The organism is Bacillus sp. G1(2015b) (assembly GCF_001482475.1).
Lineage (GTDB): Bacteria > Bacillota > Bacilli > Bacillales > Bacillaceae > Bacillus > Bacillus safensis.
In genome coordinates this window covers 288,358-403,700 of the sequence record NZ_LKIC01000026.1, presented here as the reverse complement: position 1 = coordinate 403,700, position 115,343 = coordinate 288,358, and the positions used below count along the sequence as shown (strand labels likewise).

The window sequence follows — 115,343 nt, the reverse complement described above, 5'->3', positions numbered from 1 at the left end:
CCATTTAGTATAATTGACATATTTTTGATATTTGTATTATGATAGCTTTGCGTAACTTCACTCTGAGAGGACGATATACGATGAATTCAATCTTACTTTTACAGCTTACTCTTATTCTTTGCAGCCTATTATTAACGATCGGAGTCATCATCTATTTAAAACAACAAATGGAACTGATCATTTTACCGATACAGCATGTTGGACAAAAACTAGTGCATCCGCTGCTTGATAAACCATCACCTATTCCAGTGAATGATTTACTGCAAACCAACAGTAAGCAGCAGCTGCTTATTTTCACTGATACATCATGTCCGCATTGCATTCCATCACTTGAACAATTCCTAGAAACGAAAAAGCAGCGTAAATTAGACATTTCATTTAGTATTTTGCTAAAGAATGGGCAAAAAGAGGATCAAGAATTATATCGTGATAATAAAACCAACATGCGAATTATCCCAGTGGACGAACAAATGATAGACACATTCCAAATTGAAGAATTTCCGTATTACATCATGGTAGAAGAAGATGAAATCATCTCATATGCAGCACCTTTTCCGGATGGTCTTTATTCAAGGATATCTGCAAAATAAAGATAAATGAGGCATGTGAAGAATATCAAACACATGCCTCATTTTTTTATTGTGGATCTGAGTGAATATCTAGATCTTTTTCCCCTGCAGCAGCTTCACTTGCTTCATCTGAAGCCTGTTCCTCGGCTTGTTCAAACTCACTCCGTGCCTCATTTGAAATGTCTACTTGGTCACCATGCTGATTCACAGTAACAGACGAAGAAGACGTCTCTTTTTGAGCCTCTTTCTCTAGTTCCTTTAATTTAGAAACATGAAGTTCCAAATCTTTACCTTGCTGAACTAAAGTAAGTTGTTGAAATAATGCCTTTCTCTCTTCTGGAGAATGGTCACCTTGAACAATTTGAGCCGCTTGGGTTAAAAAAGAATTTGATGATTGACCCGCTTGACGCCTATTTGACGTCTGCATAGCATTTGTTAAGAATGAAATTGAAGATATGCTCATGCGTTCACATCCTATTAAATAAGATCCTTAAATTTAGCAGCCACATCTAACGCGTTCTTGACTAGTACAAATCTCACCTGTGTCACGATCCACGTAGTAACGGAAAGTTCCAACACCTTGAAGGAAACAAGTCGGTGCTGATTTACATGAAGTGACTAATTTTTGCAAAATACATCTTGCAGCTGCAGGTTGAACATTGGTCATTTTGTTTAAGAAACGATCTAACATATGAATTCCACCTTCCAATTTTTATGGTAATACAACACAATAATAACCAATTAAAAGACAACTAACAACATATTTTGATAAATTTACTAATTATTTTTTACTATCAATCTTGTTTATGACATAATTTGTCGATAATTTTAATAGTAAATGTTACTTTTTTCTTATTTGAAAATAATTTATTTATCCATAAATAGTGAATTGAAGATAGAAACATTTTCATTAATCAACATTCACTCTTCCTAAAGCACTACTTACTCAAGTATGATAAAGAGTGAATACATAAAGGAGTGAACACCAATGCAACAAACTGAGAAAATCATTCAATCTCTTCATTCAATCGTAAAGTGGGGAAAGGTTGGTAGTATCTTTCTCTATATTTCAGGCGGTCTGGCTATTCTTATTGGTTTTTGGCTTGTTCTTCCTGCAGCCCTTGGCGTCTTCCTCATTATGATGGGAATCCATGTACAAAAATCTGTAAAAGCAGCTGAACAATTGATTCAGGCTCCTGATACTTCTTACGAAGAATTATTAGAACAATACGCTAAGATGATGAAAATGCAGACACTGTTTGCCATTTCAAGTATTGCCGCAGTTATTCTTTCATTCATTGCCATTGTTTTGATGCTTATACTAGGCGGGTTAGCCTTCCTCCAAGAAATACCTTATGATGTCCAGCAGTATGAAGGTGATTACGAACAAGAACTCGGTGACTTTTATTAATCGAGTGGGGTATCAATGGTCGTTCGATACCCCTTTTGTTTTTATCATTTGGCTTGGATTATCCCCCTATGCTTGACATTCAGTCTTGTTCATTTTAAAATACAAATCGTAACTATTACGAATTAAAGGAGGATCCTATTACTTATGCGCGTGAAAATTACGTTGGCCTGTACTGAAACAGGTGACAGAAACTACATCACAACAAAAAATAAAAGAACGAATCCCGACCGATTGGAGTTAAAAAAATATTCTCCTCGATTAAAGAAATATACCCTTCATAGAGAAACAAAATAAATTTTTTAGACAATAAATCGTAATGATTACTTTTTAAGTGAGGCGGAAAACAAAATGATCGTTTTCAAAAGGACAAAAACAAATGAATAAGCGTATACCTGTTACAGTATTAAGCGGCTTTTTAGGAGCAGGAAAAACAACGATATTAAATCATGTTCTTCAAAATCGTAAAGGATTAAAAGTGGCTGTGATCGTCAATGACATGAGCGAAATTAATATTGATGCAGAACTAGTCAAACAAGGCGGTGAGCTTTCTCGATCAGATGAGAAACTAGTTGAATTATCTAACGGTTGTATTTGCTGCACTTTGAGAGAAGACTTGTTAATTGAAGTAGAACGCCTTTGTAAGACAGGTAATATCGATTATATTGTCATTGAATCAACTGGAATTAGTGAACCAATTCCCGTCGCTCAAACGTTTTCTTATATTGATGAAGAAATGGGCATAGATTTGACCCGCTTTTGCCGTCTAGATACGATGGTCACAGTAGTAGATGCAAATCGCTTCTGGACTGATTTCCAGTCAGGAGAGAGTTTATTAGATCGTAAAGAAGCGGTTTCCGATGACGACGAACGAGAAATTTCAGATTTACTCATTGATCAAATTGAATTTTGTGACGTGCTCATTATCAATAAATGTGATCTAGTATCATCCTCAGAGTTAGATCGACTTGAGCATGTGCTGAACAAACTACAACCAGAAGCATCTATCATCAGAACCTCACAAGGTAAAGTACAGCCAGATGACATATTGAATACTGGTTTATTTGACTTTGAAAAATCAAGTGCTTCTGCTGGATGGATCAAAGAGATCAACGCAGGACATGCTCAGCATACGCCGGAAACAGAAGAATACCAAATTTCATCCTTTGTTTACGAAAGAAGACTCCCTTTTCATACAGGCAGGCTGAATAATTGGTTAGATCAAATGCCTGAGCAGATCGTTCGTGCGAAAGGTTTTACTTGGCTTGCCACACATCATGATTTAACCATTTTAATTTCACAAGCTGGGAAATCTGTTGCGATTGAACCAATTGCATACTGGATTGCTGCTTTGTCTGAGCAAGAAAAAACACGGATATTAAATCAGGAACCAGAGCTTCTAGATGAGTGGGACGCAGAGTTTGGTGATCGTCATACAAAACTTGTGTTTATCGGTGTGGATTTGCCTAAAGCAGAAATTATTCGCACTCTTGATCAATGCTTGCTCACACCTGAGGAATTTGATCAAGATTGGACTACATTTGAGGACCCCTTTCAATGGAAAATACAAAATTAGGCCAGGAGGGTTTTAATTGGCAAAGAAATCTAAGATTGCTAAAGAAAAAAAACGGCAGCAGCTTGTATTGAAATATGCAGAATTAAGGAAAGAGTTAAAAGAAAAAGGTGACTATGAAGCTTTACGGAAATTACCTAGAGACTCTTCCCCTACCCGCTTAAAAAACCGTTGTGAATTAACCGGCCGTCCAAGAGGTTACTTAAGGAAATTCAAAATGTCTAGGATTGCTTTTCGTGAGCTTGCCTATAAGGGTCATATCCCTGGGGTGAAAAAATCGAGCTGGTAAAGAATGATTTGATCTTATCACAGCACTCGGAAAAGTAAAGCGGCACAAAACGATGAAAAATCTATTTTCAAGTCTTATCTCATGCTTTTTGAAGTTCAAAATAGGCATTTAAAAACCAGCAGAATCTCTGCTGGTTTTTTATAATGAATGAGTTCATAAGATAAAATAACCTGTTCGCAAAAAAGGATTTTCAACAATGATTACGCCATTTTTCCTTCTTTTCAAAAATACCTGATCATGATACTTTGTTGTCATTATCCACCGATGTATGACATTTCAACCTTTTTCTGATCTTTTTTCTGCTCTCTCTCAGCTGAATATTGATCAAGTCTATTCGACCATAGTTCCTTTAACAAGTTTGCTAACTCTTCATTATCTTTTGTCGTACGAATCATCCGTTTCAGATCAAAACCCGATGATGCAAACAGACATGTAAACAATTCCCCGCGTGCAGATAGCCTTGCTCTGTTACATGTTCCGCAAAAAGCATCTGAAACGGAAGAAATAATGCCTATCTCTCCTGAACCATCTTTGTAAAAAAATCGGTTGGCTACTTCACCTGTATATTGAGGAGGTTCTGGTTTGATAGGATATGTTGAATTAATTAATTCAATTATTTCATTCTTTGTCATGACATGTTCTAGATTCCATTTATTCGTATTACCGACATCCATAAACTCGATAAACCTGAGAACGTGTCCTTCTTTTCTAAAGTAAGCCGCCATTGGTAGGACATCCTGATCATTCACACCTTTTTGAACAACCATATTAATCTTGATAGCAAGTCCAGCCTTTTTTGCCGCCTCAATGCCATCAAACACTTTTTGGATAGAAATGTGCCTTCCGTTCATTTGCTTATAACGATCGGGATTTAATGAATCTAAACTAATGGTGACTCTATTAAGACCAGCTCTCTTTAACTGATCAGCATATAAAGGTAAAAGCGTTCCATTGGTTGTCATCGCAATGTCTTCAATCCCTGGAATTTTTGCGAGCTTTTCTATTAAGACAGGCAGATCCTTCCGCATTAAAGGTTCCCCGCCCGTGATGCGTATTTTTACCACACCTAGATTCTTTACAAAAAGGGTAGCAAGTCGTTCAATTTCTTCGAAACTAAGCAGTTCTTCTTTTTTCAAGAAAGGATAATCTGGTCCAAAAATTTCAGCAGGCATACAGTACGTACATCTAAAGTTACAGCGATCAGTTACTGATATTCTTAAATCGCGCAATGGTCGATGTCTTTTATCTAAAATACTGTCCATACTTTGCCTCCTATTCTGTAATACGCTGAGGATGAGTGTAAATATTAAAGGATTTCCCTCTGACGAATCCAACTGTCGTAATATTTAATTCTTCTGCCATTTGAAGCGCTAGCTCAGTAGGTGCTGATTTTGAAATGACGATAGAGACTCCTAGTTTTGCTGCCTTCAATAGAACTTCTGACGATATCCGGCCGCTAAACACAAGAATTTTATCTCTAAGTGGGATTCGATGGAGTAAACAATATCCATAAATTTTATCTAAAGCATTATGTCTTCCTATATCAGTTCTAGTGATGAATAGCTTCTCTGTGTCACACAGTCCAGCATTATGCACTCCGCCAGTATGTTGAAATAATTGACTTTCTTCTTGCAAACATTTCATGAGATGCATACAGGTTTCAGCAGAAATACTAATTCGATCAATGGCTGTTTTTGCCGTCTTCACATCTTGAAGAAAATAAAAGTGTCTTCCTTTCCCGCAGCATGAACCAATCACTCGTTTTGTAAAATCTGATGAATCAAATCCACTTGAGTGAACTAAATCAACATAGGCAAAACCCAGACTTTCATCTATTGTAAACCTTTTAATCTCATTTTCAAATCGAATGACCCCTTCTGAAGCCAAAAAACCGATAACCAATTCTTTCAGGTGCTCTGGTGAACAAACAAGTGTCACAAATTCTTCTCCATTCACCATCACAGTTAAAGGAAATTCTTCTACAATTTCATCAGATTTGCATGTAAACTGGCCTTCACGGTATTGGTGTATGACTCGTTTCTTTTTAACAGAAGGATTCATTGTATGATCTTCCTTTCAATGCAAATTTAGTTATATGATCCAATCAAATTGTGATATTATTTTAAAAAGTCATGAAAATGTAACATATTTCTATCTTATCAAACTTCTTGATTGCTTTATATGGGAGGGAACAAAATGAACAAATCGAAAAATCGCTGGCTCATTGCAACAAGTGCTGTAGGAATTCATTTATCTATTGGGTCTGTTTATGCTTGGAGTGTTTTTACGAATCCTTTACATGAAGCCTTTCAGTGGTCATTAACAGAAATCAGTCTCACCTTCAGTATTGCTATTTTATTTTTAGGTTTATCTGCTGCTTTCATGGGACATTTCGTTGAAAGGTATGGTCCAAAGGCATCGGGGCTCTTCTCAGCTATTTTCTTCGGCATCGGAATGACTGGATCAGGATTCGCTGTCCACATGTCCTCACTGCCCCTTCTCTATTTATTTTATGGTGTACTTGCTGGAATAGGTTTAGGTGTAGGCTATATTGCACCTGTATCAACTCTAGTCAAATGGTTTCCGGATCGAAGAGGGCTTGCAACCGGCTTAGCCATTATGGGGTTTGGATTTGCTTCTCTTATTTGCAGCCCAATTATTCAATTTCTCATTGAAAAAGTGAATATCGCAAATACTTTTTATATTCTTGGAATCTCCTATTTTATCATCATGGTGATCTCATCTCTTTATTTATCACCACCAACACCTGATGACGTCAAGCAATTTGACGCATTCAAAACAAAGCAAGGAAAAATTCCTCAAGATTTATCACAGCTTACTGCAAATGAAGCGATCAAGACAAGACGTTTTTATTATTTGTGGCTTATGCTTTTTATTAATATCACATGCGGAATTGCTATTATTTCAGTAGCGTCACCTCTTGCTCAAGAAAGTGTTGGGTTCACTGCAGGTGCTGCAGCTACTCTTGTGGGCATTTTAGGTGCTTTTAATGGGTTAGGACGAATTGGCTGGGCATCGTTCTCAGATTATATAGGAAGACCGAATACGTACACGATTTTTTTCAGTATCCAGCTCATTGCTTTTCCTTTACTCCCCTATTTAAAAGAACCGCTCATCTTTTCAATCGTCATGGCGATCATTTATACGTGCTATGGAGGAGGATTTGCTTCAATTCCAGCTTATATTGGGGATTTGTTTGGTACAAAGCAGCTTGGTGCCATACACGGTTATATTCTGACGGCTTGGGCCGCTGCGGGTTTAGCAGGACCCCTATTTTCATCCTTCATCCGAGATATAACAGGTAATTACACACAGAGTCTTATGGTGTTCTCTGGCTTATTTTTCATCGCTTTTATCATATCACTTCTTATTCGGAAGGATATTCAGCAGCTGAGAGAAACAAGCCCACCTGCTGCTTCCTCTGTCTCAGCCCGACCTTAATTTGAATTTGACAGAATCACAATCTAAAGGTAATTTTTAGATATGAAAACGCTTTACAAAGTAATAGGAGGGTGATGATCTCATGGGGAAAACTAAACATAAGGGGCCTGTTAAACTCAATAAAAAACCCTCACCAAAGCTATGGGCCTCTTTTGCACCAATGGGGCTTGGCAAAGTGAAACCGAAACACATTCGAGATACGATGAAGGTGGCATGGGAAAACAAAGATAACCTTCCCTACGCGTACCGTATTTTAACGCAGGGCGTTTGTGACGGCTGTGCCCTTGGCGTCTCAGGACTGTATGATCAAACGCTCGCAGGACCCCATATATGCACTACAAGACTAAATGTACTTCGTCTTAACACAATGCCAGCTATTGATCCAAAATGGTTTGAAGATATTCATCAGCTAAAGCAAATGGACAGCACCTCTCTTCGCAAGCTTGGGCGAATTCCTTATCCATTGCTCCGAAAAAAAGGTGACAATGCCTTTACACGTATTTCTTGGGATAATGCACTTGATCAAATCGCAGCTAAAATTCAATCAATTGATAAACGGCAGCTTGCTTTCTATTTAACCGCCAGAGGAATTACAAATGAAGTTTATTATACCGCTGCAAAGGCAGCTCGATTTATAGGGACGAATCATATTGATAATGCTTCTCGCATTTGCCATTCACCAAGTAAAACCGCTCTTAAACGGTCCCTTGGCATCGGCGCTTCCAGCTGTAATTACAGTGATTGGATTGGAACGGATGTATTAATTTTTTGGGGATCTGTCGCAGCAAACAATCAGCCTGTTTCCACTAAATATATGTACGCTGCTAAAAAGAAAGGGACAAAAATTATCGTCATCAATCCATATAAAGAGCCTGCCATGGAAAAGTACTGGGTTCCTTCTATTCCAGAGAGTGCTTTATTCGGGACAAAAATTGCGGATGATTTTTACCAAGTCAATATAGGCGGAGATATTGCGTTTATGAACGGCGTCATCAAGCATTGGTTTGACATGGAGCAGCATGCTCCCCATTCAGCTCTTGATCACGAATTTATTCAAAACCATACAACAGGCATACAGGATTTAAAACAGCATGTCGCACAGTTGAAGTGGGAGGACCTAGAAGCATCATCAGGTTTATCAAAAGAAAGAATGAAGGATTTTGCAACACTGCTTGCCAATGCTAATTCAGGTGTTTTTATTTGGAGTATGGGCCTTACTCAGCATCGCTTTGCAACTGATAATATATCACAGGTTGCCAACCTTGCCATGCTGCGAGGATTCATTGGCAGAAAACATTGTGGTGTCATGCCAATTCGGGGGCATAGCGGTGTCCAAGGTTCCGGTGAAATGGGCGCTGATCCATTCGTTTTGCCGGGTAGTGATTTTGATGAAGAGAATATTGAAAGAATCGAACAAATATGGGGATTTGACATTCCTAAATGGCATGGTGACACCATTGGGCAATCCTTTGAAAAGATGGCTCTCCCAAAAGATCATCCACAAAAACTCAAAATGCTGTTTACGAGTGGTGGAAACTTTTTAGAAACGATGCCAAATCCAGAAGCGATTGAAAAAGCATTATCTGAACTAGAACTCCGTGTCCACCAAGATATCATTTTGAATACCTCTACGCTGGTAGACGCTGAAGAGGCGGTAATTGTTCTGCCTGCTATGACAAGATATGAACAACCAGGCGGCGGCACATCAACCAGTACAGAACGCATGGTATATTTCAGTCCAGAAATTGAAGGACCTCGTATTGAAGAAGCCAGAGCAGAATGGGACATTTATGTTGATCTTGCGAAAAGGGTCCGGCCAGAAGATGCCGAGCTGATTCATTTTGAAACAGCTGAAGACATTCGTCGTGAGATAGCGATCGCCAATCGAAACTATGATGGCATCCAGCATTTACGTCATAAGGGAGACGTTTTTCAATGGGGAGGCGCATGGCTTTGTGAAGATGGCGTATGTCCAACGCCAGACGGAAAGGGACATCTGCTTCCTGCTCAGCTGCCTCAATATCGAAAAACCGAAGGACATTTCAATATTACGACAAGAAGAGGAAAGCAATTCAACTCCATGATTTACAGTGAAAAGGATGCCTTTAATGGTGGAAAACGTCATTCTATCCTAATGAATGAAGAAGATGCAAAGGAACTTTACGTCCAAGAAGGTGATCCAGTTGTTCTCTTTAATCAATATGGATCCTATCAAGGAGTGGCTCAATTTGGAGAGTTGAGACGTGGCAATATCGCAGTTTATTGGCCGGAAGGGAACGTTTTAATTCCTAAAGGTGTGTATGAGAGTTACTCACAGATTCCCGAGTATAATACGGCTGCCATATTAGAAAAAGCCGAAACTTTCCATGCAAGAAAGGATCAGCATTACGTGGAGAAACGAATTGATGAATTAGAAACGACTTTGAATTAATCGTCAACTTAAAAACAGCTGGGGTTGTTTCCCCAGCTGCCATTCACTCTCTACTGACCAAAAGCGCTCGCTTCTTGTTGAAGAATGCGGTTCAATTCTTCGGCATTTGCAGCCGGTTGATAATGTCCTCCACCCGCTTTTGCAACAGATTTTAAACTTTTTGCTTCTTTTTCATTTACGTCGAACCCAATGATATTGACGATTGTATCTATTCCTTCTTCATGTAATTCCTTTGCTGCTTGTGAAGGGCTTCCACCACAAGTTTCTTCACCATCACTGACAACATAAACAATATTTTTCCCTTCAGCCTGGTGATCTTCAAAATCTTGTTTCGTATCAGTTAATGCTTTTGCAAGTGGTGTCCAGCCGGTTGGCTTATACACATTTAGTGCTTGCTGAAATGTTGATGGCTCATATGATCCAAATCCGTAAACAGCTTCAGAACTTGAACAAGAAACGGCTTTCCCTGCATTTTTATTGGTTCCTTCATGACCAAACACACGAAGCAGAACTTGTGTATCTTCTGATAAAATGCCCGCAAAGCTTTGAATAGACCGTTTGGCGATATCGATTTTCTTTTCACCTTCAACTGATTGTGCCATGCTGCCGCTTAAATCGAGTAATATCACCACATGAGCAGGCGGCTCTTGTTTTGTTAAAGCATGAGCAGGTGAAGAAAGAAGCAGGACAAGACTAGCCAAAATGGTTAATATGATATTTCTTTTCATCAATAAAAACCTCCATTTTTTACTTTTGTACAGAAAAAGAGAAACGAAAGCATGAATCAATCGTTTCCCTTTTGTTCAGCAAGTTATTCGTGTAGTTTTAATGATTCTGCTGATAAGATAGAACCCATTTCTTTACCAGTGCTTGCTTGGTAGTAATGGCCTTTACCAGCTTTGGCTACTTGCTTCAATTGACCTTCATAGCCATCGTTAAAGTCTAACCCGATCACATTTACAACAGTTGATCCTTTTGAGTTATGCAATTCTTTTGCTACTTTTACTGGATCTCCGCCACAAGTTTCTTCACCATCAGTGATTAAGTACACAATATGCTTTGTTCCTTCAGTAAGCTGCTCATCCGCTTGCTTTGCATTTTCAAGTGCACGTGCAATCGGTGTCCAGCCATTTGGTCCAAGTCCGTTTAAAGAGTTTTCAAAGCTGTCTTTTTCATAAGGCTGTACGCCGTAAACGCCTCTAATGACTTCACATGATTGAGCTTTACCTGAATTTTTGTTGTTTCCTTCAGAACCAAACAAGCTCATACGAATTTTAGCGTCTTTTGGAAGTGATTGAGCAAATTTAAATACCTCTTGTTTGGCGAGATCAAATTTGCGCTCTCCCTCAACTTTTCTTGCCATGCTTCCACTTGCATCAAGCAAGATTGTGACTCTTACATCTTTATTATGTTTTTTGACTGTAGATGCTTCTGCAAATACTGGTGAAGAGATTGACATAGATAATGTCAATACAGCTAAGGTTACGAGTGAGAATACTTTTTTCAACATAATTTTCCTTCCTCCTTATGTATTTAATTGAAACATCTTAATCGTAAAATATTCTGTCTTGGAATGGTATAGGACTCGGTCCCTTTTTCTCTTTCATCAAAATCACTAAAATTCTGTCAGATGTCTAGATATTTTCACCTAACAGACCCTTTATCCTCTCGATTTCTCCTCCTTTTGAGGGGTTTTGTATCGGCCATCAGTTCTTATCGGGACATAAATGTTTAAGTTTTCCTTCGGTGCGTCTTAAGTCGCAATTTGTCACATTCTGTTCAAACCTCTTTGACCACACAAAAAAATGCCCCATTTCTGAGGCACCTTTGCTTTATTTTTTAGCCATATACGTGTTGAGAAAACGATCGGCTGATTCGATTTGAATTCCTTTATAATAATGTTTCACGATGGCATCTACTTTTTTTCCAGCCTGCGCCATATAATGCGCACCATATTGACTCATGCCTACACCATGACCATATCCTTTTGTTGTAATGACAATCTGCTGGCCCTGGCGTTCCCATGTGAAGTCCGCTGAATGAAGGCCTAGTGATTCTCGAATGTCTCGTCCTGACAGTGTTTTACCGTTGATCACGGCTTTCGCTACTTGGTTTCCTGGTGTCCGTTCTACTATCTGTCCGACCTGAGCCTGCTGAGTGAGCGTCACACCTAATTTTTGCTGAAATTCACTTACCGAGATGGTTTTCTTGTTTTGAAATTTTGGCGATTTTTCGTCCCATTTACTTGAGACACTTTTCAAATAAGGGATTTCGTTTTTCCAATAGGCTTCGGCATTTTCCGTTTTTCCGTTACTTGTTGAAAAGAATGAAGCATCAATTGGTTTCTCGTCATAAGTCAGCACTTTTCCTTGTGTGCTGGCAACAGCTTCCGTGACTTTTTTTAATTTCCAATTGTACGCTTTTCCCCAAATTTTCTTGAGTTCCTGTTTGTTTTTGTACACCTGGAACATTTGGGTATCATCTACAAGCGAGCCCTTAGGTGATTTGACGGTCTTATCACTGATCATTTGTCTGACGATATACGTTCTTGCTGCGAGCGCCTGTGCCTTGAGTGCTTCCATTTCAAAATCAGCTGGCATTTCAGATGCTACGACACCGATCACATACTCTTCTAAGGGGATGTTTTCTACCTGCTGATGAGCAGAGCGATAGACGGGGATAGCGACGGGTGATTGCTTCAATTTGACTGAACCCTTCACTTCTTTTTTAACTGATGGTTCCGCTGCTACGTGCTGGCTGGCCGCCGGCTTCCCTTGGAATGTCGGCAACACAAGTAATGTTGGAATCATTAAAATGATGATACATATTCCTGCGATTGTCCATATCATTGGTTTCATATTTGGCTGCCCCCATTTGTCATTGAATCTCTTTTATCCTATGGGCAGGGACAAGCTAATATGACAGCTTCTTTCATTTAGTGGACAAGTCTTTTATGGAGCTATGAGGCTGTTCTTCAAATGGATTTTACTGTTCGTCTGTATGAATAAAATTTAAGATGGTTGGATACACTAATGATAAGCTTCGTGAAATGAGGCATTCTATGAATCTAAAAAAAATCAGCATGCCCAATGGACACACTGATTTCTTTATGATTACGCGTTCAGATCTGATACAACTTGTTCTTGTGTCACATCTGCTGATTCATCGTTTACTCTTTCAATATCTGCACCGATTGCTGCAAGCTTTTGGTGGAAGTTCACATAACCACGGTCAATATGCTTCAACTCTGTGACACGTGTATGACCTTCTGCCACTAATCCAGCAAGTACAAGTGCTGCTCCTGCTCTTAAATCAGTCGCTGCCACTTCAGCACCTTGAAGTTGAACCGGCCCATTGATAATGACAGAGCGACCCTCAATTTTAATATCACCATTCATGCGGCGGAATTCTTCAGCATGCATAAAGCGGTTTTCAAACACTGTTTCTGTAATCATGCTTGTTCCGTTCGCACGAAGCAATAGCGCCATCATCTGAGATTGCATATCCGTTGGGAACCCAGGATGCGGCATTGTTTTTAGATCGATTGGCTTGAGCTCAGATGGTCCAATGACTCTTAAACCTTCTTCTTCTTCAATGATCTGAATACCCATTTCTTCCATTTTTGCAACAAGTGATGTCATGTGCTCTGGCACTGCGCCTTTTACAAGAACATTTCCTTCTGTAATGGCTGCTGCCACCATGAAAGTACCTGCTTCAATTCTGTCAGGGATGATGTTGTGTTTTGCACCGTGAAGTGTTTCCACACCTTCGATTTTGATTGTACCAGTACCAGCACCGCGAACCTTACCGCCCATGGCATTGATGTAGTTTGCTAAATCAACAATTTCAGGTTCTTTTGCTACGTTTTCTAAAATGGTTGTTCCTTCTGCTAATGCTGCTGCCATGATGATGTTTTCAGTTGCCCCTACACTTGGGAAATCCAAATAGATTTTTGCACCTTTTAAACGGCCTTTTACTTCAGCCTCGATGAAACCATTACCTACTTGAATTTTAGCTCCCATTGCTTCAAAGCCTTTTAAATGCTGATCAATTGGTCTTGAACCAATTGCACAGCCTCCAGGTAATGCAACTCTTGCATGACCTGTTCTTGCTAAAAGTGGTCCCATGACAAGCACGGATGCTCGCATTTTACGGACATACTCAAACGGAGCCTCAGTTTCTAGTGCATGAGATGCATCAACTGATACTTCGTTATTTTCAAAATGTACTTCTGCTCCTAAATGACGTAACACTTCATTGATTGTATATACATCGGAGAGCGTAGGTACATCACAAATTACGCTTTTTTCTGTACTTGCTAACAAAGATGCAGCGATAACTGGTAAAACGGCATTTTTTGCGCCTTCTACTTTAACTGTGCCGTTTAACTTTTGACCGCCGCGGACGATGATTTTTTCCAAGGTCTTCCCCTCCGCGTCCCAAATTCTCTATATTAATATTCAGTCGTTACGATTGGTGTGCCAACCGTAATCGTATGATTTTCGTTCATTTCCGAACTTCTGATGGCAATTTGAACATTCATTTTATCATTTGAAGTCATAATGAACTGTTCCCACTTCTCTGTGTAAGCGGAAAGCGACACAAAATTAGACTCAACGAGATACTCAACTGGTTTTGCTTGAAATTCATTTGCTAACGTTCCAGCTTTTTTTTGCAAAACAACATCCATCATACCATTTACATGACCATCGAGACAAGTAAAAATTACAATTTTCTCTTGTAATATGCTTTTTGCATGACGTACGAACTGATCATATGTATGCTCCCAGGTATTCAGTGGGCGAGCACCTTTTTGCTCATATAATAAATACGACTTTTGATTTGATTTTGTGTCGGTCTTTACGAGTAAAATTTTCGATTCTGTATCATTTTTTTCATCTTTGTAAATTCCTGTGACTTTGGTGACATGTTGTTCTTTTTTTTCGGTCCACTCATACTGTCGTAGTTCGTCTTTCAAACGTTTCACTTTTTTTGAAAATTGTTCGGATGAAATATCTACATTTGTTTTGGCATGAAGGGTCCATCCATCGACTTCGATTTGCTGGTTTTTCAAACCTTCTGCTATTTGAGCGAGCGGAGAAGATTCTTCCGCACGAACACCTTGAATCATCAGAACAAAAAAAAGAATAAACGCAAATAATGGCCAACCTTTCAAATACTTTCTCACCTGTCATTCCCCCTTGCTACAAGTGTTGCCGCAAGGAGGTCAATGCATACGTGGAAAAGTCAACAAAAGGCCAACCTTTTGACCCTTCATTTTATGTTCCCGCAGAAGGCCGTGACCAAACCTTTTATGTTAGAACATATAAGGAATTTGTCTGGAGAAATTTAAGTAATCAAGGAAGAAATTGCTGACCGCAGATGCGATGGCAATCGTAATGAGCATCATCAGCAGCCTTGCTTGAACGATTTTCCCTTTTTTAATGAGTGGATCAATATTTACAGCAAGCAGTGCCCACCATGTAACCGCGATAAAAAATAGGTGAATCACAATGCCCACGATTGCTTGTTGTCCTACGTCTTCCATACAGTTGAATCCTCCTTTTATTTATTTCTGTAAAGGAAAACTCCCTTTCATTATATCCTCGAAAATCGGAAAGATGAATCATTTGGAAAAAAGAGCTACATTTAGTGTGAATCCCCTCTTATCCTGATGCCAAGGAGATGATATACTGCGTGTGGAAGGAGCTGAACACATTGAAAGATTCTTTTCCTGACTTTGTTGATTTGTACGGAGAATTGGTTCCCTCATTTGATCATGAATGGGAGGCCATTGCTTTCTACTTTGATTATAGACAGACACAGCTAGAAGAATTAGCACAATTGTGTCATTTTCATAACATTTCTTTGGATTACTCTGAGGAAAGCCTGTATCAGTTAGAATCACTATACTTTGATGCATTGACCAAGCAGCTGTTCGCTGAGTGGAAAATGCCAATAGATGCATTAGAAGCGATGATGAGTGTGTATTTAGGAGAGGTTGTCATCCGTCATCATTCAGATGCTGACTGGGTAGTGCGGCCTTATATGGACTCTTCGCACCAATATACGCTTGGCTTACGCAGAAACAATAAAACATGGCATTGCAGTACGCAATTTTGCGAGCAGTTATATTTAGAAAAGCAAGCAACTCATCCTTATGTGTCGATGTATCAATCTCTCATGTCATCCTAAAAAAAATCCTTCTTATCACTGTGATAAGAAGGATTTTCTGTTTTATTTCCCTGCTACATTTAAACGGTTTAACGCCCGTTTTAATGCGAGTTCCGCCCGGCGTACATCACTTTCATTCGGGTGGTTCAAATGCTCTTCAGCACGCTGTTTCGCTGATTTAGCGCGATCAACATCAACTTTGTCTGATGTTTCAGCGGCCTGAGCAAGAATCGTTACTTGTTCAGGGCGGACTTCAACAAATCCGCCACTTACTGCAACCAATTCAGTTGATCCACTATGTTTTAAGCGAACTGCACCGATTTTTAGCGGAGCAACCATTGGAACGTGGCCAGCTAAAATACCAAGCTCACCGCTTTCTGCTCTTACACTGACCATTTCCACATCCGCTTGATACACTGGGCCGTCGGGAGTAACGATATTGACTTGAACGGTCTTCATGCTTTTACCCTCCTAAGGACCAGATTAGGCCTCTACACCCATCTCTTTGGCTTTTTCAACCACTTCTTCAATGCGTCCAACTAAACGGAATGCATCTTCTGGAAGGTGATCGTATTTACCAGATAAGATTTCCTTGAAGCCTTTAACAGTTTCTTTCAATGGCACATAAGAACCCTTTTGGCCAGTGAACTGCTCTGCTACGTGGAAGTTTTGAGATAGGAAGAATTGAACACGACGCGCTCTGTGTACCACAAGCTTATCGTCCTCAGATAATTCATCCATACCTAAAATGGCAATAATATCTTGCAGCTCTTTATAACGCTGCAATGTTTGCTGTACTTCACGTGCAATCGCATAATGCTCTTCGCCAACGATCTCAGGTGCAAGTGCACGAGATGTTGAAGCAAGAGGATCAACCGCTGGGTAAATACCCATTTCAGTCAGCTTACGCTCAAGGTTTGTCGTTGCATCAAGGTGAGCGAACGTAGTTGCTGGAGCTGGATCTGTATAGTCATCCGCAGGTACATAGATCGCTTGAATCGATGTAACCGATCCTACGTTTGTAGATGTGATACGCTCTTGCAGCTGACCCATTTCTGTTGCAAGTGTCGGCTGATAACCTACCGCTGAAGGCATACGTCCAAGAAGGGCTGAAACTTCAGAACCTGCTTGTGTAAAACGATAGATGTTATCGATGAAGAACAATACGTCTTGACCTTGTTCATCACGGAAATGCTCTGCCATTGTCAAACCAGTTAGGGCAACGCGCATACGTGCACCCGGCGGCTCGTTCATTTGGCCGAAGACCATGGCTGTTTTTTCGATAACGCCAGAATCTTTCATTTCGTAGTAAAGGTCGTTTCCTTCACGTGTACGCTCTCCAACACCAGCGAATACAGAAATACCGCCGTGTTCTTGTGCGATGTTGTTGATCAATTCTTGAATCAGAACGGTTTTACCTACACCGGCTCCACCGAATAGACCGATCTTTCCACCTTTGATGTAAGGAGCAAGCAGGTCAACAACTTTGATACCTGTTTCAAGAATTTCAACTTCTGTAGAAAGTTGATCAAAAGAAGGCGCTTGTCTGTGGATTGGATCTCTTTGAGCTTCCACACCAAGTGGCTCATCTAAGTCAATGTTATCTCCCAGTACGTTGAATACACGTCCAAGTGTTACGTTACCAACTGGTACTGAAATTGGTTTTCCAAGGTCTACAGCTTCCATACCGCGCTTCACACCGTCTGTTGATGCCATCGCGATGGTTCTCACTGTATCATCACCTAAATGTAGTGCTACTTCTAAAGTTAAGTCGATATCAACTTCACTTTCGCTTTCCGCTTTATGCGAAACTTTGATCGCATTATAAATCTCAGGCAAGTGACCGTCTTCAAAACGAACGTCTACGACTGGTCCCATGATCTGACTGATGCGTCCTGTTTTCATTGCATTCCCTCCTGACAATTATTTCTATTCTAAGGCAGCTGCTCCGCCGACAATTTCTGTAATCTCTTGTGTAATCGCTGCTTGACGAGCACGGTTGTAAGAGAGTGTCAGGCTGTCGATCAATTCTTTCGCGTTGTCTGTTGCACTCTTCATTGCTGTCATTCTTGCAGCATGTTCACTTGCTTTGCTGTCAAGAAGCGCACCGAAAATCAAACTCTCTGCATATTGAGGAAGGAGAACTTCAAGAATTTCTTCTTCAGAAGGCTCAAACTCATAAGATGCGGAACGTTTATTTGGTGTCGCTGCGGCCGAAAGGTCCGTTAGCGGCAATAATTTCTTCTCTGTTACTTCTTGTGAAATCGCACTGACAAAGTGGTTGTAGAACATGTAAAGTTCGTCAAACGCTTCATCAGAGAACATTTGAACTGTGCTACTTGCTAATTCTTTAATATCAGCAAACGCTACTTCGTCTCCAAGCCCTGTTACTTCAGAAATAACTGGAATACCACGCTTTTTGAAGAAGTCGCGTCCGATTTTACCAATGACAATCACCGCATATTCATCAGCGGATTGATGACGAGATTGAATGGTTTGGTAAGCGGCACGCAAAATCGAGCTGTTAAAAGGTCCTGCAAGCCCTCGATCAGATGTTATGACGAGATACCCTGTTTTCTTGACAGGTCTTGAAAGAAGCATTGGGTGCTTAGCACTTGTTCCAGTTGCGATTGCAGCAACCACTTCCTGGATTTTCTCCATGTAAGGAACAAAAGACTTCGCATTGTTTTCAGCACGATTCAGTTTCGCAGCTGATACCATTTGCATCGCTTTTGTGATCTGACTCGATTTTTTCGTTGACGTGATCCTTGACTTTATATCGCGTAATGAGGCCAAAGATTTCACCACCTTTTTTCAGGAATCCGTGTTCATTTACGTGAAAAGAGAGAAAAAGAGAATCTTTTTCTCTCGGAAAGATTACTAATTAGTTGCTTGGTGCAAACGTACGTTTAAAGCCTTCGATTGCTGTCTTCCACTCTTCATCAGCAGGCATATTTCCTGTTTGAGAGATTGTGTCAAACAAGCCTTTATGGTTTTCTTCAATGTACATGAATAACTCAGCTTCAAAACGTTTAACATCAGCAATGGCAACATCGTCTAAGTATCCTCTTGTTAGTGCGTAAAGAATCGCTACTTGTTTTTCAACTTTAAGCGGTTTGTTCAAGTCTTGTTTTAAGACTTCAACAGTTCTTGCACCACGGTTTAATTTCGCTTGAGTCGCTTGGTCTAGATCAGATCCAAACTGAGCGAACGCTTCAAGCTCACGATAAGAAGCAAGATCCAGACGAAGTGTACCTGCTACCTTTTTCATCGCTTTGATTTGTGCAGAACCACCTACACGAGATACAGACAATCCTGCGTTTACCGCTGGACGTACGCCTGAGAAGAAGAGGTCAGATTGTAAGAAAATCTGTCCATCTGTGATGGAAATAACGTTTGTTGGGATATATGCAGAAATATCGCCAGCTTGCGTTTCTACGAAAGGCAATGCTGTGATAGAACCGCCACCCTTTTCGTCACTAAGCTTCGCTGCACGTTCTAATAAACGAGAGTGAAGATAGAAAACATCACCAGGGAATGCCTCACGACCTGGAGGACGACGAAGCAATAATGAAAGCTCACGGTAAGCTGCCGCTTGTTTAGAAAGGTCATCATAGACAACAAGTACGTGCTTGCCGTTATACATGAATTCCTCACCCATCGTTACACCTGCATAAGGAGCAAGGTAAAGAAGTGGAGCTGGCTGTGATGCAGAAGCTGTGACAACGATTGTGTAGTCAAGCGCACCATGCTTACGAAGTGTTTCAACAACACCACGAACCGTTGATTCTTTTTGTCCGATGGCTACATAAATACAGATCATGTCTTGATCTTTTTGGTTTAGAATCGTATCGATTGCAACAGATGTTTTACCTGTTTGACGGTCACCAATGATCAATTCACGCTGTCCGCGGCCGATTGGAATCAAGGCATCAATTGCTTTAATTCCTGTTTGAAGCGGCTCATGTACAGATTTACGATCCATAACACCAGGTGCTTCACTTTCGATTGGACGTGTTTTGCTTGTTAAGATTGGACCTAGTCCATCAACAGGCTGACCAAGCGGGTTCACAATACGTCCGATTAACTCTTCACCTACTGGAACCTCCATGATACGACCTGTACGTTTTACGTCGTCACCTTCGCGGATATCTTTGTAAGGTCCTAAAATAACGATACCTACGTTAGACTCCTCAAGGTTTTGAGCCATACCCATTACACCGTTAGAGAACTCAACCAGCTCTCCTGCCATAATGTTGTCAAGGCCATGTACACGCGCGATACCGTCCCCTACTTGAATGACTGTACCGACATCTTTTACTTCAATTTCTGATTGATAGTTTTGGATTTGCTGCTTTATCAGCGCGCTAATCTCTTCAGCTTTGATACTCACTAAGGTTTCACCCCTTCTAACGATTTTCGCCTGCAAGCTGACGTTCAATGCGGGAAAGCTTTCCGCTGACACTGCCGTCATAAATGCGGTTTCCGATACGGATTTTCACTCCGCCTATTAGATCCTTGTCAATCACATTTTCAACACGCAGTGATGTGACTCCGGCTTTTTTGGCAAATACTTCAGATAAAGATTGGATTTCAGCACCGCTCAGCGGTTTCACTGAATACACGACCGCATCGTCTATTTGTTTCGTACGGTTTGCAAGTTTCACAAACTCAGACGTCATTTCAGAGAAAATATTCGTGCGTCCGCGGTCAATCAGTAAATACATTGTGTGCAATACATAAGTAGAAACACCTTTGAAAGCTTCAGCAATCAACTGTTTCTTTTTGTCTGCCGTAATCTTTGGATGAACAAGGAAGTCATTGAGTTCTTGGTCAGCCTTTAGAACTTTTTTGATCTCATTCAGCTCTTTTTCAGTTTCGTCTACTGCCGAAGAAGCAAGAACGATGTCAAAAAGAGCAGAAGCGTAACGCTTAGAGACAATAGTTACGCTCATCGGCTTTCGCCTGCCTCTTTAAGGTACTCTTGAATCAATTTCTCTTGTGCCTGCTCATCAAGTTCTTTTTCAATCACTTTAGATGCAATCAGCACAGATAGTGATGCAACCTGCTCACGCAGTGCAGCCACAGCTTGTTCTTTTTCTTTCACGATTTCAGTTCTAGCAGACTCTTTCAAGCGCTCTGATTCTTGACGTGCTGCTTGAATGATCTCTTCTTTTTGTTTTTCACCAATCTTTTTCGCATTTTCGATGAGTGTATGTGATTCTTCGCGTGCTTCTTTCAATAAGACACGTTGTTCTTCAAGAAGCTTTTCAGCTTGAACGTGCTTTTCTTCAGCACTTGAAATTTCATTTCCTATATAATCTTCACGCTGCTTCATAATACCTAATAAAGGTTTAAGCGCAAATTTCTTTAAAAGTGCAAGCAAAATGAGCATAGCGATAAGCTGGAATAACATATCACCGGCGTTGAAGCTTAAGCCCCCTGCTCCTAAAACCACTGGTAACTGAGACATTTAGTACGGCAACTCCCTTCTTTAAATAATATGTTAAGAAACAAAACATAAAGGAATGGCGAAGTTTCGAACTAATCTGATCTTCGCCATTAAAATTCATATTAGAACGCTTCTCACATATTAACCAAAGAATGCCAAGAATGCGATAACGACAGCGATAATTGGAAGTGCCTCAACTAAAGCGACCCCGATGAACATAAGTGTTCTTAGTTCTCTACCAGCTTCTGGCTGACGAGCGATTCCTTCAACTGTTTTAGATACGATTAGACCGTTACCAATACCTGCTCCTAGTGCTCCTAAACCGATTGCAATTGCTGCTGCTATTAAATTCATTAAAAAGCTCCTCCTTTAAAATAACGTCCTTTTTGGACTCTCAATTTTTTAGTGTTCGTCGCTGACTTTATGGGAAATGTACACCATTGTCAGCATGGTGAAGATAAATGCCTGGATTGTTCCGACAAACAAACTGAATGCCTGCCATACAATCATCGGCACGATGGCACCTAATGTACCAACGATACCAAGCGCAATGTTTTGCGTGTAGAAATTGGTCGCAAGTCCTGCAAGTAACCCAAGAAGAATCTCTCCAGCGAAAATATTTCCGTAAAGACGCAAACCAAGTGTTAGCGTGTTTGCAAATTCTTCAATGATTTTCAGCGGCACTAAATATGGGATTGGCTTGAAGAAGTCTTTCGTATATTCCTTGACTCCTTTTGCCTTGACACCGTAGAAGTGTGTAAGTCCCATGACCATAATTGCTAGTGTCATTGTGATTGCAGGATCAGCAGTTGGTGATTTCCACCACAAGTTGTGATCGACCGTAATCGAGAATGGCAGTCCAAGCATGTTTGAAACAAATATGTACATGAGTAATGTAACGCCAAGCGCTAGAAATGGGGCTCCTGTTTTCATGTCCATCGAACTACCTATGATATTTCGAACAAAATCAACGATCCATTCCATGAAGTTCTGCGCCTTAGTCGGACGAATAGACAGAACACGAGTAGTCAGCACCGCTATGAGAAGAACGATGATACTAGCAATCGTAATCATGAGAACATTGGATAAGTTGAACGTTAACCCTAAAAATTCTGTAGTTTTTGAACTGTGACCCAAAGAGTATTCACCTCTCTTCCATAGTAGAACGTTTAAGTTGAATGAAGGAATCTATCATAATGACAGGATATATTGTCATTAATCCTATAACAACACCTGCCAGATGAACTTCATTAGGGTAACGCCAAGCAATCGCTACTGCGAGAATCGCGTTGGCCCACCTGGCTGTACTTCCCATTGAACGAATGGATTTTCCTTTTTTAACCGCTCGATCAAAAGCGTGCATTCTCCGTATAAGTAGGAATAAATTAAAGAAAGCAAAAATTGTGCCGATAATGAAACCAAGAAACAGTGGTTTAAAACCAGGCATGGCATAGCCAAACACAAAAATTGCCAATAGATAGAACATGTATTTACTCTGTCTGCGGAAAATCGCGTTTGGATCGTTCATTCATCTGACTCCCGATGAAAAATATTGTAAAAAAGGTGATAAATGGTGATGAAAACTGCGTAGAAGACGCTTATGATAAGCCGTCCTATTCGAAAAAAATCAATCACCCATCGGTCTAATTGCACAATCAGACTTGAAATCTTTAGATCTATGGGATGCTGCTTCATTCGTTGATACAAACCCTGATTATTAAAGGGTTCACAATGAGGATTAGTAGAGTGCTATAGGCTATGAAAACCTTACCATAATACCCTCGTTTAGCATACAATAGCGTCTATGATGTGTCAATCGGTTGAAAGTTAAAAAACTTTTCTATAGTGATAGAGCACACAAAATGTTCACAATTTCATCAAACTTTAGGAGAGATGTGACATTCATTGAAAAAAACAGCCAATGTTCAGTATACAATGATTTTTCTATGAACGGTATCAACCGTTTGTCATATATATCAAAAAAGCCCACATGCACGTTTTGCATGTGGGCTTTTATTAAGACTTTCTTATTTCGTTCCATACATACGGTCACCAGCATCACCAAGACCTGGAATGATGTAACCTTTTTCGTTTAGTTTCTCATCTAATGCTGCAATGTAGATATCAACATCTGGATGATGCTTTTGCATTTCTTCTACACCTTCAGGGGCAGCAATCAGACACATGAAGCGAATGTTTTTCGCACCGCGTTTTTTCAAGCTGTTTAACGCTTCGACTGCTGAGCCGCCAGTTGCAAGCATTGGATCTACTACGATAAATTCACGCTCTTCCACATCAGATGGAAGCTTCACATAATATTCAACAGGCTTTAATGTTTTCGGATCGCGGTATAAACCAACATGTCCCACTTTAGCAGCTGGAATGAGTTTCAAAATCCCGTCTACCATTCCAAGACCTGCTCTTAAAATTGGCACAACACCGAGTTTTTTACCTGAGATCACGTTTGATTTCGCTACTTGTACAGGTGTTTCTACATCTACCTCTTCAAGCGGTAAATCTCTTGTGATTTCAAATGCCATTAATGTTGCGACTTCATCCACTAGCTCTCTAAATTCTTTAGTTCCTGTATGAACGTCACGAATATATGTAAGTTTGTGCTGAATAAGCGGGTGATCAAATACATAAACCTTTGCCATAGCTTGCTACAACTCCTTTTCTGTCATCTTCCGGTGAACTTTGCACACTTCCTACAATTCTACATAAAAAGACATCATCTTTCAATATGATTCGCAAATCCTACAAAAAAAACCCACATGCCAAAAATAGGCAAATGGGTCTGTTTTTTAATAATCTAATTCGTTATATAGAGGGAAACGAGCCGTAAGATCAGATACACGCTTTTTCGCCTCTTCTAATTTCGCTTCATCTTCATGATGTTTTAGCGCAAGTGCAATAATGGAACCGACTTCTTTCATCGCTTCTTGATCGAAACCGCGGCTTGTTACTGCAGCTGTCCCTACACGTACACCACTTGTGACAAATGGTTTCTCTGGATCATAAGGAATTGCATTTTTGTTCACTGTAATACCGATTTCATCAAGAACGTTTTCTGCAATTTTTCCTGTGATGCCAAGAGAACGCAAGTCAATGAGAACAAGATGGTTATCTGTTCCGCCAGATACAAGCTGAATATCTTCAGATAAAAGAGTTTCAGCTAGTTGTTTTGCATTATCAATGACGTTTTGTGCATATGTTTTGAAATCTCCGTTCAATACTTCACCGAAAGAAACAGCTTTTGCAGAGATGACATGCATGAGTGGTCCACCTTGAATACCAGGGAAGATCGATTTGTCGATCTTTTTACCAAACTCTTCACGGCAAAGAATCATTCCGCCGCGAGGTCCGCGTAATGTTTTGTGAGTTGTTGTTGTCACAAAATCTGCGTAAGGAACTGGATTTGGATGAAGACCTGCTGCAACAAGACCAGCAATGTGAGCCATGTCGACCATAAAGTAAGCACCGACTTCATCAGCAATCTCACGGAACTTTTTGAAATCAATTTGACGTGGGTATGCACTTGCACCCGCAACGATTAGTTTCGGCTTATGTTCACGTGCTTTTTCAAGTACATCTTGATAGTCGATATGCTGAGTTTCTTTATCTACACCATATTCTACAAAGTTGTACTGTACACCACTAAAGTTTACAGGGCTTCCGTGTGTTAAATGTCCGCCATGTGATAAGTTCATGCCCAGCACTGTATCGCCATGCTCAAGAATAGTAAAGTAAACAGCCATGTTCGCTTGAGCACCTGAGTGAGGTTGTACGTTCACATACTCAGCGCCAAAAATTTCTTTTGCGCGGTCACGTGCGATATCTTCCACAACGTCTACATGTTCACAGCCGCCATAGTAGCGTTTACCAGGATAACCCTCAGCGTATTTATTTGTTAATACAGAGCCCTGTGCTTCCATGACTGCTTCGCTTACGAAGTTTTCTGATGCAATTAATTCGATTTTGTCCTGCTGGCGTTTCCGCTCTAGTTGAATTGCTTTGAATACTTGTGCGTCTTGCTCAGGTAAATGTTTCATCAGCGAAATCCTCTCCAATCTATTTCCATTCGATGTTTTCACCATCTCATTGTACACGGTTTTTGAGTAAAATGTAAAAGTTTTTTTTGGAAAATCGACTTCTTTTTTATGAAAACCCGAATATTCAAGTGGTAAAGCGTCTTCATCATTCAACATTATATTAGAAATATATCGAAGCTATGATCTTGTATAAACCGCTCTTTCTCCGCCAATCAGCTTCGGACGTGTTTTCGCAAAAGTCACATGTGCATGTCCTAATTGATGACGGCTGAGACGGACAGGTACAGCGACTCTCTTTAAATGCATCCCAATTAACGTATCGCCGATATCAATTCCAGCATGCGCCTCAATGGATTCGACCAATACAGGATGTTCCATTTGCTGATACGCGTGAGCCGCCATCGAACCACCCGCTTTACGGACAGGTACTGCAGCTACAATCTCCAAGTTAAAACGGAAAGCCACTTCTTCTTCAACGACTAGGGCACGATTTAGATGCTCACAGCATTGAAAGGCGAGCTCAATGCCGGTCTCTTGTCTTAACTGATCCAATTCTTGATAGATGAACGCAGCAATTTGCTCACTCCCTGCAGTACCAATATGCTCACCAGCCACTTCTGACGTACTGCAGCCAATGACTAAAATTTGCCCGGCACGCAATTCAACTGTTTGATGAAACTCTTTTAACATTTCAAGCCAATCTTGACCAATGTTCATGTTAAGCGCTCCTTATAGGTGCTTTTCTTCGTAATCAGCAATTTTGCCAATCCGCACAGCATGGCGTCCTGCTGTAAACTCTGTTGTCAGCCAAATATGCGCAATCTCACGTGCTAATCCTGGTCCAATTACTCGCTCTCCCATTGCAAGAACGTTCGTATCATTATGTTCTCTAGTTGCTCTTGCACTAAATGTATCATGTGCTAATGCACAGCGAATTCCTTTTACTTTATTTGCCGAGATGCTCATGCCGATGCCTGTCCCGCAAATTAAAATGCCGCGGTCGACTTCTCCGTTTGCCACCATATTGGCTACAGGGAATGCATAATCTGGGTAATCTACAGAACCTGATCCGCATTCACAACCCATATCAATGTATTCAATCTTCAATTCATCCATCAGTTGTTTGATTTCTTCACGAATATTCGTTCCGCCGTGATCGGATGCAATGGCTACTTTCATCGGGCAATTCCTCCTAAGGGTGAGTTGATCTGTTATATCTTACATTCATTCTTTATTTACAGTTATATTTTAACCTCTGCCTAGTGATTTGCAAACAAAAGCAGAAAAACCGTTGACGCAACGGTTTTACAGGTTATCTATGATGATGATCTTTTTTCAATTTCTCAGCGAGCTGATACAGTAAGGCTTCAAGTTCATCACGAGTTTCCTGATAAACAGAAAGACTTCCGCCAAACGGGTCGGAAACATCGCCTTCTGTTCCTGTCGCAAATTCCTTTAAAGTGAAGACCTTGCCTATTGCATGCGCATACTGCTCAGTAATCAACTGTTTATGCTGCATAGTCATCGTGAAGACGTAATGAGCTTCGCGCAGAAGCTCCTCTGTCAATTTTGATGATGAGTGATTCAGTGGAATGCTTTTCTCAAATAATGCTTCGATCGCTTGAGGAGAAGCCTTCCCTTCATCGGAGGCAAAAATGCCCGCTGATTTTACAGTGACCTCTAAACCTTTTTCATCTGCAATGGAAGCAAAAAGGGCTTGAGCCATTGGACTTCTGCATGTATTTCCCGTACAAACAAATAAGATTTTCATCTTTCGCCCTCCTTTTCTTCTATTATATAGCATTTCATTCTACATGTTATGTAAGGAGACTGGCTAGAGCGGAAATAATAATTTGATACCAAAGGCTAGTAAAATAATTCCGCCAAGCGCGCCGCTATATGAACCCACCCATGACCGAACCTGTTTACCGAGTAATAATCCGAGCCATGTGAGGAGCATACTAAAAAAACCAAACAATAATATAGTCATCCACACCTGGGAACCGTAAATTCCGAGGCTTAAACCAACAGAGAAGCTGTCTAGGCTGACACTTGTAGCAAAAAGAACGAGACCAGTCCCAACAGGTGCGATAAAGGGCTTATCTTCTTTGCGGATAGAAGCAACGATCATTTGCAGTCCCAGCACCAAAAGCAGCGCCCCGCCAATATAGGTGGCAAGAAGACCGAGCCATCCGGATAAGAGCTGACCTGTCAGCATACCAAAAAGCGGCATAAACATATGAAATATCCCAATAACAAGTCCAATATAAATGATCTGGCGGAACCTCAGCTGAATCATCCCCATACCAAGTCCAACCGAAAAAGCATCCATTCCAAGTGCAAAAGCCATGATGCTGAGCGTCAGCAATTCGCCAGCTAGTTCGTTCATGTAAATCCCCCTTGGACACACATTCTCCTTTAACCTATGTTTGTCCAAGAAAGGTTAGAACTATTGGAACGAAGGGAGTGTACGCCCTCCTGCGGCTTTTTGCAGACGGTTCATAATGGCAGAACCAACTCCTTGCTCTGGAAAGGCTTCTGAAATAATCAAGTCTACATCCGTTTCATCAAATTGTCTCAGTACACGATAGAGGTTTGCAGCAACCGTTTCAGGTTTTTCTCTCCATCCACAGCTGTACACAACATCTGCCGCAAATAGCGATTTCTTTTCTTCTGTTGTCAGCACTCCGACTTTTAGACCTTCAGCTTTGTATTTCTGAATGTGCCGCTGCATGTCTTCATCACTTCCATGAAAGATATACATCTGGGCTTCAGGTGCATAGTGTGTGTATTTCATACCTGGCGATACTGGCGCCTCGTCCTTTTTTGTCAGCCCCGGATCCACACTCACCGTCCCCACGACCTCTTCTAATGCTTCTTTTGTAATTCCGCCCGGTCTTAAAATCACTGGGGTCTCACCGACACAGGATACAACCGTTGACTCAACGCCAATTCCAGTTGAACCGCCATCCACAATTCCAGCGATTCTTCCTTCGAGGTCACTCGCTACATGGTCAGCTTGTGTTGGTGAAGGTTTCCCTGAACGGTTCGCACTTGGTGCAGCAATTGGCAGACCAGCTGCTCGGATGAGCTCAAGCGCAATGGGATGGTCAGGCATTCTCACACCTACTGTGGATAAACCTGCCGTAACCTGCTTGGATAAAGTGCCCGGCTTACACGGAAGAACGATGGTTAAGGCGCCCGGCCAAAAGGCATCCATCAGTGCCTTCGCTTTTTCGCTTTCTATTTGTGCAAATTCGTGAAGCTGCTGAACTTCCGCAATGTGAACAATCAACGGATTATCACTCGGACGCCCTTTCGCTTCATAAATTTTCATCACGGCTTCTGTCTCTTTCGCATTTGCCCCGAGTCCGTAAACGGTCTCTGTCGGGAAAGCAACCACTTCATTTTGCTGCAGCAGATCGGCCGCCTGTTTAATTTGTGGATAGTATGTGGATAAATCCTTTTCTAAATCCACAGACCACCTTTTTGTATTTAACATCCTACAAACTCCTTTTAAAAAAGATAAAACTGTTGATATATCTCAATTATCCTTTTGAAAGTATAAAAGATGATGATCAATAAAACAAGCGTTGTCCACAATTTGTGGATAACGCTTGTTTTGTAGTGGATAAGTATGTGTATAAGTCCATCATTTTGTGATTAACTGCCTTTTTTTTGCAGGATCACAGCCTGTTCTTTCCCCAATGTCTCTTTTGCATGTGCAGAGCTCCATATGCTTTCTGGGATTTCCTCTAAAGGCGCAAAGCCCATCAATGCCAAAAAATCATGAGAAGAGGAATGGTTTGCAACGACATAAAAAGTATCCACACCTATTTTTTCTCCCAGCGTTTGAACGCTTTGGAACAAGGAGACAATGTGCCCCTGACCGAGCTTATCTGATATGACAAGCGACCGCAGCAATCCCTCTTGTTCATTGAGCTGTTCAAGACCTAAGCAGCCTGCCAGCTGACCATCCGCATCTTCCATCACGACAAATGTCGTTCGCTCTGCAAGCGTTACTCCGCCTTTTGCTTGTCCCTTTTCAAGAAAAGCATTGATCGACGGGACATCTTCCTCTGTGGCTATTCTTAATTGATAATACATGCTTTCACCTCTTTTTTGATCTCTTACTTCAACTCTATGAGGCAAAAACCGATTTATACCTTTTTTAAGAGAAAAGACTAGAGACCCATTCGAACAAAAAGAACTTCACTTCACCTGTCTCTTCTTCCTCTTCTTTCACCACTTCATTGACAGACTCTTTCGTTTGCTGCGCTGTCACTTGTTTATCCTCATCGCCTTCTGGTGAGGCAATGGCTTCTCCGTTTGAAAAATCGATAAAACAGAGCGGCGGGAATAACACACACCACCAGTTGGCTCCGTCCCCTTCTCCAAGCGTAATTAAAATGGCTTCATATTTCCCAGCAGGATAGACGAAATTTCCATAGAGTTTTGTTGGAAATGAAGCTTTTTGAAAACTGACCGATACAGATTGATCAATATGCTGTTCCTTCAATTTCGCTTTGGCGATACGATTGATTTCTGGCAGCTTTGATCGAATGACTCGTCTTGCTTCTTCAATGGATGTGAGGTCTTTGACCCACTCCGTCATATTCGCATTGACCTCGTCACGAATACTTCTTTTCACATCCTGATCCGCTGAACGATCACTATTTGCTAAAATGCGTAATCGAATCGCTTCATCTGGTATAACAACAGGCTGATTTGCAGAAGCAGCCGCCGTCTCCTCTCTGCCAAGGTTTGCAAAAGCACCGCATAATAATAGAAACATATAAAGACAAATCATCGTTTTACTTTTCAACATTGAGTGTTCCCCCCACTTTTTCTCTTCGCTACAAACATTGTGTCCAGGAAACTCATTTCATAAACAGTCAATATGATTTTTTTAATAGATTATGAGCCAAAACAAAAAAGCCGTTCTCTTTAAGAACGACTTTTGAGTGAGGATTGGTAGTCAGAAGGGTACAGTCTCCCATCCCAATCTCGGCTGATTTTTAAACCAGATTCTGTTTTAATAACAGTCATGGCCCCTTTTTTCTCGATTTCTTTTTTGACTTTTCCTTTGTGATCGATAAATTGGATCACCATTTCATAGTTAAATTCAATTCTGTCATCGCTTTCATCTGAAGGCGTAAACATAATTTTCTTCAGCTTAATTTGACAATCTTGATCCTTCGCCGCTTCTAATATGCTCGGGAACATGCTGTCTTGTGTATATTCTTGATATTCATGTTCGGTTAAATAAACCTTCAGCTTCTCTTTCATATCAGATAGGTCATCCGTTCGATTCACTGTGTATTGTGCTTTTTTATAGCTTTCTCCAAATGCTGCTGCCTCTTTTTTAAAGCTCGGTTTACCACAAGCACTCACAATCAATAGTACACTGACGATGACCAACACCATCGCATACCTTTTGTTCACACCATTCGCTCCTTCAAAACAAATTTATGTAAAAAATCATGATCAGAATGTTCATTCTTCTATATATACGTTTCTCTTTTACCATAAGTTTCATCTTTACATAATAAAATAGTCCGGCTATATTCAGCCGGACTTTCCGTTTTGAATGTGTGCGCAAACAGCTCGATCTTTTCCATTAATATCTTTGACGGTGTAGACATGCGCTTCAGGAAAAGCCTGCACGAGAAGCGCTGTGACATCTTGACCTTGCGTATGTCCAATTTCAAAGACAACAACTGCCTGTTCACTCAGCACGCTGTGAAGATCACGAACAAGACGTTTATAAAACCACAAGCCATCACGTCCGTCCGTCAGCGCATTCACCGGCTCATACTTCGTCACAACCTCAGACAGACTGTCCATTTCTTCCGCCGCAATATAAGGTGGATTGGAAATAAATACATCTACTTTAATACCTTGAGCTATAACCGGTTCAAGTAAATCTCCATGTAAAAAATGAACGTCTGCACCGAGCGCTTGTTGATTCCGCTTTGCTACCGCAAGTGCTTCTTGTGAGATATCAGTCGCTGTGACAGATAGTGATTTTTTTTCAAGAGCGAGCGTAATCGCAATGGCGCCGCTTCCTGTGCCAACGTCAACTGCTTTGAGCGGCTGATCGGGCGGGAAAACGTCACCTACCAAATTGAGCGCCGCCAACACAACTTCTTCCGTTTCAGGACGAGGAATAAGAACATGCTTATTCACCTCGAAAGGACGTCCGTAAAAGAATTCAACACCCGTTAAATGCTGAACAGGAACACCCGCCTTATGCTGCGTCACAAATTTGCTGAACAGTTGATCTTGCTCCTCAGGCAGCGCATCATGAAATCGTGCAAGAAGCTCACTTCTGCTCCAGCCGAGCACATGCATCAACAGGAGTTCTGCTGCATTTTGGTCTCTGCCAGCTTCCGTTAACAAAGAAGAAGCCCATTTAAGGGCTTCGAAGATTGTTCGCTCTTTATTTTGCATCTTGAAGCTTTCTTGCTTGGTCTTCCATAATTAGTGCATCAATGACCTCGTCAAGTTTTCCTTCTAAAATTTGATCAAGCTTTTGAATCGTCAATCCGATGCGGTGGTCTGTTACACGGTTTTGCGGGAAGTTGTACGTACGGATACGCTCTGAACGATCCCCTGTTCCAACCGCAGATTTACGCGTTTGATCGTATTCAGCCTGTGCTTCGCGCTGGAATTTATCATAAATTCTCGCACGCAGTACTTTCATGGCTTTTTCTTTGTTTTTAATTTGTGATTTCTCATCCTGACAGGATACAACAACACCTGTTGGAAGGTGAGTTAATCGAACAGCAGACATGGTTGTATTGACACTTTGTCCGCCAGGTCCGCTAGATGTAAAAGTATCGACACGGATGTCTTTTTCATGGATATCAATTTCAACTTCCTCAGCCTCAGGTAATACAGCGACTGTCGCAGTTGATGTATGAATCCGTCCGCCTGATTCCGTTTCTGGAACACGCTGCACGCGGTGTGCGCCATTCTCAAACTTTAGTTTGGAGTATGCGCCTTTCCCGCTGATCATAAAGATGATCTCTTTATAACCGCCTGTGCCAGTGACACTTGCTTCCATGACTTCTGTTTTCCAGCCTTGCATTTCAGCATAACGGCTGTACATGCGGTAAAGGTTTCCTGCAAAAAGAGCAGCTTCTTCTCCACCCGCTGCACCACGAACCTCCACAATAACGTTTTTATTGTCATTCGGATCTTTCGGGATCAGCAAGATTTTCAGCTCGTCTTCTAAACGTTCCGTTTCCTCAGTGAGCTCTGAAATTTCTTCTTTGACCATGTCGCGCATCTCAGCATCCAGCTTCTCTTCGAGCATTGCTTTCGCATCATTCAGCTGGTCGTATGCCGCACGATATTGTCTATATACCTCAACAGTTTCTTGAATATCGGATTGTTCTTTCGAATATTCACGAAGCTTCGTAGTGTCGTTCACCACTTCAGGGTCACTTAAATATTCATTTAGTTTTTCATAACGTTCTTCAATTGATTTTAAACGGTCTAACATGGTCTTCACCTCTGTTTTGTGCGTAACAGTCTAATTATAGTATAGCGGGGTATGACAGTCAAAAAAATTTCCAAAACAATTGATTTTCTGCAATTTTTCGCTAGAAAACACGATCTTTGGCGATTGGTTACTTGTTTTGTCTAACGTGAAGGAACAGGTCCTCCTTAAAGAGAATGGTACTTGTAATTGAAAAAAGGGAGGGCATTTGGTTTGAATACAAATGAGGTTGCAAAGGAAATTGGTGTTTCTTCAAAGACGATTCAGCGTTGGGTCAAACAACTCAACATCCCTGTCGCCCGGAATGAACTTGGACATTATGAATTTCATGAAGATATTGTACAGCTGCTCAAAGAGGTCAAACACCAGATGAGTGAAGGTGTGATCCTCCAAGACATTCAACTGCCAATCCATAAGGAAACCGTTCGTCAATCAGCACCTGCTGTCGAAGCTGATGTCTCTATACAGCGGATTGAAGCATTAGAAAAACAAGTGAAAGCGCTCATTCAGCAGCAATTACACGTCACCGATGTAGAAGACCGCCTGCAAGAACTTGAACGGAAATTGGCTAAAAAAGCAGATGAAGGTGTATCGTATCAGCTGCTTCAGCACCGCAGAGAAATTGAAGATTTATCCACAAAATTTGACCGCCTCGCCGCAACCTTGAAACAACCGTCACAAGCAGAAGAAAAAAAGGAAATCGCACCCCCTGACCTCAAAAAAAAGCGTGTACTATTCCCTCTGTTTCATTCATTTCGCTAAGAAAGGCTGCCTCAATAGGCAGCCTTTCTACTATATTATACGGATATATTATACGGTAAGAGCAATAATGATCGGTAATGTGATAAGTGACATGATGGCACTGATGACAAATGCGGATGCAGTTTCCGCCTCTTGTTTTTCAAATCGTGTTGCGATCATTGCTGCAACAGCTGAACCTGGGAAGGCTACAAGTAATACAGCTTTTGTAATTTCATCGGCCGAAAGACCCATAAGAACCGCAATAAGATACATAAGTATTGGTTGTACAGCTACTTTTAGCAATGCAATACTGAAGGCTGGCAAGCTTAATTTAATTTTGCGGATACCAACAGTGACACCGACTGCGAATAGCGCAACCCCTGATGTAACGCTGCCAATTTCCTCTAACATTTCGTGTCCAATTGCAGGAAGTTTAAATCCTAAAAGAACAAGAATGATACTGGCTAACGGTGCAAGTGCAAGCGGCTCTGATAAACCGTGCAAAATTGCTTTTGTCGTCATTTTCAGGAAGCTTTCGCCGTCTTTGGTTTTCCCTTTTGTTTTTTCACCGACAGTTGATACAATAATTGCAATTGGATCAAGCATTGCATTTACAACTATTCCGGTAATCGCAATCGGAATTGCAACTTCTTGAGCCCCAAATAAACTGCCCAAGACCGGAATCCCCATAAATGCAAAGGTCGGTTGTGCTGAGTTTAATGAGAAAACAGATGAGTCTGTTAAATCATATTTAAAAGCAAATTTCGTAACTAAAAGGATAATGATATAAAAACCAACGATTCCGAAAATCAATGCAACGAAAAATGGAATTTGACTATAGAATTTATCTTTTGGTGTTGACAGAATACTGGCGATAAAGTGCGCTGGTAAAGCATACTTTGTTACAAGTGTACTTACACCTTTTGCAGATTTAGCGTCATAGCTGCCGAAGTGTCCTGCGAACCAACCCAGCGCGATAACGAAAAAAATCGGTGCTAGGAGGATCAAAATATTTAAAAAGTCCATCTTACTATTCCTCCTTAAATCCTTTACATGTTTCTTATTTATTGCGGCATTGCTTAGATTACCCGAAGCAATGCCGCGTTACACATTTTATTATGCTCTTACTATTTTTTTATATTCAGGAATCCACATTGCGTCTTTCACAGCTTGTTCGATGTTGTCCGGCGTTTTTCTTGCGACACCATCTTCAATTGCTGCTTTCGCTACTTCAACAGCCACATGAATTGACACTTCTTGCAATTTATCAATACTTGGAAGAAGACCAGCACCTGGTTTCTCATGATCAACCATTTCAGCAATTGCATTTGCAGAAGCAACGAACATGCCTTTTGTGATGATTTTTGATTCTGTTACGATTGAACCAAGACCAAGTCCAGGGAAAACGAACGCATTGTTTGATTGTCCGATTTCATGTTCGATTCCGTTATACTCAACGTTTTCGAACGGGCTTCCTGTTGCAACAAGTGCACGGCCGTCAGTCCATTTGAATAGATCCTCTGGCACTGCTTCAGCAAGCGGTGTTGGGTTAGACATTGGCATGATCACTGGACGCTCTGTATGAGCTGCCATTTCTTTAATGATTTCTTCAGTGAATGCGCCGCCTTGACCTGAAGTACCAATAAGAATTGTTGGCTTCGCTTGGCGAACCGTTTCAGCAAATGAGATTTGTCCTTTTTCATCGCGTGCCCAGCCTTCTACTTCATCAGAAGAACGAAGGTATGGTTTTTGGAAATCAAGCACTTCATCTTCAAATTGGTCTGTTAGCAATCCTCTGTAGTCTAAAGTCCAGAATGCATTGTTTGCTTCTTCTTCTGTTAGACCTTCAAGAACCATTGTGTCACGCATTTGATCTGCGATTCCGATACCAGCAGATCCAGCTCCGAAGATGACAACACGGTGATCTTTCAATTGAGTACCAGTTTTCTTGACAGCTGCAAGAACACCCGCTAAAGTAATGGCACCAGTACCTTGAATATCATCGTTGAACGTTAAGATGTTATCATTGTATTTTTTCATGATGTTACGCGCATTTTTGTTTCCAAGGTCTTCCCAGTGTAGCAATGCTTTCGGGAAGAATTTAAGCGCTGCTTTTACATAAGCATCAATGAATTCTTCGTATTTTTCACCTTGTACACGTTTGTGATGGTTCCCGATGTATAATGGATCATTCAATAATTTTTCATTGTTTGTTCCAACATCTAATACAACTGGAATTACGCGGCTAGGATCAATACCTGCTGCAGCCGTGTAAACAGCTAATTTACCGATTGCGATGTTGATACCACCAACACCCCAGTCACCAATTCCAAGAATACTCTCAGAGTCAGTTGCAACGATGAGGTCAATATCTCCAGCAGTTGCGTGCAAGTTTTCAAATGCTTTCTCGATGCCGTCAATGTCGTCGATTGAAAGATAGACACCATGAGGTCTTCTGTATTCATGGCTGTATTCTTGAATCGCTTCACCAACAGTTGGTGTGTACACAACAGGAAGCATTTCACGAAGCTTTTCTGTTAAAAGCTTGTAGAACAATACTTCGTTACGGTTTTGTAAATCACTTAAGTATACGTTTTGACGAAGACGATCCGGCTGAGCTAGAAATTGCTTGTACGCTCTTTCTGCTTGCTGTTCTAAAGTGAGAACGGTTGGAGGAAGTAAACCTTCAAGTCCAAGCTCTTGTCTTTCTTCTTCAGAGAAAGCAACGCCTTTGTTCAACGTTGGAATCGATAATACATCTTTACCTGTCAAAGTGGTTTCGAGGTACCCTTCTTTTGTTTTCTTCACGTTGTTCATCAAAAACTACCCTCTTTCTAAAATATAAATAAAGTGAACTATTAATCCAAAGAACGATTAAGGAGAAAAATCCTTAATCAAAAAAATTATGACAAGAAATCGAACTTTTCGTTTAAATGCTTTACACTACAGTTAGTCATTTTATGCCTGCTTATAACAAAACGCAAGCGTTGAAAATTAGATAATTTAATCGTAGTGTTATTTAATTTATTTAAGTACAAATGATGGGTGTTCAGTCAAAATCTCGAAAAACGAAACACAGCGGCATTTGCTATTTTTTTATTTGTCAAGTGTTGTACCAACATCAAGTCTTGGTACTTCATGGTGATGTCTGCATCGTGCTTCGTATGATTCCTGCGCACCTACTAAAATAATAGGATCATCATAGGATGCGGGTTTACCGTCGATCAAGCGTTGTGTTCTACTCGCTGGGGAGCCGCATACCGAACAAACTGCTTGAAGTTTTGTTACAAGCTCTGCACATGCCATTAAATGCGGAACAACACCAAATGGCTCTCCTCTGAAGTCTTGATCCAGGCCTGCAACAATGACTCGGTAGCCTTGGTCAGCCAATTGAGTGACAATGTCAATGATTGTCTCATCAAAAAATTGCACCTCATCAATGCCAATGACATCGGTTCTTTCTGATATGTGCGTTATTATGTCTTTTGGTGAGGCTACTGCAATCCCATCTAATGATGAACCGTTATGTGACACAACAGAGCTTGTACTATATCGGTTATCAATCGCTGGTTTGAATATTTTTACTTCTTGTTTGGCAAAGGTGGCCCTTTTGGCTCTCCGAATCAATTCTTCCGACTTTCCAGAAAACATACTACCGCAGATGACTTCAAGCCAACCGCTTTGTTTCATCACATACATAAGGTCTTCTCCCCCGTTTTAAAGTTCCATCAATCCACGTAAAAAAACAGGCAAGAACGGATTCCTGCCTGTTTATTGTATCTATTATTACTTAAGACCGTATTTTTTGTTAAAGCGGTCAACACGTCCATCAGCAGAAGCGAATTTTTGACGGCCTGTATAGAAAGGATGGCACTCAGAGCAAATCTCGATGCGTACCTCTTCTTTTACTGATCCAGTTTCAAACTCATTTCCACAAGCGCATTTGACTGTAGCTTTTTTGTAGTTAGGATGAATTCCTGTTTTCATCTACTGTCATCTCCTTCCGCCCTGAATCCAATTCGGAAACAGAGTTAATATCTCAGAAATAAATTCTGAAACGCACATGATAAAATTATAACAGTGTAAGTCTATGATTGCAAATGTATTTTTTAAGAAGCTATCTTCTTGATGCAGACATATTCGCTTGTTTCCATTCTTGCGTTAAAATATCGAAAAACTCTTGGTTTGTCTTTGTTTTTCTCATTTTACGCATGAACTTCTCAGCGAAGTCAGGTGTATCTGACATCGATTTTCTCATCGCCCATAGACGATCAAGATGCTCTTTTGGCACAAGCAGTTCTTCTTTTCTCGTACCAGAACGGCGAATGTCGATCGCAGGGAAAATTCTTCTTTCGGCCAAAGAACGGTCCAAATGAAGCTCCATGTTTCCAGTTCCTTTAAACTCTTCATAAATCACGTCATCCATACGTGATCCTGTATCAACAAGTGCAGTGGCTAAAATCGTCAAGCTTCCGCCTTCTTCAATGTTACGCGCAGCACCAAAGAAGCGTTTTGGACGATGGAAAGCCGCTGGATCAATACCACCTGAAAGCGTTCGGCCGCTTGGCGGAATCACAAGGTTGTATGCACGAGCAAGCCTTGTGATGCTGTCCATTAAGATGATGACATCTTTTTTATGTTCAACAAGACGCATCGCACGCTCTAAGACAAGCTCTGCTACTTTAATGTGGTTTTCCGGTACTTCGTCAAAGGTTGAACTAACAACATCCCCTGCAACAGAACGTTCGATATCTGTTACTTCTTCTGGTCGTTCATCAATCAAAAGGACAATCAGCTCTGCCTCTGGGTGATTTTCAGAAATGCTGTTGGCAATTTCTTTAAGCAAAATAGTTTTCCCAGCCTTAGGCGGTGCAACGATTAAACCACGCTGTCCAAATCCAACTGGCGCCATCATGTCCATAATTCTAGTAGACAGGTGATTAGGCTGTGTTTCAAGAATCATTTGACGGTCAGGAAATAGCGGTGTGAGTGCAGGAAAGTGAACACGTTCCTTTGCTGATTCTGGGTCGTCCCCATTTACCGCTTCTACATGAAGGAGGCCATAGTAGCGTTCATTCTCTTTTGGAGGTCGTACCTTTCCAGACACTTTATCTCCATTTCGTAAATCAAAGCGTCTGATTTGTGAAGCTGAAATATAAATGTCTTCAGAACTTGGGGAGTAGTTAATCGGTCTTAAGAAACCAAATCCCTCAGACTGAATAATTTCAAGAACCCCTTCCATAAATAAGAGATCCTCTTGCTCAGCATTCGCCTTTAAGATGGCAAAAATTAATTCTTTTTTTGTTAGTTTGCTGTAATAAGAGATTTTGTATCGTTTTGCTAACTCATACAGCTCTTTTAATTTCATATTTTCCAAAGATGAAATCGAAACATCTTTCAATATGGACACCACACTTTTCTAGTCAATGTATTTCTTTACAAATGCATGACCATTGTATTTGATTAGCTTTTTAATTCCGTTGTTGTTGGAATGACCTCGCTCTGATGGTAACGCTCCCACTCGTTTTATCGTGAAAGATAGGAACAATGTGAAATAGAGCTTTTTTAACATAGAGAAGGATAATGAGTATATCGTCATGATGCGGCAGTATTTAAACTTGTTGAAGCTTAAAAGAAGTAAATTCGCAGAAAATTTCGCAGCACTCTTTAGTTTTACCTCATTTGCAGAGAATATTCAACTTTAAAAAGAAAATGATATACATTTGACACCTATATGAAAAGCGGGTAATGAATACCCGCTTTCAGATTACGGACGAATGACAAGATTCGGTTTTTTCTTTAAGCTGTGTCTGCCGTCTACGAAACGAACTGTACCCGATTTCGCACGCATGACAACACTATGCGTTGTTCCAACAGAGCCTTTGAATTGAACACCTTTAAGTAATTCCCCGTCTGTTACACCTGTCGCTGCAAAAATGGCGTCATCTCCTTTTACGAGATCTTCCATTCTGAGGACTTTACCAACATCCAGCCCCATTTTCTCACAGCGTCTTAATTCTTCTTCACTTTGAGGAAGAAGCTTACCATGAATTTCACCACCAAGTGCCTTTAATGCAACAGCAGAAAGGACACCCTCAGGCGCTCCGCCTGAACCAAATAGAATATCAACACCTGTGTGATCAAATGCTGTATTAATGGCTCCTGCAACGTCACCATCATCGATCAGTTTAATTCTTGCTCCTGCTTCTCTCAGTTCAGCAATAATTTTTTCATGTCGATCTCTGTTTAAAATCGTTGCAACCACATCTTCAATATCTTTGTTTTTCGCTTTTGCAACAGCGCGAAGATTATCAATGACAGGCGCTTCAATATCGATGCAGCCTACCGCTTCTGGACCTACTGCGATCTTATCCATGTACATATCAGGTGCATTCAGCAGGTTGCCATGATCTGCAACTGCAATGACAGCTAAGGCATTCCAGCCGCCGCTTGCCACAATGTTTGTTCCTTCTAATGGATCAACAGCGACATCCACGCGAGGTCCATATCCGTTCCCAAGCTTTTCCCCAATATAAAGCATTGGTGCTTCGTCCATTTCCCCTTCGCCAATCACCACTGTTCCCTTCATCGGAATGGTGTCAAATACATCACGCATTGCACTTGTTGCAGCATCATCCGCTTCGTCTTTTAATCCTCTTCCCATCCAACGGGCAGATTTTAATGCAGCTGCTTCTGTCACCCGTACTAGTTCCATCGATAAACTTCTTTCCATTTTTGTCCAAATCTCCTCTCACAGTCAAAGCCTTATGAATTTTGAAGTTCTTCTATTTCTTGGTCATTCAGCTTTTCACGCCAGATGGTTGCACCCAAGCCTTCAAGCTTCTTCTCAAGCAAACTATATCCTCTGTCTATATGTTCAAGCCCTGTGATTTCGGTCACACCGTCTGCCATTAGCCCTGCGACAACAAGACAAGCTCCTGCACGCAGATCACTTGCTTTGACCTTTGCTCCTTGAAGCTGCGTTTGTCCGGTAATAATAGCGGATCTTCCTTCGACCTTCATGTTTGCACCCATTCGGCGCAATTCGTCAATGTGCTTAAAGCGAGCTGAGTAGATCGTATCTGTGACCACACTCGTGCCTTTCGCTTTTGTTAACAGCGCCGTCATCGGCTGTTGAAGGTCAGTCGGAAAGCCCGGATACACAAGGGTTTTGATATCGACAGGCTTGAGTCCTTCGTTTCTGCCAACGATCAGCATCTGATCGTTGCTCGTTTCAATGGTGAACCCCATTTCTCTAAGTTTCGCCGTAATTGATTCTAAATGAGTTGGGATCACATTATCAAGTACAACTTCATCTCCCATCGCTGCACCAGCTATTAAAAATGTTCCTGCTTCGATGCGGTCAGGGATGATTGAATGCTTACAGCCATGAAGGGATTCTACACCTTCGATTCGAATGACATCGGTCCCCGCACCTTTGATTTTGGCACCCATGCTTGCAAGCAGTGTCGCTACATCAATAATTTCGGGTTCCTTTGCAGCATTTTCAATCACGGTTTTTCCTTCAGCCAGTACGGCTGCCAGCATGATGTTGATTGTCGCACCTACACTGACAACATCAAGATAAATCCGGGCTCCGACTAATTTTTCAGCGCGCAAATAAATCGCACCCTGCTCGTTTGTCACCTCGGCTCCGAGTGCTTCAAAGCCTTTGATATGCTGATCAATCGGTCTAGGTCCTAAGTGACATCCTCCTGGCAGTCCGATGACAGCCTGCTTGAATCTTCCCAGCATGGCTCCCATTAAATAATAGGATGCACGCAGTTTCTTCACTTTTCCATTAGGAAGCGGCATACTGATCATGGAAACAGGATTAACAACCATTTCACCTTTTTCAAAAGTGACCTTTCCGCCAATTTCTTCTAACAGATCTCGCAATGTGTCGATATCTGATATATGCGGAAGGCCTTCAATGGTTACTGGAGAATCAGCGAGAATCGTGGCAGGAATCAGTGCCACAGCACTATTTTTCGCACCACTAATATGTACGGTCCCGCGCAAGGGATCACCGCCGGCAATGTTTAACTTTTCCATATTTGTCTCCCTTCTTAAAGAAGATCACTGTTGGAGTTATACTGTTTGTGGATGTCGCGCTTTAAAAGGTCTTGTCCAAAATTTAGCCAATATCAAGAGAAAGAATACAGGTTAAACGAAATTTGTCGGAAGAAAAATAATCGAAGCTTTGCGAGGCTGTGATGTTCTCTTCTTTGCACAAAACATTTCTTAGCGTTTATAAGGAAAACTGCGGCAAACGAGAGACGACCCCGCCTGCCACAATCATTTATTTATTCCAGTCTGCTAAAAATTGCTCAATGCCTGCATCCGTTAATGGGTGTTTCGTCAGCTGCTTGATGACTTTCAGCGGCATTGTGCCGATATGAGCACCTCTAAGCGCAGCTTCTGTCACATGCTGCGGGTGACGAATGGATGCAGCAATGATTTGTGTATCTAATCCATGAACATCAAAAATAGTTTTCACTTCGCTGATGAGATCAAGACCATTTTGGCCAATATCATCTAGGCGGCCAAGGAATGGAGAAACATACGTCGCACCAGCTCTAGCTGCAAGAAGTGCCTGGTTTGCACTAAAAATCAATGTGACGTTTGTTTTAATTCCAAGGTCCGTTAATGCTTTAACAGCTTTAAGGCCATCTGTAGTCATTGGAATTTTGACCGTGATATTTGGTGCGATAGCAGCAAGCTCTTTTCCTTCTTCAATCATTTCCTCTGCTTTTAGGGAAATCACTTCTGCACTGACAGAGCCTGATACCACGTCAGTGATTTCGCGAAGGCGGTCGTGGAATGATACGTTCTTTTCTTTCGCTACTAAACTAGGGTTTGTTGTGACGCCTGCTAAAATGCCAAGCTCGTGCGCCTCTTTGATGTCTTCAATATTCGCTGTATCTACGAAAAATAACATAACTGTGCCACTCTCCTATCAATAAATTGTCTGAAATGTAAATTTGATTGCGCTTTCTCGAGATATGGAGAAAACCGCCTGTGACTCAGGCGGCTTTCGGTTCTCATCAAATTATGCTTGGTTAGAAGAACCAAATTCGCGCATTTTGCCGATAACAGTCGCTTTAATTGCGTCACGAGCTGGTCCAAGATATTTACGTGGATCATACTCTTCTGTTTTTGCAGCAAGTGTTTCGCGTACTGCTTTCGCAGAAGCAATTTGGTTTTCAGTGTTTACATTGATTTTTGCTGTACCAAGTGAAATTGCACGCTTGATGTCAGCAGTTGGGATACCTGTTCCGCCGTGAAGAACAAGTGGAAGACCAGTTGTTTTACCGATTTCTTCCATTTCAGCGAAACCAAGGTTTGGTTCACCTTTGTATGGACCATGTACTGAACCTAATGCAGGTGCAAGGCAGTCAATACCAGTGCGTTCTACAAGCTCTTGGCACTCTTTTGGATCAGCATAAATAACGCCCTCAGCGATGACGTCATCTTCTTGCCCACCAACAGTTCCAAGTTCAGCTTCAACAGACACACCATGGAAATGTGCAAGTTCAACAACTTTCGCAGTTGTTTCCACATTCTCATCAAATGGGTGGTGAGAAGCATCGATCATGACAGAAGTAAATCCTGCATGAATCGCTTTTGCACATGATTCAAAGCTTGAACCGTGATCTAAATGAATCGCAACAGGAACTGTTACATTATATTCTTCGATTAACGCTTTAACCATTGCGACAACTGTTTTGAAGCCGCCCATGTAGCGTCCTGCTCCTTCAGATACTCCTAAGATAACAGGAGATTTCTCTTCTTCAGCAGCTTGTAAAATCGCTTGCGTGAATTCTAAGTTATTTAAGTTAAACTGTCCAACAGCGTAACCTTTTTCCTTTGCGTCTTTCAACATTTCTGTCATTGAAACTAAAGGCATGATGAAAAATCCTCCCTATGTAGCTAATTTGCTTGCTAAAAAAAGCTCTCCACCCTAGCATGACCAGAATTTCTCGCCATATGTAAACTTTCAAAGTCAGATCGCTTTCTTCTTCCTTTATAGGATACCAATTATTCGACAAATCGGCAACAGAATGACTCGATTCAATCATTTCCATCTAGCCATTTGTTTCAAGCGGCAAGTATTCTTTGACAGCATCTCGGATTTCATCAATATCAAACGGCTTAGCGAAGTGCGTCAATGCACCTAGTTCTTTGGATTCTTGGATCATATCTAATTCGCCATAGGCTGTCATAATGATGACACGGATATCTTCATCAATTAATTTCATCCGTTTTAAAATTTCGATACCATCCATCCCGGGGATTTTCATATCAAGCAGGACAAGGTTCGGTCTATGGTTTTTCACAATATCTAATGCTTGTAGTCCATTGGCAGCTTGGAAGGTTTGATAGCCTTCTTTATGAAACACTTCATTCAATAATATTCTAATACCGTACTGATCATCGACAATTAAAATTTTCTCATTCATCTGTTACACCCCATTGCTTTCATTTTTCGCCATAAAAAGAGCTGTTGTTAAATAATTCTGTTTGATTTTCACATTTCCTTTAATTATAATAGTTTACTTTACGACATTTTCTGAGCATTTTTCCTAATATTCTCTTTATATTCTATTATAAAATGATCTGACCGAAGGAGGAAATGAGTCTTGTTAAAAATTTTTACGACCCAGTTATCAGGTATTTTTTCACGTATTGGAGAAAAGCAGGCTGAAGCGATTGAGGACGGTGCACGCCTTCTTGCACAGGCTGTTGTCAGTGGACATGCCGTTTATTTTCACGGAAAGAATGAACTGGCTGCTGTCGCCCTAGAGGCATCTGAAAGCAAGGAGCCGTTTCCCGGTGCGAAAGTGCTGCCGCTCGATCAAAAGGAGCGCAGCTTACTTCAACCTAGTGACAGGGTGCTGCTATTTTATTCAGACCCAGAAGATCAGGAAATTCAATCTCTTGTTAAAGAGCTGCACGAACAAGGTACACCCGTTGTTGGTGTAGGGCCGGCACAAAAGGAGCCGTCCACGATTGAAGAGCATTGTGATGTCCACATTGATTTTCAGCTCAAGAAACCGCTTGTGCCCGCTGAAGATGGGACAAGGTTTGGTTTTCCTGCTTTAATGACCTGCTTATACGTCTACCACGCCCTATCGTTTACTGTGAAGGAGATCGTGGAGGAATATGAATAAAAAAACTGCCGAGAAGTGATATTCTCGGCAGTTTTTTGTTTTATTTTGATTCAGATGCTTGTAGTGAAGCACCAACGAAATCTCTAAATAATGGCTGTGGTCTTGTCGGTCTTGAAACGAATTCTGGGTGGAACTGAGAAGCAAGAAACCAAGGGTGATCCTTGAGCTCGATGATTTCAACAAGACGTCCGTCTGGGCTTGTACCAGAGAAGACGAAGCCTGCTGCTTCCATTTGCTGTCTGTATTCGTTATTAAATTCGTAACGATGACGGTGGCGTTCGTAGACCACTTCGTCATTGTATGCAGCAAATGCTTTTGAGTCTTCATTTAATTTACAAGGATATAGACCGAGACGAAGTGTTCCGCCTAGATCATCTACATCCTTCTGTTCTGGAAGAAGGTCAATGATTGGGAATGCTGTTTCAGGATCAATTTCCGCTGAATGAGCTCCTTCAAGGCCTAATACGTTTCTTGCGTATTCGATAGATGCCACTTGCATTCCTAAGCAGATTCCGAAGAATGGCACTTTGTTTTCACGGGCAAATTGTGTAGCAATGATTTTCCCTTCTACTCCGCGGTCTCCGAAGCCTCCAGGAACAATGATGCCGTCAACATCTTGTACGAAATCAGCGATATTCTCTGCTGTCACTTCTTCTGCATTGATCCATTTAATTTGAACATCTGCATCAAACGCATAACCAGCATGACGAAGTGATTCAACGACAGAAATATAAGCATCTTGCAGCTCAACATATTTCCCTACAAGACCAATTGTGACTTGTTTTGAAAGGTTTTGCACTTTATCAACAAGTGCTGTCCACTCTGTCATGTCCGCATCTTGGCAGTCAAGTTTCATATGTTCACATACTAGCTTGTCCAGCCCTTGTTTTTGTAAATCAAGCGGAATAGAGTAAAGCGTGTCTGCATCCTGACATTCGATAACAGCTTTTGTATCAATATCACAAAACAGTGCAATTTTGTCCTTCATATCTTGTGCCAATGGCATTTCCGTTCTGACCACGATGACATTTGGCTGAATACCAAGACTGCGAAGTTCTTTTACACTATGCTGTGTTGGTTTTGTTTTCAATTCACCCGCTGCACGGATGTAAGGAACGAGGGTACAATGAATGTACATCACGTTTTCGCGGCCGATGTCACTCTTCATTTGACGAATGGCTTCAAGGAATGGAAGGGATTCGATATCTCCTACTGTTCCGCCGATTTCTGTAATAACCACATCTGCACCCGTTTCTTTTCCGGCACGGTACACGCGGTCTTTGATTTCATTTGTAATGTGGGGAATGACCTGTACTGTTCCACCTAAGTAGTCACCGCGGCGCTCTTTCTTCAGAACAGTAGAGTAGATTTTACCAGTTGTGACGTTGCTGTACTTATTTAAGTTAATATCAATGAAACGCTCGTAGTGACCTAAGTCAAGGTCTGTTTCAGCCCCATCATCTGTGACAAAAACCTCACCGTGCTGGTATGGACTCATTGTCCCTGGGTCTACGTTGATGTATGGATCGAATTTTTGAATGGTGACATCCATCCCTCTATTTTTCAGAAGGCGGCCTAACGAAGCAGCCGTGATTCCTTTTCCAAGTGAGGAAACAACTCCTCCTGTTACAAAAATATACTTTGTCATTTCGTATGCTCCTCTCTTTTTTACCCTTGCATGTCTACGCATGCACAGCTTCATCCTTTTTAGAGTGTATCCCTAAATCTCTTGAAAAATAAGAAAGCTCCCTTTCAAATAAATGAAAGGGAGCGTAAATGAACGTATCTTTACGTACTCTTTTTTAGAGAGCCCAAAATACATACTACATAGTTCGCTCAGGAAAGTCAAGACGGTTTTGTCCTGTTTTGAGGACCGGTTTGAGAGGGTTATTTCTCTTCCTCTTCATCGTCTAAATCGTCTTCATCAATCTCCGTTAAGCCGTCATCATCTTCATCATCATCTTCGTCGAAGTCTTCAAGATCTTCATCGATTTCTTCATCATCGTCTAGGTCGAGATCATCGTCGTCTTCAACAAGATCAAGGTCTTCTTCAAGCTCGTCGATTTCTTCTTCCTCTTCGATTTCATCGAAGTCGTCTTCAACGACAGCTGCTTTTGTTTTTTTCTTTTTCGCTTTTGTTTTCACAGCTGGCTGAACTTCTTCTTCGATTTGATCAACTGGATACCAGCTGCGAAGTCCCCATCTCTGATCACCTAACGAAATAAAGCGGCCATCTATATTTAAGTCTGTATAAAATTGAGCAAGTCGATCATCTAGATCGGATTTTTGTATTCCTTGCAAACGGACGATTTCATCTATTAACTCGGAAAACGTAATTGGTGTTTTGCTGTCTCTGAAAATTTCATAAGCAAGTTCAACTAAAGACATTTGTTTGAGCTGTTCCTGTGAGTATTCTTTCAAACTCAAGGTCAGACACTCCCTTTCTATTACATGTATGTATCCATTTATCAGTGAAATAATAAGTATTTATACCTTATTCTTACGACAAACCATACCTCTCATTATAAACAAATTAGGGGAGTTTATGCCACCTTTATTGTTGTTAATTTTTGATTTTTCTCAAGGGGAGCGCCTAGAGCTTCATCATCCGCGTTAAATTGGACTAGATCTTGTGTGCGGCATGCTTTTTGTCGTTCTGTTTTTTCTCGTCTGTTTTAAAATGGGAAGTTCCGAATCAATGAGACAACGACAGGAATCGTGAATAACATTCCAGCAGACATGAGTACGATTAGTTTTCTGCGGCTGTTTTCTTTTTCTTCCTGCTTTTTTGGAGATTTCGAAAGCTCCGCGGAAACCATAATCCAGATAACCATCATAACGATGGCCAAAATGGCCATAAATGTTGAGTTCATCATCATAACCTCCATATTGAATTTTCCCTAATTTTAACATAACACGATGGTCATATAGATGAACATTGACAATTTCCTCATATTTGAAAACTGCATGGCGAACCAAAAAAAGACCACCTCACATTCAGGTGGTCTTTGCTTGTTTTCTACATATCTAGCAGTTTCCTTGAGATGACCAGACGCTGGATTTCCTGTGTTCCTTCATATATTTGAGTGATTTTCGCATCACGCATGTATCGTTCGACTGGGTAATCCTTTGTGTAGCCGTACCCGCCGAAGATTTGAACCGCTTCTGTTGTCACTTTCATCGCTGTATCACCGGCAAAGAGCTTGGACATGGCTGATTCCTTTCCATACGGGAGGCCTTTCGTTTCGAGCCATGCCGCCTGGTAAGTAAGCAGCCTTGATGCTTCAATCGCTGTGGCCATATCAGCCAGCTTAAAGGCGATCCCTTGCTGCTGAATAATCGGTTTGCCAAATTGTTTACGCTCCTTGGCATAATCAACCGCCGCATCAAGAGCGCCTTGAGCAATCCCAACTGCCTGTGCAGCAATGCCGTTTCTGCCGCCATCGAGCGTCATCATGGCTATTTTGAATCCTTCTCCTTCTTGACCGAGCCGGTTTCTTTCATGAATCCGGCAATCTTCAAATCGAATTTCAGTTGTTGGCGATGAGCGTATGCCCAGTTTGCTTTCCTTTTTGCCAACGGAAAAACCAGGTGTCTCTTTTTCTACAATAAAAGCAGTTGTATTTCGAGATGAAGCTCCTTGGTCTGTTACGGCAAACACAATATAATAATCTGCAATGCCTCCATTTGTAATAAAGATTTTCGCCCCGTTCAGGACATATTCACTACCTGCCTTGACGGCCGTTGTCTTCATTCCGCCAGCATCTGAGCCTGAACCACTCTCTGTGAGCGCATATGCTCCTATCTTCTGCCCTTCTGCAAGCGGCTTTAAATAGGTCTCTTTTTGTTCATCCGTTCCGAATGTATAGATTGGCCATGAAGCCAGAGATGTATGAGCGGACAAGGTGACGCCTGTAGAGGCGCATACTCTTGAAAGCTCCTCAACTGCTATGACGTAGGCTAAATAGTCACTGCCGATTCCGCCCACGTCTTCCGGCCAAGGGATACCCGTTAAACCGAGCTCCGCCATTTTGCGAAAAATAGATGGATCATAGGTCTCTGTTTCGTCTCGCTCTGCTGCTGTAGGCTCCACTTCATTTTTCGCAAAATCTCTCACCATTTTTTGAATCATTTCATGTTCGTCACTTAATTGGAACTGCATCGTGAGCCACCTCGTTTCATATTAGCTGTTTACAGATGACCAGCCTTTGAATTTCACTTGTTCCTTCATAGATTTCACAAATTTTCGCATCACGAAAGTAACGTTCTGCTTGATAGCGATTCGTATAACCATCCATGCCTAGCAAATGGATCGCTTCTGTACTGATTTCCACCGCCGTTTTTGACGCAAATAGCTTTGCCATTGATGCTTCCTTTGTGACGGGACGATCGGCCTCTTTGAAAGAAGCCGCTTGATAGACGAGCAGTTTGGCCGCCTCAAGCTTCGCCGCCAAATCGCCCAGTCGAATGGTCGTTTCAAGACCTGCTGGATGTCGCTTTAAATAGCTGACTGCCTCGGTTAAAGCAGCTTCTGCAATGCCAAGACTTTGAGCCGCAATTCCGATTCTCCCTGCATTTAAGCTAGACATGGCAATTTGAAAGCCTTCTCCTTCTGCACCGAGCAGCTGATCTTTTGGAATCCGCACGCCATCAAAATGAAGCGTGACTGTTTTTGAACCGTGCAGTCCCATCTTTCTCTCATCTTTTCCAATCGTAAATCCCGGCGTATCTTTCTCGACAATGAACGCCGATATATTTTTTCTCGCAGAAGCTGGATCGGTCACCGCAAAGACAAGATATAGCTCTGCTTCTCCGCCGCTTGTGATAAAGATTTTCGTTCCATTTAATACATAATCACCGCCCATCCGCTCTGCTCTTAATTGAATACTGGAGGCATCTGATCCAGCCTTTGGTTCAGTCAGACAAAAGGCTCCAAGCTTCTCTCCTGATGCAAGCAGCGGGACATAGGATTCTTTTTGTTCCTTCGTTCCAAAAGTCAAAATAGGCATCGTCACAACAGATGTATGAACGGACACAATGACACCGATGGTCGCACTCACTTTCGATAATTCATGGATAGCGATGATATACGTTGTAAAATCTGCTCCTAAACCTTGATACGAAGCTGGTATTGGAATCCCTAGATAGCCTTGCCGTCCCATTTCACTTAAAAGGGTTTTTGGAAACCGGCCTTGTTCCATAGCTTCTACTTCAGGGAATATACGCTGGCGTGCAAATTCTGCTGTCTGTTCTCTCCAGAGACGCTGTTTATCCGTAAGCAAAACATCCATCTTGACTCCCCCTATGAGTGGTCGTGGTATGTGTAAAAACCTCTCTTTGTCTTTTTGCCAAGCCAGCCTGCATTCACGTATTTTTTCAAAAGAGGACAAGGTCGATATTTGCTGTCTCCAAGTCCCTCGTGAAGGGTATTCATAATAAATAAACATGTATCCAATCCGATGAAATCAGCTAGACGAAGCGGCCCCATTGGGTGATTCATCCCAAGTGTCATCACGCCATCAATGCTTTCCGCATCTGCCACGCCTTCATATAGGGTGTAAATGGCTTCATTGATCATTGGCATCAATATGCGATTTGAGACGAACCCTGGGAAGTCTTCCACTTCAATTGGGGTTTTGTTTAATGTCTTCGCTGTTTCATAAACGAATTGATATGTGTCATCACTCGTTTGCAGCGCGCGAATGACTTCAACGAGTTTCATGACAGGAACGGGATTCATAAAATGCATGCCAATCACTTTCTCCGGTCTGCTCGTCACAGCTGCTAATTCTGTGATCGACAAGGAAGACGTATTTGTCGCAAATATGGCCTCCGCCTCTGCAAATTGATCAAGTGTTTCAAAGATTTGTTTTTTGACACTCATTTGTTCAGAAGCAGCTTCAATTACTAAATGAGCCTGCTGGACGTCTTTTAAATCTGTGGATACGGCAAGCCGCTGCGTGATATCTCGGACGGCCTGATGTGCCAGTTTTCCTTTTTCTGCCCGCTTCGTCAGTTGTTTGGTCATGGAGGAAATCGCTCGATGAATCTGCTTTTCTGATGCATCATGGAGCAGGACTGTATAGCCTGACTGTGCAAACACTTGAGCAATGCCTGATCCCATTTGACCGGCTCCAACGACCAAAACGGTCTCTTCTATACTCATCAAAAAACGCCCCCCTTTTCATCTACCTTTATCATGATCGCATCTCCTTGGCCGCCTCCACTGCAAATCGCCGCAATGCCAATGCCTCCGCCTCTTTGTCTTAATGCATGAATCAATGTCAATATGATACGTGTTCCGCTTGCCCCAATCGGATGACCGAGTGCGACAGCCCCTCCGTTGATATTCATTTTCCGCCGGTCGATCCCGGTCATTTTTTCACATGCCAGAGCCACAGCTGAAAAGGCCTCATTGATTTCAAACAAATCGATATCCTCTAGGCGCTTTCCTGTTTTCTTTAAAAGCTTCTCGATGGCAAGCGCTGGTGTTTTCGGGAAATCCTTCGCCTCTACAGCAACCTGAGTATGACCAAGAATGACTGCCATTGGCTTTACACCATGCCGTGCAGCATACGTGTCTTTCATTAGAAGAAGTGCACTTGCACCATCATTGACACCTGGTGCATTTCCAGCGGTGATGGTACCCTTCTGATCAAAAACAGGCATGAGCTTTGACAGCCGTTCATATGAGGTATCACGCCGCGGAGATTCATCTTCTGTGATCAGCCTTTCTCCCGTTTTTGTTTTGACGGTGACGGGGGTGATTTCATGTTGAAAAAAGCCATTTTTTTGCGCTTCGATGGCCCGTTCATGACTTCTGAGTGCCCACAGATCCTGCTCTTCCCGCGTGATGCCAAGCTCCTTTGCAGCCATACTTCCATACTCACCCATATGAACGCCTGTAAACGAACAGGTTAAGCCATCTAAAATCATCGCATCTTGTACTGCACCATCTCCCATTTTGTAGCCCCATCGCGCTTTTTTTAGCAGATAAGGAGCGTGAGACATGGATTCCATACCGCCCGCCGCGATGACCTCAGCATCACCAGCTCGAATGATTTGATCTGCCGTGCTCACACTGCGCATGCCTGATGCACAGACTTTATTGATGGTTTGTGTTGGAACAGACCAAGGAAGATCAGCATATCTTGCTGCTTGCCTTGAAGGAATCTGCCCTTGCCCTGCTTGTAAAACACTTCCCATAATGACCTCATCTATTTCATGAGAACCCGAAACCCTTTCCAGTGCAGCCCTGATCGCTATACCGCCTAGTTCTGCGGCAGTCAAACCACTGAGAGCCCCGCCTAGTTTTCCAAATGGTGTTCTTGCACCAGATACAATGACCGTCGTACTCATGTATGTCCCTCCCCATTTGTTAACGCTTACATATCATTTAGACAGCTGATGAAACAGCGCCATGGATAAGCCGATGAACATCCTATTCATCGGCCTGTCATCTTTACGACACCTGTTTTCCAGGCTCGCCAAACACTGATTTTTCAAGAAGTTCGGCGACATCAAATGTGCCTACCTGCTCCTCTACTTCCTTCGCCTTCGTCCCATCTCCCAGCATCGTTAAGCAATAAGGACACCCTGAGCTGATGATGGACGGCTGGACCTGTAGCGCCTGCTCCGTTCGTGCAGTGTTAATCCGGGTACCCGTCTCCTCTTCCATCCACATTAAGCCCCCGCCTGCTCCGCAGCACATACCAGTTTCACGGTTGCGCTCCATTTCTTTCAGCGTCACACCTGGAATGGCTTTTAAAATGTCTCTTGGCGGGTCGTACACTTCGTTATATCTGCCTAAGTAGCAAGAGTCGTGGAAGGTAATTACCTCGTTCACTTCATGTACAGGCGTTATTTTCCCTTCTTTCACTAACTCTGCCAGTAATTCTGTATGATGGTACACTTCTGCCTCAAGTCCAAAGTCTGGATATTCATTTTTAAATAAGTTGTAGGCGTGTGGATCAATCGTGACGATCTTTGTGACGCCGTTTTTCTGGAATTCTTCAATATTTTTTGCAGCAAGCTCTTGGAATAAAAATTCGTTTCCGAGTCTTCTTGGAGTATCGCCTGAGTTTTTCTCTTTATTGCCTAGGATCGCAAAGGATACCCCCGCTTCATTGAGAAGTTTTGCAAAGGCAAGTGCAATCTTTTGGCTTCGATTGTCATATGCCCCCATTGAACCAACCCAGAATAAATAATCAAAGGTTTGCTCTGCTTTTTTCAGCTCTTTCACTGTCGGCACATGCACATCTTCTCTCAGTTCACGCCAATTTTCTCTTTCTTTCCGGTTCAACCCCCACGGGTTCCCTTGGCGCTCAATGCTTGTCATGGCACGCTGTGCATCTGCGTCCATTTTTCCTTCGGTCAGCACAAGATATCTGCGCATATCAATAATCTTGTCGACATGTTCATTCATGACAGGGCATTGGTCTTCACAGTTTCGGCATGTCGTACATGCCCAGATCTCTTCTTCTGTAATGACCTCTCCAATAAGAGAAGGATGATATATAGAGCTGGCAGCCGACTCTTCCGCACCTGCTCCTCTCGCCTGCAGTGCCAGCTGGTTTCCTGTTGTCTGCTTGAAGGCAAGCTGCGGGACCCAAGGTGTCTTCGATGTAATGGCGGCCCCTTTATTGGTTAAATGATCTCTTAACCTTAAAATCAAATCCATTGGAGACAGCATCTTCCCTGTCCCTGTTGCCGGGCACATATTCGTGCAGCGCCCGCATTCCACACAGGCGTAAAGATCGATCAGCTGAGACTGACGAAAGTCTTCAATTTTTCCCACACCGAAGGTCTCTTGTGTCTCATCTTCAAAATCGATTTTTTGCAGCTTGCCTGGCGGGTCTAATCTGCTGACAAATACGTTCACAGGCCCTGCAATCAGATGAGCGTGCTTTGACTGAGGAACATATACTAAGAATGTCAGCAAAATGAGCAGATGCACCCACCATGCGGCATAAAAAACAATCGCAGCCGCAAGAGGTGAAATTCCTCCCAGCAAGAAAGCAATACCAGAAGCGATTGGCTCAGTTGGTGATAGAGAGTGCCCATGCCAGATGATGTTCATGCCGTTCCCTAGTAAGACTGTCAGCATTAATCCGCCAATAAATAAAAGCACTAGACCCGATTTAAAACCTCGTTTTAAACGGACAAGTTTTTCCACATATCTTCTATGGAAAGCCCATACAACGGCCACTAAAATGAGAAGTGTGACCACCTCTTGGAAAAACGTAAAGACGCCGTACACCGGACCTAAAGGAAGCCCGCTGTCTGGAATAAGCCCCTTCAAAATAAAATCAAGGGCTCCGAACTGTACAAGGATAAATCCGTAGAAAAACAGCACATGAATGATGCCGCTCTTCTTGTCCTTTAACAGCTTCTTTTGCCCAAATACATTGACCCAAACACGCTCTAAGCGTTTCTTCATGTCTTGTTGAAACTCTTCTTTTTTACCAAGACGAATATTCGCCGCTCGTGTTCGAATGAGATAAACAAACAAATACAGAGCGTAAGCGGTCACCGCCGCAAATGCGATCAAGTTGATGATTAAAAGGCTATTCATCTTGCTCCCCCTTTCATTCCCCAAAACCCACTTTGTTCCGTTTCCATGTTGTACCTCTATCATAAATAATGAATGAGTATTCAGTCAATATTTTTTACGCGTTTGGGTACACTATTGAAATATGCAAAAAAGGAGGAAGTTTCATGATCGCATTGATCATCCTACTCGTACTCATTGCCATCGTTTTGCTCGTCATGTTAGACCTTTATATGGGAAAGAAATATTTTTCTACGCACGCATTTGAACGGTCTTTTGACCAAACAAGCGGCGATGCCACCTTTTATCATGATGGCGAACCATTTTTCGATCAGCTGCTTACGGATATACAGCAGGCCTCTTCTTCTATTCATATGATGTTCTTTATTGTAAAGAACGACAAGATTGGTCAAAGGGTGTTCCAAGCATTGAAAGCCAAAGCGGAGCAAGGCGTTTCCGTCTTTTTGCTAACCGACCGATTAGGCTCCTATCCGTTTGATCAAAAGTCGATTGACATGCTAGAAAGAAGCGGCATTCAATTTTACTTTTTAAATAAGCCTCGTTTTCCTTTTTTGATTTACCGGTTAAACATGAGAAATCACCGTAAAATTACGGTGATTGATGGGAAGATTGGCTATATTGGCGGATTTAATATAGGCGATGAATATGTTGGGAAAAAAGGCCGCTTTGGCATTTGGAAAGATTATCATTTGCGGATGACTGGACAGGTTGTCGCAGATCTCCAGCATGTGTTTCTGAATGATTTGTACCGGTCGTCTGGCATTCATCAGCTGCAATATGAGGTTTTCCCTGCATTGGAACCGGGAACATTACAATGCACAACACGAGCGACTGCCGGTTTTTCTTTAGAAGCTTTATTTCTCCAAGATATTGAGCAAGCAAAGAAACAGATCATCATCTGTACGCCTTATTTTATTCCATCAGCTCCTCTTCTGAAGGCGCTGCTTGATGCACGAAAACGGGGCGTCACAGTTGAAATTATCATTCCAATGAAAGCGGATCATCCACTTGTCAAAGAGGCTGGTTTTCATTATTTGAAGGATCTCATTGCCTCTGGATGTCTTGTTTATCGTTTTTATAAAGGGTTTTATCATTCGAAAGCCATATTGATTGATCACAGCCGCTGTATGATCAGTACCGCGAATTTTGATAAACGAAGCTTGTTTTTAAACGAAGAAGTAGATGTAGCCATTGATGATCCCGACTTTACTGCACACGTGGAGGAAAAAATTCGGGAGCATATGGAAGTATCTGAGATCCTGACAGAAGAAACATTGTCAAAGCGCCCTCTTTTCACACGGCCGCTTGAGTGGGTTGCCGCCATGTTCTCGTATTTTTTATAAAGGAGATGACCTATGCGTTATCGATTTGGTTATGTGTCCAATGCCGTCACCTTGTGGGAAGCTTCTCCTGCCAAGTCGCTGACCTTTGCAAGATACAGCAAGCTCTCTAAGGAAGAAAGAAAAGAGGCTTTATTGCGAACAACGAAAGCCAATCTCGTGAATACATTAAGAACACTTTATTTCGCCATTGCTCATGATATCCCGCTGTACCGTTTTTCAAGCTCGATCGTCCCGCTCGCGACCCATCCCGAGGTGCGCTGGGACTTCGTGACCCCTTTTCACAAAGAATTTCTTGAGATTGGCAAGTTGGTGAAACGGCACAACTTACGGGTAAGCTTTCACCCCAATCAATTCACCTTGTTTACCAGCCCAAAACCTTCAATTACAGACAATGCCGTCATCGATATGACGTACCATTATCAGATGCTTGAGGCAATGAAGCTCGAAAAGGAAGGTTACATGAATATTCATATAGGCGGAGCGTACGGCGATAAAGAATCGGCTCTTCAACGCTTTGATGAAAATATCAAACAGCTTCCGGCTCATATCAAAGCAAGGATGACACTTGAGAACGATGACAAAACATATACGTCGCTCGAAACGCTTGGCGTATGTGAAAAGCATGACATTCCATTTGTTTTTGATTACCATCATCATGTGGCAAATAAAGATGACGATGCCGCACTCGATGACATCCTTCCAAGAATGTTCGACACTTGGACAAAGACTGGCATTCCACCCAAAATCCACTTGTCTTCACCTAAATCAGAAAAAGCCATACGCAGTCATGCAGATGGTGTAGATATGGCCTTTGTCTTACCGCTTTTTCAAGCATTAAAACCGTATGGCCGTGATGTAGATTTTATGATTGAAGCAAAATTAAAGGATCAGGCTCTGCTCCGTCTAGTCGAAGAGCTGTCTGCGATAAGGGGCAATAAGCGGACGGGCGGAGGAACCATTGAGTGGAAATCATAGAGAAAGGTTTACCTTTGTGCAAATGGGGGTAACAAAGCTATTGTGAAAAAGTAATTAACAGGAGGATATGAAGATGTCTCAAATCTATTCAATCCGAATCGCTGCAAAAGCGTTGAATTTACATAAGCTTATTTCTCTTTATGAAAAGTGCCAGCAGGCTCAGCATCGTATATATGTGTATTCTAAAAAAACAATGTGCAGCATTAAGAACATCGTAGAGCTTGAAACCTTCAGGCTCACTCATTTAGAATCTGATTATTTAATTGTCGTAGAGGGGAAAAAAGCGCAAGACCTTCTACAGCCGTTTGAGAAAGAAAAGGTTTCATAAAAAAGAGCAGCCTCGGGCCGCTCTTTTTTATATCCACTCTTCTGTCAGCCAAACTTGTTTAGAAGCTGCATCTATTTTCACTTGTGCCCCAATTGGCATCGTAAGCATTGGGTGCGTATGGGCACAGTCAAAATCAGCGATGAGTGGTCTTTTTGTCTCTCCGAGCACCTCAAGTAAAATCTCGTAAGGCTCTTTGCCCGTCCCTTCATCATCAAACAGCTCATGTTTTCCTAAAAGAATCCCTGACACCCGTTCAAACACTCCATTTACTTTCAATAAAGAGAAGTTCTTTTCTACAACAGAAGCGGTTTTCATGCAATCTTCAATGAGGAGGATGTCTCCGTTTTGGATGGCTGGCATGAACTCACTTCCCCAAATGCCGTACATCGCATTCAGGTTCCCTCCGATCAATCTGCCTTCTGCCTGTCCCTCTATGACGCACAGCCAATGATTCGGACGCTGCTTTTTGTCACGCGTCTTTTCTTCCCAATTGATTCGTTCATCTGTCCAAAAAGGCGGTTTTTCAATCTGATAAGGAATGCTTTGAGGAGACATCAAGATGTCCTCAAATGACTGATATGTATAATCGACAAACGGTTCAAACTCGCCAAAAGAAGGAACAAGCGCCGGCCCGTAGAAAACAGGAAGTCCCGTTTTTTCATACGCCGTCAGTAGAATCGCTGTCGCATCTGAATAACCGATCATGATTTTCGGATGCTGATTCAGCAGCTCAAAATCAAGATAAGGCAGCAAACTATTTGAATTCGTACCGCCAATCATTGACATGATGCACGCCAAGTCCTCTCTAGCCATCAGCTCATTCAGCTCATCAGCTCGTTCTTGAATTGCACCGGAACGGTAGTGATCCTCTTTCCCTGTTAATGATCCTGGGATCACAATGAATCCTTTTTGCTCAAGCCACTTCTTCGCCCGCTGATACCTAAGAGGCGAGGTCGCTGATGCAGGACTGGAAGGTGAAAAAATACCGATCTTATCGCCCTTTTGTAATCGCCGAAGCCCCTTCATTCCATCAGATCCTTCCTACACGCATTTTTTCTATCCTAACAAAAAAAGCCCTTTATCAAAAGGGCTACTGAACGAATGAAAATCTTTTCAAAAAAATATTTTAAAAAGGCCAAGTAATATGAGCGTAAAACTAATAATCAATGCTATCGATATTTTGACTTTGCTTAAAGAACTGTCTATAACGTTTACAAAAAGGTGAATGCCAAATAAAATAATCCCAATGTAAAAAAATACTGGGTTGATTCCAGCTGGAATGATCAATATAAATAAACCAACAAGAGTCACGTAGTGAATGCTTTTCAGCATGAATGTTTTTGCTGTTTCGCTCAAACAACCCTCTCCTTTTGGATCTAATTTCCTTAAATTATATCAAAATTCCATTTAAATGGTGATTTAAATATTTGCAGGACGAACCACTTTTTATTATCACATGTAAAAAAATGAGTCCAACTCAATAGCTGAACTCATTTACGCCTTACTATCAATGACCAAACTGCGCTTCATGCAGTCTGCTGTACACGCCGCCCATTTGGATGAGTTCTTGGTGGCGGCCTTGTTCTTGAATGCCTTCTTCTGTTACGACGATGATACGATCGGCGTGCTTAATTGTAGCGAGGCGGTGGGCAATAACGAGTGTCGTCCTGCCGACAGCCAGTTCGCTTAGTGCATCCTGTATAGCTTTTTCTGTTTCTGTATCAAGTGCTGATGTGGCTTCATCTAAAATAAGAATTGAAGGATTTTTTAGGAACATCCGCGCAATGGACAGGCGCTGCTTTTGACCGCCTGACAATTTGACGCCGCGCTCGCCTATGACAGTATTTAATCCTTCTGGGAAACGCTGAACGAGTTCCTCTAAATGCGCACGACGTACAGCCTCCCAAATCTCTGCATCACTGGCTTCTAGGTTGCCGTACGCAATGTTTTCTCGAATGGTGCCTGAGAATAAAAAGACATCCTGCTGCACAATGCCAATCTGCTGTCTTAAAGAAGAGAGGGTCATCGATTTTGTACTCACGCCATCAATCGTAATCTCCCCTTCATCCAAATCATAAAAACGTGGCAGCAAACTGCAAATCGTCGATTTCCCGGCTCCTGAGGGCCCGACAAACGCAACGGTTTCTCCTTGTTTGATCTTCAAATCGATATCCTTTAACACATGACTGTGCTCATCGTAGCCAAATGTCACGTTTCGATATTCAATTTCACCTTTCAGCCCGAATACATCACGAGCTCCTTCTGTATCCTTCACATCTGGCTCTGTTTCAAGTAAGTCGACATAACTTTTAAAGCCCGCAATGCCTTTTGGATACATTTCAATCACTGTGTTAATCTTATCAATCGGTCTGAATAAGACGTTTGTAATCAGAACAAACGCGATAAATCCACCTGCCGTTAATTGACCCTGCAGAACAAACCATGTCCCTGCTAGAAGGACAAACAGTGTCACAAGACGTGTCAGAATGTAACTGATTGAGCCGTTAACCGACATGATTTTATATGAAAGAAGCTTCGCTTTCCGAAAGCGGTTGTTGTTTTCAGCAAAACGCTTTTTCTCAAAATGTTCGTTGGCAAAGGCTTGAACAAGACGAATACCGCCGATATTGTTTTCAACCCTTGCATGAAAGTCTCCAATGTCATTGTTCAGCTGTGTAATCGCCTGTGTCATCTTTTTATTAAAATGAAGGGCAAGCCAAATGATAACAGGCATGATCAGGAAGGTTAAAATAGCAAGCTGCCAGTTAATCATTAGCATGACAGCAAAGGCGCCAAGAATCGTCATAATCGCAATAAACAAATCCTCAGGTCCGTGATGAGCCACCTCCCCAATGTACATGAGGTCATTTGTCATCCGAGACATAAGCTTACCCGTTTTGTTGTTATCAAAAAACTTAAATGAGAGACGCTGAAAATGATCAAACAGCTTCTTCCTCATATCTGTTTCAATATTGATGCCAAGCATGTGTCCCCAGTACGACACAATAAATTGCATCACTGAGCTGAGGGCATAAATGATAAACAGAGCAAGTGCGGTCCAGGCAATGACTGTCCAGTTCCCTGTTGGTAATAACGTATCAATGAAGTAGTTCACGATCAGCGGGAAACCAAGTTCCATTAATCCAACTGCGACAGCGCAAAAGAAATCTAAAAAGAACAGACCGCGATAGGGCCTGTAATAGGCGAAAAAGCGTTTTAGCATATGTAAAAGGACCTCATTTCCTCTATAATTGATAATCATTTTCAATTATAGAGGAATCCTCTGCAAAATACTAGATCAGGAAATGATTTCTTTGACTGGAAACCCTCATAATACGCCAGAAAACAATCGGGCAAATGATTCCTTCAACCGCTCTTTTAAGCCTCTTTTATAAAAATGAACAGGACCCATTTGCTCACATTCCTTCATATCTTCCTCATAGTGGGCCATCAATTGATCAATTGGCTTTTTCGCTGCTGTAAAGACATTGACCTCAAAATTAAGCTGAAAGCTTCTCATATCAACATTTGCGGTGCCGACAGAGGCGAGTTCTCCATCTGCGATCATCATCTTTTGATGCATGAACCCTTTTTGATAGTGATATACCTTGATGCCCTCTTTTAGAAGCTCAGAAAAATAGGAACGTGTGGCATATTGCGTGAGAAATCCGTCATTGATCTCCGGTACCATCACCCGCACATCCACCCCTCTTGTGGCAGCGATTTTGAGCGCAGTGCGAATCGATTCGTTTGGTACAAAATAAGGTGTGGCAATCCAGACAAATTGTTTCGCATTAGAAATGAGAGCATCATATAAATCACTCATACTTTCTTTCATATCAGGTCCAGTTGGTACAACCTGAATGACATCCTCTCCTGTCACAGGATGCGGCGTATGATACTTCGGATCATCAATTAATACTTCATCTGATACATATTCCCAGTCGAGCATAAAAACGGAGTGAAGGGTCTGAACAGCCTCACCCTTTAACATGGCATGCGTATCACGCCAAAAGCCGATCTTTTCATCCCGTCCTACGTATTCCTTGCCAACATTTAATCCGCCGACGAACCCTGTTTCTCCATCAATAATGACGATTTTTCGGTGATTTCGGAAATTGAATTTTTGGTTAAAAAATCCATATTTTAAAGGTAGAAAAGGAGCGACCTTTACCCCTGCCTGCTTCAAGCGTTTAATATCTTTTCGGGAGAAACGAATGCTACCTGCAGCATCATATATGAAGCGGACCTCTACCCCTTCTTTCACTTTTTCAATCAAAATCTCCATCATCCGGTGGCCGAGGAAATCAGATTTAAACATGTAATATTCAATATGAATGAATGATTTTGCTTTTTTTAACTCTTCAAAAATTCGGGGAAACGTCTCCTCTCCATTCTTTAAAATGTCCATATCACTATTTGTATTCACATGCATGCCTGTAGCTTTTTCTGTGTATTGAAAAAAACCACGCTGATTATCGGTTAAACGTGATTCATCCGGCTTGCTCTCAAGCTCAGATATTCTTCTTAATTTTTCACGGTTATACATTCTCTTTGATTTGAATAAATGACCTTTTACATAGAGCTGCCCTGAGAACAGATAAAACATATAGCCAATGATCGGGAAAAAAACCAGCACATATATCCATAATAACGTGTGCTGTGATGTACGATTCTCCAACATGAGTGAGACGATACTAAATAAAATAATGGCGATATAAATCGCTGCGTACAGCTGAACGCTCCACGCCGGCACAGTCCACCAATACACCACATATGCCCCGAATATCATAAAATATAAAAATAAAAATTCCAGTCTTCTCTTTTTCACATTCTCCGCCCTCATTCTGTCTTTTTCTCTTCCATACCCTTTGCACAGCTTGTATGAAACGCACGACCCATTCCTCTCTCCTAGCCTTTACAGACTTTCGCTATTTGATCCGATATAATAGAGAAATATGTGATGGAAAGGAAGATCTGTTTATGCATACCTCCGCACCTCTTAAAAAAGGGAGCCATATACGTGTTATTGCCCCAAGCCGAAGTGCCAGCATTTTATCAGAAGAAGGAATTGCTCAAGCGAAAAAACATTTAGAGGCTTTAGGCTTCACTGTCTCTTTGGGACAGCATGTGTTTGAATGTGACCTTCATTCCTCATCGTCTATTGAACACCGCTTGTCTGATCTGCATGAGGCGTTCAGAGATCATGATGTCGATGGTATTTTGACAGCCATCGGAGGCTTCAACTGCAATGAACTTTTGCCTTATATTGATTACGACTTGATCCGTCAGCACCCTAAAGTCCTCTGCGGCTATAGTGACATCACTGCACTTGCAAACGCCATTACAGCGAAATGTGATATGGTGACATATTCCGGCCCCCATTTTTCCAGCTTTTACATGGAGCAGGGGCAGGAGGAGCAGACTGCCATGTTTCAAGCTTGCTTGATGAACGGCGGCGAACCGTTTGATGTGATTCCTTCGACAAAATGGAGTGATGATGCTTGGTATCTCGATCAAGCGAACAGGCAGTTTCATCCGACAACATGGGGGATTTATCAGGAAGGAACAGCTGAAGGCACCTTGTATGGTGGAAACCTTTGTACACTGAACTTACTGCAAGGGACATCGTTTATGCCGAATGTAAAGGATGCGATCTTATTTGTCGAGGATGATGAGCTGGTATTCCCTGAAATGTTCGCCAGAGACCTTACCTCCCTCTTGCAGCATGCACAATCAATCAAAGGATTGATCATCGGACGATTTCAGAAGAAATCCAAGATGACAGAGGAACATTTGAGATTCATTCTAGATAAGCACCCAATGCTCAAACACATCCCAGTGATGTACGATGTCGATATCGGACATACACAGCCCGTCTTCACCTTCCCAATTGGCGGAAACGTTCAACTAGCGTGTACAAATGGAGACATAAAGCTACGCATTCATTCATAACTAAAGGCAAAAAAGCACCCGAATAGGCGGTGCTTTTTTCTATGCCGCCATCTTTTTTAAAATTTTTTTAGAAAAAGTGATCCAACCCTTCTTTCCCTTCGTTAAGTAGATGTAAAAAGAAAAGAGAGGAGGCAAAAATATGTTTTCTGATGTACTTAGCCAATTATTCGATTCTATCTCCAACATTATTAACACACTTGGATAATTTCATTTGACGCACACATACTACATGCTTACCGAAGGGAGGCACACTCTATGTTCTCTGATGTACTTAGCCAATTATTTGATTCTATTTCGAACATTATTAATACGCTTGGATAATTTTAAAAACCCGCTGTCTCTTGAGGATAGCGGGTTTTTTATAAGTACTGAAAACTCTTCAAATCAAAAAACAATTCTTTTACAGTTATAATTTTTTGGAAAAATATATAAATAAGCCCAATTTGATGTTATAATCTATTATAGGATATATAAATTTTTTTAAACGAAAGGAGTTATAATGAAAAAACGTTTGATTGGTTTGTTTCTTATTTCTCTTTGTATTTTTGGATTAAATTCCACTTCAAATGCTTTAGCTCTTTCTGAGGAGGAATTAGATGAACAAGTGACACAAGTATTAGACGAACTATGGAAAGAGCATGGTTTTTTTAATTATCAAATTGTTAAAACAGAACCCACGATCTCTATAGGTATCGATGCTTCAAAAGATAAGGTAGCTTTGCAATCAATTTTAGAAAGAAAACTTCCTAAACAAGCATTAGAGATTTATGAAATTGAGATTTTTCAAAGAAATAAAAGTGAAATTAAAGCTGAATACGATAAATATAAGTAAGCAGACCATTTTTAATGGTCTGCTTTTCTATTAATCATACCAAATGCTAGCATTCTTCATTTTTATTGTCTTTTCATCACTTTTCCCATTTACAAGCTGAAAACGATATTTTTTTCCACGTTTAAGATCTGTCATATTATAATGCATTTCACCTGACCAACCTCCTGGTAACGTAACCTTTTTCACCCGGCTTCCAACCGTCCCATTTTTATCAAGAGCAACAGAAATTGTCATTTTCTTAGCGACACCTTGAGGAGTAATCAACAAAGTTCTAGGATTTTTAAATGCTTGCCCAATATTCCCTTTTCCTATCCAAACATTATAACTGAAGCTAAATGCACCTGTTTTGTATACCTTATAAAGGGTTGATAACCTAGGTTCATTCATTAATTCTTCTTCTAAAGTAAGCATTGATTTTAATTCATCAATAGAATACGGAAAAATTTCGTTACCTTTTCCATCATACGTTTTAATTTGTTTAACTATATTTTCTTTCTTAACATCAAGGTCATTTGTACCTAAGACATTGTTGTTTGCTCTTACCTCGCTAGTGAAAATAGGTAATGCTATACAACATAGACCAAAATAAACTGCACATAAAAAAAGTATTTTCTTCATTATTAAACTCCCCTTTTTCATTTCTACAATACAAATTTACCACGCAAAATATGTAAAAAGAAGTTTTATAACCTTAAAATTACATAAAAATTATATATTTGAAAAAATTACTTATAAATGAAATGTTATTTTTAAGATAATGAATTTACTAAAAAGCGTAATTATAACAAGATCTATAATCTTATAAATTATTTAAACCTGCAAAAACACCTTCGTTCACATCAAAAACCCACTCCTGTTCCGAGTGGGTTTCTGCGTGTTCTTACATCTTTTCCGGAGCCGATACACCAATTAGTTTTAATGCATTAGCGAGCGTGATTTGTGTTGCTTTCATGAGTGAAAGACGTGCTGTTGTTTTTGTTTCGTTTTCTACATCGATGACCTTCTCGGCATTGTAGAAGCTGTGAAGGGCTGATGCAAGGTCGTAAATATAGTTCGTCACGCGGTGCGGAATACGTTTTTCAGCTGCTTCTGCTACAACTTCTGGGAAGCTGCCAATGATTTTCAGAAGATCGTATTCTTTTTCCGATTGAATGTGAGAGAAATCGGCTTTTTCAAGGTTTGGTTCGTAGCCTTTTTCTTCTCCTTGACGCAGCATGCTGCAAATTCTCGCATGCGCATATTGTGCATAGTACACAGGGTTTTCGTTAGACGTAGAAATGGCTAGGTCTAGGTCAAAGTCCATATGTGTCGCCGCACTTCTCATCGCAAAGAAGTAACGAGTGGCGTCTAAGCCTACTTCTTCAATGAGATCACGCATTGTGACAGCTTTCCCTGTACGCTTACTCATTTTCATTTTTTCACCGTTTTTATAAAGATGCACAAGCTGGATAATTTCTACTTCAAGCTTGCCAGCTGGATATCCAAGTGCTTGGATCGCCGCTTTCATTCGAGGGATATAGCCGTGATGGTCCGCTCCCCAAATATTAATGAGCTGGTCAAAGCCTCTGTCCAATTTGTCTTTATGATATGCGATGTCTGGAAGCAGGTAAGTGAAGCTGCCGTCTTTTTTAATCAACACACGGTCCTTGTCATCGCCAAAATCAGTCGAACGCAACCATGTTGCGCCGTCTTCTTCAAAGACATAGCCTTTTTCACGAAGTGTTTCCAGTGCTGGTTCAATTTTTCCGTTTTCATATAAAGAGGTTTCTGAATACCATACATCAAATGGAACACGGAAATTCTCAAGGTCTACACGTAATTTTTCTAATTCGTATTTCAAGCCGTATTCACGGAAGAACTTCATACGCTCTTCTTCCGGTTCATGCACGAAACGGTCACCAAATTCATCCGCAAGCTTTTGTCCGATGCCTTTGATGTCCTCTCCTCTGTAGCCGTCTTCAGGCATTTCTTTTTCAAGACCGAGTGCCTCAAAATAACGTGCTTCGACAGATAAAGCGAGGTTATTAATTTGATTCCCTGCATCGTTGATATAGTATTCACGGCTCACATCGAACCCTGCTTTATCAAGGATATTGCAAAGGGAATCTCCTACCGCTGCTCCGCGGGCATGTCCAAGGTGAAGGTCACCTGTTGGGTTGGCTGAGACGAATTCGACTTGCACCTTTTGACCGCCGCCTGTATTCGTTTCGCCATACGCTTCTTTTGCTTCAAGGACAGCTGGAATCAGCTTTGTTAAATACTGATTGTTCATATAAAAGTTAATGAATCCTGGACCTGCGATATCCAATTTTTCAATGGAAGCTTTCCCTTTATCAAACGCATTGACGATGTCTTCTGCGATTTGACGAGGTGCTTTTTTCGCAATGCGGGCAAGCTGCATCGCCATGTTGGTAGAGTAATCACCGTGAGTTTTGTCTTTCGGCACTTCTAAAAGGACATCTGGCACCTGGCTTTCATCGGCAAGTCCTGCTTTGACGACTGCCGCAATGATTTCTTCTTTTAACGCATCTTTGACCTGTTCTGCGATATTCATGAACGTAAATCCTCCTTATACGAAATCGATAATGTATGTAAATGCTTTTGATCTTCTCCTGTCAGCATATCGTACGTAATGTGCAGCAGTCCCTTGTCCACATCGAGATCAATGCCATGTGTGTGCACATCTAACTGAAGTGTACCGAATGGCATTGTGTAATGTGTGACGGTCGTTTCTCCAATGAGAAAGCGCTGCTTCATTTGAATAGCCCCTGATCTCATGACAAAAATTTCTTTTTCACTCATTTTCACAACGGTTTTTACTTGACCCATTTCATGTTCTTCATGGTAAGTGAGATACGTTTTGTCATTCTTCTCTTGATACGTTCCAGTCGTGCGGAATTCGATCGTTTCAGCCGGCTCCGTCTCTGGTTTCATCACTGACTTTACATGAATTGAAATTTGGTTTTGTGTCATTTTGCACTTCCTTTGCTAAGACCCGTTTAACTAAAATAGTATACCATATTCATGATCGCCTATCATACCATCATTTCTCTTCTTCACGGTGATTAAACTTTTTCTAACATAAAAAAAAGAGCAGATAAACTGCTCTTTAGAAAAATAGGAAGATAAAACTGACTAACACAACAAGTACTGCCTTTAACCCCAAATCTTTTCTTTTAATTAAATAAAAAAGAGCTTGTATTCCCGAACTCGCCAAAAACACTTGAAAAAAATCAAATGGAACGATTTGTCCCTTTTTAAATACCACCTGTATAAATAAAGCAATAGCCGTAAGGTAGAAAAAACCTCGATCCTGAAATAAACCAACTAACTCCTCCTTCGCTTCCTTTTTAGAAGCAAAAACTGGTGGATCAGTTGCCAACTCTTTTTTCAGTGTAATAAAGCCTGCCGCTAAAACACATAAAGAGAGTAACACCATGAATATAGAAGATAACATTTTATTCCTCCATTTACTTATAATAGAATTTATGTTAAATATTATATATGGAATCTACTAATTTAAGAAAGAGGAGTTTTTATGAAAAGAAAATTGTACTCATCAATCCCTATTCTAATCACGTTAGCTCTAATTGGAACGATTATTAACCCTAAAATAACGCATGCTAAGAAAGAAATGAACCCCGCTAGTGATATAGAAAATATTACAGGAATAAACGGAATATTGAAATCAATCAAAAGTAATAATACTTACAAGTATGGAAATACTACAAAAGGATATGAAGTGCCAAAAAATCCCAATGCACCTATTCAGCTTGATGTCTCAACTAATATATCTTTGCCTTCCGGAAATATTAAAAAAGGTGTAATTTCTCCAAATGGAACTGTAGTTTATAAAAATAATGATAAGAAAAATGTAATTTACGCTGTTCAACCGACAAATGACGGTCTAAAGAGTTTAATACAGATTAATGACCAAAAAGCTCCTAAAGAATATCGATTTAAAATGAATCTGCCTAGGGGTAGTAAATTGGTAACTGCAGCGGAGTATTTGGGTAGTGAATTCGACACAGGAGAAGTTTATGTAGTTAACAAACAAAATATGATCACTTCTATATTTAGTCCAGCTTGGGCAAAGGATGCCAATAATCAAGATGTCCCTACTTATTATAAAACTGATGGAAATATACTAATACAAGTTGTAGATTTTAATAGCAAAACTGCTTTCCCAATTATTGCTGATCCAGATTGGTCTAAGATCGCTGCATGTTCAGCAGCAATAGCTTGGTTTATAGGTTCTAACTTGTTTGCTGCTGCTAAAATTATAAAAGTAAAAAAATACGTAAAAGAATTAGGTGGAATAAAAGAGACTGCAAAACTATTAGCTGGTGCTACATCATGGGAGGAAAAGTTAAAAATTGGCGGCGAAGCTTTTAAAGGACTTGCTGCCGAAATCACAGGTGTTGGCGGCCTAGCCGTTTGTATCAATTGGTAAATGTTACTTTTGAAAAACCTGTCCAATTAGAAATTGGACAGGTTTTTTTATTTCACAAATCCAAGCAGCATTTCGCGTAAAAGCTTACTCGCTGTATTCGCTGTTTGGTCAGAATGATCATATACAGGTGCTACCTCGACTAGGTCTGCCCCGACTACTTGGACGTCAGATCCTGCAATCGCATGAATGGATGCAAGCAGCTCTTTTGATGTAATACCGCCAGCATCTACCGTACCTGTACCAGGTGCATGGGCTGGGTCAAGTACATCAATATCGATCGTCACATATACTGGACGCCCTTTTAGCTTTGGCAATACTTGCTTCAATGGCTCCAGCACTTCAAATTTAGAAATGTGCATACCCGCTTCTTTTGCCCATTCAAATTCTTCTTTCATCCCAGAACGGATGCCGAAAGAAAATACATTTTCAGGTCCAATCAGTCCTGCAACTTTACGAATCGGTGTTGAATGTGAAAGCGGCTCACCCTCATATTCCTCACGAAGATCTGTATGTGCGTCCATATGGATGATCGCCAAATCAGGGTATTTCTTATACATCGCACGGAAAACCGGCCAAGACACGAGATGCTCGCCGCCCATTCCTAATGGAAACTTTCCTTTTTCTAAAATGCTGTCGACATACTCTTCAATTAAATCTAAGCTCTTTTGTGCATTCCCAAACGGAAGCGGAATGTCCCCCGCATCGAAGAATGGCACCTCGTGCAGCTCACGATCTAAATAAGGGCTGTATTCCTCTAAACCGATCGATACTTCACGAATGCGGTTCGGACCGAAACGTGAACCTGGGCGGTAGCTAACTGTCCAGTCCATCGGCATGCCGTATAAAATGACCTTTGCATCTTCCCATGTCGGATGACTTCCAATAAACACTTTTCCTGAATAAGCCTCGTCGAATCTCATGCAAGATTCCTCCTTTTACGCTTCAAAAAATGCGCAAACTGTCATTTGCGCATTTCCATTTCGCTTGATTTATTTGATTAAGTCGCTCACAAATTTCGGCAGAACGAATGCCGCTTTGTGCAATTCTTTTGTGTAATATTTCGTATCAATATCAAAGAAGCGGCTGTCTTCTACAGCAAGTGGATCATATTTTTTAGAACCGATGGTGAATGTCCAAAGACCGCTTGGATACGTTGGAATATTCGCTGTGTAAAGCTTCGTAATTGGAAAAATTTCTTTTACATCACGCTGTACATTTGTAATCAGCTCAGGTGTGAACCAAGGGTTGTCCGTTTGTGCAACGAAAATACCGTCTTCTTTGAGTGCCTTTGAGATTCCTGCGTAAAATCCTTTAGAGAATAGGTTCACTGCTGGTCCAACTGGCTCAGTTGAGTCCACCATGATCACATCATACTCGTTGTCAGCTTCAGCAATGTGCATAAAACCGTCTCCGACTTTGACATCTACACGAGGATCGTCTAATTTCCCAGCAATAGAAGGAAGGAATTTTTTCGAGTATTCGATGACCTTTCCGTCAATATCAACAAGTGTCGCTTTTTTCACACTTGGGTGTTTGAGAATCTCACGAATAACACCGCCGTCTCCTCCGCCTACGACAAGAACATTTTCCGGGTTTGGATGAGTGAAAAGAGGAACATGAGCCACCATTTCGTGGTATACAAACTCATCTTTCTCAGATGTCATCACCATGCCGTCTAAAAACAGCATATTGCCAAACTCTTCTGTTTCCACCATTTCTAAATGCTGAAAGTCTGTTTGTTCTGTGTGAAGGGTTTTGTTCACCTTCAATGTAATACCAAAATTCTTCGTTTGCTTCTCTGTATACCAAAGTTCGCTCATTGTTCATCTTCCTCTCATCCAATAATAAACAAACATCTATTGTTAGCGCCTTTTATCGGCTTTGACTATATCGATTGTCCAAGAAAAAAGTATAGTGGATTCATATCAAATTGTAAAGAACCGCTTGAGTTCTCTTCATTTTTTAAAGTGCTCCTGCAATCGCTTGTTTAAAACGGTTTTCTTTGTTCCATACTGATAAAAAACCGTCAAAATGGGGGCTTTGCATGGACACAATCATGAGTAATAAAAAAATCCGCATGACCGTGAAAACGATTCGAGCCTGTTTTTTTATCGGCTTGCTCGCTTTTCTATTTGCAGGCACTGTCTTTTTGACGATTCTATTAATAGCTAAATGGCAAGGTGCCCCTTCTGTTCAAGTTCCCCAATCCACGACCATTTATGCAGCCGATGGCTCAAAGCTTGGAGAATCCAGCTTTGGAGAAAAGAGATATTGGGTGCCATTAAAGGATATGTCTCCTCATATGAGACAGGCTGTTGTGGCTGTTGAGGATAAAACCTTTTATGAGCATCATGGCTTTGATGTAAAACGGATGGCAGGTGCTGCGGTGGCCGATATTCGTGCCATGGCTAAGGTACAAGGTGCCAGCACGATCACCCAGCAGTATGCACGAAATCTGTATTTAGATCATGATAAAACGTGGAAGCGGAAGTGGAATGAAGCCTTTTACACGATTCGTTTAGAGCAAAACTATACAAAAGATGAGATTTTAGAAGGATACTTGAACACCATTTATTATGGTCACGGAGCGTACGGTGTGGAAGCAGCGTCACGTCTGTATTTCGGAAAAAAAGCAAAGAACTTAACCCTCGCTGAATCTGCCCTTCTTGCCGGTATCCCAAAGGGGCCTTCTCTCTATTCCCCTTATGTGAATGAGGAGAAAGCCGGCGCAAGAAAGAATATGATTTTGAGACAAATGCAAGAGGATGGCATGATTACGAAAAAAGCAGCCGATGACGCTGCGAAAGAAAAGCTGTCCTATCGCCCTTTGCAGAAGAAGCAGCTGCAAGCAAAGCAAGCCCCATATTTTTATGACGATGTGATTCGAGAGTTGAAACAAAGCTTGGGGTTAACAGAGGAACAGATCGAAACCTATGGACTTCATATCCAAACGACCCTTAATCCAAGATTACAGAAAATCGCAGAAAAGACGTTAAAAAACACGATGGATTCCAAATCAGATATCCAAATTGGCTTTGCCGCCATCCATCCTCAAACAGGCCATGTACTTGCCCTCATAGGTGGGAGAGATTATGAGAAAAGTCCATTCAACCGGGTGACACAAGCAAAAAGGCAGCCCGGTTCAACCATGAAACCCCTTCTTTATTACATTGCCTTGCAAAACGGGTTTACACCCGCAACCGTTATGCGCAGTGAGGAAACGGTGTTTGAACTGGATGATCAAGGCAGCGGTGCGGCTTATTCACCAAGCAATTATCACGGCTATTACGCCAATGACGGCATTACAATGCTACAAGCTTTAGCGCTGTCTGATAATATTTACGCTGTAAAGACCCATCTATTTTTAGGAATGGAACAGCTTGTACGTGCTGGCAAGACATTTGGAATCAAGGAGAAACTAGACCAAGTACCATCTCTTGCTCTAGGCACGTCTCCTGTGAAACCCATTGAAATGACCAATGCTTACGCCATGCTCGTCAATGGCGGAAAACGCGTCAAACCAACCTTTATTACGAAAGTAACCGACGCAAAAGGCAATGTGCTTTTTGAAGAGAAACAAAAACGAGAACAAATCCTCGATGAAAAAGCAGCCTTTGTCACCACCGATATGATGTCAGGAATGTTCAACGATCAATTAAACGGCTATACAAGTGTCACTGGCCGCACCATTATAAAGGACCTTACACGAACATACGGAGGAAAATCCGGGACAACAGGAGCCGACAGCTGGATGATCGGCTTCTCTCCCCAGCTCGTCACAGGTGTATGGACAGGCTATGATAAAGGCCGCACCATTGATTCAGTCGAAGAAACGGCCTATGCGAAAAAAATATGGGCTTCCTTTATGGAATCAGCCCTATCGAAGCAGCCAGCCTCCTCCTTCATGCCGCCAGATGGTGTCAAAGGGGTATATATCAATCCAAAAACTGGCGACCTCGCAGGGCCAGGTTGTGAATCAAAGGTGTTTACTTATTTTATAGAAGGAACAGAGCCGACAGGTATCTGCTATGGCGCTGAGGACAAAGCCTCTGAGCAGGAACCAGTTCAAGATCAAAAGCCAAAGAAATGGTGGGAAAAGTGGCTGAAACGTTAAAAAAAGACATGAAAAACCCCGAGATCTGCATCTCGGGATTCTCCATGTCCTAGCTTTAACACCAGTTTACTCAAAAAACGGATGGATTTGGTAGTGATCCGCCATTCTTCACAAAAATTTCACAATTATTCAGGGACAGACAATCCTTCTTTTAATTCATCTGTCGATGCGTCCCATAGTGCTTCATTATGACCTTTTAAGAAATCAGCCAGCACCTTTTTGGATACGTCATCCATATGACTCACGACGATTTTTCGCTTCATCGATTTATCCATTAAATTCACATGCTCTGGAAGTGACTTATACCCGCGGCGAATCGAACGGTCAACGGTCATTTCACAAGCCGTCACACCTGCATAATAAGGCCCTTCTTCTCTGCGGTCAATCGTCACCCATACGAGCCAATAAGGCTTTCCGTTCGGCACCTCTTCTTTTGTTTTCAAAAATTTAATTCCTTTTTCGACGGCACTTCTTGCATGCATGGCACCAATATCAATGACAGCTTCCTTTTCCTCTACATCAATGATGACTGGCGAGATATTATCAAGACTGAGGGCACCTGCCCCAAAGCCTCCATGTCCGTCGGTTGCATCTGTTTTTTTAATGATGTTAAAACCAATTGGTTTCTTCTTTTTACCTTCCATTCATTAAACCTCCTAAAGCAGCGGCTTCAAAATAAGATTAAACCAGTATATGATTTGATCCCGCATTCCGATCAATGGACCAAACACAAACTGACCCAGCGGTGTGATCACGAATATGAGAAAAATAATGATCCCATATTGTTCAAATTGCGTCATTTTCGCACGAATACTAGGACTGACGACGTCCTCAATGATACGATATCCATCAAGCGGCGGAAGCGGCAATAAGTTAAATAGGAACAAGATGACGTTTAAGTTAATAAAGATCTGGAAGAAATAATCGACTCCCGGCTCAAAACGCATGATCCATTCCCCGCCAAACTTCTGAAGAAGCACATACACAAGAAAGCCCAAAAACGCCAGCACTAAGTTACTTAATGGTCCAGCAATAGAGACACAAATCCCTGCTAAACGCGGTTTTTTAAAATGGTAACGATTCACTGGTACAGGTCTCGCCCAGCCAAACCCGGCCACAAAGATCAAAATCGTCCCGAAAATATCGAGATGCTTCAGTGGATTTAACGTCAGTCTCCCTTGATTTTTAGCCGTTGGGTCTCCGAAACGGTACGCAACATATGCATGCGCCAGCTCGTGCATCGTAAATGCAACAACAAGCGTAATGGCGACATATGGAATAAGTTCTAATGGATAAACAAGAAATTGGTTCAAAGGCATGAATCCCTCTTTCTTTCTATACAATGATTTACTTCATTCAGTATACTATAAGAAGTCCCTTAAACTAAAGGGAAGCGTAGCATTAAAGGAAAAAGGAGGTTTTCGCCATGCCGATTGTCACCGTACAAATGCTTGAAGGAAGAACAGACGAGCAGAAAAGAGCTCTTGTGGAGAAAGTCACTGATGCCGTTGTGGAAACAACAGGCGCAGGTGCAGAAAAAGTCTCTGTCATTATTGAAGAAATGAAAAAAGAACACTATGCCGTAGCAGGAAAGCGAATGAGCGACCTGTAAGCATATAAAAAGGACAAACCCATAAGGTGTTTGTCCTTTTGTCTTCTTTCTTATCTGTACCAAGCTTTATTACGGTTCACTTGATTTTTATGAGCCGCATCAAAGTAGTCAACTGTGTAGGAATAATCATAATTCATTAAGCAGACAATGCCGCTTCCTTGAGGGTCATGCGGTAAGCCAAAGTTATGGCCGTATTCATGTGTAGCCGCTTTTGCTGTATTCGCTGTTCCTTGGTCAAGGTTCACGGCGAATGCACTTCCGCTTGGTGCACTATTGTAGACATAAGCGATTCCGCCAGCATCAAAGTTTGGATTTGCTGTAAATCCAGTGACAAAGTCGTATCCTCTGCCATCAAAGCTGCGCGCAAGGTTGGAAAGAATTTGTGATGAATTTGATCCCGAAGACGTCCAAGATCCTACTGCTTGTACGACAAAGTCCACATCATGATCACGGTTAAACGTGACATCTGCTTGCTCGATGATGTTGACAATCCGTGTTTGCCAGTCACTATATTTCGCACGATACTGCGCATCAGCAACCGCATAGACAGTGACCTTCTGACTGCCTGTACTTGCTTTTGTTGAAATTGAATCTCCTGTATTGGCCTTAAAGGTTCTCGAGCCTACCTGCTTACCAGACTCATCTAATACCTTTGTTGTCACATCTCGTTCAATTGGAGGTGCTGCCGTCAAATCTTTAAAACTGTTTGCCTTTGGCAACCCCTCACCAATGTGGGTTTCGAACGGCGCATGACCATGATCATGCCCATGACCAGCACTCGCTACTGGTGCTGAAGCTGAACTTACTCCCGGTAACAAACTACCTACCAATAAAAATGACAAAAAGACTGAACGCTTTTTCATTCCTATCCCTCCTTTGTTTTTCACAAAGTTATATATTCACTGAAAATTCACCATTTTCCTTCTCTTCAGTCAAAAACAGGGAATTAGATGCACAGGAAAAAAGTCGAATTACGTCATTTTCACTAATTTTTCAGATATTTTGACACACATTTCATCGAAAAATAGCGCTTTTGGTCTGGGTCATTTACTTAGTAAACATCCATGTTTTTCAAGAAATCATATCATGGACCTAACGACACATCTAAAAGAAACAAAAAATGATATTAGAAAAGATAAAGTCACACTTTACTGATACCAATTATACTTCTCTGCGGTTCTGCCTTATGATGAAGAACATAAAACATTGCTACCTCAAACAGAAGGGACGATCGGCATGACTGGAAAAAAGCACATACAATTTGGATTAATGTTACATGGCCCAGGGGGTCACATGAATGCATGGAAGGATGAATCGGTTCCAGCAGATGCAAGTGTTAACATTGATTATTATCAAGCGATGACAAAAAAGGCAGAATCAGCGGGTTTCCGTTTTGTTTTTGTTGCAGATGGTTTATATATCCACGAACATTCAATTCCTCATTTCTTGAATCGATTTGAACCATTAACCATCTTATCTGCGCTTGCCACAGTCACCAAACAGATTGGACTTGTGGGTACTGTATCCACTTCATACAGTGAGCCCTTTACCATTGCCAGACAATTTGCTTCCTTGGACAAATTAAGTAAAGGCCGGGCAGGCTGGAATGTTGTGACTTCCCCATTAGAGGGCTCTGCTGAAAATCACATCATCCGTTCGCACCCAAGCCACTCACTTCGATATGAAATTGCAGAAGAGTACTTACATGTAGTGAACGGGCTTTGGAGCTCATGGGAAGAAGATGCTTTTGTAAGGGATCGTTCAACGGGGGTTTTCTTCGATCGAGATAAATTGCACACTTTAAACCATCATGGAAAACACTTTTCTGTCAAAGGTCCTTTAAATATTGAACGCTCTGAACAAGGGCAGCCCGTAATTTTTCAGGCAGGCGCTTCAGATGCAGGAAAAGATTTAGCCGCAAAAGAAGCAGACGCTGTATTTACAAATGCCGATTCACTTGAAAAGGCAAAAGCCTATTACCGCGACGTGAAAAATAGAGCCGAAGCGTTTGGGCGAAAACCATCCGATATCAAAATATTCCCTGGCATCCACCCGATTACAGGAAGAACAGTCGAAGAAGCAGAAGAAAAATATGAAGCCATTAAACATCTAGTCTCTATTGAAGAAGCTCTGCATTATCTGGGCCGATTCTTTGACCACTTGGACTTCAGTCAATTCCCGCTTGATGGACCTTTTCCGGATATAGGTGACGCTGGGTCAAACAGCTTCCAATCCACAACAGATTCCATTAAGAAAATGGCCAAAGAACAAAACCTGACCTTAAGAGAAGTCGCTTTACAAGTGACCACGCCTAAAAGTGCCTTTTTCGGCACTTACGAACAAGTAGCTGACAAATTAATTCAATGGATCGAAGAGGATGCCGCAGATGGATTTATTTTTGGTGCTCCGATTTTAGCTAGTGGTTTATCCGAATGGACGGAGCACGTCATTCCGATATTAGTCGAAAGAGGATATTACGATCCAAATTATCCAGCTCATACCCTTCGCGAAAACTTAGGCCTGCCCATTAAGAAGAATCAATTTCTGAAACAAACAGTGAAATAAACTTGAAAGAGGGGCTAGCATAAAGGCTAACCCCTCTTTTTATGATGGTTGGTGCTGGTGCAATCGATTTTCAATGAGATCAATGAACTGGAGCACAGCTCTTCCAGGCGTATCATTTGTTTTCCTCAATAGACCAACTGGCGGGGAAACTTGAATGCCCTTTATTTCTAATACCTTCGTACCGGGGAGTGTAAAAGAATGAGCCGTTCGTGTAAACAGAGATACTCCTAAGCCCGCCTGAACATAGTGTTTATGGGACATGCTGCTAGTAATCTCTAATTTCTTGTAATTTGTCCCAATGACATCGACGATTTGTTGTTCAATTTGGATACGGATGGGGCAATTGTGAGGTGTGAATAGTATAGTCTCATTTTCTAAATCAGTTACCTCCACTGCCTCTTTTTCTGCCAATCGATGGGAAGATGGGACCAGTAGCACGATATCATCTTGAAAAAGAGGCTTATAGCTATTTTCCATCGAAGCTTCTGGTGCGCCGCAAATCGCAAAATCAATCTCATCATGGGAAAGCAAGGAACTCAGTGTATTCGCATCTGCTACTTGCACAGAAAATTCTACATTCGGAAACCTTTCCTTGAATTCTGCAAGAAGCGCCGGGAATTCTAAACTGGCAGTAGGCTCAGAAACACCGATGCGAATTAATCCCGCAATGCCCACTTCTAAATCTTGGAGCGTTTTCGTCAGTTTCTCATATTCATTGAGTAAAGAATTGGCTCTTTCATAAAAAAGCTGTCCTGATGCTGTTAACTTTAAGGTCTTCCCTCTCTCTAGAAGCTTCTCTCCAATTTCCTCTTCTAAATGTTTGATGTGCAAGGTAATGGTTGGCTGAGAATAATTCAGTGCTTCTGCTGCTTTTAAAAAATTCCCATATTTCACGATGGTGGCAAAGGTGCGGATCGCACGAATCTCCATAAAAACCCCTCTTTTCTCTATATTTTAAATAACTGAATCGTGTATTTATGATTACTAATTATACTTTTCAATTGGTTTGCCTTATTATAATTTATATTATCAACTATTCCAAGTTGTTTAGAAGGAATTATGTGAAATGGAGGAGACGAATTGACGAAAGTAACGATTATAGCAGGCGGACATTCCGTCCAATCTCGATTAACCGGTGTACTGCAGCATGTTCAGCAGCATTTAACGATCAATGGAATCGATGTACATATCATTCAAGTTCACCAGCTGCCTAGCAGCGCACTAACACGTGCGGACTTTTCAAACGAGGAGGTTGTCAAGGCCATTGAACTTGTGAATGAGAGTGACGGTGTCATTATGTTAACGCCTGTCTACAAAGCGTCATTTTCCGGTATTTTAAAAACGTTTTTAGATTTACTTCCACAGAAAGCGTTACAAGGAAAACCCGTCCTTCCGTTCGTTTTAGGAGGAACCTATGGTCACCTGCTCGTCATTGAATATGCTCTTAAACCGATTATTCATCAACTTGGTGCAACGGTTGTTCAATCTGGCGTGTATGTCGTGGATCAACAGGTCACAAAGCAGGAATCAGGTGATTATTTACTTGATTCAGATGCCACAAACAGGTTAAACCTCGCATTATCTCAATATCAAAGTCTGATAGGAGGAACAGCCAATGTCGTTCACCCTTAGTATTCTTGATCAAAGCCTTGTCGGTGAAAACGAGAACGCAGAGACGGGCATTCAGCATACTGTCAGATTGGCTGAAGCAGCGGATCAGCTTGGCTATCACAGGTTTTGGGTGTCTGAACATCACAATAACCCTCAAGTAGCAGGTTCTTCCCCTGAAGCTCTTGCCGGCTATCTCTTAGCAAAAACAAACAACATACGCATTGGGTCTGGCGGTGTCATGCTTCAGCATTACAGTCCGTTTAAGGTGGCTGAAACATTTCACGTCCTGGCATCATTAGCGCCTGGAAGGGTCGATTTAGGTGTTGGGAAAGCACCGGGAGGACTGAACCTATCGACACAAGCTCTTCAGGAAGATTATCAGGCATCACGGAAGGATTTTTCTCAAAAATTAGTGGATCTCAACACCTATCTGACGGAACACACAAATGACTTGAATGCTCAGCCCATCCCGCGCATATCACCTGACATCTTCCTTTTAGGGGGAAGTACGGAGAGTGCTGAATTCGCAGCAAAACTTGGTATCTCCTTTGTGTTTGCCTTCTTTATTAATGGAGATGAAGCCTTATTAAAAGAAGCAAGAGAGACCTTCCAAACATATCAGAAAGCGGGCACCCACCAGCAGTTCCTTCTTGCCATCACCGTTTCTGTAGCTGAAGATCACGAACAAGCACTCTCGCACATCAAACAAAAGGAAACAGTAAAGGTCTCCTTTTCCGATGGAAGAAAGCTGAATGTCACATCGTTAGAGGATGCAGAAAAACTGGTGAAAGAAACGGAGAAGGAACACTACAACATTCACGTACAAAAAACAGGCTACACCGCCGGCACAAAAGAAACCGTTCATCACAGGCTGACTGAGCTATCCGAGTCTTACGATATCGATGAATTCATCGTGCTGTCGCCGATCGTAGATATTGATAAAAGGATCACGTCTATTACTTTATTAAAAAAAGCACTTGATCAAGAACAAACAAACCAAAAACCAATCAATCAAGAGGTGAACGTCTAATGTCAAATAGTCAAAAAATCATTTTATGGAGCAAAAATGGATGCAGTTATTGCAAGGACATTCAATCCTACTTCAACGAACAACAGATTCCTTTTTCAACGATTGATGTCACAGAGCATGACGATTACAGAAACATTTTAGAAGCAAAATACGGTGTCCGTTATGTGCCTGTAGTTGAGATCAGTCAAGATTCCAATGTGTATCAAGCATTGCTGAATCCAGATATCGAGACTTTAAGAAAAGCGTTAATCTGACATTACATTTTGAATGGAGGTTTGTCATGAGTCGAGATATTTTTCGCATCGCTACCGAAGAAGATGCACCAGCTTTTTTAGAATTGCTGTCCAGTGCATTTAAACCGCTTGGTGAAATGGGCATCGATTGGCCATCCACGAACGCCACACTGGAAATGGTCACAGAAAACATTAAACAGTCCGCTGCCGTTGTATTAGAACGAGACGGCCGGCTCATATCTACCATCACCATACGTTTTCCTTGGGAAAGCACTGAGCCGGTCTCAGGCTATCCATTTGTTTGGTGGTTTGCGACAGCTCCTGATTTAGCCGGTCAAGGGATTGGAAATAAGCTGCTCGATTATGTAGAAAACACCTTGCTTCGGCAGACATATAAAGCGCCTGCATATACACTGGGCACTTCTGGCCGGAAACACCCTTGGCTTTTAGAGATGTACGAACGAAAAGGATATACAAAATATATTGAACGCGAGGCTGAAAATGGAGATTTAGGTGTTTTGATGTATAAAGTGCTTATCCCTGAGCGCTTTGATCCAGACATTCTAGGGACACCACCCGCAGAAGAAAAAGTCGAAACGACTTCTACATAGGAGGTGATTCAACGTGGGTGAGTTTTTCAAATGGGAGTACGTGGTCACTCTCTTTCCTAAAGTGTTATCAGCCCTTCCAACGACCTTGCTGATTGTTTTATTTGCCACTTTGATTGGCGGCTTTCTTGGATTCATCCTTGCTTATTTTCGAATTGAGCGCATTCCTGTTCTGCACCAACTCAGTGCAGTCTATGTCTCTTTTATTCGCGGAACGCCTATCCTGGTTCAAATGTTTATTGTCTTTTATGGTCTGCCAGGTGTGCTCGCAGCAATTGGCCTTGATATCTCCATGTGGAACAAATTGATCTTTCTTTATATTACATATGGACTCAATACAGCTGCCTACTTTTCAGAAATATTCCGATCAGCCTTATCGAGTGTCCCAGCATCTCAATATGAAGCGGCTGCCTCGATTGGAATGACGAAATGGCAGATTTATAGAAGGACACTCATTCCTCAAGCAGGGAGAATCGCGCTCCCGAATATTGGCGTGGCTATTGTCAACTTATTACAAAATACCTCCCTCGCCTTCACACTGGGCGTGATGGATATTATAGGAAAGGTCCAAACATTAGGGGCTTTATACTATCGCGTTTTAGAAGGATACTTTATTGCTGCCGTTATATTTATCATTTTAAGTCTGCTGCTGGAAAAAGCGTTTGACCTATTGGAAAAACAGATCAATACACCGAAAACAAGGAAGCAGCGTCAGACGACATTCGTTTCCTTAAAAAGACCCGAAACAGCTTTCACAGTCGAAAAGCGTGCGAAGTAAAACGAGGAGGATTTCACATGAAAAATAACAAACAATTCAAAAAACATTACATCATCGGTCTGCTTACACTCGGCTCACTGCTGCTTGCTGCCTGCGGAAATGCAGAACAATCGAGTGGAAACAAAGCGGAAGCAGCGAATAATGATCCAGATGCGAAAGAAATCATCGTTGGCACAGGGAACGCTTATCAGCCTTTCGTTTACTTAGATGAAAACGGTCAACTAACAGGCTATGAGAAGGCTGTATTAGATGAAGTGGATCAGTTGCTTCCACAATATAAGTTTAAATATGAATCCTTCGAATTTAAAAATATTCTGCCCGCTTTAGATGCTGGTAAAGTAGATCTCGCTGCCCATCAATATGAAATCAATGATGAGCGCCAGAAGAAATATCTATTTGGAAAAGTTGGCTACACAGATTATACAAGCTATGTGGTTGTTGATAAAGCCTCCGGTCATGATTTTCAAAGCCTTGACGATTTGGCTGGACACAAAGTGCACACCTCTACAGGAAGTAATTTTGCTTATCTTCTTGAGCAATATAACAAAAAGCATGATCAGAAAATTGACATTGTCTACGGAGATGGCGGGAACGAGATTCTCGTCAAAAATCTTCAAAATGGCACAGTCGATGCGGCCCTGCTCACAAAGTATGACGTCAACAAGCTAAACAAACAATTTAATGCCAATCTAGTCACCTCTGGAAAGCCTGTAAACGTATCTAAAACGTATTATCTTTATCAAAAAAACAATACGAAACTTCAAAAAGACATTGATCAAGCATTACAAAAACTAATCGATAACGGCAAGCTCGCTGAATTGTCTAAGAAAATATTGGGCGGAGACTTTACTACATCATAAGAAAGGAGCGATCTGAGTGGATTTTGATGTTGCCTTTATGCTACAGGCCTTTATAGCCGCACTTCATTATTTGCCAACGACACTGCTATTAGGCTTTCTCCCGCTACTATTTGGCTCTGTCTTTGGATTTGGTATTGCCCTTATCCGTTTTTATCAGGTGCCTGTATTGTCTCCTTTGTTTAAATGGTTTGTGGCTATTTTTAAAGCAATTCCGGTTGTCCTGATTTTGCTCGTATCTTATCTGCTTTTTTCCGATTCACTGGACCATTTGGCTGCATCTCTTTCTCTTCAGATTCGTTTCAGTGATTTGGACAGACGATGGATTGCCATTTTCGCCCTTACTTTATATGCCGTAAGCGGGTTATCTGAAATATTTCGAAGCTCTCTTGCATCTATTCCAAAGGGACAATTCGATGCTGCTCTATCCGTTGGTTTCACCAGCAGACAGGTTTTAAGAAGGGTCATCATACCGCAAGTCTTTCCCATCTCCCTTCCAATGCTGAACAACATGCTGATCAGTTTAATCAAAGCCTCTTCTCTCGTTTCTATGGTGTCTGTGGTCGATATTTTAAACGGCGCTTTAATTAAAGCCAATGTGAACTATCGTTATCTTGAAGCATACATCGCCGTTGCCCTGATCTACTGGGCCCTGTGTGCCTCAATCGAAGCCATTACAGCCGGATATGAGAAATATGGACACAAAAACAAAAGGAGACGATTGGCATGATTGATATCAAACAGGTGCATAAAGCGTTCGGTAAAAATCAGATTCTGAGAGGAATTGATTTAACGGTAGAAAGAGGCGAAGTGGTCGTCATTTTAGGTCCGAGCGGTTCTGGAAAATCAACCTTTCTGCGATGCTTGAATTTTCTTGAGCGTGCAGATCAAGGAGAAATCAGCATTGATCACACGACCGTCAAGTTCAATCAAGCAAAGCCTAAAGACATTCTCGCACTTCGCAGAAAAACCGCCATGGTCTTTCAGCAATACGATCTATTTCTTCATAAAACAGCACTTGAAAACGTCATGGAAGGTTTAGTCATTGCCCGTAAACAACCAAAAGATCAAGCCTATGACACAGCTCTCCAATTAATCACAAAGGTCGGATTACTAGAGAAAAAGGATGCCTATCCGCATCAATTATCCGGCGGACAGCAGCAGCGAGTCGGCATTGCACGGGCACTGGCTTTGAATCCAGAAGTCATTTTATTCGACGAACCGACCTCTGCATTAGATCCAGAACTTGTAGGAGAAACGCTTGATGTCATTAAACAGGTAGCACAAACCGGGGTCACCATGATCATCGTCACCCACGAGATGAGCTTTGCCTATGATATTGCTGACAGGGTGATTTTCATGGAGGATGGGGTCATCGTCGAATCAGGTACGCCGGAAGAAGTCTTTGAACAGACGAAAGAAGAACGTACAAAACAATTTTTAGCAAGATTCTCATATCACCATTCATAAAATTCAAGTCGATCCATGCGGTCGGCTTGTTTCTGTGCAAAATAAAAACCAGTCTGTTCTAGCCATCAGCCATCACATACTGGTTCTTCTCGTTAGTTCAATTCCTTCAACTGATCAATATAAGCAAGGGCAGCCTCAAATTCTTCGTCCGTATAGCGCTGCTTGCTTTTAATGGTGAAGACCTTTTCCTTTATCTCATCTTCTGGCAGGTCATCAAAATATAAAATCGTTGAGACAAGCTCCAGGAAACGGGACGATTGCTCGTTCATCTGCTGCGTCAGCACTTTGAGGTCAGGCATGTCCACTTCACATTGATCGAGAAACTCTTTCCCATTGTCCGTCAGCGAATAGCGATATTGATAGTATCCGCCCTTTTTTTCCTTCATTTCGTCCAAGAATCCAAGGTTGCACAGCTCTTCAATTCTGAGCGTCAACTCCTCTGAATAGGGGCCATAAAAATGAAAATCGTATTTCTCGTAAAATGGCAAATTTAGCTTTTTTGCTATGTAAATCATCTTTTGCAGCTTCTTCCGTCCAACGATTTCCCCTGATTCAGAGAATACCTTCATCAACTTTGCATGCTCTTTCAACAAATTCCCGACATCTCCTTTTTCAGTACTTCTTTATCCCAAACCAAGCAGCTTCATGATCGCCTTCTTTTCTTCAGCTTTTTCCGACATATCTACAATTAAGTCCATCGGGAAATAAAGTTTATGATCGGTTCTTCGTTTACCGGAAATGGCGTCAACAATATCTGACTGTCTCGACAGTTCTTTAATATGACCACTTTGCGTCAAAAGGTGAATTGGCAGCCTCTCTTCTTCCTCCCCTGGTCTATAAAAGTCATAGGGCAAGTCAGAAGATGAGTCGACCACTAAATAGTAGTCAGGATCAATTCCTGCCTCCTTAAACAAGGCGGTCAGCTTGAAATATTTCGTCATTTCTTCATTTGGATTAAACTCTGTATATTGGAACAATCGGCGGTTCATAAAACGGCGGCACAAATCGGCCAGCACGTGATCTTCTTCGTCTTCCCACGCCTGAAAATAAAATAAAACAATGGATTCATCCAGCTTAATATAGTCCTCTGTGGTGACATTTCCCTCAAAAATTGAGTAAAAATGAACTGGGGCATGTGTAAAAATATAACCCGTTTCATGCAGCTCTTTTGCACGATGAAGGATTTTCGTTAAAATGACTTCAGCACTGCGTGTCACTGGGTGGAAATAGACTTGCCAGTACATTTGATAGCGGCTCATAATATAATCTTCTACCGCATGCATCCCGCTCTGCTTCATCACAATCTGATCTTCTCTCGGGCGCATCACACGTAAAATACGTTCCATATCAAAGTGGCCGTAGCTGACGCCAGTATAATAAGCATCACGCTGCAAATAGTCCATTCGGTCGGCATCGATTTGACTTGAGATCAAACTAACCACCTGTTTGTTTTGATACGTCTTGGCAATCACTTCAGCCACATGCTTCGGGAAATCATCACTCACCCGGCGGAGCACTTCATTGACTTCCGTCTGCCCTAAAATAATATCTCTTGTAAACGATTCATGGTCTAAGTGGAAGACCTTTTCAAAGGAATGAGAAAATGGACCATGTCCTAGGTCATGAAGCAAGGCTGCACTAAGTACTAGCTCGCGCTCTCCTTCATCCCATTCAGGCCGCCCTTTAAACACATCATCCACAATTCGTCTCACAATCTCGTATACACCGAGTGAATGATTGAATCGACTGTGTTCTGCACCATGAAACGTCAAATAAGTAGTTCCTAGCTGTTTAATCCGTCTCAGGCGCTGAAATTCTCTTGTTCCTATTAAATCCCATATTAATGCGTCCCTTACATGAACATAACGGTGCACAGGATCTTTAAATACCTTTTCCTCAGATAATTTACCTTTTGGATACGCCATCGTTTCGTCCCTCTTTTTTTAAGACGTGTTTCTATTATATCGGGTAACTTTTCCCGAAAACATCCTTGAATTTGTTGGTGAATGTGTTCTCAAAGATTGCACGGACGTAAAAAGCCCGACCTGACAGGGACGGACCTCTTTTTAGGTCGACTGAACACATTCAGTGACATTTATTTGACTTTTTTTTGAACCTTTTCGAGTAATTCATCTTCTGTTGGTGCGGATAATGGGCGATTGTTCACAAACGCAAAAGCCTTTTTTCGTCCTGGACCACAATAGGATTGACAGCCTATCTCAATTTTTGCATCAGGGTCAACCGATTTGAGTCGAGGCAATAACGTCTTTAGGTTCGTCGCATCACAATCGTCACATACGCGAAACTCATTAGCCATGGTCTTACGCTTCCTTTCAATGATGATACTTCATTCTATATGAAACAGTTGGACAGCCAATCGTGAATAATATACCACCCAACATTGTACATCGAAGCGGCTGGACTTGCAAGACGCTTTGCCGCCCCAATGACGCGTTTACATAAAAGCTAGTATTTTCCACTATCCTTTTAGCAAACTTGTATAAACCTTCTTGAACTTGGCTAATCTAATACCATCAAATCATATGGGGGTTTAAACACATGTCAAAACAAAGACAAGATGCTTGGTCAGAGGAAAATGATCTCCTCCTGGCAGAAACCGTCTTACGTCACGTCAGAGAGGGCAGTACGCAGCTAAATGCGTTTGAAGAAGTAGGAGACAAGCTGAACCGCACCTCCGCAGCATGCGGATTTAGATGGAACGCTGTCGTGAGGCATCAATATGAAAAAGCGTTGGCACTAGCCAAAAAACAACGAAAACAACGGATGCGTGCACTTGGCAATGGCCAGCCTGCGAAAAAACGATTACTTTATCAGCCGCAAGTAGAAGAAACGGTCACTCAGGAGGAATTCTCCCAGGAATTGGAGCCAGCAAAGGAAGAAACATTTGCACCAGCTGCTGAAACTGCCGAACAGCTTCAGTTTGTGGATCAAAGCTACAATGAAGAGTTAGCTAGTTTATCACATTTATTGTCACAGGCTTCTCCTGCCCCAAATACCGCAGAGAAAAAGCCGGAAGCGAATCCATTTAGGCAGCATCAAGAATTAACCATCGACGATATCATTGATTTCTTACGCCGTTATGAAGGCGATGGTCAGCAATCCACTGCCTTACGTATGGAAAACAGCCGCTTAAAACGAGAAAACAATGAGCTTTCTCATAAAGTCTCGCAGCTAGAAGCTGAAGTGAAAAAGCTTGAAAAGGATCAGCTCACGATTCAAGAAGATTATGAAACACTCGTCAAAATCATGAACCGTGCAAGAAAACTAGTTTTGTTTGAAGAAGACGATAGTGCCGCACCAACCTTTAAAATGGACCGGAACGGCAACCTCGAAAAAATGGCAGAATAACAAAAAGTGCTCCCCGCCTCGGGAAGCACTTTTTTAAATGCCCAAAAATAGCATCACACTAAAAAGGACATTGATCAAAAACACGAACATAAAAATATACTTGACCTGCCTTACTTGAAAATCACCAAACATAAAAATATAAAGACCTGCGATGCCAAGTGTTAGTACAGGCTGAAGAAATGGCACTAAAAGCGAAATGCCGTAGCCGGCTCCCATGATGACAGGAAGCCATAGTAAATAGAGGTAACCGCCATTTTTGGATTTCAAGAAACCACTCCCTCTCTTTCTTCTATCTGCTTGATTTCAGGCTGAACAAACTTGAGTCCGGCTATTGTGCGGCCGCGTTTTTGTGATGTCCAAACCACAATCGCCGGCTGCTCTGTCAGAGATTCTGTATCAATGGTGATCAGCACTTTGTCATGTAATTCAATTGAAGCTTCAGACTCGATTTTACACCCAGATAAACTAATATCATGTATGTTCACCAGCACCTTCTCTTCTAACCGGTCCTCATAGACTAGCGTGCCTGCCACACCTTGCAATGGTCTTCTCATCCATTTGCGCCGAATAGCCTTTGGTACTTTCTCCGTTTCTCTTACAAAGCGGAGAAATGTCCGAACAGCATAGGATTTTTTCTCACGATCCGTTATCGATACGTGCTCTCGTGTGAATAAGAAGCGGATCAGTGATAGGTACTGTGATTTTTCTGTGTCAGTAAAAGCCACACCAACCATCAGCTTGTCTCCCTCCGGATGACTCCAGACCACATCACATGCCACACTTTCATTCTCTGAAAAGAATAATTGCATTTGTCCTTGATTTAGAGAAGAAGCTTGATCCAATGGAATGGATAGACGCGCACCTGAATCACTCATATCTAGTAGAAAACAAGCAATCGACTCATCTTGATGATCGGAACGAAGATGCCCCTCTTTTTCAATGACAAACCGCTCTGATTTTCGATAACGCGGACGATCAAACGCCACAATAAGTGCCATGAACAGCCCTGCACCGTTATAAAGTACCCAAAAAATATTAATCAACGTGAGATCAGCATTCATCGTCCCATTTACCTTCATATCGTATCCTATTTTCACAAGGACTAGCAATGAGAGGAGCAAGAAGATCAAATGAGGAATCATCGTTTTCAAATGAAAATGTCTCTTGTCCGTTTGAATTCCCTTCGGTGTGACAAGAAATTCAACCCTCTTCTTCAAAAACAGCTCACTTAAAGCCACACCAGCCAGGTGGAATGCCATAGAGCTTTCGTAAATATGACTCCAAAACATACTTCTTTTTTGATTCGACACCAGTTTAAACGCTAAGTACGAACTAAAGAACGCCGGCAGCCAAAACATGAAAATGGACTGAAAATCTGCCCAGAAACTTTGAATACCAAATAATAAAAACAATATCGGTGTAAGAATGTAAATCATTTTAAACAAACCGTTAAACCAATACACAATGCCATCTAAATAAAGAACGCGCTGCATAAGCGTTAAGCCGCGAACCTTCAATGGATTAAACTTACGGGCGCACTGAATGTTCCCTCTCGACCAGCGGTCTCGCTGCTTTAACAGATCAAGCCAGCTTTCAGGTGCCAGACCGACAGCTAATACCTCTCCGACAGACACAGATTTGAACTTCCCTTGGAGAAGCATTCCTGTCGCCATGTCTTCTGTAATCACTCCAGTAGCAAATCCGCCAATTTCCTCTAATGCTGTTCTTCTAAATACCGTATTACTCCCGACATACATGACCGCATTGAATCGATCTTTACCAGCTTGGAGGGTTTGCATGAAGAAGTCCTGCTCATTTGGAATTCGATCCTTCGAGAACATATTATATTGGAAAGGATCTTCGTTATAAAACGCCTGTGGAACTTGAACAAATGCAGTCGCTCCATCATGAAAGTAAGGCACTGTCTTTTCTAAAAAGGCAGGAAGCGGGACCATATCAGCATCAAGTGTGAGAATCAACTCCCCATTCGTTTGAGACATCGCATGGTTTAAATTCCCCGCCTTAGCAAACTTGTTATCTGTTCTTGTCAGATAATGAACACCAAACTCAGAAGCAAGCTGCTCTACAGACTCCCTCTTGCCATCATCACATAAATAAATATGGACGCTGCCTTTTGGATAAGACAGATTCAAACAACCTGCAACCGTGCGTCTTAGCACTTCAATTGGTTCATTATATGTAGCTATGAAAATATCAACTGTTGGCAGCCTTTCAAGATCACTGATCATGACTTGTTTCCGATTTGAAGGCTTCCAAACAAGTGTATAAAACACAAGCAGCTGTAAAAATCCAATACATTCACAGGCCACAAGCAAGATGCCCATTATCATATTAAATGTACCTTCATGCGGCAGTGTAAAGAAGAGACGCCAGCAAATATATGCGGCATTTGTTAACACACAGAGCACAATGATGATTTTTTTAATCGCAGAGGCTATCGGCTGAATACGATACATCACATACAACAAAGACAAAACACAAAGCATAAACAGCGGGTAATACGTGGTGATGAATGACAATACATTTTCCTTCTTTCTTATGTCATAAAGGACTATCACATATATAAAATTTCATAACAAAGGAGGGGATTCTTCCATTACATTGCCCCTCCAAATCTATATAAATCATTTCCACAATCCATCTAACTGATTTGAATAAAAATCAATGGCTTTTCGATAACTCAAAATAGCAGGATCGTTTGTCGTCTCAGTTAAACAGTTCAGTAATATTTCCATCGCTTTGCTATGTTCCTTCAAATTATACAAAGTCATGGCATAAAACGTTTGAATGGCTTTGTTGTCCGGATAAGCTTCCATCGCATGCAGGAATATCTGTTTTGACTTTTCATATTCCCCTAAGGTTCTGTATGTACTTCCTAACCCTAGTAAAGCGTCTTCTAGTTCTTCTGAAGACAATCCTAACTCAATGGCCCTTTCATAAAAAAAGACAGCTTGTTTTTCCTTTCCTAACACATCATAACTCCAAGCACATTGATAGTGAATGGAGGCATGGTCTGGATACTCTTCTACAAGACGGGTGAGCATGTCATTGGATTCTTGAAGATGTCCACTTTCTCGAAGTTCAATGGCTTTCAGAAGTTTCGTTTCCATTACATCACCCCTATTTTTTAAGATGGAAAGATGTGTTTACGAGAACACTTTCTCATTCCGCTCAATCATCCGCGTCATGTTTTTCTCAAACTCTAGCTGTTCCTCGGTGGTCAGTCCTGAAGCTGTCAGTTGGTCGCTCAGCTTTTGGAGTTCTTCTAGTAAAAGACGCATGAGAAGCGCACAGTCAATTGGTTTTCCAGTTAATTCTGATAGGGATGCCATCGTATCCGGCTGTATATCAGGGAATACCGCTTTCACCTCATGTCGTTTATCCTTTAAGGCCACCTCATAAAAACGGCGAATCAAATCAGCTCGTTTTCGACCGCTTCCATCTGCACACAAATAGATTTGCACAGCGACCCCTCCGCGTAATCTACGCTGAGAAATGCCGGCAAATTTCTTTCCATTGATACTCAAATCGTAGCTGCCTGGACAGTAAGAGCCGACAATTTCATAAGCTTCAATGTCCACCTCGTACATTGACAGCATCCGACGGATCAATTCCACCATCGCATCATACCCGCGGTCAATATCAATACCTTTCTTTTGTTCAGCAAAGATTAAAGACACATTCAGTACGCCTTCATCCAGTACCACAGCAAGACCGCCTGAATTGCGCACAATCACACGATATCCCTCATCCTCAAGCAGCTTTACACCATCTTGGAGAAAAGGAAGTCTTGTATCCTGAATCCCAAGCACAATCGTATTGTGATGCACCCAAGAACGGGCTGTCGCTGGTGAGAGGCCCTTCCCCACCGACGCGCAAAGTGTATCATCCATCGCAAAGGATTGCTTTGGGTCTACATAGAGACCTAGGCTCGATTGATCTATGATTCGCCATGTCGGCTGTGTCAATAACTCAATAGGTTCATTTTTCATGTCCTGCATATCCTCTCGTTCATAAACTGTGTTTATTATACCATGGGAGGAATGGAGGGAGAATGCAAAAAAGCTCCATAACATTTGGCGTCACAGAGCGTTTCAATTAGATGATTTTGTTTTCTTGTTCTTCCTTTTCGAGATGAAATAAACAGCTGCAATTAAAACGACAGGAACCCCAACCACGAGGCATGCAGCGATCAATGTATTCCACGGCAAATTGATCATCTCCTTAATAGACTAAACTTCTATGAAACAGCCCTCATTTACCCAGCTCAACAAGTCTTCAGCCACCAATTCCGCATGCTGAGGGTTCATCACACCAGCATCGACGATCCACACTTTTGTCTCCTCTTCTGCCTGCCGCATGAGAAGTACTCGCCCGCCGCCATCGTCCCCAATTGCTGCATAGCCGCTTGCATATTGCTGAATCTCCCATGTTGCATTGCGTTCCACCATGTCCTCAGTTCCGTATAGTAGAACATCGCCTCCAACAGAACATCCATTTGTCTGTTTCAACAATTCCTTATAAGCATGGGGCAGCACCATGTTTAGCTGCGATTCTGCCTCTTTGATATGTATGTCACTTGCTGGTTTGTTCACGTGCAAATTTGGGATTTGAGGTAAATTGAGCATTTTAAAGCCTCCTCTATGTTAAGTAGCTGATTTTTTCATGACCCTTTTATACATCTTTAAAAGAAAATAGCCTCATCTAGAACTATAGACAGCCATTTTATCTATTACAGCATTTCTTTTAGCAAACTCTCTGCTTTATGCAATTCATCTAGAAAGGGGTTTAGATAGTCATTGTAACTATCCAAATAAGCTCTTACCCCGCCAATGATCAACATCTTTTGGAGATCTTCATTGTTCTGAATGATCCTTTGTGCATCCTTATATCTTTTGTATATTAATTGGAGGATACCTTGGTTGATCTCTTGTGAATATTCTTTTTCTAGGATGTTGATGACGGTTTGGATTTGTTTCGTTAGTTCTTGTTTTTTGTTCATTGAACGCTCCTATTTTCGAAGTTTTATTTTAATCATTCAATGGTACTTTACTGTTAATAATATAGATTGAGCTTTGATGATACACATGCGCTATCATATTTCAGCCCAAACTGCCCCGGGTATGAACCTACAGAAACCGGTTTTGCCAATGATCAACTTGACGCATATTTCACTAACTCATAAATAATTAAAAGGCCCTCTTACCGAGGGCTTGGATTTTAAAGTTCTAAGATGTCAATTGTTACTCAACTGCCAATTCCCATACTATTTGACCATCTACCAAAATCTTATTTGGTGGATCATCATAAAGAGATATCTCAACTAAAGAGCTTTTCTCTTGAATTAACCAATCGTATACACTGCCACTGTTTTCATTAGGATGAGATAGAATATCATTCACTTGGAAAGCAGCAGCAATATATTCTGTAAAATTAATATCATCTTCATCTAACATATTATTTGTTTCAAAAACTGTATCTAGTTTTCCTAAGATTTTCAACCCACTATTCCATTCCAAAATCATATCTTTTTTTTCATACTTTATTAATGTTCCAATCAAAGAATCGTAACCCATTTTTTACCTCCAATTCATTTTAAGGCCTCGCTGGTACGATGTGAGCACCATCTTTCCCATAATGTATCATTCCCTTAGTAGTCTCTTCATACTTTCCAGTATCAATATTATAGTATTTTCCTATTGCTTGGCCAAAGTCTATCCTTTCTTTATTCTTACCCAATTCTTTGCCTGTCCCTGCATATTTATCCAGCAATTCTTGTGCCTTTTTATTATCTCCGTAAAAAATGCTTTTCTTTTTTCCATTTGCTACTTCTTGCTTGTAATTTGGTGTTTCTGGAATATGTTTTTCTTGAGCTCCTGATTTTACTTTTGCTAGGAAACCATTTACTAGCACAAAAAGCATATGATTGAAAGTGAATTTACCAAAAAATGAATCGTACGTATTGGGTTTTAATACCTATTTCTCACGCACAAAAAAGCTGAATTCATTTACTGAATCCAGCTGTTTATTGCTTATTTGAGCGAATCACTCGCTGATGCTGATGGATGATCGCTAAATGAGGTGTCTTTCTTTTCAGGAATATAATTGAGAGAGAAACCAACAAGACTAAAAAAGGCACTTAACACCAGTGTTGGGTTTTTGAATAGATTCGTACTCGCAATAATCATATCACCCTTTTGCAAGAGAATCCCTAGTATTTGACCGAATACCAACAGGGCTCCTGACGTTAAGAACAGGACAAGCAGCACTTTAAATAATAATTCCATTAATGCTCTCATGTGTTTCTCCTTTCTATACTGGAAGTATTCCCATTCCGATGAGCCAGCCAATTCCCACGATCGGCAGCATATAGTAGAGAATCAGCGGTATAAATGTTTTCTCAGGTTTGGCTCCTGCAAGACCAGAAGCAATGAAAATCGATCCTGATGCCGGCGGGGAAGCGCCTTCTGTCGATGAAAAAGCAAGAATGGCGACAACAGCCACAACTGGATCAACTCCGACTGAGACTAAAGCTGAAAACGAGACAAGTCCAACAGCTGTTAATGTGGCTGTTGAAGATAATGGTCCAGCCACCAGCGTGACAAGAATTCCCACAATGAGTACCATGAGCCATTTCGGAATGGTAAGTACTGATGTGATTTGCGTCAAATCTTCTGCCAATCCTAATTCAGCAAGCACCTGACTTGCCGCAACAGCAAACAGCATCAAGGCACCGATCGTTGTAAATTTAGGAATGGCCGACTTGAAAAACTGAGACCAATCAAGTGCAGACGCCTTTTTTCTCCCGATCGTTAAACTAATCAGCATCATGAGAATCGGAATCCACGTAATTAAAGAAATTTGATCCATTGCCTCTGGTCCAATGTTTGGATTACTTTTTAAGTAGTTTGCCAGTGGACCAATTGTGATAATGATAGGAATCAAGGCACCGAAAAAAATAAAGATCGACTTCCACCCTTGTTTCACAGCTTCCCTAAAAGGAAGAATATCATCTGGCGGCATGGCCTGAATTTTATTCTTTTTCACCAGAATATACACCAAAATAAATCGGTATACGACTTGATACAGTCCTCCTATGAGAAGCGCAATATATAAATCTCCTTCAGATACAAGGGCTGCAATTGGTGCAAAACCCAGCATGATAAACATGGAAGAGTTCGGAGGCAGTGCTGCTCCAAGTCCGCCATTCCCTGCTAAAATGGTCGCTGTATGGGTTCGGCTCCAGCCTGATTTAATCATCCAAGAGGCCGTGATAGAGCCAGTGGCAGCTGTGTTTGCAGAATTTGAACCTGAAAGAGCACCTAAGACTGCTGAGCCTAACGTACTCATATAAGCAGCTCCACCAGGAAGTTTACCTACAACCGAATTTAAGATTCGCAAGAGTGCATGAATTAATTCTAGCTTTTCAATTAAATAAGCCATGAATACAAATGCGACAGCTGCATAGAGCACCTCATATGTGGATGCGAATTTTAATCCATCCCAGAAAAGTCTTAATGCATCCAATCCGCCAAATAATGTGGTTGCAATAAAGCCTAATAGCATGGCTTCTCCCATATTCCGTTTCACGACGACATTCCATATAATGATGACAGCTATGAATACAATCAACGCAATAAAACCCATATCGTTTTTTCGCCTCCCCTTTGTTAAATAAAACGCTTACAATTCATCACCCCTGCTGCATCACGTCAATGACTTCTTCCCAGCTGGCCGGCTTTTTCCCATTAAACCGTTCAACGAATTGAAAGTCTGCTAATCTCTCTAGCTTTTGTTGTGCTGCCCGAGACATACCGGCATCAACCTCTGCTTCATCTAGCATTTCAATAGAACCAAGAAGCTCGATCGCTCGTCTTTTTGCATGCAATGCACTCCCTGTCACAAGACGGTTCATGGTCTCTTCAAAACTTTTGCTATCCATTGTATCGCTTAATGAAGAAATCACTTGTTGTTCCACATTATATTTTTTGGAAATTTCCAAAAATTCAATCATGAGACCAACGATCCCCTTCATATAAACGCTTCTGATCAGCTTTAAGGCAGAAGCATCTCCTGGCTGGTCACTGATTTTTGTGATATTCATGCCATAAGCATTCATTACTTTCATGAATTGGTCGGTTCCACTGCCGCTTGCCGTGATCGGAACCTTGTGTTTGTTGACTGGAAGAGGCCCTAGCATGGCAGCATCTACGAATAGAGCTTTTTGCTTTTCAATTTCGTTTGCCACTTGCTTTTTGATGTCTGGTGTTGATGCTGACACATCTACATATAGTTGATTCTTTTTCAAACTTCCCGTTACAGATTGTGCCACTTCTAAGGTTTTATTCGCTGGCACAGCTGCAATGACAATATCAGATTTCTCAATGACTTCACTAATACTGCTGGTTAATTGAACTCCTGTCTGCGATGCTTTTTCTTTCAACGCTCCAGCCAATTTCTCATTTTGTAAAAGTACATCATACGCATAAAATTGATCTAATCCTTCTGTTTTCAATCCCGTTGATAGCTCATATGCTGCTTCTCCATAACCGATAAAGCCTATCTTCATCACCGATTCTCCCCTATTCCTGAAATTTTTTCAATTTACCTGCCAGCCATGCAGGTGCTAAGAGACTGATGTCTTGCTTTCCTTCGTCCATATATTGTTGAATCGTTTTTAATCTCTGATTTTCATACGCTTGTTTCTCTTCCGCTAGTGTCAGCATGTGTTCCGCCTTCTCCTGTGGAACGATGACGACTCCATCATCGTCAGCAATGACTAAATCACCTGGTGCTACTTTGACACCGCCGCACGAAATGGTTTGATTTAATTCCCCAGGACCATCTTTAAAAGGTCCGTTTGGCATAAACCCCTTACTGTATATTGGAAAAGCCAGCTCCTCTAAAGCGAGTTTGTCGCGAACAAGCCCGTCAATCACGATTCCTTCTATTCCTACAGCCTTTGCTACACCTGCCATCAATTCCCCTAAATATGCATGACCTTTATGGTCTTTTCCATCAACAATCAGTACATCTCCTTCTTTAGCAGAGTAGATCGCATGATGAAGAAATAAATTATCCCCTGGCCGTAAGCTAACGGTAAAAGCAGTCCCTACTATATTCATGCCTCTTGCAACAGGTTTAATTTGATGATCCATCGCTCCGGTGCATCCCATCACGTCTGACAGCAAGGTTGAGTTGAGCTTTCTTGCCCGATCTATTAGATCATTTGACACGAATTGAACAGTACTCATTGTTCCATCATCCCCTTTGAGTTATATCCATTACATTCAATTTTATTAAAGTAATATATATTACTTTCGTGACACGATCATACCATCTCGATTTTATTTAGTAAAGCGCTTTCAAAAAAATAAATGAAAAAAATGAGTCACCACACGACTAATGTGTTGTGTGATAACTCATTTTCGTTAACATATGATTGATTTGATCTAAACGAGGTTTTGTTCTTTCAGGGTCATTAATGGCTAAGGCACTTAAAATATAATCTACGATAAAGATAGCAGATACGACAGAGTTATGAGAGCCCACACTTGCTGAGGAACATGGTAATACATATTGTGCATACTTAGTTAGTGGAGAGCTGTAGCTGTCTGTAATTAAAAGCACTTCCACCCCATATGACTTCGCTGCCTCCAGCAAGTCCTTTATACGCTTTGCATAGCGAGGATAGCTGACCGCTATAATGAAATCATCAGATTGAAAATGAACGAGATCATCCACCCAGTCGCTTTTGTCCGCATCAATATATTGACAGTTCCCCAATAGCCGATTGATTCCAAATGACAGATACTCGCCAACAGGTCTTCCACTTCGGGCACTTGTACACAGAACCTGGCGGGAGCTGGCTATTTTTTCAACAATATGCTGAAAGTTTTCTTCCGTGATATTGTCTAAAGCATACTGGATATTTTGAAATTGCAGCTCTACATGGTTATGCAGAAGCTTACTTTTATTTGAATGCTTGAGGTTCGCTTCAAGTCTCGTTTGAGGGGCAGCTTTATGCTTCATGTTTGATTGAAGCTCTTTTTGAAGCTCAGAGAAACCGGAATACCCTAAAGCAGCAGAGAATCTCATGATGGTAGCTGTACTCGTCCCTACTTTTGAAGCCAATTTATCTACGGTTAAAAACGCGACCTCCATCGGATTGTGCACGATATAATCTGCAATTCTCCTTTGTGCCTCTGTTAATCCCGCGACCTTATGCTGAAGTTTATGTATTAAATCGTTCATTATAGCACCTGCCCATTCTATCGGCTTTATCTACGATCAAATTTTTTCTTTTCCCCTATATTGTACACATTTGTCATCAAAAAAACAGCCAGCACGAATCTATCGTACTGGCTGCTTTTGTCGAGATCATTATAGTGCTTGAGCTGCTGTGATCAGCGCAAGGTTGTAAACGTCTTCGGCATTACAGCCTCTTGAAAGATCGTTTACTGGCTGGTTTAAGCCTTGCAGGATAGGACCTACAGCTTCAAAGTTACCTAAACGCTGTGCAATTTTGTAGCCAATGTTTCCAGCTTCGAGGCTAGGGAAAACAAATACGCTGGCATCGCCTTTGATGACGGAATCTGGCGCTTTTTTCGCTGCTACTGAAGGAACGAAAGCTGCATCGAATTGGAATTCTCCATCAAGTACAAGCTCAGGTGCCTTTTCTTTTGCAATGCGAACTGCTTCAGATACTTTTTCTGTTTCGTCTGATTTTGCTGAGCCTTTTGTAGAGAAGCTAAGCATTGCCACACGTGGTTCGATATCAAACATTTTTGCTGTGTTTGCACTTTCAATCGCAATTTCAGCTAGATCTTGGCTGTCTGGAGCAATGTTGATTGCACAATCAGCAAACACATACTGCTCTTCGCCGCGAGCCATAATGAAGACGCCAGATGTTTTCTTTACGCCTTCTTTTGTTTTAATGATTTGAAGTGCTGGACGCACTGTGTCAGCAGTTGAATGTGCCGCACCGCTCACAAGTCCGTCTGCAAGACCTTTATATACAAGCATTGTACCGAAGTAGTTTTCATCTAGTAATGCTTTTCTTGCTTGCTCTTCTGTTGCTTTGCCTTTACGTCTTTCGACGAAAGCTTGTACAAGCTCTTCAAAACCTTCATATGTATGAGGATCATACACGTCAACACCATCAAGTGTAAGACCTAATTCTTTTGCTTTTGCTTCAACTTCTTGTTTTTTACCTACCACAATTGGCTGTAATACTTTGCCATCTGCTAGTTTTTGAACGGCTGTTAGAATGCGTTCGTCCATTCCCTCAGGAAAAACGATCTTTACTCCTTTACCTGCAACCTTTTCCTGAACTGTTGAAAAAATATCTGCCACTACAATACCCTCCTTGATTTTACAAAAAAAGCGTTCTCTTTTAAGCATACTCTTCTTCTACCTAAATTCAAACTACCAACTTATATTATAGCGCTTACAAATTAAATTCTTATTTTTCAAACTAATTTAATCAATTTTGATAAAAGCTGTTTTCTTCGTTCAAGTTTTGATCACATCTCCATTTGGACAAACTATGTTATAGTTGGAACAGATGGAAAACTGTTAATAGGAGTGAAAGAAATGAGCGAACAACATACAACAAATGAAGCAGCTCAAACACTAGATGGCTGGTATGCGCTGCATGATTTTAGAACGATCGACTGGACAGCTTGGAAGCTGCTGACAAGTGATGAGCGCCAAGCCATCATTCATGAGTTCACAGGTCTATTGGAAAAATGGAAAACAGCTGAGCAAGATAAAGCTGGAAGCCAAACAATCTATAGTATTGTCGGCCAAAAAGCAGATATTATGCTCATGATTTTACGTCCGACAATGGAAGAACTAGGTGAAATTGAACTTGAATTCAACAAAACACGACTAGCAGAGTTTACGATTCCAGCTTATTCGTATGTTTCAGTTGTTGAGCTCAGCAACTACTTAGCAGGAGGCGGAGATGGCGGAGATCCTTACGAGAACCCGCATGTACGTGCGCGCCTATATCCAGAGCTTCCTTCTTCTCAATACGTGTGCTTCTATCCAATGGATAAAAGACGTTCTGGCAATGACAACTGGTACATGCTTTCCATGGATGAGCGTAAATCTCTTATGAGAAGCCATGGCTTAATTGGCCGAAGCTATGCTGGAAAAGTAAAACAGATCATTACAGGTTCTGTTGGTTTTGATGATTATGAGTGGGGCGTTACCCTTTTCTCTGATGATGTGCTCCAATTTAAAAAATTGGTTTATGAAATGCGCTTTGATGAAGTCAGTGCACGCTACGGCGAATTCGGTTCCTTCTTTGTTGGAAACCGTTTAGCAAACGAGCAGCTGGCGTCTTATTTCCATGTATGATAAACTCTTAAGGCTTCGGATCTTTCCGAAGCTTTTTTATGTATTTGTTTAGAAAGGTGATCACATCATGAAAAACTTCCCCATCGCTATTTTTGCATTAACACTCGGTGCGTTTTCGATTGGCATGACTGAATTTGTCATCATGGGCCTTTTGCCAAATGTCGCAAACGATCTTCATGTATCAATTTCTGCTTCAGGACAGCTGATTACTGGATACGCACTTGGTGTCGCAGTTGGCGGACCTATATTAACGTTATCGACTGGGAAAATGTCGAGAAAACGTCTCCTCATTCTGTTAATGATTCTTTTCGTGGCGGGAAATGCTGCTGCCGCTGTCTCGACCTCTTATGGTCTATTAATGGCCGCCCGTATTTTAACGTCATTTGCTCATGGAACGTTCTTTGGCGTCGGAGCCATTATGGCTGCACGGCTTGTGCCTAAAGAGAAAAGTGCAAGTGCGATCAGCTTCATGTTTACAGGACTGACGGTAGCCAATGTACTCGGTGTGCCGTTCGGTACCTTTATCGGAAATCAATTCGGCTGGCGTATGTCTTTTCTAGTCATTGCCGTCATTGGTCTCATTTCCTTAATCGGTATCATCAGCTTAGTTCCGAATCAATCAAAGGAAGAAGTATTGGATATTCGAAATGAAGTATCCGTCTTGAAAAAACCACAGGTACTCGTTTCCTTTGCGATGACCATCTTTGGTTTTGCTGGTGTTTTTACAGCATTTACGTATATCAGCCCAATTCTGCTGCAAGTCACTGGCTTTCAGGAAAATGGGGTAACGCTCATCCTTGTCCTATTTGGACTTGGGGTCACCATCGGGAATTTAGTTGGCGGAAAGCTTGCTGACTGGAAGCTGATGCCGAGTATTATGGTGACACTGATCCTACTCATTGCTGTCCTGTTATTGTTTACAGTCACTTCCGAATTCAAAGTGCCTGCCGTGCTGACCATTTTTGTTTGGGGAATCATTTCATTTATTCTTGTTCCTACCTTGCAATACCGCACGATGAACATGGCACATGAAGCACCGACACTCGCATCGACGCTCAGCCATTCTGCCTTTAATATTGGGAATGCCGGCGGTGCAGCGCTTGGCGGTCTTGCTATCGACATCACACATTTACAGCTTGTTCCGTTATTTGCTGCAGCTGTGACATTTATTGGCCTTATCATTACGTTTATGAGTTATCAGTCAGATAAACGAATAAAAAGGACCTGACATAGGTCCTTTTTTATTTCATCACGGTCATTTTTGGCTCTTCTATTTGTTTCAAGCGTTCCTGAATAGGGTGAGAAAAAGAGTGCTCTGACAAGACAATATGGGAGACGGTTTTTGTAAATCCAGACACTTCTTGAATAAAGGCTTCAATTTCTTCAAGAGACGAAACTGACAGCTTAATGAAAAAGCAAGACTGTCCTGCCACTCGATAAGCAAAAAAAGCGCGTGGGTGCTCGTTCATAAAAGCCACAAAACGCTGATACTCCCCATTTAACACCGTAACTTCCAGCAGGCAGTCAATCAGAAGCCCTAATTTTTTATAATTGACCTGAACAGAATACCCTTCGATAATCCCTGCGTCCTCTAATTTACGCACTCTTTCTGCTACCGCAGGTGCTGATAAATTCACTCGTTTGGACAATTCCCTCATGGATAAGCGTGCATCTTTTCTCAATTCATTTAAAATATGCACATCAACATCGGTGATTTTCATTCGTACCTCTCCTATCCAAAAATCGTTCCATTTGAAAAGTATTTGATGATAATACTTATGATGCGAAATGTAAAATAAAACTAAATAATGGTAGAATTTATTTTAACGGAATTGAATGAAAAAGCAAGTATGGAGGGATCACTTGATGAAAGAATCTTTAGACAGCCAGGCTTCTAAAACATTTCCCATCACACTTGCCATCGCACTCACACTTGGCGTTTTTGCGGCGGGATCGGAGGAACTGGTGATTTCACCACTGCTGCCTGATTTATCAAACTCATTTCAGCACTCTCTTGATGTTCTCGCTCTTTCCATCAGCATTTATGGGTTAGCTGTGCTGGTTGGAGCTCCGCTTCTCGTTCCTTTAGGGGACCGGTATTCAAGAGAGCTGTGTTTGATAATTGGGCTGTCTTTCTTTTTGATTGGAACAGTGATGTGTGCTGCTGCCCCAAATTTGGCCGTGTTTTTTACCGGCCGTGCTATTTCTGGGCTGGCGACTGGTGTATTTGTGCCAACAGCCTATGCTCTTGTGGGGGACCGGGTTCCATATGAATATCGCGGCAAAGTGATGGGACTCATTGTCTCGAGCTGGTCTCTTTCTCTTGTCCTTGGTGTGCCCATTGGCGCTTTTATCGGTCAAAGTTTGAACTGGCGCTGGACATTTTGGATTTTCGCCATGATGAGTCTCGTTGTCCTGCTGCTCGTCATCCTTGAATCTAGAAAACAAGTCGCCACAGCTGATAAGAAGGCACCTCAAGCTAGGGAGAAATCAGGTTCTTTATGGGGGGCTTTGAAAATCGACCGTGTCCCTGCCTATTTGACCGTGACATTTTGTAACATGCTTGGATTTTATGGCATGTACTCATTTTTAGGAGCTTACCTGCAAAGTTTGTTTTCCGGAGGGCAATCAACAGCTGGACTTCTGATCATGGCTTATGGCGTTGGTTTTTCCATGAGTATATTTACCGGGAAATTAGCAGATTGGTTTGGCAAAACACGGTCTCTTTTCTTTGTGCTGGGCGGGATTGCGCTCGTTCTTGCCTTACTTCCTTATGCACCGTTCTCATGGACATTGCTCATTTTCGCTTTATTTATTTGGGGTGCCATGCAAAGTTTATCCGTCACGCTTTTGAGCACCGTCCTGAGCGACTGCTCCCAAACCCACCGAGGCAAAGTGATGGCTTTTTACAGCCTTGCTTCCAATCTAGCCGTTATGCTTGGGTCCGCTTTGATGGGACCTGTTTATGTCCATTTCGGCTATCATACGGTAGGACTTGTATGTGCACTCATTACGCTCGTTGGTTTTCTCATCAGCTTCATCAGCTATAAACGTGAAAAAACCTTACAGCAGAAACATAAAAATACCTTTGAAACGTGAGCTTATTTCACTGCACATCTCGATATGTGCAGTTTTTTAGATCAATTTTTAATATTATTATAAAATACATTTTTTATAAATTATGTTGACAATTACCAATTTTATTTTTTATAATCTAGTAAAAATTTGAAAAAGATTGGATGGTAAACATGATCTTAAAGAATGATGTTTTTCATTTCAAAGAAGAGCCCATCGTTTCACCTAAGATGTTTACAGTCAATACATTAGGCCCTAAGGGGACAAGCAGTGAATATGCAGCAAAACATTTCATCTCTCATTCCACCACTACACTCGGCACTCATACGAAACTATCCCTTTACGACACATTCGAAACTTGCATTGAACATACTCTCTCTAACGCACTCCAATACACTCTCGTTCCACACGCATACGAAGGAATTAAACACTTCTACATGAGACCTGACCTGCAGCTTTTACAAATATTCAGATGTGACACGCCCATGTATGGTTTGGCTGTCAGACCAGATTTCCCCTTTCAAGAACAAATGCTTCATCATTTAAAAATTGTTTCTCATCCTGCACCTGTGAATTTGATTCAATATTTTATTCATCAAAATGCTGAATTTGAGCTTGTCAATTCCACAAGTACAGCCGCACAAAAAGTAAGAGACGGCGAATTTGATTTCGCTTTAACCAATGAGGTGGCTAGAGCTACATACGGCCTCACCTTCATTCGAACATTTAAAAGCATTCCTATGAGCTGGTCTATATTCGGAAAAGGAGAGATGTAAACATGACAACTGAACAAAAGGTGCAAGAATTATATTTTCCTCAAGCGAAAAAACGAGAATGGGATAATGGTGTCATCCAATATTCTACTGTCAGAGGCGATACGGAAGTGTTAATTTCACACGTCCCTCCTCACACGATCATCGAACCTCACGAGCATCCAGAAGCACAAATCGGCATCGTATTAAAAGGCGAGCTTCAAATGACGGTCGGCCAATCGACCCAAGTGCTCACCCCATTAGAATCAGCCTATATTGCACCACCATTCGTTCCTCACGGCGCATCGAATTTGACAGATGAAGAAGTGATCGCCATTGATATTAAGAGATTAAAAGATGGCGAGGAATATACGGCTCCTCCTACTTATTTCTTAGACATTTTCAAAACGCGTGATTTGCTTCCTGGCATGGAAGTGACCTTTTTTGTGGAGGACTGGATGGAGCTTATGATTGCCAACATTCCGGGGAATGGCGGGGAAATGCCTTTTCATAAGCACCGTAATGAACAAATTGGGATTTGCATTAGCGGTGGATACGATATGACGATTGAAGGCTTTACAGAGAAGATGGAATTTGGCACGACCTACTTCTGTGATCCAAAAGAAGATCACGGCGCCATTAATCCAAAGCCAGAAGCATCAAAGTCTATTAATCTCTTCTTCCCTCCACGCTATAACCGCTTAAAGCCAAAAGCGTCTAAGGTGAAGAAATGAACATTGCCGGAAAAGTCGTCCTGATTACAGGAGGTGCGTCTGGGATTGGGCTTGCCGCCGTCAAGCTTTTCCTTGAACACGGAGCAAAAGTAGCTGTGGCTGATATCAATGAAGATAGCGGTAAACAACTTGTTGAATCATTGCCTCATGAACATGCTGCGTTTTTCAAAACAGATATTACAAATGAGGCTGACTGTCAAAAAACCGTTCAATCCGTGCTGAACCAATTCGGGACAATTGATGTGTTGATTAACAATGCAGGCATCGAAATTGTCTCACCTATTCACGAGATGACATTGGAGGATTGGAACCACATTCTACAGGTCAACCTGACGGGTGTATTTCTCATGAGTAAGCATACATTGCCGCATATGCTTGAGAAGAAAAGCGGAAGTATTATTAATACTGGATCTGTCGGAGGTCTCGTTGGCTGGCCTGACATTCCTGCATACAACGCAACAAAGGGCGGTGTCATCCAGCTCACCAAATCGATGGCGATTGACTATGCCGCTCATCAAATCAGGGTGAATTGTATCGCCCCAGGCATCATTGATACGCCATTAAATGAAAAATCCTTTTTAGACAATCATTCAGAAAGTCTTGAGGTTGTCAAAAAGGAAAAAGCAAAGGTGAATCCCTTGCTTCGTCTCGGAAAACCTGAAGAAATTGCGGGCGTGATGCTGTTTCTCGCCTCTGATCTATCCAGCTATATGACTGGAAGTGTTGTCACAGCAGATGGCGGATACACCGCTAGATAAAAAGGAGTGCTTTCATTGAGTAAAAAAACCGTACTTGTCATTGCTGACTTAGGAGGGTGCCCGCCCCATATGTTTTATGAAAGCGTGGCGGCACCTTATCATATCGTTTCTTATATCCCGAGACCCTTTGCCATTACAAAGGGACACGCTGAGCTAATAGAAAAATACTCCATTGCCGTCATCAAAGATCGCGATTATTTTGAGACACACCCTTCTTTTGAACACCCTGATTCTATTTACTGGGCACATGATGATTATTTGAAATCAGAGGAAGAGGTGGTGGATGACCTAGTCCGTGTGGCTTCCTTTTTCAAAGCTGATGCCATCACCACCAATAATGAATTATTCATTGCACCAATGGCAAAAGCCGCCGAACGGCTGGGGCTGCGCGGCGCTGGGGTAAAAGCAGCTGAAATGGCGCGTGATAAAAGCCAAATGAGAGCTGCATTCAACGCTGCTGGTGTCAAAGCGGTGAAAACTCAGCCTGTCACCACTTTAGCTGATTTCCAGCAAGCTATTGAACATATCGGGACACCGCTTATTTTAAAGCCTACATATTTAGCAAGCTCGATTGGCGTGACCCTTTTTCATGACAGAGCCGGCAGTGATGATCTCTTTTTAAACGTACAGTCCTATTTGCAAACCATTCCCGTCCCAAACGCTGTGACATATGAAGCACCATTTGTCGCTGAAACGTACTTAGAGGGGGCTTACGAGGATTGGTATCAAGAGGGTGGCTATTCTGATTATGTCAGTGTAGAAGGGTTCGTCGTGGAGGGAGAATATATCCCTTTTGTCATACATGACAAGACCCCTCAAATCGGTTTTACAGAAACGGCTCATATTACTCCCTCGATCCTAGACAATGAAGCACAGCAAATCATCATTGAGGCAGCTAAGAAGGCAAATGAAGGGCTGGGACTTGAAAACTGTGCGACCCATACAGAGATCAAGCTCATGAAAAATCGAGAAACAGGACTGATCGAATCCGCAGCTAGATTTGCTGGCTGGAATATGATTCCGAATATCAAAAAAGTGTTTGGTGTGGATATGGCCAAGCTGCTGATCGATGTATTAGTCGATGGAAAAAAAGCGAATCTGCCAAAAGAGCTGCTTTCTGGACATACGCATTATATAGCAGACTGCCATTTATACCCTCAGCATTTCAAAGAAAGCGGACACATACCGGCAGAGGCCACACATATCACCATTGATCATGTCCATATTCCGCAGGATGCTTTAGTTGGAGATACTGTGATCGTCAGTGAATCCGTCCCATCTAAAGGCACCTTTGTGGATCTCTCTTTATTTGAAGCCTTTAATGGCATCGTGTCGCTTGAATTAAAAGGGTCATCCTCACAGGATGTTGCCGCATCCATCCGCAACTTACAGAAGCAAGCTGCCATTCAGTTAATGGATGAATTAGTGAAGGGATAGAAAGAGAGGGTAATGTGGTGAAGATCTTACCATCTAACGTGATTGAACGGCTGCCAGAACAGAAATTTGGAACCGTCTTTGAGAAAATTGCGCATAAAGCACAAAACGGGGCGAACATCATCAACCTTGGGCAGGGAAATCCTGATCTTCCGACTCCTGCACATATCGTAAGCGCGCTTCAAGAGGCAGCAGGCACTTTAGAGTTTCAGCAGTATGCACCTTTTAGAGGCTTCGACTTTTTCAAGCAAGCCATTGCAGATTTCTACAAAAAAGAATTCGAGACTGAGATAGACCCACAGAAAGAAGTGGCCCTTTTCAATGGGGGGAAAACAGGCCTTTATGTCATGAGTCAGTGTCTGCTTGACCCAGGGGACATTGCCCTCGTCCCCGATCCAGGATACCCAGAATATCATTCTGGGATCTTGATGGCAGACGCAAAGCCCTACTGCATCAAACTTGAAACTAAAAATGGCTATTTGCCGAATCTCTCTTCAATTGATCCGGAGGTGCTCAAAAAGGCAAAGGTTCTTTTCTTAAATTATCCGAATAACCCAACAGGTGCTGTGGCAAATGATGCATTTTTTGAAGAGGCTGCTGATTTTGCATCAGCTCACGGACTGCATGTCATTCATGATTTTGCCTATGGTTCATTTCATTATGAGCAAAAACCAGTAAGCTTTCTGAATGCTCCTCTTGGAAAAAGTGTAGGAGTAGAATTATATTCTCTATCCAAAACATTTAATATGGCAGGGTGGAGAGTCGCTTTTGCTGTAGGTAATGAGGACATCATCCAAGCCATTAACGCCTTCCAAGATCATGTGTTTGTTAGTATGTATGGCGGATTTCAACAAGCCGCAACCGTCGCCTTGCAAAGTGATGACCGTCACATTCAATCATTAAAAGAGGTCTACCTTGAACGAATTCACTTCTTCATCCGTCAGGCAGAAAAGCAGCTAGGATGGTCCATCGAACGTCCAGCTGGCGCCTTTTATTTATGGGCTCCAATCCCTGATGAGTTTGAACATTCTCATGCATTTGCAGACTATTTACTCGAACATACCGATGTCGTTGTCACGCCCGGGGGGGTGTTTGGAGCACATGGAAAACGTCATGTCCGCATCTCAATGGTTGCTCCAATTGAACAGCTTGCCCTGTTTATCGACCGGCTTCGCATCCTTCCGATTCGCTTTAATCAAAAAACCCGCATCTAGCGGGTTTTTTTGACAAATGGCTAAAATGGGTCTTGATTTTAGCCATTTGTCTTCTTTTCAGCGTGATAGAAAACCTTTGCAGCCCTAGGAAGGACGAGTACCGGAGCGGAGCGAATTTGACATTCGTAAGCACCGGCACGCAGACCTGACACCAAATGCGAGGGTTTATCTACACGCTGGATCAAAAAACCGCATCTAGCGGTTTTTTTGATGCTATATACTTTTCATCGCTCCACCATCGACAGATATTTGTTGTCCTGTAAGATAGGAGGCTTCCTCTGATGCGATAAAAGCGGCCAATGAAGCCATTTCACTCGCTGAGCCCACTCGTTGCATTGGAATTCCTGACGCTACAGCCTGTACAGCTTCTTCCCGCGATAATGCCTGTTTACGTATCATGTTTCCGATAAATTGTTCATACCGATCTGTAGCAATAAATCCCGGGTTTAAACAATTCACTGTGATCCCTGAAGGTGCAAGCTGTGTGGCAGCATTTTTACTAGCATTGATAATCGCTGCATTCATCATGCTGTTCGTAAACATTTGGTCACCAGGTTCCTTCCATAGGTTCCCGACAATTTGAATGATCCGGCCATATTCATGTCGTTTCATCATCGCTACTGCACGCTTCATCGTATCAATGTACGCAATGGCTTTTTGAGAAAATGCTGCCATCATCTGCTCGCTCTCACACGAATCAAAGGTATCTGGCTTTCCCCCCGGAATGTTATTAATCAACACATCCAGTCTGCCAAACTCTTTTTCTATTTCCTCAAAAGCCTCAGCCCTCACCCCTTCATCTGACATGTCGCCACAGAAAAGAGCCACCGGCTCCTTTGTTTCTGCCATACGCCCAATGTCCTGCTGCGCTTCTTCTAGTGAGGATTGATTTCTAGAATTGATGATGATCTTTACATTGTCTTGAGCGGCAAGCTTTATGGCGATGGCCTTTCCAATTCCTGTACTTGCTCCTGTTACAAATGCAATTCTTTTAGACAAACTCATCCACATCCCTTTTCTTATCAGCTTCGTACATATACATAAAATGACACATATAGAATGTATTTCAACAAAAAAAGACCTTTCTCCTGCGAAAGGCCCCTCGTTCTCTATTTAAATGTCGTTTCCCAATCAAACCCGATCATTTCGTCATTCCAGGCGATTCGCTTTTCATCTGGGTTTTTCGGGTCATACGATTCTGTTGTGAAATACACAATTTGCAGTGGCGTCTCACCTAATACACGGTAGCCATGCGCGACACCCTTTGGTATGAGAAGCAGCATCGGATTGTCTTCCCCCATATAATACACATCGGTTTGCCCCTTTGTAGGAGAGTCCTCACGCAAATCATATAACACGACCTGTGCATGACCTGCGGGGAAGAACCAAACGTCGTCTTGTTTTTCATGATAATGAAAGGCTTTGATCACGCCTGGAAAGCTTTTCGACCATGACGCCTGACCAAAGCGTTTCAGCATCGGTTCATCATCTCGAATGAGCTCTGCAAAAAAGCCGCGATCATCACAATGTTTCATGAGTTTTTTCGTTTGAACACCATCAATCATGCTGATGCCATCTCCCTTCTTTCTGCAAGTATTCGTGAAGTGCATCCTTCCAATGCCTCGGCTGCCAGCCTGTGGCTTCAATCGCTTGAAGATCTAAGACAGAATAGGCCGGGCGTGGCGTTTGGAAGCCATACTCTTCCGTGGAAATCGGCTCGATTGTGGCGGACAAGCCGCTTTTCATCACAATTTCTGACGCAAAATCAAACCAGGAACAGCTTTCCCGGTTACTGACATGGTACATGCCTGCCTTCTGATCAAACAAATGAATCAGAGCCTCAGCTACATCCTTTGTATAAGTAGGAGACCCTATCTGATCGTTCACAATGCGTAAATGATCCTTCGTTTCAGCGAGCCGAAGAATGGTATTCACAAAGTTATGCCCCTCATGTCCGTAAAGCCACGAGGTACGAATGATTTTCACTTCGTCTGATACAAGCTGAATCAATTCCTCACCAAGCTTTTTACTCTTTCCATAAATGGTTTGAGGATCTGCTTGTGCATCGACTTGGTAAGGGGTGTCCGCCTGCCCGTCAAACACATAATCTGTACTGACATGTAACACATCAGCCCCTGCGCGCTTTGCTTCTAATGCTGTATAGTAGGCGCCAATTCCATTCACAAGATACGCCTTTTCGGTTTCTGTTTCACATTGATCAACAGATGTATAGGCTGCTGCACTGACAACAATATCAGGCTGATAGTGTCTCATCGCATGTCTGACTGCTTGCTGGTCTGCGATATTGAGCATGTTCCTCGTTAAGGCAATGACGGTCATGTCTTTTTCCTTGAGCTGCCTGCTCAATTCTTTCCCTAATTGGCCGCCTGCACCGGTGATTAAAACTTTCATCCGTCACCCTTCTTCGCTCTGATCGTATTTGGCTCGATACCAATTGATCGTTTTTTCGATACCTTCTTCAAATGACGTCTCCTGCGTCCAGCCGAGCTCGCCTTTTAGCTTACTGGCATCAATGGCATACCGTCTGTCATGTCCTTTTCGGTCTTGAATAAACGCAATTTGATCATGACTAATCCCGAGCTGCGATAAAATCGTTTTGGTCAAATCGAGATTTGTTTTCTCATTGCCGCCGCCAATATTGTATACCTGCCCCGCTGTGCCATTTTCGAGCACCTGCTTCACAGCTCTCGCATGGTCCTCTACATACAGCCAATCGCGAATTTGCTGACCGTCTCCATAAATCGGGATGTTCTCTCCATTGACTGCTTTTCTAATAATGGTCGGGATTAATTTTTCCTCATGCTGATACGGTCCGTAATTGTTGCTGCATCGTGTAATCATCGCGGGTAATTGGTGAGTGTGGATATAGGATTTCACAAGCAGGTCTGAACTCGCCTTGCTTGCTGAATAAGGATTATTCGGTGAAAGTGGTGTTTGTTCTGTGAAAGCAGGATCATCTGGCTCCAAATCTCCATATACTTCGTCTGTTGAAATATGAATGAGCTTTTTCGCCTTTCCTTTTAAGACCGCTTCAAGCATACGATACGTTCCGAGGACATTTGTTTGAATAAAAGGCTCTGCTGATTCAATGCTGCGATCAACATGCGATTCTGCCGCAAAATGAATGATGGCATCATAGACTTCGTCAAATGCTTGGTCCAGCTCATGCTGAAGGGTGATATCCCCTTGAATAAAACGAAAATGAGACAACTTTAATAATTCATCCATCTCCTCTGGATGGCTGGCATAAGTTAATTTATCAAAAACGGTGAGCCGGACATCTGTATCCTGAAGCAGCAGCTTCACAAAATTCAGTCCGATAAAACCCGCTCCGCCTGTAATTAAATAAGACTTCGTCATTCGGATCCCTCTTTTTTCTTCATCGTTTCAAACATTTTCGCAGATGCTTGGTGGAGAGATTCATGTGTTCCTGCATCAATCCACCACCCTTTTAACATATCATAGGTCAGCTGGCTATTTGAGATATACAGATTGTTCACATCTGTAATCTCTAATTCGCCTCGATCTGACGGTGAGATTCTCTCAATATATTGAAAGACTTCCTGGTCATAAAAATAGATGCCCGTGACGCAGTAAGATGAGCGCGGATACTCCGGCTTTTCCTCTATTGATAAAATCCGTTGGCGCGTGGCATCAATTTCTGCAATGCCAAACCGCTTTGGATCTGCCACTTCTTTCAACAAAACCTTGGCTCCTCTTTCTTGCTGCTGAAAGGCTTCAACAAAAGAATTTAGTGAATCCTCAAATACATTATCACCAAGCATCAGCACAAACTTCTCCCCTTCTACAAAGGGCTTTGCATAGGATAAACCGTCTGATATTCCAGACGCTTCAGGCTGTACCTGATATACGATGTTCATCCCCAGTTCCTGATCGCTTTCAAGCAGCTTTTGAAACAGCGGGATTTGTTCTTCTTGTGATATGACCATCACATCTAAAATCCCTGCTTCCTTCAATTTGAACAATGACCAATAAATCATTGGATATGGACCAACCGGCAATAAATGTTTATTGAAAATCTTCGTTAAAGGCGCCAGTCGTGATCCCTTTCCTCCTGCTAAAATAACTCCCTTCACATCTACACATCCTTATGTTCTTTTTGGTGATGATTCATGAGGTGTATAAGAATGTTTTTCACTCGTTCAGTTCCTTTTCCATCTATGAGTGTCCGTCCATTGAGATGAATGCTTCTGCGGAGAAAATAGCTGCCGGACAGTCTTTCCACAGCACGCCGAATATCTTTTTCATCCACAAGTTCACCTAATCCAAGATGGTGACAGGCTCCCTTTTGCGCAAAACGAGCGGCTGTCACTGCTTGGTGGTCTACTTGTGAAAGGACAATGCTGGGCACTCCGATACAAACTGCCTCGTATAACGTCATCCCGCCAGCCACTATTGCCAGATCGGCTTCCGAGAGACGCGCAGGTAATTGATCTGTATGACGAATGAATTGAATATGCTCAGCCTCTATTTGTTCTTCAATGCGAGAGGCTTTTCCTGTAACCGCTAAAATGTGTAGGTGGTCAGCTTCGAGAAGTGCTGATACAGCCTTTGATAACAATCCACGCGGGTCACTGCCCCCAAGGCTGATGACCACCTTTTTGCATTCTTTTCGAACCTCATATGTGTCTTTTAATCGACTTATCTCTTGATCTAACAATAAATAAGGTGTTCCATCAAAATATGCTGTCCCATCTACTTGCATGTGATTTTCGTCCAGACCGCCATAAATGCCGTTCACGACAGCATCGGCAAGCTGACACGCTTCTGCTCTATTTTCTTCGAATAAAACCAGCCTTGCAGAGCCGGAGCACGCTTTGATCAATCGAAGAAATTGGAGGTCACATTCAAGTACATCAATCAGCAAAAGATCAGGATTCAGCTCTTTTATATCCTTTTCCATCTGAAGGAATGCCTTCGACTCCTGCACTAAATGAACGTGCCAATTTGGACCTGAGAGCATTTCTACACAGATCTGTTCATTTGTATAGAAATATAAGTCGTTTCCTTCTTGAAGCAGTTGATTTGCCAGCCGTTTCATTCTGACAACGTGCCCCATTCCTCTTAAAAACCCGCCATACACAACAATCATGATTTTCTTGTTCATTCAGCATCCTTCTGTTTCACAAATTGATTCAATCGAACAATATCGAGATCTTGTTCGCAAATGGTGATGAGTTCAGCCGTAGGCACAGCAATGGAGCCGCCAGCTTTCTCTAGTAAACGGGTCGCAAACTCATAATCTTCTTCTGTATCAATCGTGAATCGATAAGCAGGATATGCAAGTTCTTTGGGCGGTGTGAATAATTGCAGATGAAATTGCTCAGGATGCTTTCTGATATAGAGCGTGACATGCTCACGCTCTGGCTGCGTAAGGGGAAAATTGTCGATTTTACTTAAAATCTGTGCGTCGATCATTTCCCCGGAAATACCGAGTGGTGTGCCAGTCGTATACGTGTAATCAGCCTTCTCTTGTCTATGTTTTTCAAGCATTTTCGACAAAAGAGCCGAATCTATAAATGGGTTATCTCCTGTTAAACGCACAATGATTTGCGGTTCAAAATGACGGACAATCTGCGCAAATCGCTGCAATACATCTGTCTCACTGCCACGAAATACTTTATATCCCTTTGAGAGACAATAATGAGCCAGCAGATCATCTTCTGCCTCAACTGTTGTGGCAATCATGAGGTTCTGCGTTTTGTGATTGTAATGATCTGATTGCTTTACCCGTTCAACAATCAGGTCGATCAGCGCCATACCGCCGATCGGTTTCATCACCTTTTTGGGCAGCCTTGTTGAGCCCATTCTCGCCTGTATGACAAAGAGCACATCATTGATCATTTGGCGTCTCCTGCGTGAGTACATCTTTCCACGAAACCCCTGTATGGGCTGGGATATCTCTGACAGCCTTTGCGCCAAGTAAAATCGCCATATACCGCGGATGCAGACCTTGGCTTTTTTGTCCTGGACGTAACACGGCTAGATTTTCTGCGGTCAATGTCTCGCCCTTCGCAATGCCTTTTGTCGTAAAAATGCCTCGATACGCAAATTCACGAATCTTGCCTTCAATAGCTGTTGTCGTTTTATAAGGACTGCCAAGGAGCTCTTCTGGCACTGAATGAGTGTCAGCTTCTTTTAGATTCCGCTGATTTTCTGCCGCTCGAATATGCTGAACCATTTCCTTCAATTCATCAGGATCAAGAGCAAAGGAATGATCAGCCCCAGGTAACGTTTTATCTACTGTAAAATGCTTTTCAATGATTGCTGCCCCAAGCTTCACAGCGGCCACTGGCGCTTCAGTCGGATGCTCACTATGATCAGAAAAGCCAATAACTGCATCGGGAAATGCCGCAGCTAATGTTTGAAGCACTCGCAGATTCGTGTAAGCTCTAGGTGCTGGATACTTTGCTACGCAATGCATGATAGCGACCTGCTGATTTTGCTCGCTTGTAATCGCCTCATATGCTTCATGGACATCTGAAATGGTTGCCCCGGCTGTTGAGAAAATAATGGGCTTTTGAAAAGATGCCGTGTGACGCATAAGCGGCAAATGATTGATTTCATAGGATGCCAGTTTGAAAGCCGGCGGATCAGTCTGATTCAATAGATCCGCAGATTCTTCGTCACACACTGTGCTTAAAAAAATCAGCCCTTTTTCCGCGCAGCGTGACAATAACACCGGAAGCCATTCTGGCGGCAGCTCCATTTGTTCTACTAAAGAAAAAATGGACACCTCTTCTCCCTTGGCTGTTTCATACAAACCCGGTTCCTTTTGATACATCCGATCAGCTTGAAACATTTGAAACTTCACCGCATCGGCACCTGCTTCTTTTGCCGCATCAATTAAAGCAAGTGCCTGATCCAGCTTTCCATCATGGTTAATGCCTGCCTCTGCAATGATAAAGACAGGCGCACCATCCCCCACTTTGCGATCTCCGATATAGAAATGCGCCATCTTACCTCTCTCCTTTTTTCGGCCACACATGGTAATACAAGAAGGCATTTTTTGTTCTAAAGCCCAGCTTTTCGTACAGCTGAATCGCGGTTGTGTTATGCATCTGAGTTCCGGCAGACATAAACCGGTGCCCTCTCTCATACGAGGCTTTTATCATCGCCGTAACCAGCTTTTTTCCGATCCCTTTTCCTTGTGTATCTGGTCTAATGGACAATAAATCAAGGATCAGTTCATCGCCCTTTGTTACACCTTGAATCAATCCAATGACTTCACCGTTCACCTTTGCCGCGAGATTGATATCTGCACGTCCGAGCAAATTATTTCTCATCCATTCCTGAAAAAAATGCTGGACGACATTCTGATCAAGAAAAGGATCAAGTGCATACCGGCTTTTCCCAAAAGCCTGATGAGCAAGTGACACCGCCTCATCGTATTCCTTTTCATCCGGCAGACTGATGACCACATCTTCACCTGTTGATGGTATTTCCATTTGAACAGGGGGCGCCTCAAGACGAGTGAGCCCGCCCACATAGTACACATGTGACAGCCTTTGGACGATGCGGTTTTTTTCAAGATCAGACGCTTCAAGACGTAAAAAGAAAAAATCGCATTTTTCTGTTCTCATCCAATTGATGAAACGCTCCATCAATTCTTGAAAAGCTGACGCTGACTCCGCTTCTATAAACTTCACATGAAAAATATGCTGATCAAAAATGCCACTTTCCCATTTTGACCATTCATATAACAGGACCGCTTTGAGCTGGGCGCCATTAACAAGAGCAAACTGCTTGAAGGCGTTCATTTGTTCCGCTTGTTGTCCGTATTTCTTCAGCCAAGCCGCCAGCACCTGATCATCGATGGAATGAACGACCTTCATGATGATGCCTTCTGTTCTTTTAAAATAGACAGCACCGCTGTGATAACATCCTGCACATCTTCATCTGTCATACTTGGATAGAGCGGCAGTGAGAGCGTCTGCTTGTAGTATGCGAGTGACTCAGGGAAATCCTCTGGTGAATAGTGATACGTTTGTTGATAGTATGGGTGCAGGTGAACAGGGATAAAGTGAACACTCGTGCCGATTTTATATTCCTTTTGCAGCTGATCAATCAGTTCATCACGCGTGATGAATGCTTCTTTTGGATTCACTTGCAGTACATACAAATGCCATGCATGTCTCCCTTCTTGATGCACAGGCGGCAGGATCAGGCCCGCTTCTTTTTGAAAAGCCTGATTGTATTCTTTTGCAATCTGTTCTCTCCGTGCCTGCATATCATCTAGTCGGCTTAGCTGAACAAGCCCTAACGATGCCTGCACGTCAAACATATTCATTTTATAACCAGGTTCCTCGACCTCGTAATACCACGTTCCTTTTTCTCCATAACGATTCCACGCTCCCTTGCTCATCCCATGGAGCGCTAGTCGTCTAATTCGAGCCGCAAGCGCATCATCA

Annotated in this window: 125 protein-coding genes and 1 pseudogene (1 of these 126 running past the window's edge); 36 read left to right on the top strand and 90 right to left on the bottom strand. The window is 41.9% G+C overall.

Annotated elements, in window-relative coordinates; all coding sequences use genetic code 11:
• Positions 1-80: 80 nt before the first annotated feature.
• A complete protein-coding gene (locus AMR95_RS13605) occupies positions 81-590 on the top strand; it encodes a hypothetical protein (protein ID WP_058838566.1) in 510 nt (169 codons plus the stop codon).
• A 46-nt stretch (positions 591-636) separates the two neighbouring features.
• Here the strand turns inward: AMR95_RS13605 and AMR95_RS13600 are convergent, their stop codons facing one another.
• Complete coding sequence (locus tag AMR95_RS13600) at positions 637-1,032, bottom strand: hypothetical protein (RefSeq protein WP_058838565.1); 396 nt, start codon at positions 1,030-1,032, stop codon at positions 637-639.
• Positions 1,033-1,557: 525 nt separating this feature from the next.
• Between AMR95_RS13600 and AMR95_RS13595 the strand changes: the two genes are divergently transcribed.
• The 4 genes from AMR95_RS13595 (at position 1,558) to rpsN (ending at position 3,839) form a co-directional block, all read left to right on the top strand.
• On the top strand, positions 1,558-1,980 hold the full coding sequence (locus AMR95_RS13595; RefSeq protein ID WP_039182073.1) for a DUF5362 family protein: 423 nt from the start codon (positions 1,558-1,560) through the stop codon (positions 1,978-1,980).
• A gap of 144 nt (positions 1,981-2,124) precedes the next feature.
• Entirely contained in the window at positions 2,125-2,274 is a 150-nt protein-coding gene (gene rpmG, locus AMR95_RS13590) for a 50S ribosomal protein L33 (protein WP_003214771.1), read from the top strand.
• A gap of 82 nt (positions 2,275-2,356) precedes the next feature.
• Positions 2,357-3,553, top strand: coding sequence for a GTP-binding protein (locus tag AMR95_RS13585; RefSeq protein WP_058838564.1), 1,197 nt, complete (start codon positions 2,357-2,359; stop codon positions 3,551-3,553).
• Positions 3,554-3,569: 16 nt separating this feature from the next.
• Positions 3,570-3,839: a 30S ribosomal protein S14 gene (gene rpsN, locus AMR95_RS13580; protein ID WP_025093900.1), complete on the top strand. Its 270-nt coding sequence runs from the start codon at positions 3,570-3,572 to the stop codon at positions 3,837-3,839.
• A gap of 254 nt (positions 3,840-4,093) precedes the next feature.
• Here rpsN and moaA read toward each other — a convergent pair whose 3' ends face one another.
• Positions 4,094-5,101: a GTP 3',8-cyclase MoaA gene (moaA, locus tag AMR95_RS13575; protein WP_058838563.1), complete on the bottom strand. Its 1,008-nt coding sequence runs from the start codon at positions 5,099-5,101 to the stop codon at positions 4,094-4,096.
• Positions 5,102-5,111: 10 nt separating this feature from the next.
• Positions 5,112-5,900 carry a formate dehydrogenase accessory sulfurtransferase FdhD gene (gene fdhD / locus AMR95_RS13570; RefSeq protein WP_058838562.1) on the bottom strand — a complete coding sequence of 263 codons (789 nt, stop codon included), beginning with the start codon at positions 5,898-5,900 and terminating at the stop codon, positions 5,112-5,114.
• A 135-nt stretch (positions 5,901-6,035) separates the two neighbouring features.
• Here fdhD and AMR95_RS13565 point away from each other — a divergent pair, with 135 nt between their 5' ends.
• Both AMR95_RS13565 and AMR95_RS13560 read left to right on the top strand, forming a co-directional pair.
• Entirely contained in the window at positions 6,036-7,301 is a 1,266-nt protein-coding gene (locus AMR95_RS13565; protein WP_039182087.1) for an L-lactate MFS transporter, read from the top strand.
• Positions 7,302-7,383: 82 nt separating this feature from the next.
• Positions 7,384-9,732: an FdhF/YdeP family oxidoreductase gene (locus tag AMR95_RS13560; protein WP_058838561.1), complete on the top strand. Its 2,349-nt coding sequence runs from the start codon at positions 7,384-7,386 to the stop codon at positions 9,730-9,732.
• A 50-nt stretch (positions 9,733-9,782) separates the two neighbouring features.
• Here AMR95_RS13560 and AMR95_RS13555 read toward each other — a convergent pair whose 3' ends face one another.
• The 6 genes from AMR95_RS13555 to AMR95_RS13530 form a co-directional block, all read right to left on the bottom strand.
• Positions 9,783-10,460: a VWA domain-containing protein gene (locus tag AMR95_RS13555; RefSeq protein ID WP_058838560.1), complete on the bottom strand. Its 678-nt coding sequence runs from the start codon at positions 10,458-10,460 to the stop codon at positions 9,783-9,785.
• Positions 10,461-10,543: 83 nt separating this feature from the next.
• Positions 10,544-11,242, bottom strand: a complete 699-nt coding sequence (locus tag AMR95_RS13550) for a VWA domain-containing protein (RefSeq protein ID WP_039182096.1) — start codon at positions 11,240-11,242, stop codon at positions 10,544-10,546.
• A gap of 322 nt (positions 11,243-11,564) precedes the next feature.
• On the bottom strand, positions 11,565-12,590 hold the full coding sequence (spoIID, locus tag AMR95_RS13545; RefSeq protein WP_041087858.1) for a stage II sporulation protein D: 1,026 nt from the start codon (positions 12,588-12,590) through the stop codon (positions 11,565-11,567).
• Between the two features lie 255 nt (positions 12,591-12,845).
• On the bottom strand, positions 12,846-14,153 hold the full coding sequence (gene murA, locus AMR95_RS13540; RefSeq protein ID WP_024423722.1) for a UDP-N-acetylglucosamine 1-carboxyvinyltransferase: 1,308 nt from the start codon (positions 14,151-14,153) through the stop codon (positions 12,846-12,848).
• Between the two features lie 32 nt (positions 14,154-14,185).
• The gene (locus tag AMR95_RS13535; protein WP_058838559.1) at positions 14,186-14,920 is read right to left on the bottom strand and encodes a YwmB family TATA-box binding protein; all 735 of its coding nucleotides are present in this window, start codon (positions 14,918-14,920) and stop codon (positions 14,186-14,188) included.
• A 129-nt stretch (positions 14,921-15,049) separates the two neighbouring features.
• Complete coding sequence (locus AMR95_RS13530; RefSeq protein WP_024423724.1) at positions 15,050-15,280, bottom strand: DUF1146 family protein; 231 nt, start codon at positions 15,278-15,280, stop codon at positions 15,050-15,052.
• Positions 15,281-15,450: 170 nt separating this feature from the next.
• On the opposite strand from AMR95_RS13530, the gene AMR95_RS13525 reads away from it, so the two are divergent.
• Entirely contained in the window at positions 15,451-15,927 is a 477-nt protein-coding gene (locus AMR95_RS13525; RefSeq protein ID WP_058838604.1) for a hypothetical protein, read from the top strand.
• Positions 15,928-15,969: 42 nt separating this feature from the next.
• Here AMR95_RS13525 and AMR95_RS13520 read toward each other — a convergent pair whose 3' ends face one another.
• From AMR95_RS13520 to prfA, 21 genes are all read right to left on the bottom strand, one after another.
• Positions 15,970-16,365 (bottom strand): F0F1 ATP synthase subunit epsilon, encoded by a 396-nt coding sequence (locus AMR95_RS13520; RefSeq protein ID WP_003214592.1) that lies wholly within the window; start codon positions 16,363-16,365, stop codon positions 15,970-15,972.
• A 24-nt stretch (positions 16,366-16,389) separates the two neighbouring features.
• Entirely contained in the window at positions 16,390-17,811 is a 1,422-nt protein-coding gene (gene atpD, locus AMR95_RS13515; RefSeq protein ID WP_008354929.1) for a F0F1 ATP synthase subunit beta, read from the bottom strand.
• A 24-nt stretch (positions 17,812-17,835) separates the two neighbouring features.
• Entirely contained in the window at positions 17,836-18,702 is an 867-nt protein-coding gene (locus AMR95_RS13510) for a F0F1 ATP synthase subunit gamma (RefSeq protein WP_024423727.1), read from the bottom strand.
• A gap of 88 nt (positions 18,703-18,790) precedes the next feature.
• The gene (gene atpA, locus AMR95_RS13505; RefSeq protein WP_039182105.1) at positions 18,791-20,299 is read right to left on the bottom strand and encodes a F0F1 ATP synthase subunit alpha; all 1,509 of its coding nucleotides are present in this window, start codon (positions 20,297-20,299) and stop codon (positions 18,791-18,793) included.
• Positions 20,300-20,315: 16 nt separating this feature from the next.
• Entirely contained in the window at positions 20,316-20,861 is a 546-nt protein-coding gene (locus tag AMR95_RS13500) for a F0F1 ATP synthase subunit delta (RefSeq protein ID WP_024426340.1), read from the bottom strand.
• On the bottom strand, positions 20,858-21,379 hold the full coding sequence (atpF, locus tag AMR95_RS13495) for a F0F1 ATP synthase subunit B (protein ID WP_034281220.1): 522 nt from the start codon (positions 21,377-21,379) through the stop codon (positions 20,858-20,860). Before atpF ends, AMR95_RS13500 begins: the two co-directional genes overlap by 4 nt.
• Before the next feature lie 120 nt (positions 21,380-21,499).
• The gene (gene atpE, locus AMR95_RS13490; RefSeq protein ID WP_003214968.1) at positions 21,500-21,712 is read right to left on the bottom strand and encodes a F0F1 ATP synthase subunit C; all 213 of its coding nucleotides are present in this window, start codon (positions 21,710-21,712) and stop codon (positions 21,500-21,502) included.
• A 48-nt stretch (positions 21,713-21,760) separates the two neighbouring features.
• Positions 21,761-22,495, bottom strand: coding sequence for a F0F1 ATP synthase subunit A (gene atpB / locus AMR95_RS13485; RefSeq protein WP_024423730.1), 735 nt, complete (start codon positions 22,493-22,495; stop codon positions 21,761-21,763).
• Positions 22,496-22,502: 7 nt separating this feature from the next.
• Positions 22,503-22,886 carry an ATP synthase subunit I gene (locus AMR95_RS13480; RefSeq protein ID WP_024423731.1) on the bottom strand — a complete coding sequence of 128 codons (384 nt, stop codon included), beginning with the start codon at positions 22,884-22,886 and terminating at the stop codon, positions 22,503-22,505.
• A gap of 499 nt (positions 22,887-23,385) precedes the next feature.
• A complete protein-coding gene (upp, locus tag AMR95_RS13470; protein WP_003214553.1) occupies positions 23,386-24,015 on the bottom strand; it encodes a uracil phosphoribosyltransferase in 630 nt (209 codons plus the stop codon).
• A 147-nt stretch (positions 24,016-24,162) separates the two neighbouring features.
• Complete coding sequence (gene glyA, locus AMR95_RS13465; RefSeq protein WP_034281450.1) at positions 24,163-25,410, bottom strand: serine hydroxymethyltransferase; 1,248 nt, start codon at positions 25,408-25,410, stop codon at positions 24,163-24,165.
• A 177-nt stretch (positions 25,411-25,587) separates the two neighbouring features.
• On the bottom strand, positions 25,588-26,127 hold the full coding sequence (locus AMR95_RS13460) for a TIGR01440 family protein (protein WP_058838557.1): 540 nt from the start codon (positions 26,125-26,127) through the stop codon (positions 25,588-25,590).
• Positions 26,128-26,139: 12 nt separating this feature from the next.
• Positions 26,140-26,589, bottom strand: a complete 450-nt coding sequence (gene rpiB / locus AMR95_RS13455) for a ribose 5-phosphate isomerase B (protein ID WP_058838556.1) — start codon at positions 26,587-26,589, stop codon at positions 26,140-26,142.
• A gap of 133 nt (positions 26,590-26,722) precedes the next feature.
• Positions 26,723-27,181, bottom strand: a complete 459-nt coding sequence (locus tag AMR95_RS13450; protein WP_058838555.1) for a low molecular weight protein arginine phosphatase — start codon at positions 27,179-27,181, stop codon at positions 26,723-26,725.
• A 63-nt stretch (positions 27,182-27,244) separates the two neighbouring features.
• On the bottom strand, positions 27,245-27,799 hold the full coding sequence (locus AMR95_RS13445; protein WP_039182117.1) for a manganese efflux pump MntP: 555 nt from the start codon (positions 27,797-27,799) through the stop codon (positions 27,245-27,247).
• A gap of 60 nt (positions 27,800-27,859) precedes the next feature.
• On the bottom strand, positions 27,860-28,912 hold the full coding sequence (locus AMR95_RS13440) for an L-threonylcarbamoyladenylate synthase (RefSeq protein WP_058838554.1): 1,053 nt from the start codon (positions 28,910-28,912) through the stop codon (positions 27,860-27,862).
• 161 nt (positions 28,913-29,073) lie between these two features.
• The gene (locus AMR95_RS13435) at positions 29,074-29,517 is read right to left on the bottom strand and encodes a GNAT family N-acetyltransferase (protein ID WP_058838553.1); all 444 of its coding nucleotides are present in this window, start codon (positions 29,515-29,517) and stop codon (positions 29,074-29,076) included.
• Between the two features lie 64 nt (positions 29,518-29,581).
• On the bottom strand, positions 29,582-30,235 hold the full coding sequence (spoIIR, locus tag AMR95_RS13430; protein ID WP_231746893.1) for a stage II sporulation protein R: 654 nt from the start codon (positions 30,233-30,235) through the stop codon (positions 29,582-29,584).
• Positions 30,236-30,357: 122 nt separating this feature from the next.
• Positions 30,358-30,837: a hypothetical protein gene (locus AMR95_RS13425; protein WP_058838603.1), complete on the bottom strand. Its 480-nt coding sequence runs from the start codon at positions 30,835-30,837 to the stop codon at positions 30,358-30,360.
• 141 nt (positions 30,838-30,978) lie between these two features.
• The gene (prmC, locus tag AMR95_RS13420) at positions 30,979-31,863 is read right to left on the bottom strand and encodes a peptide chain release factor N(5)-glutamine methyltransferase (protein WP_058838551.1); all 885 of its coding nucleotides are present in this window, start codon (positions 31,861-31,863) and stop codon (positions 30,979-30,981) included.
• Positions 31,853-32,920 (bottom strand): peptide chain release factor 1, encoded by a 1,068-nt coding sequence (gene prfA, locus AMR95_RS13415; protein WP_039182133.1) that lies wholly within the window; start codon positions 32,918-32,920, stop codon positions 31,853-31,855. Before prfA ends, prmC begins: the two co-directional genes overlap by 11 nt.
• Before the next feature lie 210 nt (positions 32,921-33,130).
• On the opposite strand from prfA, the gene racA reads away from it, so the two are divergent.
• Positions 33,131-33,679, top strand: coding sequence for a chromosome-anchoring protein RacA (racA, locus tag AMR95_RS13410; RefSeq protein WP_058838550.1), 549 nt, complete (start codon positions 33,131-33,133; stop codon positions 33,677-33,679).
• Between the two features lie 48 nt (positions 33,680-33,727).
• Here racA and AMR95_RS13405 read toward each other — a convergent pair whose 3' ends face one another.
• The 10 genes from AMR95_RS13405 to AMR95_RS13360 form a co-directional block, all read right to left on the bottom strand.
• Positions 33,728-34,684, bottom strand: coding sequence for an AEC family transporter (locus tag AMR95_RS13405; RefSeq protein ID WP_039182138.1), 957 nt, complete (start codon positions 34,682-34,684; stop codon positions 33,728-33,730).
• 90 nt (positions 34,685-34,774) lie between these two features.
• Entirely contained in the window at positions 34,775-36,475 is a 1,701-nt protein-coding gene (malS, locus tag AMR95_RS13400) for an oxaloacetate-decarboxylating malate dehydrogenase (protein ID WP_039182140.1), read from the bottom strand.
• A gap of 279 nt (positions 36,476-36,754) precedes the next feature.
• Positions 36,755-37,357 (bottom strand): thymidine kinase, encoded by a 603-nt coding sequence (locus AMR95_RS13395; protein ID WP_024423745.1) that lies wholly within the window; start codon positions 37,355-37,357, stop codon positions 36,755-36,757.
• A gap of 87 nt (positions 37,358-37,444) precedes the next feature.
• Positions 37,445-37,645 carry a 50S ribosomal protein L31 gene (gene rpmE / locus AMR95_RS13390; protein WP_003215407.1) on the bottom strand — a complete coding sequence of 67 codons (201 nt, stop codon included), beginning with the start codon at positions 37,643-37,645 and terminating at the stop codon, positions 37,445-37,447.
• A 130-nt stretch (positions 37,646-37,775) separates the two neighbouring features.
• Positions 37,776-39,059, bottom strand: a complete 1,284-nt coding sequence (gene rho, locus AMR95_RS13385) for a transcription termination factor Rho (protein ID WP_008354975.1) — start codon at positions 39,057-39,059, stop codon at positions 37,776-37,778.
• Positions 39,060-39,425: 366 nt separating this feature from the next.
• Positions 39,426-40,391 (bottom strand): class II fructose-bisphosphatase, encoded by a 966-nt coding sequence (glpX, locus tag AMR95_RS13380; RefSeq protein WP_012011567.1) that lies wholly within the window; start codon positions 40,389-40,391, stop codon positions 39,426-39,428.
• A gap of 32 nt (positions 40,392-40,423) precedes the next feature.
• Positions 40,424-41,713: a UDP-N-acetylglucosamine 1-carboxyvinyltransferase gene (locus tag AMR95_RS13375; RefSeq protein ID WP_024423746.1), complete on the bottom strand. Its 1,290-nt coding sequence runs from the start codon at positions 41,711-41,713 to the stop codon at positions 40,424-40,426.
• A gap of 247 nt (positions 41,714-41,960) precedes the next feature.
• Positions 41,961-42,599: a fructose-6-phosphate aldolase gene (gene fsa, locus AMR95_RS13370; RefSeq protein ID WP_039182147.1), complete on the bottom strand. Its 639-nt coding sequence runs from the start codon at positions 42,597-42,599 to the stop codon at positions 41,961-41,963.
• Between the two features lie 111 nt (positions 42,600-42,710).
• Positions 42,711-43,568, bottom strand: a complete 858-nt coding sequence (locus tag AMR95_RS13365; RefSeq protein ID WP_024423748.1) for a class II fructose-bisphosphate aldolase — start codon at positions 43,566-43,568, stop codon at positions 42,711-42,713.
• A 178-nt stretch (positions 43,569-43,746) separates the two neighbouring features.
• Positions 43,747-44,121, bottom strand: coding sequence for a response regulator (locus AMR95_RS13360; RefSeq protein WP_003214681.1), 375 nt, complete (start codon positions 44,119-44,121; stop codon positions 43,747-43,749).
• 180 nt (positions 44,122-44,301) lie between these two features.
• Here AMR95_RS13360 and AMR95_RS13355 point away from each other — a divergent pair, with 180 nt between their 5' ends.
• Complete coding sequence (locus AMR95_RS13355; protein WP_047202558.1) at positions 44,302-44,832, top strand: DUF2529 domain-containing protein; 531 nt, start codon at positions 44,302-44,304, stop codon at positions 44,830-44,832.
• 40 nt (positions 44,833-44,872) lie between these two features.
• Here AMR95_RS13355 and pyrG read toward each other — a convergent pair whose 3' ends face one another.
• From pyrG to AMR95_RS13315, 8 genes are all read right to left on the bottom strand, one after another.
• Positions 44,873-46,480 (bottom strand): glutamine hydrolyzing CTP synthase, encoded by a 1,608-nt coding sequence (gene pyrG / locus AMR95_RS13350; protein ID WP_039182151.1) that lies wholly within the window; start codon positions 46,478-46,480, stop codon positions 44,873-44,875.
• Between the two features lie 239 nt (positions 46,481-46,719).
• Complete coding sequence (gene rpoE / locus AMR95_RS13345; RefSeq protein WP_058838549.1) at positions 46,720-47,259, bottom strand: DNA-directed RNA polymerase subunit delta; 540 nt, start codon at positions 47,257-47,259, stop codon at positions 46,720-46,722.
• Positions 47,260-47,507: 248 nt separating this feature from the next.
• Positions 47,508-47,705: a hypothetical protein gene (locus AMR95_RS18920; RefSeq protein ID WP_082672240.1), complete on the bottom strand. Its 198-nt coding sequence runs from the start codon at positions 47,703-47,705 to the stop codon at positions 47,508-47,510.
• 146 nt (positions 47,706-47,851) lie between these two features.
• Positions 47,852-48,994, bottom strand: a complete 1,143-nt coding sequence (locus tag AMR95_RS13335; protein WP_058838547.1) for an acyl-CoA dehydrogenase — start codon at positions 48,992-48,994, stop codon at positions 47,852-47,854.
• Positions 48,995-49,010: 16 nt separating this feature from the next.
• Positions 49,011-50,123, bottom strand: a complete 1,113-nt coding sequence (locus tag AMR95_RS13330) for an acyl-CoA dehydrogenase family protein (protein WP_058838546.1) — start codon at positions 50,121-50,123, stop codon at positions 49,011-49,013.
• Between the two features lie 11 nt (positions 50,124-50,134).
• Positions 50,135-50,998 carry a 3-hydroxybutyryl-CoA dehydrogenase gene (locus tag AMR95_RS13325; protein WP_039182159.1) on the bottom strand — a complete coding sequence of 288 codons (864 nt, stop codon included), beginning with the start codon at positions 50,996-50,998 and terminating at the stop codon, positions 50,135-50,137.
• Positions 50,998-52,191, bottom strand: coding sequence for an acetyl-CoA C-acetyltransferase (locus tag AMR95_RS13320; protein WP_058838545.1), 1,194 nt, complete (start codon positions 52,189-52,191; stop codon positions 50,998-51,000). Before AMR95_RS13320 ends, AMR95_RS13325 begins: the two co-directional genes overlap by 1 nt.
• 103 nt (positions 52,192-52,294) lie before the next feature.
• Positions 52,295-54,406, bottom strand: a complete 2,112-nt coding sequence (locus AMR95_RS13315) for a heterodisulfide reductase-related iron-sulfur binding cluster (protein ID WP_058838544.1) — start codon at positions 54,404-54,406, stop codon at positions 52,295-52,297.
• A 143-nt stretch (positions 54,407-54,549) separates the two neighbouring features.
• Here AMR95_RS13315 and cls (AMR95_RS13310) point away from each other — a divergent pair, with 143 nt between their 5' ends.
• The 3 genes from cls (AMR95_RS13310) to AMR95_RS13300 all read left to right on the top strand — a co-directional run bounded on the left by cls (AMR95_RS13310) (position 54,550) and on the right by AMR95_RS13300 (position 57,049).
• Positions 54,550-55,746 carry a cardiolipin synthase gene (gene cls / locus AMR95_RS13310; protein ID WP_039182165.1) on the top strand — a complete coding sequence of 399 codons (1,197 nt, stop codon included), beginning with the start codon at positions 54,550-54,552 and terminating at the stop codon, positions 55,744-55,746.
• Between the two features lie 12 nt (positions 55,747-55,758).
• A complete protein-coding gene (gene uvsE / locus AMR95_RS13305; protein ID WP_058838543.1) occupies positions 55,759-56,721 on the top strand; it encodes a UV DNA damage repair endonuclease UvsE in 963 nt (320 codons plus the stop codon).
• Between the two features lie 73 nt (positions 56,722-56,794).
• Entirely contained in the window at positions 56,795-57,049 is a 255-nt protein-coding gene (locus AMR95_RS13300; RefSeq protein WP_039182170.1) for a hypothetical protein, read from the top strand.
• 27 nt (positions 57,050-57,076) lie between these two features.
• On the opposite strand, the gene AMR95_RS13295 is transcribed toward AMR95_RS13300, so the two are convergent.
• From AMR95_RS13295 to cls (AMR95_RS13280), 4 genes are all read right to left on the bottom strand, one after another.
• The gene (locus AMR95_RS13295) at positions 57,077-58,075 is read right to left on the bottom strand and encodes a S66 family peptidase (RefSeq protein ID WP_058838542.1); all 999 of its coding nucleotides are present in this window, start codon (positions 58,073-58,075) and stop codon (positions 57,077-57,079) included.
• 87 nt (positions 58,076-58,162) lie between these two features.
• On the bottom strand, positions 58,163-58,405 hold the full coding sequence (locus tag AMR95_RS13290) for a hypothetical protein (protein ID WP_039182177.1): 243 nt from the start codon (positions 58,403-58,405) through the stop codon (positions 58,163-58,165).
• Between the two features lie 151 nt (positions 58,406-58,556).
• Entirely contained in the window at positions 58,557-60,272 is a 1,716-nt protein-coding gene (locus AMR95_RS13285; RefSeq protein WP_058838602.1) for an ABC transporter ATP-binding protein, read from the bottom strand.
• Positions 60,273-60,377: 105 nt separating this feature from the next.
• Positions 60,378-61,895, bottom strand: a complete 1,518-nt coding sequence (cls, locus tag AMR95_RS13280) for a cardiolipin synthase (protein ID WP_442854363.1) — start codon at positions 61,893-61,895, stop codon at positions 60,378-60,380.
• A 137-nt stretch (positions 61,896-62,032) separates the two neighbouring features.
• On the opposite strand from cls (AMR95_RS13280), the gene AMR95_RS13275 reads away from it, so the two are divergent.
• The gene (locus AMR95_RS13275; protein WP_058838541.1) at positions 62,033-63,004 is read left to right on the top strand and encodes a S66 family peptidase; all 972 of its coding nucleotides are present in this window, start codon (positions 62,033-62,035) and stop codon (positions 63,002-63,004) included.
• 499 nt (positions 63,005-63,503) lie between these two features.
• The gene (locus AMR95_RS13270; protein WP_058838540.1) at positions 63,504-63,836 is read left to right on the top strand and encodes a hypothetical protein; all 333 of its coding nucleotides are present in this window, start codon (positions 63,504-63,506) and stop codon (positions 63,834-63,836) included.
• A gap of 30 nt (positions 63,837-63,866) precedes the next feature.
• Here the strand turns inward: AMR95_RS13270 and AMR95_RS13265 are convergent, their stop codons facing one another.
• From AMR95_RS13265 to AMR95_RS13250, 4 genes are all read right to left on the bottom strand, one after another.
• Entirely contained in the window at positions 63,867-64,454 is a 588-nt protein-coding gene (locus AMR95_RS13265) for a hypothetical protein (RefSeq protein WP_058838539.1), read from the bottom strand.
• A gap of 262 nt (positions 64,455-64,716) precedes the next feature.
• The gene (gene argS / locus AMR95_RS13260; protein ID WP_058838538.1) at positions 64,717-66,390 is read right to left on the bottom strand and encodes an arginine--tRNA ligase; all 1,674 of its coding nucleotides are present in this window, start codon (positions 66,388-66,390) and stop codon (positions 64,717-64,719) included.
• Positions 66,387-66,809: a DUF1934 domain-containing protein gene (locus tag AMR95_RS13255; protein WP_003215400.1), complete on the bottom strand. Its 423-nt coding sequence runs from the start codon at positions 66,807-66,809 to the stop codon at positions 66,387-66,389. The genes argS and AMR95_RS13255 overlap by 4 nt, the downstream gene beginning before the upstream one ends.
• Positions 66,810-66,945: 136 nt before the next feature.
• The gene (locus tag AMR95_RS13250) at positions 66,946-67,293 is read right to left on the bottom strand and encodes a hypothetical protein (RefSeq protein WP_058838537.1); all 348 of its coding nucleotides are present in this window, start codon (positions 67,291-67,293) and stop codon (positions 66,946-66,948) included.
• Between the two features lie 81 nt (positions 67,294-67,374).
• On the opposite strand from AMR95_RS13250, the gene AMR95_RS19140 reads away from it, so the two are divergent.
• The gene (locus AMR95_RS19140; RefSeq protein WP_058838536.1) at positions 67,375-68,289 is read left to right on the top strand and encodes a hypothetical protein; all 915 of its coding nucleotides are present in this window, start codon (positions 67,375-67,377) and stop codon (positions 68,287-68,289) included.
• Positions 68,290-68,336: 47 nt separating this feature from the next.
• Here the strand turns inward: AMR95_RS19140 and speB are convergent, their stop codons facing one another.
• Complete coding sequence (gene speB, locus AMR95_RS13240; protein ID WP_024423766.1) at positions 68,337-69,209, bottom strand: agmatinase; 873 nt, start codon at positions 69,207-69,209, stop codon at positions 68,337-68,339.
• A 69-nt stretch (positions 69,210-69,278) separates the two neighbouring features.
• Entirely contained in the window at positions 69,279-70,109 is an 831-nt protein-coding gene (speE, locus tag AMR95_RS13235; RefSeq protein WP_003214614.1) for a spermidine synthase, read from the bottom strand.
• Between the two features lie 224 nt (positions 70,110-70,333).
• On the opposite strand from speE, the gene AMR95_RS13230 reads away from it, so the two are divergent.
• A complete protein-coding gene (locus AMR95_RS13230) occupies positions 70,334-72,403 on the top strand; it encodes a transglycosylase domain-containing protein (protein ID WP_058838535.1) in 2,070 nt (689 codons plus the stop codon).
• Positions 72,404-72,528: 125 nt separating this feature from the next.
• Here AMR95_RS13230 and AMR95_RS13225 read toward each other — a convergent pair whose 3' ends face one another.
• Both AMR95_RS13225 and AMR95_RS13220 read right to left on the bottom strand, forming a co-directional pair.
• Positions 72,529-73,047, bottom strand: a complete 519-nt coding sequence (locus AMR95_RS13225) for a YwhD family protein (protein ID WP_058838534.1) — start codon at positions 73,045-73,047, stop codon at positions 72,529-72,531.
• Positions 73,048-73,059: 12 nt separating this feature from the next.
• Positions 73,060-73,716 (bottom strand): site-2 protease family protein, encoded by a 657-nt coding sequence (locus AMR95_RS13220; RefSeq protein ID WP_371412193.1) that lies wholly within the window; start codon positions 73,714-73,716, stop codon positions 73,060-73,062.
• Positions 73,717-73,829: 113 nt separating this feature from the next.
• Here AMR95_RS13220 and AMR95_RS13215 point away from each other — a divergent pair, with 113 nt between their 5' ends.
• Complete coding sequence (locus AMR95_RS13215; protein WP_003214939.1) at positions 73,830-74,015, top strand: 2-hydroxymuconate tautomerase; 186 nt, start codon at positions 73,830-73,832, stop codon at positions 74,013-74,015.
• Between the two features lie 50 nt (positions 74,016-74,065).
• Here the strand turns inward: AMR95_RS13215 and AMR95_RS13210 are convergent, their stop codons facing one another.
• Positions 74,066-74,878 (bottom strand): zinc-dependent metalloprotease, encoded by an 813-nt coding sequence (locus tag AMR95_RS13210; RefSeq protein WP_058838532.1) that lies wholly within the window; start codon positions 74,876-74,878, stop codon positions 74,066-74,068.
• A 373-nt stretch (positions 74,879-75,251) separates the two neighbouring features.
• Here AMR95_RS13210 and AMR95_RS13205 point away from each other — a divergent pair, with 373 nt between their 5' ends.
• On the top strand, positions 75,252-76,580 hold the full coding sequence (locus AMR95_RS13205) for an LLM class flavin-dependent oxidoreductase (RefSeq protein ID WP_058838531.1): 1,329 nt from the start codon (positions 75,252-75,254) through the stop codon (positions 76,578-76,580).
• Between the two features lie 39 nt (positions 76,581-76,619).
• Here AMR95_RS13205 and AMR95_RS13200 read toward each other — a convergent pair whose 3' ends face one another.
• Complete coding sequence (locus tag AMR95_RS13200) at positions 76,620-77,510, bottom strand: LysR family transcriptional regulator (protein WP_058838530.1); 891 nt, start codon at positions 77,508-77,510, stop codon at positions 76,620-76,622.
• 150 nt (positions 77,511-77,660) lie between these two features.
• On the opposite strand from AMR95_RS13200, the gene ssuE reads away from it, so the two are divergent.
• Genes ssuE through AMR95_RS13160 form a run of 8 tightly spaced genes read left to right on the top strand, consistent with a single transcriptional unit; the run spans position 77,661 to position 83,167 of the window.
• Positions 77,661-78,212, top strand: coding sequence for an NADPH-dependent FMN reductase (gene ssuE / locus AMR95_RS13195; RefSeq protein ID WP_058838529.1), 552 nt, complete (start codon positions 77,661-77,663; stop codon positions 78,210-78,212).
• A complete protein-coding gene (locus AMR95_RS13190) occupies positions 78,196-79,221 on the top strand; it encodes an LLM class flavin-dependent oxidoreductase (RefSeq protein WP_058838528.1) in 1,026 nt (341 codons plus the stop codon). Before ssuE ends, AMR95_RS13190 begins: the two co-directional genes overlap by 17 nt.
• Positions 79,221-79,475 carry a glutaredoxin family protein gene (locus tag AMR95_RS13185; RefSeq protein ID WP_058838527.1) on the top strand — a complete coding sequence of 85 codons (255 nt, stop codon included), beginning with the start codon at positions 79,221-79,223 and terminating at the stop codon, positions 79,473-79,475. The genes AMR95_RS13190 and AMR95_RS13185 overlap by 1 nt, the downstream gene beginning before the upstream one ends.
• Positions 79,476-79,501: 26 nt before the next feature.
• Positions 79,502-80,065, top strand: a complete 564-nt coding sequence (locus AMR95_RS13180; RefSeq protein WP_058838526.1) for a GNAT family N-acetyltransferase — start codon at positions 79,502-79,504, stop codon at positions 80,063-80,065.
• Positions 80,066-80,078: 13 nt separating this feature from the next.
• Positions 80,079-80,840: an amino acid ABC transporter permease gene (locus AMR95_RS13175; protein ID WP_058838525.1), complete on the top strand. Its 762-nt coding sequence runs from the start codon at positions 80,079-80,081 to the stop codon at positions 80,838-80,840.
• A gap of 17 nt (positions 80,841-80,857) precedes the next feature.
• Complete coding sequence (locus AMR95_RS13170; protein ID WP_058838524.1) at positions 80,858-81,700, top strand: transporter substrate-binding domain-containing protein; 843 nt, start codon at positions 80,858-80,860, stop codon at positions 81,698-81,700.
• A gap of 16 nt (positions 81,701-81,716) precedes the next feature.
• Positions 81,717-82,427, top strand: a complete 711-nt coding sequence (locus AMR95_RS13165) for an ABC transporter permease subunit (protein ID WP_047202585.1) — start codon at positions 81,717-81,719, stop codon at positions 82,425-82,427.
• Complete coding sequence (locus AMR95_RS13160) at positions 82,424-83,167, top strand: amino acid ABC transporter ATP-binding protein (protein ID WP_058838523.1); 744 nt, start codon at positions 82,424-82,426, stop codon at positions 83,165-83,167. The genes AMR95_RS13165 and AMR95_RS13160 overlap by 4 nt, the downstream gene beginning before the upstream one ends.
• A 92-nt stretch (positions 83,168-83,259) precedes the next feature.
• Here the strand turns inward: AMR95_RS13160 and AMR95_RS13155 are convergent, their stop codons facing one another.
• The 3 genes from AMR95_RS13155 to AMR95_RS13145 form a co-directional block, all read right to left on the bottom strand.
• Entirely contained in the window at positions 83,260-83,760 is a 501-nt protein-coding gene (locus tag AMR95_RS13155) for a YwgA family protein (protein WP_058838522.1), read from the bottom strand.
• Positions 83,761-83,790: 30 nt separating this feature from the next.
• Entirely contained in the window at positions 83,791-85,092 is a 1,302-nt protein-coding gene (locus AMR95_RS13150) for an HD domain-containing protein (protein WP_007497716.1), read from the bottom strand.
• 170 nt (positions 85,093-85,262) lie between these two features.
• Positions 85,263-85,484 (bottom strand): DUF1450 domain-containing protein, encoded by a 222-nt coding sequence (locus AMR95_RS13145; protein ID WP_003215259.1) that lies wholly within the window; start codon positions 85,482-85,484, stop codon positions 85,263-85,265.
• Positions 85,485-85,726: 242 nt separating this feature from the next.
• Between AMR95_RS13145 and AMR95_RS13140 the strand changes: the two genes are divergently transcribed.
• The gene (locus AMR95_RS13140) at positions 85,727-86,536 is read left to right on the top strand and encodes an RsfA family transcriptional regulator (protein ID WP_034281253.1); all 810 of its coding nucleotides are present in this window, start codon (positions 85,727-85,729) and stop codon (positions 86,534-86,536) included.
• 33 nt (positions 86,537-86,569) lie between these two features.
• Here the strand turns inward: AMR95_RS13140 and AMR95_RS13135 are convergent, their stop codons facing one another.
• The 14 genes and pseudogenes from AMR95_RS13135 to pta all read right to left on the bottom strand — a co-directional run bounded on the left by AMR95_RS13135 (position 86,570) and on the right by pta (position 97,912).
• Positions 86,570-86,803, bottom strand: a complete 234-nt coding sequence (locus AMR95_RS13135; protein ID WP_058838521.1) for a DUF5970 family protein — start codon at positions 86,801-86,803, stop codon at positions 86,570-86,572.
• The gene (locus AMR95_RS13130; protein ID WP_058838520.1) at positions 86,800-89,076 is read right to left on the bottom strand and encodes a glycosyltransferase; all 2,277 of its coding nucleotides are present in this window, start codon (positions 89,074-89,076) and stop codon (positions 86,800-86,802) included. Before AMR95_RS13130 ends, AMR95_RS13135 begins: the two co-directional genes overlap by 4 nt.
• A gap of 105 nt (positions 89,077-89,181) precedes the next feature.
• Entirely contained in the window at positions 89,182-89,667 is a 486-nt protein-coding gene (locus AMR95_RS13125) for a tetratricopeptide repeat protein (RefSeq protein WP_058838519.1), read from the bottom strand.
• A 36-nt stretch (positions 89,668-89,703) separates the two neighbouring features.
• Complete coding sequence (locus AMR95_RS13120) at positions 89,704-90,549, bottom strand: lipoate--protein ligase family protein (RefSeq protein WP_058838518.1); 846 nt, start codon at positions 90,547-90,549, stop codon at positions 89,704-89,706.
• A gap of 240 nt (positions 90,550-90,789) precedes the next feature.
• Complete coding sequence (locus tag AMR95_RS13115) at positions 90,790-91,185, bottom strand: SMI1/KNR4 family protein (protein ID WP_058838517.1); 396 nt, start codon at positions 91,183-91,185, stop codon at positions 90,790-90,792.
• Positions 91,186-91,289: 104 nt separating this feature from the next.
• Positions 91,290-91,559, bottom strand: coding sequence for a hypothetical protein (locus tag AMR95_RS13110; RefSeq protein WP_058838516.1), 270 nt, complete (start codon positions 91,557-91,559; stop codon positions 91,290-91,292).
• Between the two features lie 241 nt (positions 91,560-91,800).
• Positions 91,801-92,133, bottom strand: coding sequence for a hypothetical protein (locus AMR95_RS13105; RefSeq protein ID WP_058838515.1), 333 nt, complete (start codon positions 92,131-92,133; stop codon positions 91,801-91,803).
• Positions 92,134-92,152: 19 nt separating this feature from the next.
• Positions 92,153-92,464: pseudogene (locus AMR95_RS13100) on the bottom strand (polymorphic toxin type 50 domain-containing protein); the annotation flags it as partial.
• 125 nt (positions 92,465-92,589) lie between these two features.
• Positions 92,590-92,856, bottom strand: coding sequence for a hypothetical protein (locus AMR95_RS13095; protein WP_039182253.1), 267 nt, complete (start codon positions 92,854-92,856; stop codon positions 92,590-92,592).
• Positions 92,857-92,869: 13 nt separating this feature from the next.
• Positions 92,870-94,204: a TRAP transporter large permease subunit gene (locus AMR95_RS13090; protein ID WP_039182254.1), complete on the bottom strand. Its 1,335-nt coding sequence runs from the start codon at positions 94,202-94,204 to the stop codon at positions 92,870-92,872.
• A gap of 46 nt (positions 94,205-94,250) precedes the next feature.
• The gene (locus tag AMR95_RS13085; protein ID WP_058838513.1) at positions 94,251-95,126 is read right to left on the bottom strand and encodes an NAD(P)-dependent oxidoreductase; all 876 of its coding nucleotides are present in this window, start codon (positions 95,124-95,126) and stop codon (positions 94,251-94,253) included.
• Positions 95,127-95,139: 13 nt separating this feature from the next.
• Positions 95,140-95,811, bottom strand: a complete 672-nt coding sequence (locus AMR95_RS13080) for an RraA family protein (RefSeq protein ID WP_058838512.1) — start codon at positions 95,809-95,811, stop codon at positions 95,140-95,142.
• A gap of 148 nt (positions 95,812-95,959) precedes the next feature.
• Positions 95,960-96,811 (bottom strand): MurR/RpiR family transcriptional regulator, encoded by an 852-nt coding sequence (locus tag AMR95_RS13075; RefSeq protein WP_058838511.1) that lies wholly within the window; start codon positions 96,809-96,811, stop codon positions 95,960-95,962.
• A gap of 129 nt (positions 96,812-96,940) precedes the next feature.
• On the bottom strand, positions 96,941-97,912 hold the full coding sequence (gene pta, locus AMR95_RS13070; RefSeq protein ID WP_024423792.1) for a phosphate acetyltransferase: 972 nt from the start codon (positions 97,910-97,912) through the stop codon (positions 96,941-96,943).
• Between the two features lie 240 nt (positions 97,913-98,152).
• On the opposite strand from pta, the gene hemQ reads away from it, so the two are divergent.
• Both hemQ and AMR95_RS13060 read left to right on the top strand, forming a co-directional pair.
• Entirely contained in the window at positions 98,153-98,923 is a 771-nt protein-coding gene (gene hemQ, locus AMR95_RS13065; protein WP_024423793.1) for a hydrogen peroxide-dependent heme synthase, read from the top strand.
• 67 nt (positions 98,924-98,990) lie between these two features.
• Positions 98,991-100,151: an MFS transporter gene (locus tag AMR95_RS13060; RefSeq protein ID WP_039182267.1), complete on the top strand. Its 1,161-nt coding sequence runs from the start codon at positions 98,991-98,993 to the stop codon at positions 100,149-100,151.
• A gap of 13 nt (positions 100,152-100,164) precedes the next feature.
• Here the strand turns inward: AMR95_RS13060 and AMR95_RS13055 are convergent, their stop codons facing one another.
• Entirely contained in the window at positions 100,165-100,644 is a 480-nt protein-coding gene (locus tag AMR95_RS13055; RefSeq protein WP_058838510.1) for an Lrp/AsnC family transcriptional regulator, read from the bottom strand.
• Positions 100,645-100,789: 145 nt separating this feature from the next.
• Between AMR95_RS13055 and AMR95_RS13050 the strand changes: the two genes are divergently transcribed.
• The 6 genes from AMR95_RS13050 to AMR95_RS13025 all read left to right on the top strand — a co-directional run bounded on the left by AMR95_RS13050 (position 100,790) and on the right by AMR95_RS13025 (position 106,890).
• Positions 100,790-102,022 carry an MFS transporter gene (locus AMR95_RS13050; RefSeq protein WP_058838509.1) on the top strand — a complete coding sequence of 411 codons (1,233 nt, stop codon included), beginning with the start codon at positions 100,790-100,792 and terminating at the stop codon, positions 102,020-102,022.
• A gap of 149 nt (positions 102,023-102,171) precedes the next feature.
• A complete protein-coding gene (locus AMR95_RS13045; RefSeq protein WP_024423797.1) occupies positions 102,172-102,774 on the top strand; it encodes a bacilysin biosynthesis protein BacA in 603 nt (200 codons plus the stop codon).
• Positions 102,775-102,776: 2 nt separating this feature from the next.
• Positions 102,777-103,484, top strand: coding sequence for a cupin domain-containing protein (locus AMR95_RS13040; protein WP_058838508.1), 708 nt, complete (start codon positions 102,777-102,779; stop codon positions 103,482-103,484).
• Positions 103,481-104,242 carry a glucose 1-dehydrogenase gene (locus AMR95_RS13035; protein ID WP_058838507.1) on the top strand — a complete coding sequence of 254 codons (762 nt, stop codon included), beginning with the start codon at positions 103,481-103,483 and terminating at the stop codon, positions 104,240-104,242. The genes AMR95_RS13040 and AMR95_RS13035 overlap by 4 nt, the downstream gene beginning before the upstream one ends.
• A 15-nt stretch (positions 104,243-104,257) precedes the next feature.
• The gene (locus AMR95_RS13030) at positions 104,258-105,679 is read left to right on the top strand and encodes an ATP-grasp domain-containing protein (protein WP_058838506.1); all 1,422 of its coding nucleotides are present in this window, start codon (positions 104,258-104,260) and stop codon (positions 105,677-105,679) included.
• 17 nt (positions 105,680-105,696) lie between these two features.
• On the top strand, positions 105,697-106,890 hold the full coding sequence (locus tag AMR95_RS13025; protein ID WP_058838600.1) for a pyridoxal phosphate-dependent aminotransferase: 1,194 nt from the start codon (positions 105,697-105,699) through the stop codon (positions 106,888-106,890).
• A 213-nt stretch (positions 106,891-107,103) separates the two neighbouring features.
• Here the strand turns inward: AMR95_RS13025 and AMR95_RS13020 are convergent, their stop codons facing one another.
• The 10 genes from AMR95_RS13020 to AMR95_RS12975 form a co-directional block, all read right to left on the bottom strand.
• Positions 107,104-107,895, bottom strand: coding sequence for an SDR family oxidoreductase (locus tag AMR95_RS13020; RefSeq protein WP_269435006.1), 792 nt, complete (start codon positions 107,893-107,895; stop codon positions 107,104-107,106).
• Between the two features lie 104 nt (positions 107,896-107,999).
• On the bottom strand, positions 108,000-108,455 hold the full coding sequence (locus AMR95_RS13015) for a dTDP-4-dehydrorhamnose 3,5-epimerase family protein (protein WP_058838504.1): 456 nt from the start codon (positions 108,453-108,455) through the stop codon (positions 108,000-108,002).
• Positions 108,448-109,302, bottom strand: coding sequence for a dTDP-4-dehydrorhamnose reductase (gene rfbD, locus AMR95_RS13010; protein WP_058838503.1), 855 nt, complete (start codon positions 109,300-109,302; stop codon positions 108,448-108,450). The genes AMR95_RS13015 and rfbD overlap by 8 nt, the downstream gene beginning before the upstream one ends.
• A 3-nt stretch (positions 109,303-109,305) precedes the next feature.
• Complete coding sequence (gene rfbB / locus AMR95_RS13005; protein WP_039182292.1) at positions 109,306-110,271, bottom strand: dTDP-glucose 4,6-dehydratase; 966 nt, start codon at positions 110,269-110,271, stop codon at positions 109,306-109,308.
• Complete coding sequence (locus tag AMR95_RS13000) at positions 110,268-111,008, bottom strand: sugar phosphate nucleotidyltransferase (protein ID WP_058838502.1); 741 nt, start codon at positions 111,006-111,008, stop codon at positions 110,268-110,270. Before AMR95_RS13000 ends, rfbB begins: the two co-directional genes overlap by 4 nt.
• Positions 111,009-111,010: 2 nt before the next feature.
• Positions 111,011-112,039: a PseG/SpsG family protein gene (locus tag AMR95_RS12995; protein WP_058838501.1), complete on the bottom strand. Its 1,029-nt coding sequence runs from the start codon at positions 112,037-112,039 to the stop codon at positions 111,011-111,013.
• The gene (locus AMR95_RS12990) at positions 112,036-112,776 is read right to left on the bottom strand and encodes a cytidylyltransferase domain-containing protein (protein ID WP_058838500.1); all 741 of its coding nucleotides are present in this window, start codon (positions 112,774-112,776) and stop codon (positions 112,036-112,038) included. The genes AMR95_RS12995 and AMR95_RS12990 overlap by 4 nt, the downstream gene beginning before the upstream one ends.
• A complete protein-coding gene (locus AMR95_RS12985; protein WP_058838499.1) occupies positions 112,766-113,890 on the bottom strand; it encodes an N-acetylneuraminate synthase family protein in 1,125 nt (374 codons plus the stop codon). Before AMR95_RS12985 ends, AMR95_RS12990 begins: the two co-directional genes overlap by 11 nt.
• A gap of 1 nt (position 113,891) precedes the next feature.
• Positions 113,892-114,767 carry a GNAT family N-acetyltransferase gene (locus AMR95_RS12980; protein WP_058838498.1) on the bottom strand — a complete coding sequence of 292 codons (876 nt, stop codon included), beginning with the start codon at positions 114,765-114,767 and terminating at the stop codon, positions 113,892-113,894.
• A protein-coding gene (locus tag AMR95_RS12975; RefSeq protein ID WP_058838497.1) for a DegT/DnrJ/EryC1/StrS family aminotransferase crosses the window boundary here: on the bottom strand, positions 114,764-115,343 show its final stretch. It continues 599 nt past the right edge of the window; 580 of the gene's 1,179 nt are visible here — the last part of the coding sequence; its start codon lies beyond the right edge, outside the window; the stop codon is at positions 114,764-114,766. Before AMR95_RS12975 ends, AMR95_RS12980 begins: the two co-directional genes overlap by 4 nt.

Excerpts from the sequence above, each read along its gene's own strand:
- uvsE (WP_058838543.1), top strand. The coding sequence starts at position 55,759 with ATGCGTTATCGATTTGGTTATGTGTCCAATGCCGTCACCTTGTGGGAA.
- AMR95_RS13335 (WP_058838547.1), bottom strand. The coding sequence starts at position 48,994 with ATGCAGTTCCAATTAAGTGACGAACATGAAATGATTCAAAAAATGGTG.
- AMR95_RS13035 (WP_058838507.1), top strand. The coding sequence starts at position 103,481 with ATGAACATTGCCGGAAAAGTCGTCCTGATTACAGGAGGTGCGTCTGGG.
- AMR95_RS13210 (WP_058838532.1), bottom strand. The coding sequence starts at position 74,878 with ATGAAAAAGCGTTCAGTCTTTTTGTCATTTTTATTGGTAGGTAGTTTG.
- AMR95_RS19140 (WP_058838536.1), top strand. The coding sequence starts at position 67,375 with ATGAAAAGAAAATTGTACTCATCAATCCCTATTCTAATCACGTTAGCT.
- AMR95_RS13595 (WP_039182073.1), top strand. The coding sequence starts at position 1,558 with ATGCAACAAACTGAGAAAATCATTCAATCTCTTCATTCAATCGTAAAG.
- AMR95_RS13055 (WP_058838510.1), bottom strand. The coding sequence starts at position 100,644 with ATGAAAATCACCGATGTTGATGTGCATATTTTAAATGAATTGAGAAAA.
- AMR95_RS13600 (WP_058838565.1), bottom strand. The coding sequence starts at position 1,032 with ATGAGCATATCTTCAATTTCATTCTTAACAAATGCTATGCAGACGTCA.
- AMR95_RS13555 (WP_058838560.1), bottom strand. The coding sequence starts at position 10,460 with ATGAAAAGAAATATCATATTAACCATTTTGGCTAGTCTTGTCCTGCTT.
- rfbB (WP_039182292.1), bottom strand. The coding sequence starts at position 110,271 with ATGACGAAGTCTTATTTAATTACAGGCGGAGCGGGTTTTATCGGACTG.
- upp (WP_003214553.1), bottom strand. The coding sequence starts at position 24,015 with ATGGCAAAGGTTTATGTATTTGATCACCCGCTTATTCAGCACAAACTT.
- AMR95_RS12985 (WP_058838499.1), bottom strand. The coding sequence starts at position 113,890 with ATGGCGCATTTCTATATCGGAGATCGCAAAGTGGGGGATGGTGCGCCT.
- AMR95_RS13320 (WP_058838545.1), bottom strand. The coding sequence starts at position 52,191 with ATGAGTACGACGGTCATTGTATCTGGTGCAAGAACACCATTTGGAAAA.
- rpmE (WP_003215407.1), bottom strand. The coding sequence starts at position 37,645 with ATGAAAACAGGAATTCATCCTAACTACAAAAAAGCTACAGTCAAATGC.
- AMR95_RS13185 (WP_058838527.1), top strand. The coding sequence starts at position 79,221 with ATGTCAAATAGTCAAAAAATCATTTTATGGAGCAAAAATGGATGCAGT.
- AMR95_RS13120 (WP_058838518.1), bottom strand. The coding sequence starts at position 90,549 with ATGAAAAATGAACCTATTGAGTTATTGACACAGCCGACATGGCGAATC.
- AMR95_RS13520 (WP_003214592.1), bottom strand. The coding sequence starts at position 16,365 with ATGAAGACCGTTCAAGTCAATATCGTTACTCCCGACGGCCCAGTGTAT.
- AMR95_RS13050 (WP_058838509.1), top strand. The coding sequence starts at position 100,790 with ATGAAAGAATCTTTAGACAGCCAGGCTTCTAAAACATTTCCCATCACA.
- AMR95_RS13445 (WP_039182117.1), bottom strand. The coding sequence starts at position 27,799 with ATGAACGAACTAGCTGGCGAATTGCTGACGCTCAGCATCATGGCTTTT.
- AMR95_RS13295 (WP_058838542.1), bottom strand. The coding sequence starts at position 58,075 with ATGAAGGGGCTTCGGCGATTACAAAAGGGCGATAAGATCGGTATTTTT.
- cls (WP_442854363.1), bottom strand. The coding sequence starts at position 61,895 with ATGAGGGCGGAGAATGTGAAAAAGAGAAGACTGGAATTTTTATTTTTA.
- AMR95_RS13125 (WP_058838519.1), bottom strand. The coding sequence starts at position 89,667 with ATGGAAACGAAACTTCTGAAAGCCATTGAACTTCGAGAAAGTGGACAT.
- AMR95_RS13585 (WP_058838564.1), top strand. The coding sequence starts at position 2,357 with ATGAATAAGCGTATACCTGTTACAGTATTAAGCGGCTTTTTAGGAGCA.
- atpF (WP_034281220.1), bottom strand. The coding sequence starts at position 21,379 with ATGTCTCAGTTACCAGTGGTTTTAGGAGCAGGGGGCTTAAGCTTCAAC.
- AMR95_RS13200 (WP_058838530.1), bottom strand. The coding sequence starts at position 77,510 with ATGGAGATTCGTGCGATCCGCACCTTTGCCACCATCGTGAAATATGGG.
- prfA (WP_039182133.1), bottom strand. The coding sequence starts at position 32,920 with ATGTTAGACCGTTTAAAATCAATTGAAGAACGTTATGAAAAACTAAAT.
- AMR95_RS13140 (WP_034281253.1), top strand. The coding sequence starts at position 85,727 with ATGTCAAAACAAAGACAAGATGCTTGGTCAGAGGAAAATGATCTCCTC.
- rfbD (WP_058838503.1), bottom strand. The coding sequence starts at position 109,302 with ATGAAAGTTTTAATCACCGGTGCAGGCGGCCAATTAGGGAAAGAATTG.
- AMR95_RS13265 (WP_058838539.1), bottom strand. The coding sequence starts at position 64,454 with ATGAAGAAAATACTTTTTTTATGTGCAGTTTATTTTGGTCTATGTTGT.
- spoIID (WP_041087858.1), bottom strand. The coding sequence starts at position 12,590 with ATGAAACCAATGATATGGACAATCGCAGGAATATGTATCATCATTTTA.
- AMR95_RS13300 (WP_039182170.1), top strand. The coding sequence starts at position 56,795 with ATGTCTCAAATCTATTCAATCCGAATCGCTGCAAAAGCGTTGAATTTA.
- AMR95_RS13480 (WP_024423731.1), bottom strand. The coding sequence starts at position 22,886 with ATGAACGATCCAAACGCGATTTTCCGCAGACAGAGTAAATACATGTTC.
- AMR95_RS13440 (WP_058838554.1), bottom strand. The coding sequence starts at position 28,912 with ATGTTAAATACAAAAAGGTGGTCTGTGGATTTAGAAAAGGATTTATCC.
- pyrG (WP_039182151.1), bottom strand. The coding sequence starts at position 46,480 with ATGACAAAGTATATTTTTGTAACAGGAGGAGTTGTTTCCTCACTTGGA.
- AMR95_RS13325 (WP_039182159.1), bottom strand. The coding sequence starts at position 50,998 with ATGAGTATAGAAGAGACCGTTTTGGTCGTTGGAGCCGGTCAAATGGGA.
- AMR95_RS13150 (WP_007497716.1), bottom strand. The coding sequence starts at position 85,092 with ATGGCGTATCCAAAAGGTAAATTATCTGAGGAAAAGGTATTTAAAGAT.
- AMR95_RS13255 (WP_003215400.1), bottom strand. The coding sequence starts at position 66,809 with ATGACACAAAACCAAATTTCAATTCATGTAAAGTCAGTGATGAAACCA.
- glpX (WP_012011567.1), bottom strand. The coding sequence starts at position 40,391 with ATGGAAAGAAGTTTATCGATGGAACTAGTACGGGTGACAGAAGCAGCT.
- AMR95_RS12990 (WP_058838500.1), bottom strand. The coding sequence starts at position 112,776 with ATGATCAATGATGTGCTCTTTGTCATACAGGCGAGAATGGGCTCAACA.
- AMR95_RS13315 (WP_058838544.1), bottom strand. The coding sequence starts at position 54,406 with ATGAATAGCCTTTTAATCATCAACTTGATCGCATTTGCGGCGGTGACC.
- moaA (WP_058838563.1), bottom strand. The coding sequence starts at position 5,101 with ATGGACAGTATTTTAGATAAAAGACATCGACCATTGCGCGATTTAAGA.
- AMR95_RS13170 (WP_058838524.1), top strand. The coding sequence starts at position 80,858 with ATGAAAAATAACAAACAATTCAAAAAACATTACATCATCGGTCTGCTT.
- AMR95_RS13230 (WP_058838535.1), top strand. The coding sequence starts at position 70,334 with ATGGACACAATCATGAGTAATAAAAAAATCCGCATGACCGTGAAAACG.
- atpE (WP_003214968.1), bottom strand. The coding sequence starts at position 21,712 with ATGAATTTAATAGCAGCAGCAATTGCAATCGGTTTAGGAGCACTAGGA.
- AMR95_RS13285 (WP_058838602.1), bottom strand. The coding sequence starts at position 60,272 with ATGCTAAAACGCTTTTTCGCCTATTACAGGCCCTATCGCGGTCTGTTC.
- AMR95_RS13095 (WP_039182253.1), bottom strand. The coding sequence starts at position 92,856 with ATGAGAGCATTAATGGAATTATTATTTAAAGTGCTGCTTGTCCTGTTC.
- AMR95_RS13040 (WP_058838508.1), top strand. The coding sequence starts at position 102,777 with ATGACAACTGAACAAAAGGTGCAAGAATTATATTTTCCTCAAGCGAAA.
- AMR95_RS13145 (WP_003215259.1), bottom strand. The coding sequence starts at position 85,484 with ATGGCTAATGAGTTTCGCGTATGTGACGATTGTGATGCGACGAACCTA.
- AMR95_RS13550 (WP_039182096.1), bottom strand. The coding sequence starts at position 11,242 with ATGTTGAAAAAAGTATTCTCACTCGTAACCTTAGCTGTATTGACATTA.
- AMR95_RS13085 (WP_058838513.1), bottom strand. The coding sequence starts at position 95,126 with ATGAAGATAGGCTTTATCGGTTATGGAGAAGCAGCATATGAGCTATCA.
- rpmG (WP_003214771.1), top strand. The coding sequence starts at position 2,125 with ATGCGCGTGAAAATTACGTTGGCCTGTACTGAAACAGGTGACAGAAAC.
- AMR95_RS18920 (WP_082672240.1), bottom strand. The coding sequence starts at position 47,705 with ATGAACTCAACATTTATGGCCATTTTGGCCATCGTTATGATGGTTATC.
- AMR95_RS13565 (WP_039182087.1), top strand. The coding sequence starts at position 6,036 with ATGAACAAATCGAAAAATCGCTGGCTCATTGCAACAAGTGCTGTAGGA.
- argS (WP_058838538.1), bottom strand. The coding sequence starts at position 66,390 with ATGAATATCGCAGAACAGGTCAAAGATGCGTTAAAAGAAGAAATCATT.
- AMR95_RS13060 (WP_039182267.1), top strand. The coding sequence starts at position 98,991 with ATGAAAAACTTCCCCATCGCTATTTTTGCATTAACACTCGGTGCGTTT.
- AMR95_RS13080 (WP_058838512.1), bottom strand. The coding sequence starts at position 95,811 with ATGAGTACTGTTCAATTCGTGTCAAATGATCTAATAGATCGGGCAAGA.
- AMR95_RS13425 (WP_058838603.1), bottom strand. The coding sequence starts at position 30,837 with ATGGTGTTGGTCATCGTCAGTGTACTATTGATTGTGAGTGCTTGTGGT.
- AMR95_RS13225 (WP_058838534.1), bottom strand. The coding sequence starts at position 73,047 with ATGGAAGGTAAAAAGAAGAAACCAATTGGTTTTAACATCATTAAAAAA.
- AMR95_RS13045 (WP_024423797.1), top strand. The coding sequence starts at position 102,172 with ATGATCTTAAAGAATGATGTTTTTCATTTCAAAGAAGAGCCCATCGTT.
- AMR95_RS13190 (WP_058838528.1), top strand. The coding sequence starts at position 78,196 with ATGTCGTTCACCCTTAGTATTCTTGATCAAAGCCTTGTCGGTGAAAAC.
- AMR95_RS13360 (WP_003214681.1), bottom strand. The coding sequence starts at position 44,121 with ATGAATGAGAAAATTTTAATTGTCGATGATCAGTACGGTATTAGAATA.
- AMR95_RS13560 (WP_058838561.1), top strand. The coding sequence starts at position 7,384 with ATGGGGAAAACTAAACATAAGGGGCCTGTTAAACTCAATAAAAAACCC.
- AMR95_RS13605 (WP_058838566.1), top strand. The coding sequence starts at position 81 with ATGAATTCAATCTTACTTTTACAGCTTACTCTTATTCTTTGCAGCCTA.
- AMR95_RS13205 (WP_058838531.1), top strand. The coding sequence starts at position 75,252 with ATGACTGGAAAAAAGCACATACAATTTGGATTAATGTTACATGGCCCA.
- glyA (WP_034281450.1), bottom strand. The coding sequence starts at position 25,410 with ATGAAACATTTACCTGAGCAAGACGCACAAGTATTCAAAGCAATTCAA.
- AMR95_RS13160 (WP_058838523.1), top strand. The coding sequence starts at position 82,424 with ATGATTGATATCAAACAGGTGCATAAAGCGTTCGGTAAAAATCAGATT.
- AMR95_RS13500 (WP_024426340.1), bottom strand. The coding sequence starts at position 20,861 with ATGAGCGTAACTATTGTCTCTAAGCGTTACGCTTCTGCTCTTTTTGAC.
- AMR95_RS12980 (WP_058838498.1), bottom strand. The coding sequence starts at position 114,767 with ATGAAGGTCGTTCATTCCATCGATGATCAGGTGCTGGCGGCTTGGCTG.
- AMR95_RS13375 (WP_024423746.1), bottom strand. The coding sequence starts at position 41,713 with ATGGAAAAGTTAAACATTGCCGGCGGTGATCCCTTGCGCGGGACCGTA.
- AMR95_RS13105 (WP_058838515.1), bottom strand. The coding sequence starts at position 92,133 with ATGGGTTACGATTCTTTGATTGGAACATTAATAAAGTATGAAAAAAAA.
- fdhD (WP_058838562.1), bottom strand. The coding sequence starts at position 5,900 with ATGAATCCTTCTGTTAAAAAGAAACGAGTCATACACCAATACCGTGAA.
- AMR95_RS13365 (WP_024423748.1), bottom strand. The coding sequence starts at position 43,568 with ATGCCTTTAGTTTCAATGACAGAAATGTTGAAAGACGCAAAGGAAAAA.
- AMR95_RS13395 (WP_024423745.1), bottom strand. The coding sequence starts at position 37,357 with ATGTATGTGATGAAACAAAGCGGTTGGCTTGAAGTCATCTGCGGTAGT.
- AMR95_RS13530 (WP_024423724.1), bottom strand. The coding sequence starts at position 15,280 with ATGGAAGACGTAGGACAACAAGCAATCGTGGGCATTGTGATTCACCTA.
- AMR95_RS12995 (WP_058838501.1), bottom strand. The coding sequence starts at position 112,039 with ATGAACAAGAAAATCATGATTGTTGTGTATGGCGGGTTTTTAAGAGGA.
- AMR95_RS13215 (WP_003214939.1), top strand. The coding sequence starts at position 73,830 with ATGCCGATTGTCACCGTACAAATGCTTGAAGGAAGAACAGACGAGCAG.
- AMR95_RS13460 (WP_058838557.1), bottom strand. The coding sequence starts at position 26,127 with ATGAACATTGGTCAAGATTGGCTTGAAATGTTAAAAGAGTTTCATCAA.
- AMR95_RS13275 (WP_058838541.1), top strand. The coding sequence starts at position 62,033 with ATGCATACCTCCGCACCTCTTAAAAAAGGGAGCCATATACGTGTTATT.
- malS (WP_039182140.1), bottom strand. The coding sequence starts at position 36,475 with ATGAACAACGTGAAGAAAACAAAAGAAGGGTACCTCGAAACCACTTTG.
- AMR95_RS13115 (WP_058838517.1), bottom strand. The coding sequence starts at position 91,185 with ATGCTCAATTTACCTCAAATCCCAAATTTGCACGTGAACAAACCAGCA.
- AMR95_RS13405 (WP_039182138.1), bottom strand. The coding sequence starts at position 34,684 with ATGGACTTTTTAAATATTTTGATCCTCCTAGCACCGATTTTTTTCGTT.
- cls (WP_039182165.1), top strand. The coding sequence starts at position 54,550 with ATGATCGCATTGATCATCCTACTCGTACTCATTGCCATCGTTTTGCTC.
- fsa (WP_039182147.1), bottom strand. The coding sequence starts at position 42,599 with ATGTTATTTTTCGTAGATACAGCGAATATTGAAGACATCAAAGAGGCG.
- speE (WP_003214614.1), bottom strand. The coding sequence starts at position 70,109 with ATGAGCGAACTTTGGTATACAGAGAAGCAAACGAAGAATTTTGGTATT.
- AMR95_RS13330 (WP_058838546.1), bottom strand. The coding sequence starts at position 50,123 with ATGGATGTTTTGCTTACGGATAAACAGCGTCTCTGGAGAGAACAGACA.
- speB (WP_024423766.1), bottom strand. The coding sequence starts at position 69,209 with ATGAGATTCGACGAGGCTTATTCAGGAAAAGTGTTTATTGGAAGTCAT.
- AMR95_RS13020 (WP_269435006.1), bottom strand. The coding sequence starts at position 107,895 with ATGAGTTTGTCTAAAAGAATTGCATTTGTAACAGGAGCAAGTACAGGA.
- AMR95_RS13075 (WP_058838511.1), bottom strand. The coding sequence starts at position 96,811 with ATGAACGATTTAATACATAAACTTCAGCATAAGGTCGCGGGATTAACA.
- AMR95_RS13090 (WP_039182254.1), bottom strand. The coding sequence starts at position 94,204 with ATGGGTTTTATTGCGTTGATTGTATTCATAGCTGTCATCATTATATGG.
- atpD (WP_008354929.1), bottom strand. The coding sequence starts at position 17,811 with ATGAAAACAGGACGCATCAGTCAGATCATGGGACCAGTCGTAGACGTT.
- AMR95_RS13110 (WP_058838516.1), bottom strand. The coding sequence starts at position 91,559 with ATGAACAAAAAACAAGAACTAACGAAACAAATCCAAACCGTCATCAAC.
- AMR95_RS13450 (WP_058838555.1), bottom strand. The coding sequence starts at position 27,181 with ATGAAAATCTTATTTGTTTGTACGGGAAATACATGCAGAAGTCCAATG.
- prmC (WP_058838551.1), bottom strand. The coding sequence starts at position 31,863 with ATGCAAAATAAAGAGCGAACAATCTTCGAAGCCCTTAAATGGGCTTCT.
- AMR95_RS13435 (WP_058838553.1), bottom strand. The coding sequence starts at position 29,517 with ATGTATTATCAATTAAGAATAGCCACAGAGGAAGATGTCCCGTCGATC.
- AMR95_RS13015 (WP_058838504.1), bottom strand. The coding sequence starts at position 108,455 with ATGATTGATGGTGTTCAAACGAAAAAACTCATGAAACATTGTGATGAT.
- AMR95_RS13250 (WP_058838537.1), bottom strand. The coding sequence starts at position 67,293 with ATGTTATCTTCTATATTCATGGTGTTACTCTCTTTATGTGTTTTAGCG.
- AMR95_RS13270 (WP_058838540.1), top strand. The coding sequence starts at position 63,504 with ATGAAAAAACGTTTGATTGGTTTGTTTCTTATTTCTCTTTGTATTTTT.
- AMR95_RS13180 (WP_058838526.1), top strand. The coding sequence starts at position 79,502 with ATGAGTCGAGATATTTTTCGCATCGCTACCGAAGAAGATGCACCAGCT.
- rpiB (WP_058838556.1), bottom strand. The coding sequence starts at position 26,589 with ATGAAAGTAGCCATTGCATCCGATCACGGCGGAACGAATATTCGTGAA.
- hemQ (WP_024423793.1), top strand. The coding sequence starts at position 98,153 with ATGAGCGAACAACATACAACAAATGAAGCAGCTCAAACACTAGATGGC.